The sequence below is a fragment of the Hymenobacter negativus genome, from assembly GCF_016056375.1.
Classification (GTDB): Bacteria; Bacteroidota; Bacteroidia; order Cytophagales; family Hymenobacteraceae; genus Hymenobacter; species Hymenobacter negativus_A.
The window spans coordinates 56,278-171,620 of the sequence record NZ_JAEDAE010000007.1; the positions used below are offsets into that span (position 1 = coordinate 56,278).

General features: G+C 62.3%; 82 protein-coding genes and 4 tRNA genes (1 of these 86 running past the window's edge). 50 read left to right on the plus strand and 36 right to left on the minus strand.

Annotated features, from left to right (window positions below; translation table 11 throughout):
* From I7X13_RS14995 to I7X13_RS21775, 3 genes are all read right to left on the minus strand, one after another.
* On the minus strand, window positions 1-8,310 hold the 5' portion of the coding sequence (locus tag I7X13_RS14995; RefSeq protein WP_198076120.1) for an RCC1 domain-containing protein. The gene continues 594 nt to the left of window position 1, outside the view; 8,310 of the gene's 8,904 nt are visible here — the first part of the coding sequence; the start codon lies at window positions 8,308-8,310; its stop codon lies beyond the left edge, outside the window.
* Window positions 8,311-8,743: 433 nt separating this feature from the next.
* The gene (locus I7X13_RS15000) at window positions 8,744-12,031 is read right to left on the minus strand and encodes an ATP-binding protein (protein WP_198076121.1); all 3,288 of its coding nucleotides are present in this window, start codon (window positions 12,029-12,031) and stop codon (window positions 8,744-8,746) included.
* Window positions 12,032-12,459: 428 nt separating this feature from the next.
* Window positions 12,460-12,594 carry a hypothetical protein gene (locus I7X13_RS21775; protein WP_262895111.1) on the minus strand — a complete coding sequence of 45 codons (135 nt, stop codon included), beginning with the start codon at window positions 12,592-12,594 and terminating at the stop codon, window positions 12,460-12,462.
* A gap of 375 nt (window positions 12,595-12,969) precedes the next feature.
* On the opposite strand from I7X13_RS21775, the gene I7X13_RS15005 reads away from it, so the two are divergent.
* Both I7X13_RS15005 and I7X13_RS15010 read left to right on the plus strand, forming a co-directional pair.
* The gene (locus I7X13_RS15005) at window positions 12,970-16,173 is read left to right on the plus strand and encodes a hybrid sensor histidine kinase/response regulator transcription factor (RefSeq protein WP_198076122.1); all 3,204 of its coding nucleotides are present in this window, start codon (window positions 12,970-12,972) and stop codon (window positions 16,171-16,173) included.
* A gap of 303 nt (window positions 16,174-16,476) precedes the next feature.
* Window positions 16,477-20,343 (plus strand): T9SS type A sorting domain-containing protein, encoded by a 3,867-nt coding sequence (locus I7X13_RS15010; RefSeq protein WP_198076123.1) that lies wholly within the window; start codon window positions 16,477-16,479, stop codon window positions 20,341-20,343.
* Window positions 20,344-20,816: 473 nt separating this feature from the next.
* Here I7X13_RS15010 and I7X13_RS15015 read toward each other — a convergent pair whose 3' ends face one another.
* From I7X13_RS15015 to I7X13_RS15025, 3 genes are all read right to left on the minus strand, one after another.
* Window positions 20,817-21,686 carry a DNA/RNA non-specific endonuclease gene (locus tag I7X13_RS15015; protein WP_198067381.1) on the minus strand — a complete coding sequence of 290 codons (870 nt, stop codon included), beginning with the start codon at window positions 21,684-21,686 and terminating at the stop codon, window positions 20,817-20,819.
* A 171-nt stretch (window positions 21,687-21,857) separates the two neighbouring features.
* On the minus strand, window positions 21,858-22,790 hold the full coding sequence (locus I7X13_RS15020) for an NAD-dependent epimerase/dehydratase family protein (protein ID WP_198076124.1): 933 nt from the start codon (window positions 22,788-22,790) through the stop codon (window positions 21,858-21,860).
* Between the two features lie 8 nt (window positions 22,791-22,798).
* The gene (locus tag I7X13_RS15025) at window positions 22,799-23,965 is read right to left on the minus strand and encodes a DegT/DnrJ/EryC1/StrS family aminotransferase (protein ID WP_198076125.1); all 1,167 of its coding nucleotides are present in this window, start codon (window positions 23,963-23,965) and stop codon (window positions 22,799-22,801) included.
* A gap of 581 nt (window positions 23,966-24,546) precedes the next feature.
* Between I7X13_RS15025 and I7X13_RS15030 the strand changes: the two genes are divergently transcribed.
* Window positions 24,547-25,044 (plus strand): hypothetical protein, encoded by a 498-nt coding sequence (locus tag I7X13_RS15030; RefSeq protein WP_198067384.1) that lies wholly within the window; start codon window positions 24,547-24,549, stop codon window positions 25,042-25,044.
* A gap of 84 nt (window positions 25,045-25,128) precedes the next feature.
* On the opposite strand, the gene I7X13_RS15035 is transcribed toward I7X13_RS15030, so the two are convergent.
* Window positions 25,129-25,587: a BLUF domain-containing protein gene (locus I7X13_RS15035; protein WP_198076126.1), complete on the minus strand. Its 459-nt coding sequence runs from the start codon at window positions 25,585-25,587 to the stop codon at window positions 25,129-25,131.
* Window positions 25,588-26,229: 642 nt separating this feature from the next.
* Between I7X13_RS15035 and I7X13_RS15040 the strand changes: the two genes are divergently transcribed.
* The 10 genes from I7X13_RS15040 to I7X13_RS15085 all read left to right on the plus strand — a co-directional run bounded on the left by I7X13_RS15040 (window position 26,230) and on the right by I7X13_RS15085 (window position 44,778).
* Window positions 26,230-27,627: an exopolysaccharide biosynthesis polyprenyl glycosylphosphotransferase gene (locus I7X13_RS15040; RefSeq protein WP_198067386.1), complete on the plus strand. Its 1,398-nt coding sequence runs from the start codon at window positions 26,230-26,232 to the stop codon at window positions 27,625-27,627.
* Between the two features lie 122 nt (window positions 27,628-27,749).
* A complete protein-coding gene (locus I7X13_RS15045; RefSeq protein WP_198076127.1) occupies window positions 27,750-28,520 on the plus strand; it encodes a WecB/TagA/CpsF family glycosyltransferase in 771 nt (256 codons plus the stop codon).
* Between the two features lie 42 nt (window positions 28,521-28,562).
* A complete protein-coding gene (rfbF, locus tag I7X13_RS15050; RefSeq protein ID WP_198067388.1) occupies window positions 28,563-29,456 on the plus strand; it encodes a glucose-1-phosphate cytidylyltransferase in 894 nt (297 codons plus the stop codon).
* Between the two features lie 164 nt (window positions 29,457-29,620).
* The gene (locus I7X13_RS15055) at window positions 29,621-30,730 is read left to right on the plus strand and encodes an NAD-dependent epimerase/dehydratase family protein (RefSeq protein ID WP_198076128.1); all 1,110 of its coding nucleotides are present in this window, start codon (window positions 29,621-29,623) and stop codon (window positions 30,728-30,730) included.
* A gap of 105 nt (window positions 30,731-30,835) precedes the next feature.
* Window positions 30,836-31,387 (plus strand): dTDP-4-dehydrorhamnose 3,5-epimerase, encoded by a 552-nt coding sequence (rfbC, locus tag I7X13_RS15060; RefSeq protein ID WP_198076129.1) that lies wholly within the window; start codon window positions 30,836-30,838, stop codon window positions 31,385-31,387.
* A gap of 44 nt (window positions 31,388-31,431) precedes the next feature.
* Window positions 31,432-32,790, plus strand: coding sequence for an NAD(P)H-dependent oxidoreductase (locus I7X13_RS15065; RefSeq protein ID WP_198067391.1), 1,359 nt, complete (start codon window positions 31,432-31,434; stop codon window positions 32,788-32,790).
* Between the two features lie 50 nt (window positions 32,791-32,840).
* Window positions 32,841-34,058, plus strand: a complete 1,218-nt coding sequence (locus I7X13_RS15070; protein WP_198067392.1) for an ATP-grasp domain-containing protein — start codon at window positions 32,841-32,843, stop codon at window positions 34,056-34,058.
* Window positions 34,059-34,160: 102 nt separating this feature from the next.
* Complete coding sequence (locus I7X13_RS15075; RefSeq protein ID WP_198076130.1) at window positions 34,161-38,489, plus strand: InlB B-repeat-containing protein; 4,329 nt, start codon at window positions 34,161-34,163, stop codon at window positions 38,487-38,489.
* Between the two features lie 71 nt (window positions 38,490-38,560).
* The gene (locus I7X13_RS15080) at window positions 38,561-43,234 is read left to right on the plus strand and encodes an InlB B-repeat-containing protein (RefSeq protein ID WP_198076131.1); all 4,674 of its coding nucleotides are present in this window, start codon (window positions 38,561-38,563) and stop codon (window positions 43,232-43,234) included.
* Between the two features lie 92 nt (window positions 43,235-43,326).
* Complete coding sequence (locus I7X13_RS15085; RefSeq protein WP_198076132.1) at window positions 43,327-44,778, plus strand: T9SS type A sorting domain-containing protein; 1,452 nt, start codon at window positions 43,327-43,329, stop codon at window positions 44,776-44,778.
* 120 nt (window positions 44,779-44,898) lie between these two features.
* Here the strand turns inward: I7X13_RS15085 and I7X13_RS15090 are convergent, their stop codons facing one another.
* The 18 genes from I7X13_RS15090 to I7X13_RS15175 form a co-directional block, all read right to left on the minus strand.
* Window positions 44,899-46,212, minus strand: a complete 1,314-nt coding sequence (locus I7X13_RS15090; protein ID WP_198067396.1) for a T9SS type A sorting domain-containing protein — start codon at window positions 46,210-46,212, stop codon at window positions 44,899-44,901.
* A gap of 233 nt (window positions 46,213-46,445) precedes the next feature.
* Window positions 46,446-47,438: a glycosyltransferase family 2 protein gene (locus I7X13_RS15095; RefSeq protein ID WP_198067397.1), complete on the minus strand. Its 993-nt coding sequence runs from the start codon at window positions 47,436-47,438 to the stop codon at window positions 46,446-46,448.
* Between the two features lie 41 nt (window positions 47,439-47,479).
* Window positions 47,480-48,709 carry a glycosyltransferase family 61 protein gene (locus I7X13_RS15100; RefSeq protein WP_198067398.1) on the minus strand — a complete coding sequence of 410 codons (1,230 nt, stop codon included), beginning with the start codon at window positions 48,707-48,709 and terminating at the stop codon, window positions 47,480-47,482.
* A 54-nt stretch (window positions 48,710-48,763) separates the two neighbouring features.
* Window positions 48,764-49,975, minus strand: coding sequence for a glycosyltransferase family 61 protein (locus tag I7X13_RS15105; RefSeq protein WP_198067399.1), 1,212 nt, complete (start codon window positions 49,973-49,975; stop codon window positions 48,764-48,766).
* Window positions 49,976-50,026: 51 nt separating this feature from the next.
* Window positions 50,027-50,977 carry a GDP-L-fucose synthase family protein gene (locus tag I7X13_RS15110; RefSeq protein ID WP_198076133.1) on the minus strand — a complete coding sequence of 317 codons (951 nt, stop codon included), beginning with the start codon at window positions 50,975-50,977 and terminating at the stop codon, window positions 50,027-50,029.
* Window positions 50,978-51,027: 50 nt separating this feature from the next.
* Complete coding sequence (gene gmd / locus I7X13_RS15115) at window positions 51,028-52,143, minus strand: GDP-mannose 4,6-dehydratase (protein ID WP_198076134.1); 1,116 nt, start codon at window positions 52,141-52,143, stop codon at window positions 51,028-51,030.
* Window positions 52,144-52,419: 276 nt separating this feature from the next.
* Window positions 52,420-55,113, minus strand: a complete 2,694-nt coding sequence (locus tag I7X13_RS15120) for an Ig-like domain-containing protein (protein WP_198076135.1) — start codon at window positions 55,111-55,113, stop codon at window positions 52,420-52,422.
* Between the two features lie 620 nt (window positions 55,114-55,733).
* The gene (locus I7X13_RS15125) at window positions 55,734-57,014 is read right to left on the minus strand and encodes a hypothetical protein (RefSeq protein WP_198076136.1); all 1,281 of its coding nucleotides are present in this window, start codon (window positions 57,012-57,014) and stop codon (window positions 55,734-55,736) included.
* Window positions 57,011-57,940, minus strand: coding sequence for an alpha-1,2-fucosyltransferase (locus I7X13_RS15130; protein ID WP_198076137.1), 930 nt, complete (start codon window positions 57,938-57,940; stop codon window positions 57,011-57,013). Before I7X13_RS15130 ends, I7X13_RS15125 begins: the two co-directional genes overlap by 4 nt.
* 134 nt (window positions 57,941-58,074) lie before the next feature.
* A complete protein-coding gene (locus I7X13_RS15135; protein WP_198076138.1) occupies window positions 58,075-58,914 on the minus strand; it encodes a glycosyltransferase family 2 protein in 840 nt (279 codons plus the stop codon).
* Window positions 58,915-58,950: 36 nt separating this feature from the next.
* On the minus strand, window positions 58,951-60,288 hold the full coding sequence (locus I7X13_RS15140; protein ID WP_198076139.1) for a glycosyltransferase family 4 protein: 1,338 nt from the start codon (window positions 60,286-60,288) through the stop codon (window positions 58,951-58,953).
* Complete coding sequence (locus I7X13_RS15145; protein ID WP_198076140.1) at window positions 60,285-61,325, minus strand: nucleotide-diphospho-sugar transferase; 1,041 nt, start codon at window positions 61,323-61,325, stop codon at window positions 60,285-60,287. The genes I7X13_RS15140 and I7X13_RS15145 overlap by 4 nt, the downstream gene beginning before the upstream one ends.
* Entirely contained in the window at window positions 61,294-62,622 is a 1,329-nt protein-coding gene (locus tag I7X13_RS15150) for an O-antigen ligase family protein (protein WP_198067408.1), read from the minus strand. Before I7X13_RS15150 ends, I7X13_RS15145 begins: the two co-directional genes overlap by 32 nt.
* A gap of 190 nt (window positions 62,623-62,812) precedes the next feature.
* Window positions 62,813-63,925: a glycosyltransferase family 4 protein gene (locus I7X13_RS15155; protein WP_198076141.1), complete on the minus strand. Its 1,113-nt coding sequence runs from the start codon at window positions 63,923-63,925 to the stop codon at window positions 62,813-62,815.
* A 15-nt stretch (window positions 63,926-63,940) separates the two neighbouring features.
* Entirely contained in the window at window positions 63,941-65,605 is a 1,665-nt protein-coding gene (locus I7X13_RS15160; protein ID WP_198076142.1) for a lipopolysaccharide biosynthesis protein, read from the minus strand.
* A gap of 60 nt (window positions 65,606-65,665) precedes the next feature.
* Entirely contained in the window at window positions 65,666-68,050 is a 2,385-nt protein-coding gene (locus I7X13_RS15165; protein WP_198076143.1) for a polysaccharide biosynthesis tyrosine autokinase, read from the minus strand.
* Between the two features lie 55 nt (window positions 68,051-68,105).
* Window positions 68,106-68,894 carry a polysaccharide biosynthesis/export family protein gene (locus I7X13_RS15170; RefSeq protein WP_211531879.1) on the minus strand — a complete coding sequence of 263 codons (789 nt, stop codon included), beginning with the start codon at window positions 68,892-68,894 and terminating at the stop codon, window positions 68,106-68,108.
* Between the two features lie 313 nt (window positions 68,895-69,207).
* On the minus strand, window positions 69,208-69,804 hold the full coding sequence (locus tag I7X13_RS15175) for an FMN-dependent NADH-azoreductase (RefSeq protein ID WP_198076144.1): 597 nt from the start codon (window positions 69,802-69,804) through the stop codon (window positions 69,208-69,210).
* A 223-nt stretch (window positions 69,805-70,027) separates the two neighbouring features.
* Between I7X13_RS15175 and I7X13_RS15180 the strand changes: the two genes are divergently transcribed.
* Both I7X13_RS15180 and I7X13_RS15185 read left to right on the plus strand, forming a co-directional pair.
* Complete coding sequence (locus I7X13_RS15180; protein WP_198076145.1) at window positions 70,028-70,390, plus strand: winged helix-turn-helix transcriptional regulator; 363 nt, start codon at window positions 70,028-70,030, stop codon at window positions 70,388-70,390.
* A gap of 157 nt (window positions 70,391-70,547) precedes the next feature.
* On the plus strand, window positions 70,548-70,973 hold the full coding sequence (locus I7X13_RS15185) for a hypothetical protein (RefSeq protein ID WP_198067414.1): 426 nt from the start codon (window positions 70,548-70,550) through the stop codon (window positions 70,971-70,973).
* A 6-nt stretch (window positions 70,974-70,979) separates the two neighbouring features.
* Here the strand turns inward: I7X13_RS15185 and I7X13_RS15190 are convergent, their stop codons facing one another.
* Complete coding sequence (locus tag I7X13_RS15190; protein ID WP_198076146.1) at window positions 70,980-71,471, minus strand: carboxypeptidase-like regulatory domain-containing protein; 492 nt, start codon at window positions 71,469-71,471, stop codon at window positions 70,980-70,982.
* A 311-nt stretch (window positions 71,472-71,782) separates the two neighbouring features.
* Here I7X13_RS15190 and I7X13_RS15195 point away from each other — a divergent pair, with 311 nt between their 5' ends.
* The 4 genes from I7X13_RS15195 to I7X13_RS15210 all read left to right on the plus strand — a co-directional run bounded on the left by I7X13_RS15195 (window position 71,783) and on the right by I7X13_RS15210 (window position 76,271).
* Window positions 71,783-73,198 carry a pectate lyase family protein gene (locus I7X13_RS15195; protein ID WP_198076147.1) on the plus strand — a complete coding sequence of 472 codons (1,416 nt, stop codon included), beginning with the start codon at window positions 71,783-71,785 and terminating at the stop codon, window positions 73,196-73,198.
* A gap of 195 nt (window positions 73,199-73,393) precedes the next feature.
* Window positions 73,394-74,338, plus strand: a complete 945-nt coding sequence (locus tag I7X13_RS15200; RefSeq protein WP_198076148.1) for an alpha/beta fold hydrolase — start codon at window positions 73,394-73,396, stop codon at window positions 74,336-74,338.
* Window positions 74,339-74,421: 83 nt separating this feature from the next.
* Window positions 74,422-75,528 (plus strand): sensor histidine kinase, encoded by a 1,107-nt coding sequence (locus tag I7X13_RS15205; protein ID WP_198067418.1) that lies wholly within the window; start codon window positions 74,422-74,424, stop codon window positions 75,526-75,528.
* A complete protein-coding gene (locus I7X13_RS15210; RefSeq protein WP_198076149.1) occupies window positions 75,525-76,271 on the plus strand; it encodes a LytR/AlgR family response regulator transcription factor in 747 nt (248 codons plus the stop codon). Before I7X13_RS15205 ends, I7X13_RS15210 begins: the two co-directional genes overlap by 4 nt.
* A 17-nt stretch (window positions 76,272-76,288) precedes the next feature.
* Here the strand turns inward: I7X13_RS15210 and I7X13_RS15215 are convergent, their stop codons facing one another.
* Complete coding sequence (locus tag I7X13_RS15215) at window positions 76,289-76,642, minus strand: glyoxalase superfamily protein (RefSeq protein WP_198067420.1); 354 nt, start codon at window positions 76,640-76,642, stop codon at window positions 76,289-76,291.
* A gap of 150 nt (window positions 76,643-76,792) precedes the next feature.
* Between I7X13_RS15215 and I7X13_RS15220 the strand changes: the two genes are divergently transcribed.
* A complete protein-coding gene (locus tag I7X13_RS15220; protein ID WP_198076150.1) occupies window positions 76,793-78,292 on the plus strand; it encodes an amidase in 1,500 nt (499 codons plus the stop codon).
* Between the two features lie 22 nt (window positions 78,293-78,314).
* Here the strand turns inward: I7X13_RS15220 and I7X13_RS15225 are convergent, their stop codons facing one another.
* From I7X13_RS15225 to I7X13_RS15240, 4 genes are all read right to left on the minus strand, one after another.
* Window positions 78,315-79,529, minus strand: coding sequence for a T9SS type A sorting domain-containing protein (locus I7X13_RS15225; protein WP_198067422.1), 1,215 nt, complete (start codon window positions 79,527-79,529; stop codon window positions 78,315-78,317).
* A 74-nt stretch (window positions 79,530-79,603) separates the two neighbouring features.
* A complete protein-coding gene (locus I7X13_RS15230) occupies window positions 79,604-80,107 on the minus strand; it encodes a DUF421 domain-containing protein (RefSeq protein ID WP_198067423.1) in 504 nt (167 codons plus the stop codon).
* Window positions 80,108-80,118: 11 nt separating this feature from the next.
* Window positions 80,119-80,646, minus strand: coding sequence for an inorganic diphosphatase (locus I7X13_RS15235; protein ID WP_198076151.1), 528 nt, complete (start codon window positions 80,644-80,646; stop codon window positions 80,119-80,121).
* 212 nt (window positions 80,647-80,858) lie between these two features.
* Window positions 80,859-81,668, minus strand: coding sequence for a S1/P1 nuclease (locus I7X13_RS15240; protein ID WP_198067425.1), 810 nt, complete (start codon window positions 81,666-81,668; stop codon window positions 80,859-80,861).
* A 229-nt stretch (window positions 81,669-81,897) separates the two neighbouring features.
* On the opposite strand from I7X13_RS15240, the gene I7X13_RS15245 reads away from it, so the two are divergent.
* The 4 genes from I7X13_RS15245 to I7X13_RS15260 all read left to right on the plus strand — a co-directional run bounded on the left by I7X13_RS15245 (window position 81,898) and on the right by I7X13_RS15260 (window position 86,363).
* On the plus strand, window positions 81,898-82,293 hold the full coding sequence (locus I7X13_RS15245) for a hypothetical protein (RefSeq protein WP_198067426.1): 396 nt from the start codon (window positions 81,898-81,900) through the stop codon (window positions 82,291-82,293).
* 48 nt (window positions 82,294-82,341) lie between these two features.
* Window positions 82,342-83,331, plus strand: a complete 990-nt coding sequence (locus I7X13_RS15250) for a glycoside hydrolase family 43 protein (protein ID WP_198067427.1) — start codon at window positions 82,342-82,344, stop codon at window positions 83,329-83,331.
* 106 nt (window positions 83,332-83,437) lie between these two features.
* Window positions 83,438-84,190: a hypothetical protein gene (locus tag I7X13_RS15255; RefSeq protein ID WP_198067428.1), complete on the plus strand. Its 753-nt coding sequence runs from the start codon at window positions 83,438-83,440 to the stop codon at window positions 84,188-84,190.
* 58 nt (window positions 84,191-84,248) lie between these two features.
* Window positions 84,249-86,363 (plus strand): T9SS type A sorting domain-containing protein, encoded by a 2,115-nt coding sequence (locus tag I7X13_RS15260; protein ID WP_198076152.1) that lies wholly within the window; start codon window positions 84,249-84,251, stop codon window positions 86,361-86,363.
* 116 nt (window positions 86,364-86,479) lie between these two features.
* Here I7X13_RS15260 and I7X13_RS15265 read toward each other — a convergent pair whose 3' ends face one another.
* Together I7X13_RS15265 and I7X13_RS15270 are read right to left on the minus strand one after the other, a co-directional pair.
* Complete coding sequence (locus I7X13_RS15265) at window positions 86,480-87,010, minus strand: GNAT family N-acetyltransferase (RefSeq protein ID WP_198076153.1); 531 nt, start codon at window positions 87,008-87,010, stop codon at window positions 86,480-86,482.
* Between the two features lie 168 nt (window positions 87,011-87,178).
* Window positions 87,179-87,409: a hypothetical protein gene (locus tag I7X13_RS15270; RefSeq protein ID WP_198067431.1), complete on the minus strand. Its 231-nt coding sequence runs from the start codon at window positions 87,407-87,409 to the stop codon at window positions 87,179-87,181.
* Between the two features lie 115 nt (window positions 87,410-87,524).
* Here I7X13_RS15270 and I7X13_RS15275 point away from each other — a divergent pair, with 115 nt between their 5' ends.
* From I7X13_RS15275 to nadD, 6 genes are all read left to right on the plus strand, one after another.
* Entirely contained in the window at window positions 87,525-88,292 is a 768-nt protein-coding gene (locus I7X13_RS15275) for a glycosyltransferase family 2 protein (RefSeq protein WP_198076154.1), read from the plus strand.
* Window positions 88,289-89,341: a glycosyltransferase family 9 protein gene (locus tag I7X13_RS15280; RefSeq protein ID WP_198076155.1), complete on the plus strand. Its 1,053-nt coding sequence runs from the start codon at window positions 88,289-88,291 to the stop codon at window positions 89,339-89,341. Before I7X13_RS15275 ends, I7X13_RS15280 begins: the two co-directional genes overlap by 4 nt.
* A gap of 287 nt (window positions 89,342-89,628) precedes the next feature.
* Window positions 89,629-90,273 carry a sigma-70 family RNA polymerase sigma factor gene (locus tag I7X13_RS15285; protein ID WP_198076156.1) on the plus strand — a complete coding sequence of 215 codons (645 nt, stop codon included), beginning with the start codon at window positions 89,629-89,631 and terminating at the stop codon, window positions 90,271-90,273.
* Between the two features lie 72 nt (window positions 90,274-90,345).
* The gene (locus tag I7X13_RS15290) at window positions 90,346-90,636 is read left to right on the plus strand and encodes a hypothetical protein (RefSeq protein WP_198067435.1); all 291 of its coding nucleotides are present in this window, start codon (window positions 90,346-90,348) and stop codon (window positions 90,634-90,636) included.
* Window positions 90,637-90,654: 18 nt separating this feature from the next.
* On the plus strand, window positions 90,655-91,239 hold the full coding sequence (gene gmk / locus I7X13_RS15295; RefSeq protein WP_198067436.1) for a guanylate kinase: 585 nt from the start codon (window positions 90,655-90,657) through the stop codon (window positions 91,237-91,239).
* Window positions 91,236-91,802, plus strand: a complete 567-nt coding sequence (gene nadD, locus I7X13_RS15300; RefSeq protein WP_198076157.1) for a nicotinate (nicotinamide) nucleotide adenylyltransferase — start codon at window positions 91,236-91,238, stop codon at window positions 91,800-91,802. Before gmk ends, nadD begins: the two co-directional genes overlap by 4 nt.
* A gap of 89 nt (window positions 91,803-91,891) precedes the next feature.
* On the opposite strand, the gene frr is transcribed toward nadD, so the two are convergent.
* The 3 genes from frr to I7X13_RS15315 all read right to left on the minus strand — a co-directional run bounded on the left by frr (window position 91,892) and on the right by I7X13_RS15315 (window position 93,904).
* A complete protein-coding gene (frr, locus tag I7X13_RS15305; RefSeq protein ID WP_198076158.1) occupies window positions 91,892-92,455 on the minus strand; it encodes a ribosome recycling factor in 564 nt (187 codons plus the stop codon).
* 98 nt (window positions 92,456-92,553) lie between these two features.
* The gene (gene pyrH, locus I7X13_RS15310) at window positions 92,554-93,357 is read right to left on the minus strand and encodes a UMP kinase (protein WP_198076159.1); all 804 of its coding nucleotides are present in this window, start codon (window positions 93,355-93,357) and stop codon (window positions 92,554-92,556) included.
* A 43-nt stretch (window positions 93,358-93,400) separates the two neighbouring features.
* On the minus strand, window positions 93,401-93,904 hold the full coding sequence (locus tag I7X13_RS15315) for a biotin/lipoyl-containing protein (RefSeq protein ID WP_198076160.1): 504 nt from the start codon (window positions 93,902-93,904) through the stop codon (window positions 93,401-93,403).
* A 96-nt stretch (window positions 93,905-94,000) separates the two neighbouring features.
* Between I7X13_RS15315 and I7X13_RS15320 the strand changes: the two genes are divergently transcribed.
* The 20 genes from I7X13_RS15320 to rpsJ all read left to right on the plus strand — a co-directional run bounded on the left by I7X13_RS15320 (window position 94,001) and on the right by rpsJ (window position 115,337).
* Complete coding sequence (locus I7X13_RS15320; RefSeq protein ID WP_198076161.1) at window positions 94,001-96,586, plus strand: M1 family metallopeptidase; 2,586 nt, start codon at window positions 94,001-94,003, stop codon at window positions 96,584-96,586.
* A 171-nt stretch (window positions 96,587-96,757) separates the two neighbouring features.
* A tRNA-Tyr gene (locus I7X13_RS15325) sits at window positions 96,758-96,837 on the plus strand.
* Between the two features lie 21 nt (window positions 96,838-96,858).
* Window positions 96,859-96,931, plus strand: a tRNA-Gly gene (locus tag I7X13_RS15330).
* 16 nt (window positions 96,932-96,947) lie between these two features.
* Window positions 96,948-97,019: transfer RNA gene (locus I7X13_RS15335), tRNA-Thr, on the plus strand.
* A 172-nt stretch (window positions 97,020-97,191) separates the two neighbouring features.
* Complete coding sequence (gene tuf / locus I7X13_RS15340; RefSeq protein WP_198067442.1) at window positions 97,192-98,382, plus strand: elongation factor Tu; 1,191 nt, start codon at window positions 97,192-97,194, stop codon at window positions 98,380-98,382.
* A 149-nt stretch (window positions 98,383-98,531) separates the two neighbouring features.
* Window positions 98,532-98,602 (plus strand) — tRNA-Trp (locus I7X13_RS15345).
* A gap of 62 nt (window positions 98,603-98,664) precedes the next feature.
* A complete protein-coding gene (gene secE, locus I7X13_RS15350; protein ID WP_198067443.1) occupies window positions 98,665-98,859 on the plus strand; it encodes a preprotein translocase subunit SecE in 195 nt (64 codons plus the stop codon).
* Between the two features lie 12 nt (window positions 98,860-98,871).
* Window positions 98,872-99,438: a transcription termination/antitermination protein NusG gene (nusG, locus tag I7X13_RS15355; RefSeq protein WP_046245266.1), complete on the plus strand. Its 567-nt coding sequence runs from the start codon at window positions 98,872-98,874 to the stop codon at window positions 99,436-99,438.
* 119 nt (window positions 99,439-99,557) lie between these two features.
* On the plus strand, window positions 99,558-100,001 hold the full coding sequence (gene rplK, locus I7X13_RS15360) for a 50S ribosomal protein L11 (protein ID WP_198067444.1): 444 nt from the start codon (window positions 99,558-99,560) through the stop codon (window positions 99,999-100,001).
* A 19-nt stretch (window positions 100,002-100,020) separates the two neighbouring features.
* Window positions 100,021-100,719, plus strand: coding sequence for a 50S ribosomal protein L1 (gene rplA / locus I7X13_RS15365; protein ID WP_196290996.1), 699 nt, complete (start codon window positions 100,021-100,023; stop codon window positions 100,717-100,719).
* Window positions 100,720-100,734: 15 nt separating this feature from the next.
* Window positions 100,735-101,283, plus strand: a complete 549-nt coding sequence (rplJ, locus tag I7X13_RS15370; RefSeq protein WP_198067445.1) for a 50S ribosomal protein L10 — start codon at window positions 100,735-100,737, stop codon at window positions 101,281-101,283.
* 62 nt (window positions 101,284-101,345) lie between these two features.
* Window positions 101,346-101,726 carry a 50S ribosomal protein L7/L12 gene (gene rplL / locus I7X13_RS15375; RefSeq protein WP_198067446.1) on the plus strand — a complete coding sequence of 127 codons (381 nt, stop codon included), beginning with the start codon at window positions 101,346-101,348 and terminating at the stop codon, window positions 101,724-101,726.
* Window positions 101,727-102,017: 291 nt separating this feature from the next.
* Window positions 102,018-105,863, plus strand: a complete 3,846-nt coding sequence (gene rpoB / locus I7X13_RS15380) for a DNA-directed RNA polymerase subunit beta (RefSeq protein WP_394368595.1) — start codon at window positions 102,018-102,020, stop codon at window positions 105,861-105,863.
* A 391-nt stretch (window positions 105,864-106,254) separates the two neighbouring features.
* Window positions 106,255-110,607, plus strand: coding sequence for a DNA-directed RNA polymerase subunit beta' (rpoC, locus tag I7X13_RS15385; protein ID WP_198076163.1), 4,353 nt, complete (start codon window positions 106,255-106,257; stop codon window positions 110,605-110,607).
* A 77-nt stretch (window positions 110,608-110,684) separates the two neighbouring features.
* Complete coding sequence (locus I7X13_RS15390) at window positions 110,685-111,161, plus strand: hypothetical protein (RefSeq protein ID WP_198076164.1); 477 nt, start codon at window positions 110,685-110,687, stop codon at window positions 111,159-111,161.
* Between the two features lie 35 nt (window positions 111,162-111,196).
* Window positions 111,197-111,520: a DUF3467 domain-containing protein gene (locus tag I7X13_RS15395; RefSeq protein ID WP_196286009.1), complete on the plus strand. Its 324-nt coding sequence runs from the start codon at window positions 111,197-111,199 to the stop codon at window positions 111,518-111,520.
* Window positions 111,521-111,703: 183 nt separating this feature from the next.
* The gene (rpsL, locus tag I7X13_RS15400; protein WP_190925666.1) at window positions 111,704-112,132 is read left to right on the plus strand and encodes a 30S ribosomal protein S12; all 429 of its coding nucleotides are present in this window, start codon (window positions 111,704-111,706) and stop codon (window positions 112,130-112,132) included.
* Between the two features lie 90 nt (window positions 112,133-112,222).
* Window positions 112,223-112,690 (plus strand): 30S ribosomal protein S7, encoded by a 468-nt coding sequence (gene rpsG, locus I7X13_RS15405; RefSeq protein ID WP_035567919.1) that lies wholly within the window; start codon window positions 112,223-112,225, stop codon window positions 112,688-112,690.
* A 104-nt stretch (window positions 112,691-112,794) separates the two neighbouring features.
* The gene (gene fusA, locus I7X13_RS15410) at window positions 112,795-114,936 is read left to right on the plus strand and encodes an elongation factor G (protein ID WP_198076165.1); all 2,142 of its coding nucleotides are present in this window, start codon (window positions 112,795-112,797) and stop codon (window positions 114,934-114,936) included.
* Between the two features lie 95 nt (window positions 114,937-115,031).
* Entirely contained in the window at window positions 115,032-115,337 is a 306-nt protein-coding gene (rpsJ, locus tag I7X13_RS15415) for a 30S ribosomal protein S10 (RefSeq protein WP_035567915.1), read from the plus strand.
* Window positions 115,338-115,343 lie beyond the last annotated feature (6 nt).

Consider the following 115,343-nt stretch of genomic DNA (forward strand, 5'->3'; position numbering starts at 1 on the left):
CCAAGCCGTGCCGGCCGGTGAGTTGGCCGGGGCGAGCAGCACCCGGCGCTCGCCGGAGGCTGCGTTGTTGGCCAGTTGGCAGTCCTCGTTGGGGCCGCTGTACTGGGTGGCTTTTAGGTTGGCCAGGGTGGCGGTGGGGTCTTCCACTTGCAAGCGCGCCTGCTCGCTGTTGAGGCCATAGAGGCGCAGCTGCACGGTGCGGCCGTCGAAGCGGCCGGCGCTGGCGGTGAGGTGCCAGTTACGGCCCAGGTAGTAGCGGTTGCCCGCATCCTGGCGCACGGGCTGGGACGGGTCGGCCAGCAGCACATCGATGGAGAGGTTGCCCAGCGAAGTACCGGTGTAGTTATAGGCCGCTACCACCTGGCCGCCGCTGCTCAGCAGGTAGTGCCAGGCGCCGTCGCCCACGCTGGCCGTGGCGGGCACGGCCGGGAGGCAGGCGCCCAGGGTGGCCCCACTGTACACGGCCAGTACGGTGAAGGGCGGTGCGCCGGCACTGTTGCCGAGACCGGGCGTGCTCACCACCACGGCGCTGATGCCCGGCACCGCGCCGGCCGGCACCACCGCCGTGAGCGAGGTAGCCGAAGCCACCGTTACGCTGCTGGCTGCCGCGCCACCAAACGAGACGGTGCTGCCCGCCGCGAAGCCCGTGCCCGTGATGGTAACGGGCATCCCCGGCAGCTCGGCTGCGGTGCTCAGCACTGTGACGGTGGGCATAGTAGTGCAGGGCGTGAGCGTGACGACGTTGGAAGCCGCCGACGTGGCCCCGTTGAGGCTGGCCACCACCGAGTAGGTGCCGGCCGTGTTGGTGACGAGCGGGTTGGTCGTTGTGCCGCCCGGCGAGAAGGTGAACGTGGCCCCACTCACGGGAGTAGGCATATTGGGGATACCGTCAGCGTTGAGGCGAATGAGCTTGGGGGCAGCAGCGCCGTTGTAGTTCAGGAATGAGCCGCCGGTTACCAGGATGTTGCCGTCGGACTGTACCAGCACCCGCCGCGCCCCGTTGTCGAGGCCCAAACCACCAGCGTTGAAGGTGCCATCCACACTGCCAGTGGTGGTGAGCCGCGCGATGCGGCTGCCAGGCCTAGTGAAGGTGCCGACTACCACTATCTTACCATCGGCCTGCAGCGCCAAGTGGTTCACCGTGCCGCTTAAGGCCCCGGCGTTGAAGGTGCCGTCGGTGCTGCCGTTAGCGGTGAGTCGGACAAGGTAGCGGAGGGATTGCGAAAAAGTACTCCCATGCACCAGCACTTTGCCGTCGGCCTGCAGGGCCAGCCCATACACCGTATTTTGAAAGCTGTTGCCGACGGCAAAGCTGGCGTCGGGGCTGCCATCGGCGTTGAGCCGGATGAGGTAGCTAGCCGTAGCGTCCTTGTACATGGTGAAGTCGCCGCCCAGCAGAATTTTGCCATCGGGCTGCACCACAATGCTGTTCACCACGCCATTGAGACCCACGGTAGCACCCGTGCCGGTGCCGAACAGAATGTCGGGGCTGCCGTCGGGGTTGAGCCGGATGAGGCGGTTGGCCGTCGCACCCTGATAGGTGGTGAAGTCGCCGCCCAGCAGAATTTTGCCATCGGGCTGCACTGCAATACTGTTCACGCCCACCGTGCCGCCGGTGAAGCCCGCACCGGCGCCGGTGTTGAAGGTGGCGTCGGGGCTGCCGTCGGGGTTGAGCCGAATCAGTTGGTTGGCCGGCGCGCCCTGATAGGTGGTGAAGATACCGCCCACCAGCAGCTTGCCATCGGCTTGCAGCGCGGCGCTATACACCGTGCCATTGAAGCCCGCGCCGGTGCCGGTGTTGAGGGTGGCGTCGGGGCTGCCGTCGGGGTTGAGCCGGATGAGGCGGTTGGCCGGCGCGCCCTTATAGGTGGTGAAGGCACCGCCCAGCAGCAGCTTGCCATTGGGCTGCTCCAGTGCCGCAAAGACGGCCAAATTAATGCCGTCCCCGGCAGCAAATGCCGGGCTAGCGGCCGTGGCCGTGAGGGTGCGCGGCTGGCACACATCCAGCGGCCCGGCCGGGCTCAACGTGGCCACCAAGTCCAGGGGGCGGGGCGTGTAGGTAAAGGACGTGGCCGTGGGCACGTTAACGCCCTGCGCAGAGGTGAGGGTAATGACGCCGCTGGCCGCCCGCACCGGCACCAGCACCGTGAGGCTGGTGGCCGTCTGTACTGCATTAGGGTCTAAGAGGGCTAGCTCATTGCTGCCGCCGAAGCGCACGCCGCGCACTTGGTTCAGGTTGGTGCCGGTGATGGTGACGAGCGTGCCCGCCGGTCCGCTCTGCGGCGAAAAGCCGGTGATGGTCGGCGGCAAGGCCGTATTGAAGCGAATATAAAGGTCGGCCATTGAGAAAATAGGGACCTGGCTATTAAAGTCATAGCCCGACTGGTAGCCGAGGTGCGGCGTGACCAAGTCGAGGGTGCCGTCGTTGTCCATGTCGCCTAGCGCCACGGAGGCCCGACTTCCCCCAGTGGCAAAGTCGGAGCCGCCGCTGAACGTGCCGTTGCCGTTATTTAACCGCACCGCCGCTTGCCCCGGAGAGTTGCTGCTACTCGAGTAGCCAGCCGCCGCCAGGTCGAGGTAGCCGTCGCCGTCCACGTCGCCCAGCGCCAGGGAGCCCGGCGTGAAGCTCACCGGATAGTCGGTGCCGCCCCCGAACGTGCCATTGCCGTTGTTGAGCCGCACGCTCAGCGAGGCCGCCGACCCACTGCTCGTCGCAAAGTCCAGGTAGCCGTCGCCGTTCACGTCGCCCACCGCCAGCTTATTGAGTGCGCCGCCCACGGGCACGTCAGTGCCGCCGCTAAAGCTGCCGCTGCCGTTGTTGAGCCGCACGCTCACCTGGTTGTTGTTGGCTATCAGGGCATCCAGGTCGCCGTCGCCGTCCACGTCGGCCAGCGCCACATCCGACGCTGCATTAGCTGTGGGGATGCTGGAGGCAGTAGAGGAGGCACTAGTGAAGTTGCCAGTGCCATCGTTGAAGCTGACGGACGCCTGGCTGGCGGCTATCAGCATGTCCAGGTCGCCGTCGCCGTCTACGTCGCCCAGTACTACGTGGCTAGGTCCAGTATATGAGTATAGATAAATATTTCGACCACCAGAGGGAAATTGACCTTGCGAGTTGTTCAGCCTAACGGTGATGCTGCCATTGTAAGTTTTTGGGGTTATGACAATGTCCAGGTCGCCGTCGCCGTCTACGTCGCCCAATGTAATGTTGCCGGGGTCAGAGAGCGGATTGCTGCCGGCCGCGTCAAACTGGCCGCCCCCCGCCCCTAGCCGCACCACTACCCCCGGGGATGGAAAGGCAGAATAAAAGCCCTTGCTGTAAGGGTCACTGGTTACCACGTCCAGCATGCCGTCGCCGTTCAGGTCGCCCACGGCTACCGCAGTCGCCGCTCCTCCCATGTTGAGCTGCGTCGGGGGGGTGAGGAAGGTGCCGGTGGCCGGGACCGTCCCGGCCGTAAATTCATGCACTTGGGCCAGCGCATTGTAGCCTGCCGTGCTCTGCACCGTGGCCGGCACCGTCACCATCACCCGTTCGCCGGGCGCAAACGGACGGGTCGGGTCCACGGTAATGAGGTTGCCGCTGGCGGTGGCATTGCCGCCGCGCACCAGTTGCCCACCGCTTTGCGAGCCAAACACGCGCACGTTGCCCGCCGTGCCCGTCGCAATGGGCTGCGAGAAGGTGAGCGCCACGTTGGCCCCCCGCGGGGCCGTGGGCAGGTTGCGCGCCGGCGACACGCCCGTGAGCATGGGGGCCTGGCTCACGGCTTGCAGCGGCACGCTGGCCGCGGTCAGGTAGAACTCGGAGAAATGGTTGGTCACGCTCACCTGGGCCGTAAACCAGTCGGCTCCGCTGAGCATGGTGGCGGGCGCGGGCAGCAGGCGCGACTCGCCGTTCGGGTCGTTGTCGACCAGGTCGCAGTTTTCGTTGGCGCCGCTGTATTGCGAGGCTTTCAGGCCGGCCAGCGTGGCGTTGGCATCCACCGCCGCCAGGCGGGTCAGCGCGCTGTTCAGCCCAAAGAAGCGCACGCGCACGGTCTGGCCGGTGAAGGTCTTGTTGGTGGCCGTGAGGGTGAAGTTGCGGTCGAAGTAGGCCTGAACGTTGGCGTCGGTGCGCACGGGCGCGGTCGTGGCCGTGCCCAGGTCGAGTATACCTGCCGACACGGTGCCCAGGTTGCGGGTGTCCTCGATGGCGGCCACCACGGCCCCGCCCGCGCCGGGCAGGCGCAGGTAGCGCCAAGTATTGGCCCCGCCGCTGCCCGTTATGCTCACGCTGGCCGTGGCCAGGCAGCCGCTGGCCGCCGTGCCCCGGTACACTTGCAGCACCTCGAAGGCCGGGCTGTTGGGGCTGCTGCCGGTGGCGGTGCTCACCACCACGGCGCTGCTGCCCGGCGTGGCGCTCACCGGCACCACGGCCGTGAGCGAAGTGGCCGAATTGTAGGTCACGCTGGCCGCGGCCACCCCGCCGAAACTCACCGTACTGGTGCTGGTGAAGTTGAGGCCCGTGAGCGTCACGGCCTGGCCCGGCAGTTCGGCCACGGGGCTCACCGTGTTGAGAATGGGCGTGGGCGCGCCCACCGTGAAGGCCGTGCTGCTGCCCGTGCCGCAGCCGGCCGCCACGGTCACGGTGCCCGCGCCGAGCGGGGCCGCAGCTGGTACTACGAAGGTGAAGCCCGTGGCCGTGCTGTTGGTCACGCTGGCCAAGGCGTTGGCCCCGTTCACCGTGAGGGCCGTGAGGCCGGCCAGGTTGGTGCCCGTCACCGTGACGGGGCTACCGCTCCCGGCCGTAGCAGGCGTGAAGGTGAGCAGGCTGAGGGGATTATAAATGAGTACTGGGCTGGTGCGCGTGGTGGTGCTGCCGTCGCCCACCTGGCCGGTGGTGTTCAGGCCCCAGGCCCAGGCGGCCCCGCAGCTTTGCTCGCCCGCCGAATAGCCGGTGCCCGCCGCGGCGCTCAGCCAGCTGGTGACGGCCGCCACGGCTTGCGGGGTGGTCTGGTTGGTGGTGTTGCCCAGGCCGAGCTGGCCGTTGGCATTGCTGCCCCAGGCCCAGAGCGTGCCGTCAGCCTGCACAGCCAGGCTGTGCGCGTCGCCGGCGGCGGCGCTCAGCCAGTTGGTGCCGCTGCCCACCGGCTGCGGCGTGTTTTGGTCGGCCGTGGTGCTGCCCAGGCCCAGCTGGCGGCTGGCGTTGGCGCCCCAGGCCCACAAAGAGCCGTCGGCCTGCACGGCCAGGCTGTGGGAGGTGCCGGCGGCCACGCTCGCCCAGCTGGTGCCGCTGCCCACCCGTTGGGGCGCCGACTTGGCCGTGGTGCTGCCGATGCCCAACTGGCCGTTGGCGTTGCTGCCCCAGGCCCACAACGAACCATCGGTTTTCACGGCCAGCGTGTGGCTGCCGCCGGCGCTGGCAGTGGCCCAGTTGGTATCGGTGCCCACGCGTTGCGGCGCGTTTTGGTTGGTCGTGTTGCCGAGGCCCAGCTGGCCGTTGTCGTTCAGGCCCCAGGCATACAGGGTATTATCCGACCGCACGGCTACCGTGTGGGAGGTGCCGGCGGCCACGCTGGCCCAGGTGGTGCCGGTGCCCACGCGCTGCGGCGTGTTCTGACTAGTATTATTGCTCAGGCCGAGCTGGCCGCTGGCGTTGCTGCCCCAGGCCCAGAGCGAGCCATCGGTTTTCAAGGCCACGGTGTGGCTGCCACCGGCGGCCACGCTGGCCCAGTTGGTATCGGTGCCCACGCGCTGCGGGGTATTCTGGCTGGCGGTATTGCCCAGGCCGAGCTGGCCGCTGGCATTGTTGCCCCAGGCCCAGAGCGAGCCATCGGCCCGCACGGCTACCGTATGGCTGCCGCCCGCAGCCAAGGTGCGGGCCCGCGCGAAGCTGGCTGTGGCTACCGGGGTGGTGCCGCCGCCCGTGGTGGCCGTCACGGGGCCGCTTTGGGCGCCGGCAGGCACTACCACCCCCGTTATCTGGGTGCCGGCGGCATTCACCACGAAGCCGCTGGTCACGGTTTTCACCCCAGCGCTGCCCGTGAAGGTGATGGCGCTGGTGCCGCTCAGGTTGGTGCCCGTGAGGGTGAGCACCGTGCCCGGCACGCCCAGGAACGGGCTCACCGCCGTGAGGGCGGGCTGCGGCACCGTGAAGCTGCTGGCGCTGGTGGCCGTGCCGTAAGAAGTAATCACCGAAATCGGCCCCGAAGTAGCCCCGGCCGGCACGTTCACCGTGATTTGATTATCAGAATTGACCACGAAGCCCGGCGCCAGCACGCCATTGAAGCGCACGGCCGTGGTGGTGTTGAACTCTGTGCCCGTAATGACCACTGGAGTGCCCGCCTGCCCGCTGGTGGGCGTGAAGCTGCTGATGGTGGGCACAACGCAGGAAATGGCGGCCGCGAAGCCGGACAGGTAATAATTCGTATTGCCGGAGGTGAAATTCAGCGTCAGCTGGCCGGTGGGGTTCGTGGCTGTCACGACACCGCCCGCGCTGCCGGCACCGAAGGAGCGAAGGAGGGGCGCGCTGGTGTTGGGGCCGTCATACACGCGCAGGACATCCGTACCACTTCTTGTGTTTATCTGGGAGAAGCTAATCCGCACCTTGGCCCCGGCCGTGCCGGGGCCGATGGTGGTCGTCAGGTTCTCGTCGTTGCCGTAGTTGCCGTTGGGCCCGCCCGAATCGTAGATGCTGCCCGAGCAGGTGGTGACGGCCGCTGTGCCGATAATAATGACGTCGGTGGCGAAGGGGCTGCTATTGCCCGTGCCGAAGCCGGTGGTGACACTGATGGGGCCGGTGGTGACCCCGGCCGGCACCTGCACCGTAATTTGGGTGCTGGAGTTGACCACGAAGTTTGGCGCCGCCAAGCCGTTGAATGCCACGGCCGTGGTGCCGATAAAATTCCTCCCCGTCAGGACCACGCTGGTGCCCCCCGTGCCGCTGGTGGGCGTGAAGCTGGTGATGACCGGGGGAAGCGGCATGAAGTCGGTGCTGCTGCTGCCCGCGCCGTTGGCGTTGCTCACGCTGATGCGCCCAACCGTGGCCCCGGCCGGCACCGGCACCGTAATTTGGGTGCTGGAGTTGATTACAAAACCCGGGGCCGGCACGCGGTTATTATAAACCGCCCCATTAAAGGCCACCCCCGTCGCGTTGGTAAAACCGGTGCCCGTGATGACAACCAAATCCCCCTGCCCCCCGCTGGAGGGCGTGAAGCTGCTCACCGTAGGCATGCCCGTGACGCAGGAAATGGCGGCGGTATAATTGGCGACGCCCGTTCTAAAAGTAAGTTGGCTGTACAAGCGAACCGTGAGCTGGCCGGTGGCATTGGTCGCCGTCACGGTGCCGGGGACGTCGTTCTGGTAGTATTGCCCGATGAGCGGAGCATTGGTGTCCGGCCCGTCGTAAATGGAGAGGACGACCGATTCATTCACGCTGAACTGCGAAAAGCTGAGGCGCACTTTGGCCCCGGACGTGGCCGGCGTCAGGGTAGAGGTGGCATTGCCGGCGGCGTAGCCGTTGTTAGGGCCGCGCGGGTTATACAGCGTGCCCGAGCAGGTGGTGATGGCTGCCGGGTTCGTCCAGTAGGTATCGGTGATAAAGTTGGTCGCACTGGTGCCCGTACCGGAGGCATTGGTGACACTAATGGTGCCGGTGGGGGCCCCGGCCGGTACCTGGGCCGTAATTTGGTTGTCAGAGTTGACTGTGAAGCTCGACGCGGCCAGGCCGTAGAAGGCCACGGCCGTGGTGCCGGTAAAATTCCTTCCCGTGACCACCACGCTGGTGCCCCCCGCGCCGCTGGTGGGCGTGAAGCTGTTGATGTACGGGAGCCTCACGCAGGAAATATTGGCGGAAAACCCCATCAGGTACATGCCGGGAGCATACGGATAGACTTTGAGAACGACGGTGAGCTGGCCCGTGGCGTTGCTAGCGGTCACGGTGGTAGGTGGGGGGTTATACTGGTGGAATTCCCCGATGAGTGGAGAATTGGTATCCGGCCCGTCGTAAATGGAGAGGCCGCCATCACCAGACCCCCCATACATACTCGTGAAGTTGAGGCGCATGAATGCTCCAGGCGTGGCCGACGTCAGGGTAGTGGTATAGAACGTAGTGTTCCGGGTGTAGTTCCCGGTGTTAGAGTTGGGGCCGTCGGGGTCATACAAGGTACCCGAGCAGGTGGTGATGGCCGGAGTCATCCAGTAGTCCTGTGCCCGGCCCAGCAGCGGCGCCACGAGCAGGAGCAGCACGACGGCCCAGCGCCAGCGCAGGAGGAGCGAAGGAGCCGCGCACCGCGAGGCACTTTCTGGCGAAAACAGTGAGGAGGCGTATTTCATAAAAATAAGCGGAGGAGCCAGGATAAATAATCAGAAGACTGGGGTGCGGTACCGAAGGCAGCTACCCTTCGTAGTGAAGTGTTCGCGTGGCCTAGTCGAGTGCGGTGGGTAGTGCCACTTGAGCCGGGGAGTGCTGCCGGTTTGTCGGGCTATTGGCTGCTTGCCAGTAAGCCCCGCGAGCACACGGGGAGTCCGCGCAGTCCCAGGCCAGCCGCTAGTAGGCAAAGCCTGCGGACACAAAAGCTGACCCGTAACTACCTCTTACAAAGTTGGAATCGAGGCTCCTTTAAAAAGGCACAATTCCCCGCCAATTTTGTCTTCTGCCGCATTTTGGCAGGGAATTACACCTTTCTGGCAGGCAAATGGCCTCCTTTCTTGGCCGCCAGCACACCTGCTCCGGCCATCCGGGCGGCGGCCTGCCTCCTCCGAAATGCTATTTTTTCGACTTTCGGTAGTCGCTGGGCCGGCGACCAAATCGCTCGGTATACAGGCTGCTGAAGTAGCTGGCCGAGGCAAAGCCCACCGCCTCGGCCACCGCCACCACCGTGCGGAAATCGCCGGCTTCGAGCAGCTGCCGGGCCTGGTTGAGGCGTAGCTCGCGCAGCCAGGCCGCCGGCGTGAGCCCGGCGCTTTCGCCCAACCGGCGGTACAGGGTGCGCTCGCTCACGGCAAGCAAACCCGCCAGCTCGGCCGGCCCAAAATTCTCGTCGGCCAGGTGGGCTGCCACCTGGGCCTGCCACTGAGCCAGTTGTTCGTTCGCCCCGGTTCCTTCGGTTGCCGCCGCTGATTCGGCAGCCGCCGTGCTCGGTACGGTGCCGGTGAACGGTGCCAGTCCGGCCGGGATGGCGGCTTCGGGCTGGGCGGCAAACTGGCGGCGCACGGCGTGGCGGGCCAGCAGCACTTGCACCCGGGCCAGCAGCTCGGCCGGTACGAAGGGCTTGGTCAGGTAATCGTCGACCCCCACCGTGAGGGCGGCCCGGCGGTGGGCCGCATCGGCCCGGGCCGTGAGCATGAGCACGGGCAGGCCGGCGCGGGCCGGGTCGGCCTTAAGCTGGGCCAGCAGCTCGGTGCCGCTCAGGCGCGGCATCATGGCGTCGGTGATTACCAAGTCCACGGGCGCTTCGCGGGTCAGCAGTTCCAGCGCGTCTTGGCCGTCAGTGGCCGTTAGCACCTCGTAGGTGGGCGCCAGCAGCCCGTTCAGGTATTCGCGCAGGTCGGGATGGTCTTCCACCACCAGCACGCGGGGCTTCGTAGAGTTAAGAGTTAGGAGTGAAGAGTTAAAAGTTGGGGATATCGACGCGTCGTCAGACACAGGCCCTATTTCCGCCCTCTTATTTCTTAAGTCCAGTTCGTTCACTCTTTCAACTCTTAACTCTTCACTCTCAACTCTTAACACCGTAGCTGGAAAGCGCAGGGTAAAGGCGGCGCCCTGGCCGGGCGGGCTGACCAGCGTGAGAGTACCCCCCAGCAGGGTAGCCAGTTCGCGGCTCAGGGCCAGGCCCAGGCCGGTGCCGCCCTGCGCCTGGCGTTGCTTGCCCTGGTAGAAGCGCTCGAACACCCGTTCCTGCTCGGCAGGCGCGATACCAGGGCCGGTGTCCTGCACGGTCAGGGTGTAATAGCCGTCGGGGGCAGGTAGGGCAGCCGTTAGCGTCACGGTGCCGCCGACAGGCGTGTGGTTCAAAGCGTTGCCGAGCAGGTTGGTCAGAATTTGCGCCACCTTGTCCGCATCCAGCAGCAGATGCAACGCCGCTGGCAGCCGTTCGGGGCCGTGCAGGGACAGGCCCCGAGCGGCCGCCAGCGGCTCGAAGGAGGCCAGCAGGTTGCGCAGCAGCAGGGCCACGGCCGTGGGCACGGGCTGCACCGCCAGTTGCCCGGCTTCGAGCTTGGTCAGGTCCAGGATGCGGTTCACCAATTCGTGCAGGCGCTGGGCTTGGCGGTGGGCCAGGGCCACGGCGGCGCGCGCGGCGGCGGGCAGCTTCTGGGCCGGGGCGTGCAGCAGGGTGTCGAGCGGGGCCAGCACCAGCGTGAGTGGGGTGCGTAGCTCGTGGCTGGCATTGGCAAAAAACTGGTTTTTGGCCGCATCCATCTCGCCCAGGCGCTCGGTCTGGGCCTGTAGGTGCTCAGTTTGCAGCTGGAGGTGTTCGGCCTGCTCCTGGAGGCGCTCGGCCTGGGCTTGCAACTGGACGGTCTGAACGGCCAACCGCCCATTGAGGCGGCGGGTGATGCGCAGGGCCAGTAGGATGGCCAGCGCTAACAGAGCCAGCAGCCCAGCCCCGGCCACGGCCAAGCGCACCGAGCGGGCCTGCTGGCGCTCGCGCTCGGTGAGGTGGGCAATTTGAGAGGCCTGTTCGCGGCTACGAAACCGGGCCTCGGAGGCGGCCAGGGCCGCAAACTGCTGAGCCTGGCGCAGGGTATCAGTAAGGGTCTGGGTACGGCGGGAATAGGCGTAGGCGCTGTCGTAGCGGCCGACCCGGGCATAGGCTTGGGTAAGCAATTCGGTGAGCTGGCTCAGCGGCAGCAGGCTGCCCGACTGCTGGTAGACGCGCAGCAGGGGCCGCAGCAGCACCACAGCGGCAGCCGGCTCGCCCATGGCCAAGGCAATTCGGGCCAGGGTTTGGCGGGGCTTGGGCTGGGGAGCGGTGCGGGGGTAGCGGGTGAGCAGGGCCACGGCCTCGGCTAGCAGGCTACGGGCCCGCTCGGGGTGGGTGGGCTGCTGCTGCCAGGCCATCAGGCCCAGGGTCAGGGATTTCACTTCGGCGTAGGGCTGGTTGCGGGCGGGCCAGCCGGCCACCGCGGTGTCAGACGAGGCCCCGCGGCGCAGCCAGGTGCGGGCGCGGCTCAGCCAGGGGGCCGCCTCGGCCGGCTGGCCGGCTTGCAGAGCCACCTGGACCGGTACCAGGTTCAGACGTGTGAGCAGCAAAGCGTTGTAGGGAGCGGCCCGCACCAGCGCGGTGGCCTCGGCGGCCAGGGCACTGGCGTAGGCGGGTGGCCGGCTGCTGTGGCCGTCCAGCAGCAGGGGCAGGTAGTAGTTCAGCAGCACGTCGGCCAGAGCACCCCCGCCCGGGTCTCGGTTGGCGGCTGGTTGTGCGTAGCGGCGATAGGTAACTAGGGCCTGCTCATACGCCTGCTCGGCCTGGGGGTAGTTGCCCTGAGCGGCGTAGGCTTCGCCTATCAGGCATTGCGTCCAGCCGATGCCACTCAGATTACCTTGCCGTTGGTAGAGGTTTCGGGCCCGCTCGTAGTAACGCAACGCCAGGGGCAGCCGGCCCAGGACGCGACAGGCCGAGCCGGCATTGGCCAGAATCCCGTCCAGCGAATGAGGAATCGGTCGGCGCGAGTTGGTGGGCCGGGTGGTGGCCGGGTCGGGCGCCAGGCTGCTGTCGGGTCCTACTCTCCGAAACTGCTGTGCTGCTTGTTGATAATAGTAGAGGGTGCTATCAAAGTTGCCTTTAACGTAGTGCTGCCCAGCCAGCTCGTTAGCCAACGCCACCACGGCGGCTGGCCGCTGCTGCCTTTGCCGCGCCCCGGCCAGCCGCCAGGCCCGCCCCAGGTAGTGGGCAGCGGAGTCGGGGCGGTGCTGGTCTTGAATAGCATGCGCCAGGCGCACATAGGCCAGCAGTCGCTCCAGCGAGTCGTTGGGCCACTGGGGGCGAGCAACTGGCCGGTGGGCTGGGTCGGTGACCCGGGGCGGCGGGGCCCAGCCACCGGATGGCGGGCGCATGTCGGTTTGGGCCTGGGCTAGATGGGTGGCAAGCAGCCCACCTAGCAGCAGATATACCCGCCCGCTCCGGCCCCAGGTCTGGCAAGCCCGGCGACAGCAAGCAAAAAACGGACGGCAGACCGGCAGCACAGTATTAAGCAATAAGTAGGACGAATGGCAGCAGCTTGGCAACTCGCCGGCACGGTGCACCAAACAATTCGGCCGCTTGGCCGGCCCAAAGTTGCGTAGGTACAGGCCACCATCCAACCTAACCTCTGCCAATCGGCGGCAGTTGGCTTTTTTTAGTCTAAAATTAGCAAAAAAACAGTAGTTACACCCAACATCTGCAGGGGTAGCTGGTGGAACTTTTTGAGTAGCATTATATCTCAAGGCCAAGCTGGGCCCGTTTGGTCAAGTCCTAGCTTTTTCCCTACCGCCTCCCGGAACTGTTACACAAAATCCCGGCGGTTGGGTCGTAGCTTGGTGCTGATAAACCGCATCCCGTTTTTCTCGTGGATAAGGCTAAACTTCTCAGGACTGGTGATTTCCAGTAAATAGTTGCCCTTGAGAAACATGGGAACCATGTCCATCACCTGCTGCAGGGGCTTTAGAAACTGCTTAAGCCGTCAAGCAGCGCGTTCGCATTTATACGCTGCAAGCCCGGTTGCCAAAACCGGCTAAGAAGGCGTATGGGGCGTGGCCATAAGTAGCGCTATTTTAGTCGTCTTGCCGGTGCGGCAGAGGCTAATTTGTAGCCTTTTATACTTTGGTTTTACAGCCGCTAGCGACCATAGTTTATATAACCAGCACCTGTGCTTACCGGCAGCACTTATTTTTGACAATTCATTCCCCTTGGGCACTGTGCTCGCGCCGAAGCTCTTATATCCTGTCTTTTCAAATTGCGCCCACGTTACCTGCCCAGACAACTCGGCATTTGTTGCCTGCTTGGAATGCTGTTAATGGGGCTGCTTTTGCCGGCACAGGCACGATTCAGCCCGCAGCAACTGGCGCAGTCCCAGCGCCGTTTGCAGGCAGGGCGCTTCGGGTATCGTTACTGGGATGCCCGCCACGATTCGCTACGGCGCGTGCTGGCCGGGCAGCGCGCCGATACCCTGCGCCTGCATACCCTCGACCACCTATTCAGATTAACCGATTTCTCGCAGGACCCGCTGCCTCTGATACGCCGCGAACACCAGCAGGCGCTGGCCATAGCCCGCCGGCTGCGCATTCCCGAGCAAGTGCCCTGGCGCCTGCTAGTGGCCTACGACCGGCTTTCCCAGGCACCCGTGCCCAACCTGGCGGCCATGCGCGACACCCTGCAGGCAGCCATCCGGGCCTACGACGCGCTGGGCGGCCACCCCATTCCCTTTCTGCTGGAAACCCTGGGCGGCACGCAGGCCCGACTCGGGCAACTGGACGCCGTCCGGAGCTTCTTCGAGCGGCAGCGGGCCACCTACCAGCAGCGTGGGGAGGCGATGAACGAGGCCAGCTGCTGCCGGGTGCTGAGCAGCTACTACCGCGTGCGGGGCGACTACAACCAAGCTATTAGTATGCGCATGCGGGCCACCGAGCTGTTCCGCGGCCGTTCGGTCATCCGGTACTACAACGAACTGGGAGTGGTCGGCTTGTTTTATACCGAGTGGAACAATGATGCCCAAGCACTGCCCTACCTGCGCCGCGCCGTAGCTTGGCCCGGCCTTGGCTCGGTATTTTGGGCCTTTCTCAACCGCACCATCGCCCGTGCCTACCTACGCTTAGGCAACTACTCATTGGCGCAGCGCTTCAGCTCCCAGGCGCTGCGCCCCCACTCGCCCGCCGAGCCGGTAGCGGCCTACGACCGCACCCTGGGCCTGGTGCAGCAAAGCGCCGTGTTGCTGGCCCTGGGCCGCCCCACCGCCGCCCACCCCCTGCTCATCGAAGCCCAGCACCTGGCCGACTCGTTGCACCTGCCCCTGCGCTCGAGCGGTGGCGACTGTGAACTAGCTGCCACCTGGGCCCGCTACTACGCCGCTCGGGGCGACGCGGACCAGACCGAGGCCGCTTGGCACCGGGCTTACCAGCAGGCCCGGCAGGCGCACGTAGCGCCCCTGCGCTTAGGCTACCTGCGGGCGCTGGCCGGCTTCTACCAGCACCGGGGGCAGGCAAACCGCGCCACGCCTTATGCTTTGGCCGCCCTGGCCCTGGCCGATACGCTCGACGCGGCCGAAGCCGCCACCCACGTGGCACGCTACGAGTTCGACCAAGCTGCGCAGGCCCAGCAGCAGCGCGTGGAGCGTCTGCGCCGCGCCCAACTGCTGAGCCAGGCCCAGGCCCGTCAGCAGCACACGGCCTTGAGCGGACTGCTGGCGGTGCTGGCAGTACTGGGCGGGCTGGCGGTGCTGCTGTGGCGCACGTCCCGCCGAAAAAGCCGCGACAACGCCCTACTGGCCGCCCAGCAGCAGCAACTCGAAGCGCAGGCCGAGCGCCTGGGCGAACTGGACGCGGCCAAGAACCAGTTTTTTGCCAACGCCAGTCACGAGTTGCGCACCCCGCTCACGCTGGTGCTGGGGCCGCTTGAAACCCTGCTCGATGACCCGGCTCAGAAGTTGCCTGCCGCCGCGCGCCGCGCCGTGGCTCGGGCTCACCGGCAGGCCCGCCGCCTCAACGAGTTGGTGAACCGCATCTTGGACCTGACCAAGCTACAGGCCGGCCGCCTGCCCGTGCAGGCCACGCCCACGGCCGTAGCCCCGTTGCTGCACCAAGTGGTGGAGCAGTTTGGGCCGTTGGCCGCATCCCGCGCGCTGGTCCTGCGCGGCCCCGAGTTGGTGCCCGAGGAGTTGCGCTTGCTGGTGGACGCCGACAAGGTAAACCAGATTCTGACCAACCTCCTCAGCAACGCGCTGAACCACACGCCCCCCGGGGGAACCGTGACCTTGGAAACAGCCTTGCCCGCTGCCGATGGTTTCTACACCCTGACCGTGCGCGATACCGGACCCGGCATTGCCCCGGCCGAGCAGGAACGCGTGTTCGAGCGCTTCTACCAAAGCCCACAAAACCAGACGCAGGGGGGCACCGGCCTGGGCCTGGCCCTGAGCCGCGAGCTGGCCGCGCTGCTGGGCGGCACCCTCACACTGGCCAGCGTGCCCGGGCAGGGCGCGGCCTTTACGTTGCGCTTTCCGGCGGTTGAGTTAGGAGTTAAGAGTGGGGAGTTAAGAGTTGAGGAGCCGGAATTGGGAGATGCAAAGGCAGAGGTAGACATTGAACGGAGCGAATCGAATCCAGTAGCGGATTCTATGCCTGCCCATTTCACGCCTTCTGTTACCCCACCAACTCTTAACTCCACGAAGCCTCGCGTGCTGGTAGTGGAAGACGAGCCCGACCTGCGCGAGTACCTGCACGAGCTGCTGGCCCCCACCTGCGAGGTGCTCACCGCCCCCGACGGCCAAGCCGCCCTGGAGCTGCTGGCCCGCGATGCGCCCGTCGACCTCATCACTACCGACGCCATGATGCCGCGCCTGAGCGGCACCGAGCTCATAGCGAAGCTTAAAGCTGACCCTCGCCTGACGGGCGTGCCGGTGCTCATGCTCACGGCCCGCGCCGATGCGGCCCACCGCCGGGCCGCCCTGACGGTGGGCGTCGACGACTACCTGACCAAGCCCTTTGCGCCGGCCGAGCTGCTGGCCCGGGTGCAGGTGCTGCTGGAGCGCCACGCCGTGCGCCGCCAGTTTGCCGCTCAGCCTCAGGAAGCTTCGGCCGAGCCGGACGCGCCCGCGGCTGCGCTCACCTCAGCTACGCCAGCCGCCTCGGAAACTGCCGCCGAAGCCACCGTCACCACCCCAGTTCAGGTGCCCGCCGAGGCGGGCGCGCAGCTGGCGCAGTGGGAGGCGCAGGTGGCCGGGCACCTGGCCAACGAGCAGTTCGGCCCGGCCGAGTTGGCGGCTTTGCTGGCCATGAGCGAGCGCACGCTCTACCGCCGGCTGGGCAAGCTGGCGGGCCTCACGCCGGCTGCCTGGCTGCGCGAACTGCGCCTGCACCAGGCCCGGCAACTGCTCGAAGCCGGCGACTTTGGCTCGGTGGCGGCGGTGGCCGACGCGGTGGGTTTCGCCACCGCCAAGTACTTCAGCGCCTGCTATGCGGAGCGGTTCGGCCGGCTGCCCAGCGAGTACGGCGCTGGCCGGGAATAAGTGCGCCACCCCAGAGGGACTGGTTTAGCACTGCGTGAGCCAGGCGGCCCGCAGCGCCTGCGGCGCCGACCGCATGGCCGAATTTCTGCCAAATGACCGAGGAATAAGGGGTAATGGGCAAGATTGGCAGGAATTCGGCAATGTGTCGAATGGGCAGTATTCAATTTTGCCGAATAATAATCCACGGTGTTGGTGGGACCGTCAGCTTTCTTTTTGAGGGAGTGCTGGTCCGGAGCTACGCCCGCGGCCGCGCGTACCGGGGCCGTTGCCTGCCGATTAGTCGTTTCCTCAATCCGCTATTTTATGACGTATCCTTTCTCGCTGCCCGGGCTGTTGATGAAGCGCCAGGCCCCGGCCGCCGGGCGGGCCACCCGCGCTGGCCGGGCCGTGCTGCTGGTCCTGCTGTTGGCTCTGCCACTACTGAGCCGGGCGCAATCCTCGACAAACATAGTCACACTAAATGCCAGTGCCATCACGACCATCAGTGCCACGCTAGGCTGCCACATCAATAATCCCGGCAGCCTGACGACGCAGGGGGTGGCTTACGCATTGGGGTCGGTAACGCCCTTGGTGACCGGCAACTCCGTATCAAGTAGCGTCACCCCAGGAGTGGATGCTTATTACTCCGTAAGTAACCTGCTGCCCGGCCGGCACTACAGCATGCGGGCGTTCAGCATCGATAGCCAAGGCAACGTTGAATACGGACCCTTTAATGGATTCGATACGCCACCGCTTGCTTACCAGCCTCAGGGCCCCGTCGTGACCGTGACGCCGGCCGCCTCGACCCTGAGCCCGGGCGGCACCCAAACGCTGACGGCCAGCACGACCCTGCCGGGCTTCAACCTGGCCGGCGCGAGCTTCAACGGCGAGGTGTTCGCAGTGCAGCTGCAACCCGACGGCAAGGTGCTGGTGGGCGGCAACTTCACGAGCCTGAACGACCGCGCCGCGCCCGCCTACCTGCTGCGCCTTAACGCCGACGGCACCCTCGATACGGGTTTCAGCCCTGGTCAGAACGGGCTCAATGGCAAGGTGTATAGCCTGGTGCTGCAACCCGACGGCAAGGTGCTGGTGGGCGGCGAATTCACGGCCCCGCGCAACCGGGTGCTGCGGGTGAACGCCGACGGCAGCCTCGACCCGAATTTTAACCCCGGCGGGGCCGGGGCAAACGACTTCGTGCGGATACTGGCGCTGCAACCCGACGGCAAGGTGCTGGTGGGCGGCAACTTCTCGACCTACAACGGGAGCGGCCCGGGCCGGCTGACGCGCCTGCTGGCCGACGGCACGTTGGACACGGGCTTCAACCCCGGCGGCGCGGGAGCTTCGGCCCTCGTCACGGTGCTGCTGGTGCAGCCCGACGGCCTGGTGCTGGTGGGCGGGCAGTTCACGAGCTACAACGGGGGCGGCCCGGCCCGGCTGACGCGCCTGCTGGCCAATGGCCTACCCGACCCGACGTTCAACCCCGGCGGGGCCGGCGCGACCTCGCCCGGCTCGACGGACGCTTCCCCCATGCAGGCGTTGGTGCTGCTGGCCGATGGCCGCATCCTGGCGGGCGGACGGCTCACGGCCTACAACGGCGACGCCAGCGTGCCGGACGGCCTGCTGCGCCTGCTGGCCAACGGCCTGCCCGACCCCACCTTCAACCCCGGCGGGACCGGGCTCAACGCCGGCGTGCGGGCGCTGGTGCAGCAGCCCGACGGCAAGGTGCTGGTGGGCGGCCTCACCTTCACCACGTACAACGGCAACGCCAACGCCCCCGACGGCCTGCTGCGCCTCAACGCCGACGGCACCCTCGACACTGGCTTCAACAACGGCTCCCCCAGGGGCGTCAACGCCTCTGTGTATGCGCTGGCGCTGCAACCCGACGGCAAGGTGCTGGTGGGCGGGTTGTTCACCACCTACAACGGCAGTGCCGTCGCCCCGCGCTACCTGATGCGCGTCAACCCCGACGGCAGCCTGGAAACTACGGTTACCGCCACCGCCGCCCTCGACGGGGTGACCTACACTTGGAACACCGGGGCCACCGGCCCCACGCTCACAGTGAGCCAGCCGGGCGACTACCTGGTGAAGGCCACCACCGCCCGCCAGGGCATGGGCTACAGCACCGTGGTGCGGGTGAGCGCGCCGCCGGCCACCGCGGTGCGGCTGACGCCCCCCGGCCCCTTGGCGCTGCCCGCCGGCGGCAGCGCCACGCTCACGGCTACCGCCACCCAGCCGGGGTTCAACGTGAGCGGCAGCGGCTTCAACAACGACGTGCGGGCCGTAGTGGTGCAGCCCGATGGCAAGGTGCTGGTGGGCGGGTTGTTCAGCACCTACAACGGCAACGCCAGCGCCCCGGACTTCCTGGTGCGCCTGCTGCCCGACGGCAGCTTGGACCCGACCTTCAACCCCGGCGGGACCGGGCCCAGCGGCGGCAGTCCGTATTTTTCGGGCGGTGTGTATGCCCTGGCCCTGCAACCCGATGGCAAAGTGCTGGTGGGCGGGCGCTTTAGTGCCTACAACGGCGACAACAATGCCCCCGACTACCTGCTGCGCGTCAACGCCGACGGCACGCTCGATACTGGTTTCAACTACGGCCCCAACACCGGTTTCGTCCACCCCCTAGTGGATGACAATGGCGTCGTGTATGCGCTGGCGCTACAGCCCGACGGCAAGGTGGTGGCGGGCGGGCGCTTTGAGGTCTTCAACGGGAGTAGTTGCCCGCACCACGTGGCGCGCGTGAACGCCGACGGCAGCCTCGATGTAAACTTCAACTTCAACGGGAGTGGCATCCGGGACGATTCTTTTTATAGCTCTGACGGGCTTGGCCGGGTGGAAGCCCTGCTGCTGCTGCCCAACGGCAAGATTATGGTGGGTGGCGTCTTCACCGATTACGACGACGACAACCGGGCCCCGAACGGACTGTTGCGCCTCAACCCCGAAGGGGACATTGACCGGCAGTTCAATTACAACCAGTATAATTTCACCACTCGTAATGATGGTTCCGGATTGGCGGGGCCATATGACCAAAATAAAGGGGCTGCATATACGCTGGCGCTGCAGCCCGACGGCAAAGTGCTGGTGGGCGGCAACTTTGACGCGTGGCTAATCTCCCCATTCCAAAGCCAGGCTTTCGGTAACGTGCACAATCTCATGCGCCTCAACACCGACAACACCGTCGATGGAACCTTCAACCCCCAGTCCCATGGGGTAGGGGCCGAAAACGCCGTGTATGCGCTGGCGGTGCAGCCCGACGGCAAAGCGCTGGTGGGCGGTGCCTTCACGAGCTACAACGGGACCCCGCGCAACTTCCTGATGCGGGTCGAAGCCAACGGCACCCTCAACAACGCGGATTCCTTCACCGGAATTAACAGCCCCGCGCTGGCGCTGGCGGTGCAGCCCGACGGCAAAGTGCTGGTGGGCGGCACCTTCGTCAACTTCAACGGCAGCAGCACCAGTTCCCGCCTGATACGCCTCCAGCCCGACGGCACCCTCAACAACGCGGACGCGCCGCTGGCCGGGGCCACTTTCGCCTTCAACCCCGGCAACGTCAGCGGCTCCACCTATACCGTGCGCACGCCCGGCACCTACACGGCCACGGCCACCGACCCGGCCACCGGTTTTGCTTATCCCTCCAACGCCGTGACCGTGACCTTCGCCCCCCTGCCGGTGGAGCTAACGGCCTTCACGGCCACGCTGGCCGGCCCCGCCGTGCGCCTGGCCTGGGCCACCGCCTCGGAGAAGAACAGCCAGGCCTTCATCGTCGAGCGCAGCCTCGACGGGCAGTCGTTTGCCGCCATTGGCACGGTAGCGGCCGCCGGCAGCAGCACCAGCGCCCGCGCCTACGAGCTGCTGGATGCCAAGCTGCCCAGCGGCGTGGCCACGCTTTACTACCGCTTGAAGCAGGTGGACGCCGACGGCACGTTCAGCTACTCGCCCGTGCGCACCGTGGCTCTGACAGCCGCGGCCACCGGCTTAGCCCTGTTCCCGAACCCGGCTCAGGGCGGGGCCGTCACCCTCATGGGCGCGCAAGCGGGCACGGCTGTCACGGTGTTTGACGCGCTGGGCCGCCCGGTGCTGGCTGCCGCCACCGATGCGGCCGGCACGGCCGCGCTGGCGCTGCCGGCCGGGCTGGCCACCGGCGTGTACGTGGTGCGCGTGGGCAGCAAGGCCCTGCGCCTCACGGTGCAGTAATGCTTGTGTCTAAGTACTGAAACAAACAGCCCCGGCCTCATCAAGAAGTTGATGACTGTTCCCAGGAGGGAGTGCTACGACAGAAAATGCCCGCCTTAACCGGTGGGCATTTTTGCGTTTATAAGGTGATAGAGCACGTATTCACTCCACCCTAAAAGCTGCAGCAGTCAGGATGCAGTACCAGTAAGGTATAAATCAGGGGATGCTATTAAGTGTTGTAGGATAAGACATCCCGAAGACCGGGCGATTATCACGCCCAAAGCTGCCCGCGCTGCCGACGACAACGAGCTGCACTTCTACGCCGGTGCCTCATGGCCCCGCCCGACTAGCGCCTGCTCGGCACCATCAAATTCCCGTGCCCACGAACCTGCTGGCCCAGGGCGAATGCCGCCTGTTTGGCCCGCAGCACTTACTTGCAGAAGCGGTGCGGCAATAGCTTTGAGGGCTTTTAGGGCTGGTCCGAGTGGACCCGGTTAATTGGTAGGGCCGGTGTCGACGCGGGCTTCTATCACCTGCTGCACCGCTGTGGGCACGGCCGAAAGTAAGTCGAGCCCAGTGGCGGTTTCGATGGCGTCGACGCTGGTGCGGTAGGTGGCCCACGTTGTGCTAAGAGAATTGTCGTTGGGCGTATCGATGGCAATAACGCGGGTGCTGGTGCTGACGCGCTCGGCGTCGTTGGTGCCGGTGGGCAACACCACGACGACTTTCCAGCAGCGGGCCGGTACCGTCACGCGGCCCTGGTCGAGGCTGGTGGCGTAGCCATTGGTGCCCGTGCCGCCCCGCCCGTAGCTCCCGCAGATGATGTAAACTTCGTTGCCGGAATCGAGTAAGCTGCGGGTATAATCCTCCAGGTTGGCCCAGGTTTGCTGGTTGTTGCGCGGGGCCTGGGGCATCATGTTGGTCATGAGGAACGTGGCCGAATTGTCGGCGACGGTGCTGGTGCGGTCGGCGCTGGGGCAGTTGTGGCCCCGGTCAAAGCCCGAGCCGCTGTAGCTGGTGGCCTGCACCTGGTACCAGCCGGTGGGCAGCGTGTTATCGGGCCGGAAATCGTCTTGGCGGGCGGCGCTGCCGCGCCAATCGGAAGTTAGGTGCCAGCTCGCCCAGTTCGGAATGCCCCGGTCGCGGTGGTAGCTCAGGGCGTACTGGGGCTTGAGCAGGAGGTAATTGGTGGGCTGTGTGGGGTCAGCGGTGGCCCCGCTGGGATTGCCGAGGGTGAGATGCTCGGGCAGGTTTTGGGCTGGGGCACCGGGGCCGGCGGGCGCTACGGTTTCGCGTTGGCAAGCGGCCAGTAGCAGGGGCAAGGCGAGGGCGAAAAAGCGAAAATCTCGAAGGAAATGGTGCATAGATTGGCAAGTAACAATGGCCCTTACGACGTGAATAAGGGGCAAAAAAGTCCTTGCATACGCTAATCTAAGCGGCTTTGTCGCTTTTACTCCGGTTTTGAGGTTGCTTCGTTGGTCCTATGGGCGCTAGTTGATGGACACAAGAACCAATTTTGACACCAACCAAACGGCTCAATACGGAAACACCGACTCGTAATACTTAATGGTTTCGGCGATGCCGTCCTGGAAATCGGTGAAGCGGAATAGCGGAAATACCTGGCGGAATTTGGCGTTGTCCATCACCTTTTTGGGGGCGCCGTCGGGCTTGCTGGCATCCCAGCGCAACTGGCCGTGGTAGCCGAACTTGGTCTGGATAATGTCCACCAGCTCGCGCACGCTCAAGCCGTCGTTCTGGGCCAGGTTGGTGGGCTGGTCGAGGCCGGGGCGGTCGGGGTTTTGCAGCACTTCCCACACCAGGCGGGCAAAATCGCAAGCGTAAAGCCACTCGCGGATGGGCAGGCCCGTGCCCCAAATCGAGAGCTCGGGCTGGCCCAGGTTTTCGGCCTTCACAAATTTCGAAATCAACGCATTGAGGGCGTGCGCTTTGTTGGGGTCGGTCGAGTCGTAGGGGCCATACATATTGGGGGTGAGCAGATGGACGCTGCGCACACCGTACTGCATCTCGAAGCACTCGGCGGTGGCCCACAGCAGGCGGCGGCTGGCCCCGTAGCTCAGCACGGAGCGGTGCAGGTGGCCGTTCCACCAGCCGCTTTCCTCAAATACATCGGCATCGGCCGGATAGGCGCAGTTGGCGATGGGGTTCACCACCAGCGCCTCCGGGCACTCCCGAGCCACGGCCTCGTACATGCCCAGAATCATGCGCGAATTATCGGCAATCACGGTGGCGGCCTTTTCGGTCACGTAGTTGAGGCTGCCCACGTGGGCCGCGCAGTTCACGATGTGCGTGGGGCGGTGGGCACGCAGAAACGCGGCCGTGGCGGCGGTATCGCGCAGGTCGAGGCCGGTGCTGAGCGACGCGCCCACGTAGGCCGCGCCGCGCTGGCAGAGCTCCCGAGCCATGTTGCGGCCGGCAAAGCCGGTGTGGCCAAACAGAACAACTTTCATGGCCGGGCTCACCATCCTTGCTTGATTACGTCCACGATGTAAGCGACCTGCTCGGCACTCAGCGCATCGTGCAGGGGCACGTGAATCTGGGTGTCGTCGAAGCGGCGCTGGCGGGTCAGGTCGGGGCGCTTGCCGCCAAACAACGCGTTGTGGTCGATGCCATCGTGCACAACCGACGAGGCCACGCCCCTGGCCCGCAGCGCCCGGATGAAGCCCAGCCGGTTTTCAACGTGGAAGCCGAACAGCCAGTGGGCGCTTTCGCGGTCGGGCTGGTGCACAAAGTGCGTGAGGCCGGGCACTTGGCGCAGGCCGTCGCGGTACTGCTGCACGCGGGCGCGCCGCGCCGTCATGCGCTCGGCAAAGCCGTCGAGGTTGGCCAGGCCGAGGGCAGCGGCATAGTCCGAGAGGTGGTATTTATATCCCACGTCGGTGAGGTCGTATTCGCGCTCGCCCAGCTCGTTCACCGGCGAGCAGGCCCGGTCGATGCCAAACCAGCGCCGCCGAAACACCTCGCGGGCCATTTCCGGCGAGCGGGCGCACAGCGCGCCGCCATCGCCGGTGGTGAGGTGCTTGATGGCCTGAAACGAGAAGCAGGTAAAATCCGAAATGGACCCGATGGCCTGGCCGCGGTAGCTGGCCCCGGGGCTGTGGGCCGCGTCCTCAATCACGATGAGGCAGTGCTTGTCGGCAATGGCCTGGATTTCGGCCAGGTCGCATGGGTAGCCGCCCCAGTGCACTGCCATAATGGCCTTGGTTCGCGGCGTGATGCGGTGCTCGATGTCGGCCGGGTCGATGTTGCCGGTTTCGTACTGGATATCGGCAAATACGGGCTTGGCTCCCACCTGCACCACCGTCAGGGCCGTGGCGATGAAGGTTTGCGGGGCCAGAATTACCTCGTCGCCCGCCCCGATGCCGGCACACTCCAGGGCCAGGTGCAGCGCACTGGTGCCCGAGTTTAGGGCCGCCGGGTGGCGCATGCCCAGCTCGGCGCTGAGCCGGGCCTCAAATTCCTGTACCAGCTTGCCCTCGCTCAGGTAGGTGCTGGACAACACCTTGCCCACGCGCCGGGCCGCGCCGGGGTGCACAAACGTGCTGAACATTGGTAGTAGCTGGCCCGTCGCCGGGGCCGGAACAGTGGCCCCAACAACCGGGGAGGGTAGGTAAGTATTGACCATCGCAGTGAGCTTGAAAATGTGGCTTAAATATAATAATATCTTCGGATATTCATTTGCTGTTTTCTGCAATAAGTTTTTTTGGAGAAAAAATAGTGGCTTGCGGTGAATGCAGGGCCTTTAGTTCAGCGCGTCATGCCCCTTGCCCGGCGTGCGCAACCGGCCGACGGCGCCGTCGCGCCGTCGGCCAGCGAGGGGATAGCCTGGCCGGCCAGCACCGACGGTGACGGAGCGGGCAGCCTTCGGTATCGTGTAATAGCGGAAATTGATTTAAAACAAAACCAATATCACCATATTGGCAGCAAGGACATGGTTACCCAATAATTGATATTAATAATCATAATATGCTGCAATTGACTCGTTTTGTACTAATTTATCCAATGTGATTTTATAAATAGAAAATTCTAATAATAGGCTTTTTCCGCGAACGGCTGAACCAAAATAAAATGGGAAAAGTTAGGCTCCCAAGTATCGGATATAGTATAGTTCCGATGCTGGGTTCGAGTGCTTGCCCATTAAATAACTATATGTTTCACTATGCTGCTCCCTTGCCGGGGCGGCGTAAACCCCTAAAAGTTGTTTGCATGAAAAAAATGCCCCTGTTCCTGGGTGTGGCCTTCGCCGCGCTGACCTTAGCCTCCTGCGAAAAAGAGCTCGAGCAAGTAAATAGCTCCCCTTCATCTGCCTCCGCTGCATCGACACTGGCCAAACCTGACTTGCTCACAACCGGCAACTGGCGCCAGACCGGCCTGACCGTGACCGCCGCCGGTGAAGGCACGGCCCCGGCCGCAACTTCCGACCTGTTTGCCCAAGCCAAACCGTCTATGCTGGTGCAGAGCGCCGTGTATAAGTCGGACGGCACCTACACGCTGCTGCGTGGCCCGCGCCCCGGCAAGCAAACCGCCGAGCCCGTGAGCGGTACCTGGCGTCTGACGGCTTCGGCCGACTCGCTCATCCTCACCCAGGCCGACCACACCCGTCGCTTCGCCGTGGCCGAGCTGACGGCCACCACGCTGCGCCTTACCCACTCCGAAGGCGCTGCCGGCAAAGGCTCGGTGTACACTTCGGTGTTCTCGCGCTAAGCGCACCATTTTTCCTGGGCATGCTGCACCGCCCGGCCACCATGGCCGGGCGGTGTTTTTTTGGCCCCTGGCCAAGCGCCGGGCTTAGCGCCGGCTGCCAATCATGCTCTCGGCCAGGGGGCTGTCGTCGTAGCCCGCCGTAAAATCCAGCAGCAGGTGCTTCAACTCGGGCGGAGCCTGGACCAGGTTGCTCACCCGGAAGTAGGCCGCGCTGGGGGCCAGGTAGCCCGGCGGCGCCAGCAAGCCGGTTCCGGAGCGAAAACTCATGCTCCAGTCCGGGAACAGCTGCGCGGTGCCGGGGCCTTCGCTCAGCACCACCAGGTGCTCATGGCGCGGGTCGGCGGCAATGCGGTCGTAGTACAGGTGCTGCACGGTGCCTTTTTCCCCTTCCAGCAGCTGGAGGAACTGGCCATTGGGCGCGTGGAGCAGGATGCCAGTAATGCCCCGGGCCGCATTGTAAGCGCGCGATTTCTGCAGCAGCTCCAGCAGCTCCGGCAAACTGAAGTTGGCAAGGGCCTGGCTTTGGTATAAGAGGTGATACAAGCCCATGACAGGGAAGCTGCTGATACCGCGGCGGCGGCTGTAACAAATGCGAACGAGAGGCTTACCTATGATACTGCTGTGGGCAACTGCTGGCCGTGGTGATGCGGAAAGCCGTCGGCAACCCGTGGTGCCAACGTGAGCCGGATTGGTGCATACTGCGGCCGGAGTGGAAGGTTCACAGATACTTAAGCTTGCAAAGAGCTCAAATGTACATATAATTTTAATGATTACATATTGCATATTAATTTGATTCAAAAAATAGGGATATACTATATAATAGCAGGGGAGGCAAAGGTTCGGCGTCGGCAACGCCTCGCTGAAACCATCGGTGACCCCTCGGGGCAGTGAAGCGGGAAGCCGGTGGCAGGCCCGCGGCAACAGCCTTCTCTATACGCACTTATGGTAGACGATATTGATGCAGAATTTAATATATTAAATAATGAATATTAAAAACTTCAATTGCTTGTGATTCAATCACAAGGCTTCGCAACGTATATGACTATTTATGTAAACAAAATAACGTGAAAAATATTTAGTCATATTAAATATTGATAATTAAATATTAAATCTATACCTTACTTCCATATTCATCCCGGAGCAAGTGTTTATCGGGGCAGTTAGCAACTTGTTACTTCCTGAGCTATGGAGCGTTACGTACGGTACTCGGATACTTCACGCTTTATTCTGCTGGCAGTGGACGGTGGCCTTATCTGGCTGGCCTTTCACATGGCCGAGTTTGTGGTGTGGCACTCGTGGTCGATGAAAGGCGAGACGCCCTTTTTCATCATCACGTTTGCATTGCTGTGGTGGCTGCTCTCGCGGCAGTACGCCAACGTGTACCGGCTCGACCGGCGCATTTCGTATGGCGAGAAGCTGCGGCACCTGCTCACGGCTTTCCTGCTGCACGGCGTGCTGGTGGTGGGCACGGTGGTGGCACTGCGCCTCAACTACCTCTCCACGCGCTACCTGTTGGCGGTTTATGGCTTTGCGGTGGCGGGCGTGGTGGTGGGCCGGTTTGCGGTCACGTTCTGCTACCGCGCTTGGCTGCGGTATTTCGCCCGCGTGCACAACCGTTTTGTGATAGTGGGGGCCAGCCAGAGCGGACAAGAGTTGTACCACGCCCTCACGGCCGATGATTCAGGCACGTACCAGTTCAAGGGCTTTTTTACGGATGAGGCACTGCCCACCAACCTGCGCGGCCTGCGGCGCGGCGCCGTGGCCGACCTGATGAACTACTGCCTGAGCACGCCGGTGGATGAAATCTACTTCGCGCTGCCGCTCGATAGGCACGACTTGATTGAGGAACTCTCGCGCTTCGCGGAAGACCATTTCCTGGCCTTTCGCATCGTGCCCGACTATAATGGCACGGTGGGTAAGGACGTGGGCGTGTATTTCCACGACCACCTGCCCATTCTCACGGTGCGGCAGGAGCCGTTGGGCTTCCGCACCAACCAGGTGCTGAAGCGGGTGTTTGACCTGGGGTTTTCGCTGCTGGTGATTCTGGGGCTGTTTCCCATCATTCTGCCGGTGCTGGCGCTGCTCATTAAGCTCGATTCACCGGGTCCGGTGTTTTTCAAGCAAATGCGGCCGGGCAAGCGCAACAAGCTATTCCCGTGCTACAAGCTGCGCACCATGCGCGCCGACCACCGCCAGACCGAGCTGCAGGCCACCAAGGCCGACCCCCGGGTGACGCGCGTGGGCAAGTACCTACGCAAGTATAATCTGGACGAGCTGCCGCAGTTTTTTAACGTGCTGCTGGGGCATATGTCAGTGGTGGGGCCGCGGCCCAACATGGTGTCGCAGCTGGAGGAATACTCCAAACGCAGCCGCACCTACCAGCTGCGCCACGCCGTGACGCCCGGCATCACGGGCTACGCACAGGTGAACGGCTTCCGGGGCGAAACCCGCGCCCCCAACGCCATGGAAAAGCGCGTGGAATACGACCTGAAATACGTGCAGAACTGGTCGTTTGGGCTGGATTTGCAAATCATCGGCAAGACCGTGCGGAACATGGTGCGCGGCGAGGAGAATGCTTATTGAGGTAGGATGGCGGAGTGGTGCATGAGTGGATTGTCCAGGCTTATAAACCCTCAATTCCCCACGCATCCACCAATCCACCAACCCGCTAATTCATCAACTCACCAAGCCAACCCAAGCCTGCTATGCTACCCAAACACGCTGTTCTGCACGCCAATATCTCGACGGGGCGCACCGCTGATTTCGTCGATACCATTCTAGGATTGGGCGCGGCGCGGGCGTCGGCCTACGTGTGCTTTGCCAACGTGCACATGCTAGTGGAAGCCGAGCGCAACGCCGAGTTCCGGCAGATTGTGAACAACGCGGCCGTGGCCGCACCTGACGGCAGCCCGGTGGCGGCGGCGGTGCGCTGGTTCCGGGGCCCGGCCCAGGAGCGGATGGCGGGCATGGACCTGCTGCCCGAGCTGCTGCGCCACGCCGCCGAGCGCGGCCAGTCGGTGTACTTCTACGGCACCACCGACGAGGTGCTGCAGGCCATGGTGTGGCGCGCACGCTGGGAACTGCCCGCGTTGCGAATAGTGGGGGCCTATGCGCCGCCGTTCCGCCCGCTGACGGACGAAGAGGACGCTGAAGAAGTAGCCGCCATTAATGCGGCCGACCCGGATTTGCTGTTTGTGGCGCTGGGCTGCCCGCGCCAGGAGCGTTGGATGGCGGCCCACCAGGGGCGCATCCGGGCGTGCATGCTGGGGGTGGGGCAGGCCTTCCGGGTGTATGCCGGCCTGGAGCCGCGCCTGCCGGCGTGGGCCCGCAAGCTGTGGCTGGAATGGGCCTTCCGGCTGTGGCAGGAGCCGCGCCGCCTGGCCCGCCGCTACTTCGTCACCAACACCCGCTTTGTGTACCTGATGGCCCGCGCCACGCTCGAAAACCTGGCCGGCTGGTTGCCTGCCGTGGCCTGAACGAGCCGCTTTTAGTCGATTTCATCCCCAACCTTTTTTCACATGAAAGCAGTGATACTAGCGGGCGGCTACGGCACCCGAATCAGCGAGGAAAGCGGCGTGCGGCCCAAGCCCATGGTCGAAATCGGTGGCAAGCCCATTCTGTGGCACATCATGAAGATTTACGCCCACCACGGCATCACCGATTTCGTGATTTGCTGCGGCTACAAGGGCCACATGATTAAGCAGTATTTCTCCGATTATTTCCTGCTGAACTCGGACGTGACCTTCCGGATGGACCGCAACGAGATGCAGATTCATCGCAACAACGCCGAGCCCTGGACCGTGACGCTGGTGGACACCGGCCTGGAAACCATGACCGGCGGCCGCCTGCGGCGCGTGCAGAAGTACCTTGATAACGAGACGTTTTGCCTGACCTACGGCGACGGCGTGAGCAACGTCGACATCGCGGCCAGCATTGATTACCACCGGGCACAGGGCGTGCTGGCCACGCTCACGGCGGTGCGGCAGCCGGGCCGTTTCGGGGTGTTCAACCTCGGCGACGGCGACAGCCACGTGAGCAACTTCATGGAGAAGCCCGAGGGCGGCGAAACGCCCTGGATTAACGGCGGCTTTTTCGTGCTGGAGCCGGGCATCTTCGACTACCTCGACCACGACCAGACCGTGTGGGAAAAGGCTCCACTGGAGCAGCTGGCCGCCGCCGGCCAGCTGGCCGCCTACCGCCACGCCGGCTTCTGGCAGCCCATGGACACGCTGCGCGACCGCAACATGCTGGAGGAGCTGTGGCAGTCTGGCAAGGCCGAGTGGAAGCTCTGGGACCAGGCCCCCGCTGCTACTGTGACTGCGCCCGTGCTCGAAACCATTCTGGCCGCGCCGCTGGCCGAACCGGCCGGGCGTGGCCGGGCGGCGACCACCAAAATGATGCCCAGCGACTAAACACACCGACCACGAACGCCGTGCTGAGCGCCGCTGGCGCATTGCCGCAGTTCCGCTGAGATAGAACGGAGCCCCTTCCCACGGCCGCGATGGGTTGGCGCACCCGGCACGGCATTCTGGCGGGTCGATGGCTGTAAGATGCTTCACTTCTAATGGATTACCTTATGAAACCCTCTCGCATTCTCATCACCGGCAACATGGGCTACGTGGGGCCCGGCGTGGTGCGCTACCTCCGACAGACCTACCCCAACGCCGAACTGATTGGCTACGACATGGGCTTTTTTGCCCACTGCCTCACCGGGGCCACCCGTTTGCCCGAGTCGCGGCTCGACCGCCAGGTATTTGGCGACGTGCGCACGCTGCCCTCGGGCCTGCTGGCTGGCGTGGACGCCGTGGTGCACCTGGCCGCCATTTCCAACGACCCCATGGGCACGGCCTACGAGGACGTGACGATGGACGTGAACTACCGCGCGGGCATTGCCCTGGCCAAACGCGCCAAAACCTACGGCGTGAAAAGCTTCGTGTTTGCCAGCTCGTGCAGCATGTACGGGCTGGGCGGCGAAGACGCCAAAACCGAAACTTCCAACCTGAACCCCCTCACGGCTTACGCCCGCTCAAAGGTGGCCAGCGAGCGCGACCTGGCCCCCCTGGCCGATGAAAACTTCCGGGTGACCTGCCTGCGCTTCGCCACGGCCTGCGGCTGGAGCGACCGCCTGCGCCTCGACCTGGTGCTGAACGACTTCGTGGCCGGGGCGGTAGCTACCGGCGAAATCAGCATCCTGAGCGACGGCACGCCCTGGCGGCCCCTCATCCATGTGCTGGACATGGCCCGCGCCATCGGCTGGGCTGTGACGCGCGAGGCCGGCAACGGCGGCGCTTTCGTGGCCGTGAATGCCGGGGCCAACAGCTGGAACTACCGGGTGCGTGAGCTGGCCGAAGCCGTGGCCGCCGCCATTCCCGGCACCCAGGTGCGCCTCAACCCCGACGCCGCCCCCGACCTGCGCTCGTACCGCGTCGATTTCAGCCTTTTTCGCCGCCTCGCGCCCGACCACCAGCCCATCCACACCCTGGCCGATACCATTGGCGAGCTGCAGCGCAAGCTGGTAGAAATGGGCTTCCGCGACCCCAATTTCCGCGCTTCCCGCCTGATGCGGCTGCGCGTGCTGGCCGCCCTGCGCGAGCAGGACGAGCTGACCGAAGACCTGACCTGGGCCGCTGGTCCGGCCAAGGCCGCCGTGCCGCCGCTGTACCGGCCGGAGCTGGTAGTAATGTAAACGAGCTAGGGGCGGGGTTTGCCCCCGCCCTACACCTACCGATTACTAGGCTGCTCCAATTGGTATGGCCACCAAAAAATAACTCTACACCTTCTCTGTAATGCGATGAAATTTACCGAAACTGCCCTTGCAGGGGCCTTCATTATCGACGTGGACCGGCTGAGCGATGAACGCGGCTTTTTTGCCCGTTCCTGGTGCGAAGACGAGTTTGCCGCCCACGGCATTGCCATGCCGCCGCAGCAGGCCAACCTGTCGTTTAACCCGCGCCGGGGCACGCTGCGCGGCATGCACTACCAGCTGGCCCCCTACGAGGAAACCAAGCTGGTGCGCTGCACGCGGGGTGCCATTCTGGACGTGATAGTGGACCTGCGCGAGGAGTCGCCCACGTTTGGGAAATGGATAGGAGTGGAGCTGACGGCCAATAACTACCGCATGCTGTTCGTGCCCGGCCGCTTCGCCCACGGCTTTCTCACCCTCGAAGACAACACCGACGTGTGCTACCAGGTGTCGGCCAAGTACACGCCCGGCGCCGAGCGCGGCCTGCGCTGGAACGACCCCGCCGTCGGCATCCGCTGGCCTTTTCAACCTTTGCTCATTTCGGCAAAAGACCAGGCGCACCCCGATTTCCAAGGGCTGGCCGTGCCAATGGCAATATAGCGTGGACGCTGCAACCCTGCTTTTCTCACCTTCCCTTCTGCATTATGATACTTGTTGACAATGCCCTGAAGAAACGCCAGCAGGCCGGCCAGCCCATTCGGGTGGGCATGGTGGGCGCCGGCTTTATGGGCCGGGGCGTGGCCCTGCAAATCTGCCGCTACGTGCCCGGCATGGAGCTGGTGGCCATCGCCAACCGCACCATTGAGCAGGCCCGGCGGGCCTACCACGAAGCCGGCGAACTGGTCACCAGCGAGGTTAGCTCGGTGCACGCGCTGGAAGCTTGCATCCAGCGGGGCGAGCGCGCCATCACCGACGATGCACTGCTGCTGAGCCGCGCCGAGGGCATCGATGCCATCATTGAGGTGACGGGGGCGGTGGAGCACGGCGCGCGCGTGGTGCTGGAGGCCATCCGGCACGGCAAGCACGTGGTGCTGCTGAACGCCGAGCTGGACGGCACGGCCGGGGCCATCCTGAAAGTGTATGCCGACCGCGCCGGTGTGGTGTACACCGTGAGCGACGGCGACCAGCCCGGCGTGACCCTTAACCTGGCCCGCTTCGTGCTGGGCCTGGGCGTGAAGCCGGTGCTGTGCGGCAACATCAAAGGCCTGCACGACCCCTACCGCAACCCCACCACGCAGGAGGGCTTTGCGAAGCAGTGGGGCCAGAACCCGAGCATGGTAACGAGCTTCGCCGACGGCAGCAAAATCAGCTTCGAGCAGGCCGTGATTGCCAATGCGCTGGGCATGGAAGTGGCCCGGCGCGGCATGTACGGCCCCACCGTGGCCCCGGGCACGCCCATCAGCAAGGCCGCAGAGTGGTACCCCACCGAGCGCCTGCTCGACGGCGGCCCCGGCATAGTGGACTACGTGGTGGGAGCCGAGCCCGGCCCCGGCGTGTTCATCCTGGGCACGCACGACGACCCCATTCAGCAGCACTACCTCAAGCTCTACAAGCTGGGGCCGGGGCCGCTGTACTGCTTCTACACACCTTACCACCTGTGCCACTTCGAAACGCCGAATTCGGTGGCGCGGGCGGTGCTCTTTGGCGATGCCTGCCTGGCGCCCGCCGGGGCCCCCAAGGTGGAGGTGATTACGGCCGCCAAAACCGACCTGCGGGCCGGCGACACGCTCGACGGCATCGGCCACTACATGACCTACGGGCTGGCCGAAAACTACGCCACTGCCCGCGCCGAAAACCTGTTGCCCATTGGCGTGGCCGAGGGCTGCCGGCTGCTGCGCGACATCCCCAAAGACCAGGTGCTGACCTACGACGACGTGGCGCTGCCCCCCGGCCGCCTCATCGACCAGCTGCGCCGCGAGCAGGAAGCTTATTTCAACCCGCCCGTGCTGGCGGCCACCACCGCGCCGCTCGTGCCCGCCGATTTTGCGCTGGCCAACCTTTAACTCAGCCCCGACTGCCTTTTTCTTCCTGATTACTCCGAAGCCTCGTCGCCATGAATCCCACCCTGGTTGAGTTTCTGAAGCACTCCGAACCGCTGTCCACGGGGCAAAATGCCCCCGCCACTGCTCCAGCTGCCACGCCGGCCCCGCCCGCCCCGCGCCCGGCTACGGCCCCGCTCACGGTGCTGGTGCTGGAGGGCGAGTACCGCCTCACCGGGGCGGTGCTGTTTTGCCTGAGCCGGCAGGCCCGGGTGCGGGTGCACTTGCTGTCGCGCGATGCGCGGAGCCCGTACCGGTTTTCGAGCTACGTGCACTCCTTCCATCTGCTTTCGCCCGATAGCCCGGAAAACGTGTTCGTGGCCTTCATCCAGAACGCGGCCCGGGCCACCGGGGCCGAGGTGCTACTGCCAGTGGACGTGGCCGGCATGCGCTTCGTGATTGCGCACCGCACGGCCCTGGCGGCGGCCACGCACCTGCTGCCGCTGCCGGCCGCCGCGTACTATGAAATAGCCACCGACAAGGGCCTGCTCGGCGCATTCATGCAGGAGCACAACATTCCCGCGCCCGACACCATCGTGGACATTCGGCACAACCTGGCGGCCAAGCTGGCGAAGTTTGCTTTTCCGGTATTGCTGAAACCCATTGAGGGCGCCGGGGGGCGGGGCATTGTGCGCTACGCTTCGCCCGAGGCGCTGCTGGCCGCCGTGGCCGCGCTGCCCGATAGCAGCCGCTACGTCATCCAGAACTGCATTGAGGGCTACGACATCGACTGCAACGTGCTGTACCAGAACGGCCAGCTCATTGCCCATTCCATTCAGAAAGGCCTGGTGGCTACCGGCGACGAATACGCCCCCACCGAGGCCATCGAATTTGTGCACCACGACGCCGTGCTGGCCGTGGTAGACCGCCTGATGAAGGCCCTGCGCTGGAACGGTGTGGCCCACCTCGACCTGCGCTACGACGCCCGCACCCAGCAAATCAAGGTCATCGAAATCAACACCCGCTTCTGGCTCACGGTGGTGGGCTCGGCGCTGGCGGCCGGGGTGAACTTTCCGGTGCTGGCCTGCCAGGTGGCGGCCGGGCGGGCAGTGGCCCCCGCGCCCTTCCGCGAGGGGCGCTACATCCCATTTGCCAACTACCTCAAGTACCGCTACGGCCGCCGCGAGCGCCGGCCCGATGACGTGCGGTTTTCGCTGCGCGATACCAGCGTGGGCGCTTTTCTGGGCGACCCGCTGACCAAGATTTACCGCTTCCTCACCGACGAGGACTAGGCCCGCTGCTAGGCTCCGGCCGGTGCTGCAGCAGCCATCGATACCTATTCATTTCTTCATCCACCTCACGCTTATATCCGATGCATCCGCACCAGTTTCGCCATGAAAAGTGTTTTAATTGTTGTTTTTTGCGCCTTGCTGCTGGTGGGCGGCCAGCCACTGCGCGCGCAGACACCGCCTGCGGGCTTCACATCCACCATTGTTTCCTCGGGCTGGAATGAAGCCGTCGGCTTCACCTTCAATAGCACGGGCAGCAAGATGTTTGTCTGGGAGCGGCCGGGCAAGGTGTGGGTGGTGGTGAACGGCCAGCGCCAGCAGCTCATCGACATCACCGAAGAAGTAGGGGCCTGGGGCGACCACGGCCTGCTGGGTTTTGCCCTCGACCCCAACTTCAACACCAACGGCTACATGTACCTGCTCTATGTGGTGGACCGGCACTACCTGCTGAACTTCGGCACGGCCAATTATAGCGCTACCACCAACGACTATTACAGCGCCACCATTGGGCGGCTCACACGCTACACGGCCACGCCCAGCGGCACGGGCTACACCGTGAACCCGGCCAGCCGCAAAATCCTGCTCGGGGCTACTAAGACCACGGGCATCCCCTCTGTTCACGACGGCCACTGCACCGGCTCGCTGGTGTTTGGCACCGACGGCACTTTGCTGGTATCAACCGGTGACGGGGCCCACTGGGCGCCGGATTTAGGCAGCTACAACGAAACGTACTACGCGGAGGCGCTCGCCGATGGCATCATCTCCGCCAAGGAAAACGTGGGCGCCCTGCGCGCCCAGCTGGTAGACTGCCTAAGTGGTAAAATCCTGCGTCTGGACCCTGCCACCGGCAACGGCGTACCCAGCAACCCCTTCTACGACGCGGCCAACCCCGCCGCTGCCCGCTCCCGGGTGTGGACGCTGGGCCTGCGCACGCCTTTCCGCATGAGCCTACGGCCCGGCACCGGCAACCCCGACCCCACGCAGGGCAACCCCGGCACGCTCTACGTGGGCATGGTGGGGGCCTCCACCTGGGAAGAAATTACGGTGGTGGACCGCCCCCGCGTGAACCTGGGCTGGCCGATTTTTGAAGGACTGACACCATATCCGGCGTTCACCAATTCGAACGTGTATAACCGCGACGCCCCCAACCCGCTCTACAACACAGGGGGCTGCACCAAACAGTTTTTCTACTTTACGGACCTCATCAAAGCGGCCACGCCGAGCGGCACGGCCACGTTCACCAACTCGTGCAATACGGCGCAATCGATTCCGGCCAGTATCCCCACCTTCGTGGACACCCGGCCGCTCATCGACTGGGCGCACAGCAGCACCGGGCCGGCACGCACGGGCACCTTCAGCGGCAGCACGCCTACTACCGCCAACATCGGGGCAGCGGGCTCGCCGGTGAGCGGGCCGCAGTTTGGGGGGAATTCGGTGACGGGCGGGGTTTTCTATCCTTACACCGACTTCCCGGCCCCCTACGCCAACTCCTATTTCTTTGGGGACTACGTGGGCGGCTGGATAAAGAGCATGACCGTGGATGCCAGCAACCAGCCCAGCGTGGTGCGCAATTTCGTGGACAACGGGGCCGTGCCGGTATTCTTCGGCACCAGCCCGGGCGAAACGGGCTTGTTCTACGTCAACTTTTACCCCTCGGAAATTCGCAAAATCAGCTACGTGACCACGGCCAGCCCGCCAGTGGCCGTGGCCACTTCCAATAAAACCTTTGGGATGGGGCCGCTTGCGGTGCAGTTCACCGGCAGCGCCTCCACCGACCCCAACGGCGGGGCGCTGACCTACCGCTGGGACTTCGGCGACGGCACGCCCACCAGCGCGGCCGCCAACCCCAGCCACACGTTTTCGCCGCCTACTTCGGCCCCCACCAACTACACCGTTACGCTCACCGTGACCAACCCGCAGGGGCTTAGTAACCAGGCAACGCTGACGATTTCGGCCAATAATACGCCGCCGCAGGTCACCATCACCAGCCCGGCCGCGGGCACGCTCTACCCGCTCACGGGCAACACCATCTACCAGCTGGCGGCCACCGTGACCGATGCCGAGCAGAGCGGACACCTGCTCAGCTACCAGTGGCAGACCATCCTGCACCATCTCACGCACCAGCACCCCGACCCGGTGGACACCACCCGGCAGACCAGCACCACCATTGGCCCCTACGGCTGCGGGGCCGAAACTTATTACTACACCGTTTCGCTGACCGTGACCGATGCCGGGGGCCTCTCGACCACCCAGGAAGTGCGCCTCGACCCCGATTGTACCACGCCCAGCTTCACGCTGGTGAATGCCGATGCCGCGACCGATGTCGACATTCAGCCCCTGACCAACGGCGCAATTCTGAACCTGGCCACGCTGCCCACCCGCAACCTGAACATTCGGGCCAATGCCGACCCCACCACCACCGGCAGCGTGGTCTTCGCCCTCACCGGCCCGCAGAACCAGTCCTTGACCGAATCAGCGGCGCCCTTTGCGCTATTCAGCGATGTGAACGGCGACTACAACCCCTGGACGCCGCCGGTGGGCAATTATCAGCTCACGGCTACTGGCTACAGCGGAGCCAATGGCACCGGCACCGCCCGCCCGCCCCTCACGATAAACTTCACGGTGACGGATTCGAACCCGCCCGGGCCGTTCACGCTCACCACGGCCACGGTGGGCACGGGCACGGTGGCGAAGAACCCGAACGCGACGAGCTACGCCAGCGGCACGAGCGTGACGCTCACGGCCGCACCGGGGGCGGGCTTCCAGTTCTCCGGTTGGAGCGGGGACGCGAGCGGGACGACGAATCCGCTGACGGTGACGATGAATTCCAACAAGACCATCACGGCCACGTTCATGGCGACTACGGGCGGCGGTTCGTACGCGTTCTACCGGGCCGTCAACCTGGGCGGGCCGGCCCTCACGCTGGATGGCAACGCCTGGGGCGGCAGCACAGCGGCCAACTACTCGACCAACGGCTCGGCCTTTGCCAACCAGGCCGTCACGCTGATTCCGGCCACCGATGCCACGCGGGCCAGCATGGTTCGGGATGCGGTGTTCGGCCCCAACCTGAGCGTGACGCTCTCGGCCGTGCCGGCCGGCGCGTACCAGGCCTACCTCTACGTGTGGGAGGACAACAGCCCCGAGGTGATTAACCTGTCCTTGAACGGGCAGAGCGTGCGTGCCAACTATAACACCGGCCCGGCCGGCACCTGGGCGCGGCTAGGGCCTTACAACGTGACGCTGGCCGCAACTGGCAGCGTGGCCTTCACCAGTACCGGCGGCTGGCCAAATTTCTCGGGCGTCGAGCTCTGGCAGCAAACCGGCGGCACCCCGACTACTTACACGCTCACCACCGCCACGGTGGGCAGCGGCAGCGTGGTGGCCTCGCCCGCGCAGGCCACCTACGCCAGCGGCAGCACCGTGAGCCTGACGGCTACGCCAGCGGCGGGCTACCAGTTCAGCGGCTGGAGCGGGGATGCGACGGGGACGGCCAATCCATTGACCGTGACGATGAACGGAAACAAGAACATCACGGCCACCTTCACCGCAACTACGACCACCAGCTACACGCTGACGGTGAACACCACGGGCACGGGTACGGTGAGCAAGAATCCAAACCAAGCCACGTATGCCAGCGGCACGAACGTGGTGCTCACGGCCACGCCGGGGGCGGGCTATGCTTTCACGGGCTGGAGCGGCAGCGCCACGGGCAGCACCAACCCGCTCACGGTAGCCATGACGGCCAACAAGACCATCACCGCCACCTTTACGGCTACCTCGGGCGGGCAGCAGCTCACCGGCTATGTGTTGGTGAATGCCACGAATGGCACCGACATCCAGGCCCTGACATCGGGCGCGACGCTGAACCTGGCCACGCTGCCCGGCAGCCTGAATGTGCGGGCCACCACCAATCCGACCACGGTGGGCAGCGTGGTCTTTGCCCTGAGCGGGACCCAAACCCAGAACCAGACCGAATCAGTGGCCCCGTATGCGCTGTTTGGCGACAACGGGGCGGGCACCTATAATCCCTGGACGCCGGCGGCGGGCAGCTACACGCTCACGGCCCGGCCCTACACCGGCGGCGGGGGCACGGGCACAGCCGGCACGCCCCTCACCATCACCTTCAGCGTGAGCAATGCGGCGGCGCGCGTGGCGGCGGCGGCTACTAGTTTCTCCGGTGTGGCCCTGGCTGTGGCTTACCCCAATCCCTCGCCCAACGGGCACTACCGCCTGCTGCTACCGGGCACCTTCCAAGGCGCGGTGCGCTACCGGCTGGTTTCGGTGCTGGGGGCCACGCTGGCCCAGGGCACGCTGCCGGCCGGCGCGCGCACGGCCGAGCTGGACTTTGCCCAGCCGCTGTCGGGCACCAGCCTGAGCTACCTGCTGCTCGACGACGGCCGTCTCACGGCCCGCCTCAAGCTGCTGCGGCAATAATCCCGGCTGTTGCCGGCCCAACTGGTCTTTTCAATCTGTCTTTTTTTCTGCAAATCCACTTTCTCACCACCATGAAATCTTCGCTCACCTGTTTTATGCTGGCATTTTTGCTGGCTTGCTGTTGCGGCCGGGCGCAGGCCCAGACTCCTCCCACGGGTTTTACCTCCACCACCGTTTCTTCGGGCTGGAATGAGGCAGTGGGGCTTACTTTCAATAGCACGGGCAGCAAGATGTTTGTCTGGGAGCGGCCGGGCAAGGTGTGGGTGGTGGTGAACGGCCAGCGCCAGCAACTCATCGACATCACCGAAGAAGTAGGGGCCTGGGAAGACCAGGGTCTGCTGGGCTTTGCCCTCGACCCCAACTTCAACACCAACGGCTACATGTACCTGCTCTATGTGGTGGACCGGCACTATTTGATGAACTTCGGCACGGCCAGCTATGACCCCACGGCCAACGACTACTACAGCGCCACCATCGGGCGGCTCACACGCTACACGGCCACGCCCAGCGGCACGGGCTACACCGTGAACCCGGCCAGCCGCAAAATCCTGCTCGGGGCTACCAAAACCAACGGCATCCCGTCCACTTTCAACGGCCACGTCACGGCGGCGCTGCAGTTCGGCTCCGATGGCACCCTGCTGGTGGCCACCGGCGACGGCGCTCACCCATACCCCGACTTCGGGGCCTGGACGGCCACCTACGCGCCCCAGGCCCTGGCCGATGGCATCATCAAAGCCAAGGAAGATGTGGGCTCGCTGCGCGCCCAGCTGGTGGACTGCTACAACGGCAAAATCCTGCGCCTCGACCCCAGCAACGGCAATGGCATCGCCAGCAATCCGTATTACGACGCCGCCAACCCCGACGCGCCCCGCTCCAAGGTGTGGGCCCTGGGCTTCCGCAACCCGTTTAGGATGACGCTGAAGCCCGGCACCGGCAGCACCGACCCCACCCAAGGCAACCCGGGCACCATTTACCTGGGCGACGTGGGCGCGGCCAACTGGGAGGAAGTGGATGTGGTGAGCGGCCCCCGGCAGAACTTCGGCTGGCCCTTGTTTGAGGGCCTGACGCCCTACGACGCCTTCACCACCTCGAACGTGTATAACCGCGACGCCCCCAACCCGCTCTACAATACGGGCGGCTGCACCAATCAGTTTTTCTACTTCCAGGACCTCATCAAGCAGGCCACGCCCACGGGCACGGCCACGTTCCCCAATTCCTGCAACACGGCCCAGACAGTGCCCAGCAGCATTCCCACCTTCGTGCACGTCCGGCCGCTCATCGACTGGGGACACCCGGCCACCGGGCCGTCGCGCACGGGCACCTTCAGCGGCAGCACGGCCACTACCGCCAACATCGGGGCGGCGGGCTCGCCGGTGACGGGCTCGCAGTTTGGGGGCAGCGCGTCTACGGGCGGGGTGTTCTATCCCTACACCGACTTCCCACTGCAGTACCGGAATACCTACTTTTTTGGCGATTATGTGGGCGGCTGGGTTAAAAACCTGACCGTGAACAGCAGCAACCAGCCCAGTGCGGTGGGCGACTTCGTGCCCAGCGGGGCCGTGCCGGTGGCCTTTGCCACCAGCCCGGGCGAAACTGGGCTGTTCTACGTCAACTTCTATCCGTCGGAAATCCGCAAAATCAGCTACGTGACCACGGCCAGCCCGCCGGTGGCCGTGGCCACTTCCAATAAAACCTACGGCCCCGGCCCGCTCGCGGTGCAGTTCACCGGCAGTGGCTCGAGTGACCCCAACGGCGGGGCGCTGACCTACCTGTGGAACTTCGGCGACGGCACGGCCACCAGCACCAGTGCCAACCCCAGCCACACGTTTTCGCCGCCCACTTCGGCCCCCACCAACTACACCGTCACGCTCACCGTGACCAACCCGCAGGGGCTTAGTAACCAGGCAACGCTGACGATTTCGGCCAATAATACGCCGCCGCAGGTCACCATCACCAGCCCGGCCGTAGGCACGCTGTACCCACTCACGGGCAACACCACCTACCAGCTGGCGGCCACCGTGACCGATGCCGAGCAGAGCGGACACCTGCTCAGCTACCAGTGGCAGACCATCCTGCACCACCAGAGCCACGAGCACCCCGACCCGGTGGACACCACCCGGCAGACCAGCACCACCATCGTGCCCTACGGCTGTGGCACCGAAACCTACTACTACCGCATTGTGCTCACGGTGACCGATGCCGGGGGCCTCTCGACCACCCAGGAAGTGCGCCTCGACCCCAATTGCAACGCCACCAGCTTCACGCTGGTGGATGCCGATGCCGCGACCGATGTCGACATTCAGCCCCTGACCAACGGCGCAATTCTGAACTTGGCCACGCTGCCCACCCGCAACCTGAACATTCGGGCCAATGCCAACCCGGCCACTACCGGCAGCGTGGTCTTCACTCTCACCGGCCCCCAAAACCAGAACCAGACCGAGTCGGTAGCGCCCTACGCGCTGTTCAGTGATGTGAATGGCGACTACAACGCCTGGACGCCGCCGGTAGGCAATTATCAGCTCACGGCCACGCCGTACTCGGGCAGCGGCGGCACCGGCACGCCGGGCACGGCGCTGACCGTCAGCTTCACCGTCACGGATACCGGCACGCCGGGGCCATTCACGCTCACCACGGCCGTGTTTGGCAGCGGCACCATCACCAAAAGCCCCAATCAGACCACCTACGCCAACGGCACCAACGTGACGCTGACGGCCACGCCGGCGGCAGGCTTTGCCTTCACGGGCTGGAGCGGCGGGGCCACCGGCACCACCAATCCGCTCACGGTGACGATGAACGCCAATAAATCCATTACGGCCACCTTCACGTCCACTTCCACGCAGCAGCTGACCAGCTTTACCCTGGTAAGTGCCGACAGCAACGCCGACATTCAGACCCTGACCGCTGGCGCGACGCTGAACCTGGCCACGCTGCCCACCCGCAACCTGAACATCCGGGCCAATACCAACCCCGGCACCGTGGGCAGCGTGGTCTTCGCGCTGAGCGGCGCCCAAACCCAGAACCAGACCGAGTCGGTGGCGCCTTACGCGCTGTTTTCGGACACTGGCGGCGCCTACGCCCCCTGGACGCCGCCCGTGGGCAGCTACTCGCTCACGGCCGCCCCCTTCACCAATGCCGGGGGTGGCGGCACGGCCGGCACGCCGCTCACGCTGGCCTTCAGCGTAATCGACCAGGCGGGCCCCACCTACACGCTCACCGTGAATACCGTGGGCAGCGGCACGGTATCGAAAAATCCGAACGCGGCCAGCTACGCCAGCGGTACCAATGTGATGCTGACGGCCACACCCGCCACCGGCTACACGTTCACGGGCTGGAGCGGCGGGGCCACGGGCAGCACCAATCCGCTCACCGTGGCCATGACCGCGAACAAGTCCATCACCGCCACCTTCACCGCCGTGCCTACTTATACCCTCACCGTGAACACCACCGGCAGCGGCACCGTGACCAAAACGCCCAACCAGACCAGCTATGCCAGCGGCAGCACGGTCAGCCTCCAGGCCACGCCGGCGGCGGGCTATACTTTCAGCGGCTGGAGCGGCGGGGCCACCGGTACTACCAATCCGCTCACGGTGACCATGACGGCCAATAAAACCATTACGGCCACCTTCACTGCAACAACGACCACCTACACGCTTACCACGGCCACCGTGGGCAGCGGCACCATCACCAAAAACCCGAACCAGACCACCTACCTGAGTGGCACCAATGTGGTGCTCACGGCCACACCCGCCACCGGCTACACGTTCACGGGCTGGAGCGGCGGGGCCACGGGCAGCATCAATCCGCTCACCGTGGCCATGACCGCGAACAAGTCTATCACGGCCACCTTCACCGCCACGCCAACAAACTACACCCTCACCGTGAATACCGTGGGCAGCGGCACGGTAACGAAAAACCCGAACGCAACCAACTACGCCAGCGGCACCAATGTGGTGCTCACGGCCACACCCGCCACTGGCTACACGTTCACGGGCTGGAGCGGCAGCGCCACGGGCACCACCAATCCGCTCACCGTGGCCATGACGGCCAACAAGACCATCACCGCTACTTTCACCGCCAGTGGCCAGCAGGTGACGAGCTTGATACTGGTGAATGCCGATTCCGACGTCGACATCCAACCCCTGACCACGGGCGCGGTGCTGAACCTGGCCACCCTGCCCACGCCCAATCTCACGGTGCGGGCCACCACCAGCCCAGCCACCGTGGGCAGCGTGCTCTTTGTGCTCAGCGGCGCGCAGTCGGTGAATCACAACGAAAATCTAGCCCCCTACGCCCTATTTGCTGATTCCAACGGCGACTACAATCCCTGGACGCCGGCCATTGCGGTGGGTAGCTACACCCTCACCGTCACGCCCTACTCCGCCGCTGACAATGGCGGCACGGCGGGCACCCCGCTCAGCGTGAGCTTCACGGTGACCAATCAAGCGGCCCGCGTCGCGGCGGCTACGGCTGCTTCGCCCACCAGGCCATCCCTTGGGCAGGCGGCTGCCTACCCCAACCCATCCGCCGATGGTCGCTACTTCCTGCGCCTGCCCGATGCCCTGCATGGCGCGGTGCGCTACCGCCTGCTCACAGCGCTGGGGGCCACCGTGGCCACCGGCACCCTCCCGGCCGATGCCCCGGTGCAGCGCCTCGATTTCTCCCATGAAATCAACGCCGCCGGGCTCTATTACCTGCTGCTCGAAAACGACCACGCCGCCGCCCAGCTCAAGCTGCTGCGGCAGTAGTCCCTGCGACCCCACTGCTTTCCCTCGTGGCCCGGACCGGGCCACGGGGGATTTTTTCATCCCCTCTATGTTTCACCGTTCAGGTCTGTGGTATGGTGCATCGGTTACACACGCTGTGGCTGCTAAGCGGCTGCTTCGCCGGACTATTGGCCGCGCCAGCCACCGCGCAAACGCGCATTCTGTTTGTCGGCAATAGCTTCACGCACGGCAATACTACCCCGGTGCTGAACTACAACGCCGCTGGTATTACCGACGAAAACTACGGCCTGCCACCCAGCAGCCCCCGCTACCAGGCCGACCCGGCCATGCCCGGCCCTTGGGGAGGCGTGCCAGGTATTTTCAAAAAAATGACCGACCAGGCCGGCCGGGCCTACGACGTGCACATGGAGGCCGTGAGCGCCGCCGCGCTCTCCTACCATTACACCAATGCACTGGGGGTGATGCAGCAAGGCCCTTGGGACCAAGTGGTGCTACAGGAGAATAGCTTCCAGCCCCTGCCCGTGGCCCGCACTGGCCGCCCCGCCGATTTTCTGAACTACGCCACCCGCCTCGAACAGGCCGTGCACGCCGGCAGCCCCGCCGCCAGGGTCTACTTGTTCCAGACCTGGGCCCGGGCCGATATGACCTACCCGGCCGGTCAGCCGTATTCGGGCCTGCCCATTGATACCATGGCGCGTGACCTGCGCCGGGCCTACGCCTACCTGGCCGGCCAAAATCCGCGCATCGCCGCCGTGGCCGCCGTGGGCGATGCCTGGCTGCGGGCCATACAGGCCGGCGTCGCCGTCCGTAACCCGTACAACAACTCCAACCCCGGCCTGCTCAGCCTGTGGGGGCCCGACAACCTGCACGCCAGCAAGTGGGGCTCGTACCTGGCCGCCTGCGTGCTGTTTGCTCAGCTCACCGGCCTCGACCCGCGCACGCTCGGCCCCGCCGAGCAGGCCGCCGTGGCCCTCGACATCACCGGTCCCACCGCCGTGGCCTTGCAGCAAGTCGCGTTTCAGCAGGTATTCATGTCCGCCGAGGCGCTGCCCGTGGTGCTCACCAGCTTCGCCGCCCAGCGCCAGGCTGCTGGCGTGCGGCTGCACTGGGCCACCGCCACCGAAGAGCAAAATGCCCGCTTCGATGTGCAGCGCAGCCCCGATGGCGTGGCTTTTGTCACCATTTCCAGCGTGCCGGGACATGGCACTACGCTACTGCCCACCCGCTACACCGTGCTCGATGCCTTGGCCCCGGTGTCCACGTCGTACTACCGCCTGCGGCAGGTAGATGTGAGCGGCGCGGCCACCTACTCGCCGGTGGTGGCGGTGGGGCCGGCGGCCGCGCTGGTGTCGCTCTACCCTAACCCCGCCCGGGAGCGGCTTTTCATAATGGGTCAGGCCGCCACCGCCTACCGCGTGCGCAATTCCCTGGGCCAGGTGTTGCGGCAGGGCTCCATGCCCACCGGGCAGGCCACCGTGGAGCTGGTCAGCCTGCCCGGCGGCCTCTACCAGCTAGAGCTGGAGACGGCTGCCGGGCAGGTACGGCGCACGTTTACCCGGGAGTAGCGCTGGGGCAAACCGCTTGGCTTGTGGCTTGGGTACGGGATAGGCATTACGAAACAAGCCGGGCCATCAGACTGAGCGTAGTCAGCCTGATGGCCCGGCTTGTTTGCCGCGTTGGCTCAGCTACGGCAGCACAAAGCGGCCCGCGTAGCTGCCGCCCGCATTGGTGAGGTGCAGCACGTAGGTGCCAGCCGCCAGCCCAGTCACCGGCAGTGTGCCACTGCCCGAAGCCGCCAGCCGGTACCGCCCCAGCCGCTGCCCCATGATGGAATACAGCACCAGTTCCTCGGTGCCGGTAGCAGGCCCAAGGAAAGTGTAGTGCAGCAGGCCATCGGCCGGCGTAGGCACGTAGGCCTGGAGCGGAGCCGGAGCCGCACCAGGCACCACGGTCACCACCCGCACCGGCGAGTAGGTGCTCGTGCCGTCCACATCCACCTGCTGCAGTCGGTAATACAGCTTGCTCAGGTTAGAAGGCAGTTGCTTGTCGATGTATTGGTAGGTCTGCGGCAGAATGGTGTTGCCGTGGCCGGGCAGGTGGGCCACCGAGATGAATTCACGCCCATCGACGCTGCGCTGCACCACGAATTCCTTGTTCTGCTCCTCGGTGGCTGTGTTCCAGCGCAACTGCACCGCGCCTGCTTGCAGCGGCTCGGCCAGAAACGCCGTGAGGCGCACCGGCAGCGCGGGAGCCACCACCACGAAGCTAATGGTGAGGCCCGACCCCTGGGTGCCACCGCCCTGCGCCGCGTCAAAAGTCATGGCCGTGAGCGTATAAGTGCCGCTTACTGGCGTCCAGGCGGCATAATCCCCGTTCAAATCGCTGTACAGCGCATATGGAGCCTGGTTTTCGATGCCCGAATGAGTTTGGGGGCCGGTGAGGTCAAAAGTCACGCTGCCTACCGTGGCCGGGTTGGTGTTGGCCCGGATGTTCAGGTTGGAAGTGGGCAGTGAGGCCAGCGTGAGCGTCATGCCGGACGTCATGGTCTGAATGTCGGTATCGGTATCGGCATTCACCAGCGTAAAGCTCGTGATGCCGCCCACCGAATTTACCACCGTGAAGCTGAGCGTGAGCGGCGCGCCGCTGTTTCCCGTCCCGCCCGGGTCGTCGAAGGGCGTGGCCAGCAGCGAGTAGCTGCCCACGGGCGGCGACCACGGAAAATAGTCGCCCTGATAATCGCTGAACAGCGCGTAGGGCGCAAAATCCTGCGTCTCGTTGCGGGTTTGGGCCCCGGTCAGGTTCATCACCACGCTGCCCGGCAGGGGCAGGTCGGTATCGGCCCGGATATTGACGTTGCGGGTGGGGAGCGTAGCTAGGTCTATTACCATGCCCGGCGTCATGGCAAAAAGGTCGGTGTCGGTGTCGGCATTCACCAGGGTGAAGCCCGTGATGGAGGCCGCCGCCGCCGCTGTGCCTGTGCCAATTATTTGAGTGGGCAATAAGGGGCTAATCCAAGTGAAAAGACTGATTAACAGCGGTAAGTAGACCTTGATTTTCATATCTGGAAAGCGTTAAAGTGGGTACTTCGTCGGCTCGCCCGGATGTTGGCATCGCCTGCCTATATCCCTAGATGAGTTATAACAAATATAATATATATAATTAAACAAAAAATATTAATTTTCTCATAAAGTTTCCCGCCAAGTGAGCGAATGCATGCCGGTTGCGGACCGGGCTACACCGGTTCGGCCACCCGGCGTTCGGGGTGCGCGCGCCGCGCTGGTCCCGGCTGAGCTGCCCGCTGCTGAATGCGCCGCCGCGTGGCCCAGATGCCGCGCCAGTGTTGCCACACGTAGCGGTAGGCGCGCAGCGAATGCCGCTCCAGCAGCAGGCAGTAGAGCAGAATGCCCAGCTGCCGGGGCAGCGCCCGCAGCCACAGGCCCGGCAGCTGCCGGGTGGGCGGGTTTTTGAGCAGCAGCAGCCACTGGTTTTTCACAGCATCGGCCTTGATGGTGCCGTTCAGGCGCAGGCGGCGGCGCAGGTCGGCGGGCCGGAACTCGCGCGGGTGCAGGGCCCGGCAGGCGGGCTCAAACAGCGTGGTCCAGCCATAGAGACGGCCGCGCCAGGCAATGTCCCAATCCTCTTTGTGAGCGAAAAAACGCTCGTCAAAAAACTGCCCGTCCACCCGCAAATCATCGATGAAGGCGCGGCGATAAAGCGGCAGCGCGCCATCGGCCCCATCTACCGGGCCGGCCGTGAGGGGCGTTTCGGAGAGCAGCTGGCCGTGGTGGCGCAGCCGGAAGCGGCCATCGGGCAAGGCCTCTAGCCCGGTACTGTCGATGCGCGGGGCGGCACCCGGGTTTTGCAGTAGCAGCCCGCACACGGTGCCCGCGCCGGGGTGGGCGCGCAGCGTGGCCATGGCCCGGCCCAGGTAGTTCACGGCCATCTCAATATCGGGGTTCACCAGCAGCACGGCCTCCGAAGTGGTGCGGTCGAGGGCGTAGTTGTGGCCGCCGCAGAAGCCGGTGTTGCGCGGCAGCGGGTGCAGGCGCACACGGGCATCGGTGGCGGCCAGGGCGGCCACACGGGCGCAGGTGTCGTCGGCCGAGGCATTGTCCACCACCCACACCTCAAAGTCGGCATACGTTTGGGCCAGTATCGAGCGCAGGCAGGCTTCAATGACGTCGGCGCTGTTCCAGCTGACGACGGAAATCAGAACGGAAGGCATGGCGAAATTTTGGAAGGTTGGAACAGTGCTACCGCGCTGCCTCACGCACTCACTGGCTGGCGCAGGGCCATTTCCACGGCTTGGCGAAGCGCATTCAGGTCCACGGTGAGGTCGTCCTGGCGGTCGGCGGTAGCGCGCTGGGCCGAAGCCGATTCCAGGGCGCAGATGATGGGGTAGTGCGGCATGCCCAGGCGGGCCGTGAGGTCGAGGTAGTCGGGCACCACCAGGTTGCGGGGCAGCAGCTCGATGAGCGGCGTGCCCTCGGCGCAGAACATGATGTTGACCAGGCCCGCACCCACCGGCCCCACCACCGCCCGCGCCCCGGAAAACAGGGCTGCTTTCTCGCGGAAGCTCAGCTCGGTGAGGGCGTAGCTCTCGAAGCCGTACTCGGCCAGCAGGGCTTCCACCTCAGCCTCGTTGCGCACGCGGCGAAAGGCGGCATCGCGCCGGCTCACGTACACCAGCGGGCTGAAGCGCGTGGCGCGGGCTGCCCCGGCCGCTAGGGGCCGGAAGGCATCCTTCATAAACTCAGCGGCCCAGCGCGGGGCGTGGCGGCCAGTGCCTCGCACCGGCGAGGTGAGCAGCAGCCGCTGGGCGCGCAGGTGCGTGGTGGTTTGCAGGTCGATAATCTGCTCGCTGCGAATGCCCAGGGCCAGCAGCGTTTCCATCACAAAGGCCTGCTCGCGGCTGTAAATCAGGAAGTAGTCGATTTCATCCCACAGCCCGGCTTCTTCCACCAGATGCAGGCGGGGCAGCGAGTCGAGCAGCCAGTGGTAGTAGTTGCCCATGGCCGCGCCGCCGCCCGAAAGCAAGCTGCACACCGTGCCCGATACCTGGCCCGGCGTGCGGAAATAGCGCTGCCGGAAAATGGGGTTTTCCGCTGGGGGGGCTACCGCGAAATTGCCCGCCGAAAACTGCAGCGACACATCGCCCACCAAGTGGTTATCGGCCGCCACCACGGCAATGGTACCGAAATTGTCGGCGTTGATGCGGGCATTGGGCAGCATCAGCACGAAGGCGGGGGCCACTTCTTCCTGCTCGGCAATGCGGTCGTAGTAAGCCGGGGCCAGCGATACAAACTCGTCGGGTACGGTAAGGTGCGAGGTATAGCCGGGGTACACTTCCACGTAATGCGCGCCGCTGCCGGGCTGGGCGGCCAGGGCTTTGGCGGTAGGGTGCACGCCGGTGGGGCGCAGGTGCTCGTTGTGCGGCACCAAGTCCCGCAGCAGCCGGCCGGTGCGCCGCTGGGCTCGGGTAAGGAGGTCTTGCATAGTCAGATAAGTTTGCTGGTGGGAGGAGTGTAGCCCGAATGGGGGTGCCGGGCCTCACAACACCTGGTGCAGGCAGCTGCTCAAGGCGTTGAGGTCCACGGTGAGGTTTTCGCGCCAGCCGGCGCGGCGGGAGGTAATGGGGCCGTCGGCGGCATCGGCCACGAGGTAGCGGTGGCGGTGGCCCAGGCGGTAGCACAGCTCGGGGTACTCCACCACCGTGAAGTGCTTGGGGAACAGCTCGACCACCGGCGTGCCAGCCGGAGCAAACACCAGATTGGCCAGGCCCGCACCGGTGGGGGCTACCACGGCCCGCGCTCCGGCAAACAGTGCCAGCTGCTGCTCAAAGCTGTAGTCGCTCAGCACGTGCGTCTCGAAGCCGTAGGGCCGCAGCAGGGCTTCCACGTCGGGCTCGTTGAGGACGTGGCGGGCGGGGGCGTCGCGCCGGCTCAGGTACACGTAGGGGCTGAAAGTTTGGGGCACGGCGGCGGCGGCGCGCAGCTCGTCGCGCAGGAAGGCGCAGGCCCACTGCGGGGTGTGGGTGCCCGCGCCGCGCACGGCCGAGGTCACCAGCAGGCGGTCGGCCACGAGGTGGCGGTGGGTGCGCAGGTCGAGCACCTGCTCGGGCCGGATGCCCAGGGCGCGGAGCGAGTCGGCCACGAAGCGCCGCTGCCCATCGTACACCAGAAAATAGTCGATTTCATCCCACAAGCCCGCTTTTTTGAGCAAGTGCAGGCGGGGCAGCGAGTCAATCAGCCAGTGGTAGTAGTTGCCCACGGCGGCCCCGCCGCCCGAGAGCAGGCTGGCCACCGTGCCCCGCACCCGGCGCGGCTCCGAGAACCAGCGCTGGGCAAACACGTTGTTGTCCTCTGGCCGGGCCAGGTCCGAGCGTTGCGCATCGTATTGAAACGAGGCATCGCCCACTAACCGGTTGTCGGGGCTGATGATGGCCACGCTCAGGGCGTTGTCGGCTAGCAGGCGGCCCTCCACCAGGCTCAGCACGAAGGCGGCCGGGGTGTGCTCCACGCGGTTGGGCTTGGCGTGCAGGCCGCCGTAGTCGGTGGTGTGGGCATACAGGTCGGGCGTCACGTTCAGGTACGACACCTGCGCGGGGTACACTTCGGTGTAGCTGGTCCCGCTGCCGGGGCAGGCGGCCAGGGCGCGGCTGCCGGGGTGCACGCCCACGGGCCGCAGGTGCTGGCGGCGGGGCAATAGCTCGCGCAGCAGGCGGCCCACCCGCTGCCGCCCCCGGTTCAGAATATCAGGCATTTTCACAGCAGAAAAAAGCTAAAGGCGGGAAGAGAAGGGGTGGCGGCCGGGCTATTCCACGGGCTGGCCCTGGCCGGCGGCCTGCCACTCGGCCGAAGCCAATACCTGGCGCAGGCCGGCTTTTAGCGAGAGGCGGTGGCGCCAGCCCAGGGCGTGGATTCGGCTCACGTCAAGCACTTTGCGCATGGTGCCATCGGGCCGCGAGAAGTCGAAGTGGATTTCACCCGCGAAGCCCGTGAGTTCGGCAATCAGCTCGGCCAGCTCGCGGATGGACAGGTCCTGGCCGGTGCCGATGTTCACGGGGGCGGCTTCGTCGTAGTGGTCCATCAGGTAGAGGCAGGCCTCGGCCAGGTCGTCCACGTGCAGGAACTCGCGGCGCGGCGTGCCGGTGCCCCACACGTCCACGCGGGGCCGGTTGTGCTGCACGGCTTCCTCAAACTTGCGCAGCAGGGCGGCCATCACGTGCGAGCTTTCCAGGTCGTAGTTGTCGTTGGGGCCGTAGAGGTTGGTGGGCATCACGGTGATGAAATTGCAGCCGTACTGCTCGCGGTAGGCCTCGCACATCTTCAGGCCCGCGATTTTGGAAATGGCGTAGGGCTCGTTGGTGTGCTCCAGCGGACCGGTGAGGATGTATTCCTCCCGAATGGGCTGCGGGGCCAGCTTAGGGTAGATGCACGACGAGCCCAAGTACAGCAGCTTGCGCACGCCGCAGCGGTGGCTTTCGTGCAGCACGTTGGCCGTAATCATCAGGTTTTCATAGATGAAATCAGCCCGCATGGTGTTGTTGGCGTGGATGCCGCCCACCTTGGCGGCGGCCAATAGCACGTATTCGGGCCGGGTTTCGGCAAAAAATCGGCCCACGGCGGCTTGGTTGGTCAGGTCGAGCTGGGCCGAGGTGCGGGTGATGAGGTTGGTGTAGCCCCGGCGCGTGAGTTCGCGCAGCAAGGCCGAGCCCACCATGCCGCGGTGCCCCGCGACGTAGATGCTGGAATTCTTTTCCATGAGTGATAAAGCGAAATCGAAACGATGCAACGGCGCGGTCGCGGGGCCAGCTACTCGTCGTGGTAGCTGAGCACGGCGTGGCCGGCTTCGAGCAGCACGGTGTCGCGCCGGAACAGGGTCAGGTCGCTCTGCACCATGTCGCTCACCAGGCCGGCCAGGTCGTAGTTCGGCACCCAGCCCAGCTCGGCACGAGCCCGGCTGGGGTCGCCGATGAGCAATTCCACCTCGGTGGGGCGGAAGTAGGCCGCGTCCACGGCCACCACTTCCTGGCCGGGGCGCAGCTGGTAGTCGGGGTTGTGGCAGGCTACCACGTAGCCCACTTCGGCCACGCCCTCGCCCGCGAAGTCTACTTCAATGCCCAGCTCGGCAAAGGCCAGCCGCACAAACTCGCGCACCTTGGTGGTCACGCCGGTGGCAATGACGTAGTCGCGCGGCTGGTCCTGCTGCAGCATGCGCCACATGGCTTCCACGTAGTCTTTGGCGTGGCCCCAGTCGCGCTTGGCGTCTAGGTTGCCCAGGTAAAGCTTGTCCTGCAAGCCCAGGGCAATGCGCACCACCGCCCGCGTAATCTTGCGCGTGACGAAGGTTTCGCCCCGGCGTGGGCTCTCGTGGTTGAATAGGATGCCGTTGCAGGCATACAGGCCGTAGGCTTCGCGGTAGTTCACCGTAATCCAGTAAGCGTAGAGCTTGGCCACCGCGTAGGGCGAGCGCGGGTAAAACGGCGTGCTTTCGCGCTGCGGCACTTCCTGCACCAGCCCGTACAGCTCCGAGGTGCTGGCCTGGTAGAGCCGGGTTTTCTTGCCCAGGCCCAGAATGCGAATAGCTTCCAGCAGGCGCAGCGTGCCCAGCCCGTCCACGTCGGCCGCGTACTCGGGCGTGTCGAACGAAACCTTGACGTGCGACATAGCCCCGAGGTTGTAAATCTCATCGGGCTGCACTTCCTGCACGATTCTAATCAGGTTCGTGGCATCCGACAGGTCACCGTAGTGCAGCTTGAAGCGCACGTCCTTCTCGTGCAAATCCTGGTACAAGTGGTCGATGCGGTCGGTGTTGAACATCGACGAGCGGCGCTTGATGCCGTGTACTTCGTACCCTTTAGCCAGCAGCAACTCGGCAAGGTAGGCCCCGTCCTGGCCCGTGATTCCAGTAATTAATGCGCATTTCATAAGCAGCGGTTAAAATGAGGTAGGAGATGACTTTCGGGTACCCCGGGATAGAGAAGGTGATAGCAAGATAGTAATTTATATCAACATTCATATATTGTTCATTGATTAATTTATTTTTTCGACAAATAAAACCCGATATTATACCGATATACCGAGGAGCGGTTGTGGTGCCGGCTACAAAGGCCGCGCTACAGTGCATTGCCCCGAAACCAAAAAAGCCTGGCCGCAGGGGCCAGGCTTTTGAGCAGGTGCGCGATGCGCAATTGAGAGAACTGACTAGGGCAGCGGGGTAGCCTGTTTCCAGAGCTCGATGCCCGAGAGGTTGGCCATGCCGCCGGTGGTGGCAATGTTCACCGTGCCATCGGTCACGTTGGCCGTGAAGGGGCCGAGGCGGTCCCAGTGGCCGGCCGAGCCGCTGTTGTAGCCGCTCAGTACGGTTTTGCCTTCGAGCGAGATGTTGAAGGTCTCAGCACCGTTGTCCTCCCATACGTAGAGGTACACGCTGTAGGTGCCGCTCGATACGCCGCTCAGGGCGATGCCGGTGCTGCTGCCGTACATCGACGAGCGAATCATGCTGGCACGGGTGGCGTCGGTGGCGGGCGTCAGGGTCACGTTCTGGTTCGAGAAGGTGGAAACTCCGGTGGCGCGGAAGTTGGAGGCGCTGGCGCTGGCCGCCCAGCTCTTGCCGTCGAGGGTGATGGCGCCACCGCCCAGGTTCACGGCCCGAACGAAGGTGGGCGGGGTGGTGGTCGGCGTGGTGGTCGTGGGAGCGGTAACGGTTACGCTAACGGCGGCCGAAGTGGTAGCAACAGCGGCGTTGTTGGTAGCGCGGGCCGTGAGGCTGAGCGTACCGGCCGTGGTGGGCGTGTAGCTGAAGGTATAAGGAGCCGTCAGGTCTTCGCCGAGCTTGGTTACGCCGTTGAAGAACTCCACTTTCGTGATGGTGCCGTTGGTGGAGGCGGCCGAGGCCGTCAGGGCGAGGGCCGTGCCTACGGTGCCGGTGCTGGGGGCGCTTAGGCTAACGGTGGGGGCGCTGGGCGTGGTGGGCGTAGTCGTGGTCGTGTTCTGCTTCCAGATTTCGATACCCGACAGGTTGTTGTTGTTGGAGCTCACCGTCCCGATGTTGATGGTGCCGTCGGTCACGTTGGCCGTGAAAGGGCCGAGGCGGTCCCAGTGGCCGGCCGAGCCGCTGCTGTAGTTCGACTGCACGGTCTGGCCTTCGAGGGTGATGTTTAGAGTCACGGGGTTGTTATCTTCCCACATGTAGAGGTACACGCTGTAGGTGCCACTGGCCACGCCGCTCACGGCAGCGCTGATGTTGGGGTCATACACCGAGGAACGAATCATGTCGGCACGGGCGGCGTCGGTGGCCGGGTTCAGCGTCACGCTCTGGTTCGAGAAGGGTGAGCCGTTGATTTGGAAGTTGCTGGCGCTGTTGCCGTCCTCATAGCTCAGGCCATCGATGGTGGTGGCCGTGCCGCCTACGTTAATGGCCCGCACGAAGGTGGCGTTGGTGGGCGTAGTGCCCGTGGTAGGCGTGGTCGGTGTGGTTGTGGTCGGAGCCGTTACGGTTACCGAAGAAACGGCGGTCGAAGTAGCGGCACCGGCGTTGTTGGTAGCGCGGGCCGTGAGGCTCAGGGTGCCAGCTGCCGTGGGCGTGTAGCTGAAGGAATAAGGAGCCGTCAGGTCTTCGCCGATTTTGGTAGCGCCGTTGAAGAACTCCACGGTGGTGATGGTGCCGTTGGTCGAAGCCGCGGTGGCCGTCATGTTCAGGGCAGTGCCTACGGTGCCGGTGCTGGCCACGCTCAGGCTAACGGTGGGGGCGCTGGGGGCAGTAGGCGTAGTGGTGCCGCCGCCGCTGGTGCCGCCCGCGCCGAGGGTGATGCCGTTCTGCGAGAGTTTCTGCGTCCAGAAGGTCCATTCAGCCTGCTCATCGGCCAGCGTCAGCGGACGGTCGGCAATGTGCGTGGTGCTGGTGCAGGTGGGGCAAGCGCCGGGGCTGGTGTCCTGGCGGTTCACGTAGGGCGTGTTGCCGCCCTGGTAGAAGAAACCAATGAAGTTATTGGTCATGTCGTTGTTGAAGAACACCGAACCCGACTGCTGGTAGGCGTTCCAGAGGCCGGCGGCAGCGTAACCGGCGGGCATCTTCGAGCCGTCGGGCAGCAGGCCGCAGGTCACCATGCGGTTATTATAGTAGTGGTTGTCGTGGCCCGAAGCAATGTTCATGGCCGCGCAGGTGCTCACCAGCTGGTTGTTGTAGCCATTGATAAAGGCCGTGGCCCCGCTGGCCGTCTGGGCGTCGCCGTCAATCGTGATGCCCGAGCCCGTGTAGCTCGACCCCGTGGCAGGGTAGGGGTAGGCGCCCTGCACGTAGTTGTCGTGCAGTTTCAGCGGGCTGCCCGAGGTGCCCGACGAGTTGTAGAAGTTAATGTTGTCCTCTACCAGCGACTGGTTGGGCTCGTTGATAATCTCGTTCCAGGCCACTTCGGCGCCGGGCACGTTCAGCGCACCGTTCACGCCCAGGAAGTTGCAATAGGTGCCGCCGCCGTTGCGGTAGCGGCCGTCCAGGTTTTTCGACTGGTTGTAGCGGATGGTGTAGGTCTGCGACGTAGTGCCGCTGCCGCCCCACTGGTAAATGTCGATGCCCGTGGTGTGCTCGAAGTAGTTGTGCTCAATTACCAGCGACTTGGCCGAGTTCACTTCCACGAAGCGGCCGTGGCGGCGGTTGTCCACGGTTGGGGTCTGGCCGTAGGCCTTGTTGTTGCGGATGATGAGGTTGTCCCCACCATTCTTACCGTCGATGATATCGCCGGGACCTACCAATACGCAGTTCTCGATAACAACGGGTTGCGTAGTCTGAATCGTAATAACCGGCACATCAGAACTGGTGCTACGGTAATTGCCACTATAGGTACCGCCCTGCGTAATCGTAAGAGGGCCGGAATAAGTAACGTTAGGAGCTTGCGCCATTACTGGGTTCACGCTAGGTGCTACCGCGAGGAAACAACCAATAGCTGCAGAAAGAATACCAGTAAGGGGGCGTGATACAGGGGAAAGAGCGAAGGTGTGCTTGAGATTTTTTTGCATTCTTGAAAAACTTGAAACGAAAAAAATGATTGGCATTGGCCCCTTCAACCCAGCCAAAAATCTATTTGTTCCAAGCCTTCTGATGGAATTTGTTATATATCATAAAATGCAATTTAAAATTGCGCTCCAGCGCTGGTGCACCCGTGGGACAGTTTTCTCAGCTTGGGAATGCCGCCTTTATAACCGCCGATTTGCCCGATAAAATTCATCAAAGCAGCCTCTGTAAAGCCCATTTAAACTTAATAGGGGCTTGTTGATTGCTTTGCAATGGCTCGTGGTTCCGCTGACGAAGTTCCCCTTTTCCAGAGCTATAAATGCTGCCTAACGGCGTATTCAACTAATATATATGATTGTTTAAACTAATTATTTGAGCTTAATAAAATTTTATAAACTTGACAAAGTGCAATAGTAATCAGGTTGTAGTGTTTAATATATGCAATATTATATTTTAAGCTGAAGTCGGCCAATACTTAATATTAATTGAATTAATTCAAGTCTGGCTATTACTGTAGTTTTGGTCTGAATGACGTCAGGATGCTCCGTAGGGACCCGCTATCGGCTCTGAGGGGCTGTTGAGGGGGCATTCTGGGCAGGGCCGAGGTGGCTGCCGGCCCCACGTGCACGTGCTGTGCCCGCAGCTTGCGCTGCCACAAGGCCCATTCGGCCTGCTCGGTTTGTAGGGTAACGGGGTTGGGCAGGTGGGTGGTGGCGGTGCAGGTGGGGCAGGCGCCGGTGCTCAGGTCCTGGCGGTTGGGCAGGGGCGTGCTGCCGCCCCAGTGCACAAACCCCACCACGTTGTCGCTGACGTGGTTGTGGAAAAATACGGTGGGCGGCTGCTTGTAGGCGTTCCAGACGCCAATGCCGGCGTAGTTGGCCGCCAGGCGGGTGCCATCGGGCAGCAGGCCGCTGGTGATAATGCGGTTGTGGTGGAAGTGGTTGTCGTGGCCCGAGGCGATGTTTAGGGCCGCGCAGGTGCTCACCAGCTGGTTGTCGTAGCCCTCCACCCAGGCCGTGGTGGTGATGGGCGCCCGGCCGGTGCCATCCAGGGTGATGCCCGAGCCGGCGTAGGTGTCGCTGGTGGCCGGGATGGGGTAAGCACCCTGAATGTAGTTGTCGTGCAAGCGGGCCGGACTGGTGCGGGTGCCGCCCGAGTTGAAGAAGTTGATGTTGTCCTCGACCAGCGACTGGTTGGGCTCATTGATGACCTGGTTCCAGGCCACTTCTATGCCGGCCAGGTTAGGCAGGCCGTTCAGCCCCAGAAAGTTGACCGGCGTGCTGCCGCCGTTGCGGTAGCGGCCGTCGATGTTGCGGGCCGAATTATAGCGCACGGTGAGGGTTTGGGCGGGGGTGCCGTCGCCGCTCCACTGATAGATGCTGATGCCACTGGTGTGCTCAAAATAGTTGTGTTCGACACGCACGGATTTGGCCGAGTTGGCTTCCAGAAAGTGCCCGTGGCGGATGTTGTCCAGGCTTTGGGCCAGGCCGTAGCCCTGACAGTTCACTATGGTGAGCTGCGCCCCGCTCCGGGTGGCCTCAATCAGGTTGCCGGCCCCGGCCAGCACGCAGCCGCTGAGCGTGACGGGCTCGGTGGTTTGAATGCTCACGCAGGGCAGGCTGGAATCAGTGCTGCCGAACGTGCCCGTGTAGGTGCCGCCCTTACGGACAATGAGCTGGGCCGGCCCGCTGGGGTGCCGCCCACAGGCCGACGCCAGGCCCGCACCGGTCAGGGCCAGCAGCACAAGGGCGCGGGCCGCCGGGCGCGGCCAGAAAGTGGGCAGGCTCATACTAATGCTACTTTTTCCGATTCCCAGCGCACAGTTTCCTGGTCTTCGAATACCACGAACTGCTCCAGCGACTCAACGGGGTGGTCGGGGCCGTGCAGGTGGCAGAGCGGCACCCGGCCGTAGAAGGAGGCCCACATCGAATACGTGCTCAGCGGGCCGATGATGTAGTCGCAGCCGGCCAGGGCGTACAGGTCTTCTAAGGGGTGGTCAGTCGAGCGGCCGGTTTCGAACTCGGCAAAGTCTTCGGCCGGAATGGGCTCGTTGGAAAACAGCAGGAAGCGCACCCGTGCATCGGCCGGGAACAGGGCGCGCATTTCGCGCATGGCCCGCACGTAGGTAGCGTTGGTGTAGAGGTAGGCCCCGCCGTACCAGCCGGCGTAGTCGCCCCGCCGGATGTGCACGCCCACCAGCACGTCGGCGTGGGCGCGGTTGGTGGCAATTACCTGGGCCACGGCGTCGCGGTGCGGCTTGATGGGGCGGAAGAAGCGCCGCAGCAGGTCGGCGTGGCGGGCGAAGTTGGGCTTGTCGCGGTACTGCCAGCCGTGCACCACCAGATGCTGTGGGCCCTGGGCCTGTGCCAGGTATTCGGGACTATTGAGGTCGACATCGCCGGTGGGCAGGTCGCCTACGAGGCGCACGCCCAGCAGGCGCGGCAGCCAGGGCAGGCGCAGGAGCACAGGCGGCCCCACGCGCCATTGCAACACACGGTGGAGTAAGTCGGGCACGGGCTGGTCGGGGTTGAGACGCACCGGCAGGCGGCCAAAGAAGCTGGTGCGCTGGCCCACCGTGCCTTCAAAATAAGGCGCGTAGCTTGCGAAGGCCGGAATAGCCAGCTCGTAGTCGTGCTCTACGGCATTGACCAAAAAGTGCGAGGTGAGCAGCAGGCAGTTGCCGAAACCGTGGAGGTCCTGGGTAAGAATAACCATAGCGTAGGGAAGGGGTTGGAAGTGAAAGGAAGCGGGCGCTTCTCATTCCGACGCAGAAGGAATCTGAGAGCTTTTGTTAGCTATATTTTACTCAGATTTCTCCTGCGTCGGAATGACTGTTTTGGCAATGACCATCAGTGCAGGAAATACCCGGCCAGTCGGCGGGCGTACCCGTTCAGCAGGAAATAAGGCAGGTAGGGGCGGGGGCAGTTTTTGAGGGAGAAATGCGTGAAGTTGCGCAGGTTGCCGCCGCCCCGAATACCGAACAGATGCTGCAAATACCCGCGCAGCGTGCGCTGGCGGCGGGTTTGCTCCTGGCCGCTTTCGTCGGGGTAGGTGCTAAGGCGGGCATCGTAGTTGCAAAACACTGGGAAGCCGTGGCGGCGGGCCACGCTGGTGTAGTCGAAATCGGCCAGGTAGTGCGGCAGGCGCTTCTCATCGAACAGGCCAATGGCCTCGATGACGGCTAGCGGGATGAGCAGGCCCCGGCCCGGCAGGTACGTGACGGGGTGCAGGCCGTGGCGCTCGGCGGGCGTGAGCTCGCGCAGCAGGTCGTGGCGGGTGTTGGTGCTCCAGTCCAGCCGCTCGCCGCCGTACACGGGCTCACCGGTGGCGGCGTCGAGCTCCAGCGCGCCCAGCACGGCGGTGGGGTGCTGGTCGGCGTAGGCCAGCATCCGCTCGATGAAATCGGGCAGGGCCAGTACGTCGTTGTTCATGGTGAGCACGCGGGTGGCACCCAGGGCCAGGGCGCGGCGGATGCCCGCATTCACGCCGGCCGTCCAGTAGAGGTTGCCGTCGCCAGTCACCACTTCCACCTCCGGAAACTCATTGGCCAGCACTTCGGCCGTGCCATCGGTAGAGCCGTCATCAACCACCACAACGCGGAAGTCGGTGCGGGTTTGCAGCCGAAGCGAGTTCAGACAGGCGCGGGTGTAGGGCAAGCGGTTGAAAACCGGAATGACAACGTACAGCATAAAAAGGCTTGCAGAAAAAGGGTGGGAAGGTGGAAATCAGGATGACAATTGGGATTGCACGGCTTCGGGGCGGTGCTTGCGGCGGCGCAGGCGCGAAAGTGGCAGCCCGCGCCGCCGGCCCAGCGTGAGCGGCTGGCCGGCCGGGGCCAGGTTCAGGTTGTGCAGCATGGTCAGGAGGCGGTCGAGGCGCTGGGGCCAGGTTTGGCGCAGGGCAAACTCGTAGCCGGCGCGGCCCATGGCGCGGCGCGCCTCGGGGTGGTCGTACACATATTCCACGGCCCGGGCCATGGCGGCAGTGGCCACGGCCGGCGACTCCACCGATACCTTAATAGCGGCCGCATCTGGCAGAAAGGTGCGGGCCCCCTGGTGGTTGAGTGTGATGATGGGCAGGCCCGTGGCCAGCGCTTCCATAAACTGCGAGGCGAACGAATCGCGCAGCGAACCGAACAGAAACACGTCGCTGGCAAGCATGGCGGCGTGCACTTCGGCCCAGGGCACGCTGCCGCGCCAGGTCACGCGGCCCATCAGGCCGTATTGGGCAATCCAGCCGGGCACGAGGTCGCGCATCGGCCCATCGCCCAGCACGGTGAGATGGAATCGCACCCGCTTATCGACCTGCGACAGCGCATCGAGCACCAGCGGCAGGGCCTTGTTGGGGTACAGCCGTCCCACCCACAGCAGCTGCAGCTCGGGCTGCGCCGGCCGCTCCGGAAACTCGGCCGCCCGGAAGGCTTCCGACAGGCCCGTATCGAGAAAAAGCTCCACCCGCCGGGCTCCCAAGCGCCGGGCCAGGTTGGCCGACTCATCGTTAGAAGCTAGCACCAGGGCGGCGTGGCGCAGGTTTTGGCGCAGGTTGTAGTCGAACGTGGTGAGCACCCAGGTGAAGGCCGAGCGCAGGGTTTCAGTCTGGAACCAGTCGGGCAGGTACTGGCGGAAGGCGATGGGAGCTTTCTGGGCGCCGCCCACCGGGCCGTACACCAGCGGCTTGCCCAGCCGCCACAGCCAGGAGCCCATTTTCAGGCTGCTGTAGGTGGCGTGATGCACCAGGTCAAAGTCGTTTTCCTGGTCCAGCCGCCGCGCCATCCGCCAGGCCGTGTATTGCCAGATGAAGTAGTGCAGGTACACGCCAAACTGCCAGCGGTACAGAAACTGCACCCAGCCGGGCACCTTGGGGTAGAGGAACTGAATGCGGCCGGCCGCGCCCTCGTGGGTATTGTTGGCGAGGAAGGTGGCAATGCCCAGCCGGCCATACGGGGTAGTGAGGCACCACACGCGGTGGCCGCGCTGCGCCATGCCCCAGGCCCAGTGGAAGCCGTTGCCGCACTCGCCGCCTTGGGCGGGGTTGCAGGCGTAGGAGGAGACGAGAACATTCATGACGACAATGCAGAAACAGGGTGAGGATGAGCAACCGGAGCCGCCACGGGCCGGGGCGGCGAGACGGGGGCAGTACTAGTTGCCGGGAGCAGCCGGGCCAGTAGCCGCCGCGCCGTGGCCCAGGCGCGGCCGGCCAGGTGCTCGCGGAAATGGCGGGCGTCGCGGCGGGCATCGCGCAGCACCACGGGCGGGTGGCGCAGCGGAAACGCCAGCTCGTGCGCGGCGGGGTGGGCGTCCTGGTCGTGGGGGTCGAAGGTGTGAGTGGCGTCGTCGCCGAAGCCAATGTTGGTGACCAGATTCACCGCCGGAATAATGGTGAGGCCGCCGTTGCAGGCCACCGCGAAGTGCCACTGGTAGTCCCAGATGTGGGGCGGCTGCGGGCCCAGGCGCACGGCCTCAAACTTGCGCAGCCAGTACTGCCGCTCCAGCCAGGCGGGGTAGATGTTATCCAGCTCGCCGCGCCGGCGCAGCTCGGTGAGCAGCGTGAGGTGCAGGTCGAAGTGCCGCCAGGCGCGCCGCCAGGTGGCCCAGCCCCAGCTGTGCACCCGCCCCGAGAAATGGTAGGAGTCGGCCTCGGGCGCGGCGGGCTGCCGGGCCTCGCAGGAGAGGTTGTTGCCACTGATGTGCATCACGCGGCTGTCGTAGCGGTAGCGGCGCAGCAGCTGCTTGCAAAAACTGAAAAAGCTGGCCGTGGGCAGGCAGTCATCTTCCAGGATAATGCCTTCCGGCTCTTGCTGAAAGAACCAGTCGATGGCCGTGGCCGGCCCCAGGCCGCAGCCCAGGTTATCGTCCCGGAACAGCGTCCGGACCGTGCAGGGCCAGTCGACTTCGGCTGCTATCAGGGCGCGGGTTTCACGGCAGAGGGCGGCATCGGCCGGGCGGCTGGGGCGGGGGCCATCGGCCGCTACGTAGAGGCGGGCGGGCTGGGCCTGGCGCAGGGCTTCCAGCACGCGCCGTGCCGCCTCGGGGCGGTTGAACACGATGAGCAGCACGGGCGTATCCCGCTCAGGGGCGGGCGAGGTCGGGAGCGTGGGCATGGCGGACGGTGGCAAATGAATCGAAACGGGGCAGGCGGGCCGGTTGTGGGACGGTCGGCGCGGGCACGGGCATCCGGCCGGGCTCGGCGGCCGCAGCCAGCGAGAGGCCCAGCAGCCCGAAGAAGTACAGGGGCCAGTCGTAGGAAATGCTGTAAACCAATGAGCTGATGCTGTACACGATGAGCACCGCCGAAGTGGGCGGCAGCGGGGCGCGGCTCAGCAGGCGGCGGCCCAACAGTAGCAGCGGCACCGCCACCGTGAGCAGCAGCCCGAGAATGCCGAAATAGAACAGCCGGTCGACGTAGAAGCTGTGGAAATGGTGGCCCGTGCCGTCGGCCCACACCTGCACCTGGCCGCCGCCATCCTCGGCCAGCGTGTAGAACTGCACCGGCAGCTCAAAGCCTTTCAGGCGCATGCCGGCAATGGGGTATTCTTCCAGAAAGGGCTTATAAGCCTCGAACTGCTTCAGGCGCCAACTGCCGGTGCCCTGCTTGTCGGGGTGCATGATGTCGCCGATGCTGGTTTCCAGCTTCTTCACCACTTTGGGGTCGCTGAGGGCCACCAGGCCGCCCGAAACCAGCACAAACAGCGGCAGCAGCACCATGGGCAGCAGCCGGGCCGAGCTCAGGCGGGCACCTTCCACGCGGCCCAGCAGCAGCAGCCCCGTGTTCAGGGCCAGCGCCGCGCCCATGGCCACCCACACCGAGCGGTGCTGCAGAAAGATGACCAGCGCCGCCCCCATAAAAAACAGTATCAGGCGCATCATCCCGCCTCGCGTCAGGTACTGATTGAGGTAGTAGAGCGTGGGCAGCAGCAACATCATGGCCGACGTGGAAGCAAACCCCCGCTCGTTGTCGAGAAAGGCCGACAAACTCAGCGCATCGGGGTGGTACACGGCCAGGTCGGCCAGCAGGCCCAGCATCACGGTACCCATCAGCAGGCCAAACGGTGGCGGCCCAAACCGCCGATAAAACGCATACAGGCCAAACACATGGCTTAATATCAGTAGCTTGGCGAAGACGTGCGGGTACACCATCCACGTGCCCCAGCCAGCGTATGACTCCAGCGCCAGCCCGCCCAATGCCGCCACCACCACCAGAAACCAGCGCCGCATCAGCGGCTGCATATACCGGAAATACAGCACCGAAAAGCCGCAGGAAGTAGCCAGCAGCAGCAGCCCAAATTTGGCCAGCACCGGCGAGCCTTCATCGGCCAGCGCAAACTCCGTGAAGGCCCGGTCCGTGATGAGCCCCCCCAGCACCGGCAGCACGTACAGAAAGCGTAGACTTAGCTTCATCTTGGAGTTTGGGTTTTTTTGAATGTTCATGCCGTGGTGTGCCGTTCGCTGGAGCCTCACCTTTGGCCCCTCTGCAGAAAAGAAAGGATACCGGCCTGGCTGTAGCGTAGACTCTGCGAGTCCGCGCATCGCACGGAGTAGTTCGGTCAGGCAGGCGCGGACTCGCAGAGTCCACGCTACAGACTTGCGATTAGCAAGCCACCATCGGCGAGTCCTCTCGGGCTTCCTCGTACACGCGGTGCGTATCGGCCACAGTGCGGTTCCAGGTGAAATCACGCACCCGGTCCTGGCCGCGGCGCACCAGAATCTGCCGCAGGGCGCGGTCGTAGAGCACGCGGTCTAGCTGTTCGTGCAGTTCGTCGGCATCGTGCGGGGCGAAGTAGAGGGCCGCGTCCTGCGCGATTTCCGGGAAGCACGAGGCGTTGCTGAGCACCACCGGGCAATGCTGCCCGAAAGCTTCGAGAATGGGAAATCCGAACCCCTCGTACAGCGACGGAAACACGAAAGCCCGCGCTCGATGGTAGAGGTGGTGCAGCTGGCCATCGGAGAGGTAGCCGAGTTGGTGGGCGTGCCCGGCTATGCCGGCCTCGCGCAGCTGGGCCATTTCTTCTTCGGTGAAGGGGCCGCCGCCGGCGCAGAGCAGGTGCAGGCCGGGGTACTCGACGTGCAGCATCCCGAAGGCCTTCACCAGGCAGCCGAAATTCTTGTAGGCCCGGCGGCTGCCGATGAAGAGCAGGTAGTCGTCGGGCGCGGCCACGGCCTCCTCGTAGGGGTAGTGGCGCACGGCGTGGCCGTGGTGCACCACGGTCACGTGGTCGGGCGGCACGGGCAGCAGGCGCAGCACGTCGGCCCGGGTGTTTTCCGATACCGTGATGATGCGGGCGGCGCGGCTGGCCAGCGTGCCCAGCTCCGGGCCGGGGCGCTGGTAATACTCGCTGAACAAGGCCGGAATCATGTCGTGAATGGTGATGACGAACGGCTTCTTGCCCAGCAAATCCAGAAACCAGGTTTGGTCGTTCACGGTGGGGTGAAACACGTCGAACTTCTGCCGCTGAATGGCCTTGCACGAGGCCCGGCGGTTGGCGTACTGCATCATGCGCCACAGGCCGGGCACCTGCACGCCGGGCAGCAGCCCGAGGTGGCGGGTGTGCTTGCGGTCCTTCAGGTAAATGTTGTTGCTGAGCACCACGGGCAGCTCGCAGGATACCTCCGGCCCGGCGTGGTCGATGAGTTCGTAGAAGTAGCGGGAAACGCCGCCCACATCCTGGATGGAAAACGTTTCGGGTTCGTACAGGATTTTCATAGCTGGGGCAGGGAGCTAGGCAAGCTCGGTTTCAGCGGTGGAGAAATGGGTGGGTTGGGTCTCGGCCGGCATTTCGGCTTCCAGTTCGATGGCAAGGGCGGTAGCGGGGGCGGGCACCATGGCCGGCGCATCGCCGGCCTGCCGGGCCAGGCGCGCGGACATGGCGTGCAGCAGGCGCGGTATCAGCTTGTCGGAGGCCGTGGCGTGGGGGCCGGTGAGGCGGGCCAGCAGAGCGCGCATCACGGTGCGCAGCTGTACCGGCGGGCGCACCAGCACCAGGGCGGCCAGTACCACGGCTCCGGTCAGTACCTCGGCCACCAGCACGGCCAGAGCGGGCGCGTGCAGGGCCAGCAGCCCCAGCCGCACCGCCCCAATGGCCCCGGCCGCCACGGCCCCGGCCAGCACCCCCGGCCCGTAGGCCCCAATCACCGCGAAGGGTGCCGCACCCAATTCGCGTCGCATGATATTGGAATAGAGGGCAGTGCGCAGCAGTTCGCAGCCCACCATGGCCCAGGCCACGCCCACCAGCCCAAACTCGCTGCCCACGAACAGCAGCACGGCCAGCGCCGCCAGGCACACCAGCGTGAGCAGCAGCTTGTGGCTAAGGGCGGCCGTGGCATCGCACACCACCCCGGCAAACATGGTGATGGCGCTCAGCACATACGTCACGCTGATGACCTGCAGAATGGGCACCGCCGCCAGCCATTTCTCGCCCAGCATCACGTGCACGATTTCCGGGGCGGCCACTACCGCGCCGGCGCACACCGGCGTAATTATCATGGCCACCAGCGTGATGCTGCTCAGATATACCTCGCGCAGCCGCGCCCGGTTGGCCTGCACCTGGCTGAAGGACGGGAACACCACCTTCGCCACGTTGCTGGAAAGCAGGTACACCGGCAGGCCAATCAGCAGCCCGCCGCGCGTGTAGATGCCCAGCGCCGCCGGCCCCAGCAGTCGCCCAATCAGCAGCGTGTCCAGCGACTGCGTCACGAACTCCACGAAGCTGATGGCCGACATCCGGCTGCCGTAGGCCAGTAGCGGCTTGTAAGCCTCCCAGCTAAACAGCGGCCGCAGCGTGTGCCGCACCGCGCCGTAGGCCAGGATGCTCATTATCAACCCCTGGCCCAGCGTGGCGCTCACCAGCGCCCACACCCCGAACCCCTGCCAGGCCAGCACCATGCCCAGCCCCAGGTAGCTTATCAGGAACGAAGCCATCTCGAAAATGGCCAGCGCCCGGAAGCGCATGGCCCGGTGCAGCAAACTCATGGCCGTGCCATTCAAGCCACTAAACAGGATGCCCAGCGCCAGCGCCCGCACCACAGGCACCACTTCGGGCTGGTGCACGATGGTGGCCGCCAGCGGCGCGCCCGCCACCAGCAGCCCCGCAAAAAACACCCCCAGCACCACCGACGACGTGAACGCCGCCCGCACGTCGCGCTCCGTCAAATCGGGCTTCTGAATGATGGCCCGCTCCATACCCATCTTGGCGAAATACACCCCGAAGCGCAGAATGACGCCCGCCAGCGCCACCAGCCCGAAAGCGGCCGGGCTCAGCAGTCGCGCCATCACGGCGGTGTAGCCCACCTGCAGCACCGAGTTCACGATGGTGGCCGTCATCGTCCACTTCACACCATTGACGGTGGCCACGGTCAGGTTTTCAGGTTCGTCGGTGGAAGCCATTTTGGGTGGTGAATTTTTGGCGCTCAGCATGACCGTACAAGGGGATATTTGTCAACTGCCTCAGTACCCATAGGCATAAGCCTTCTGCTTATACCGGTACTCGTAGTTGCGGCTGAAGTGCATGTCGTTGATAATCATGTAGAGCTGCTTGATGCGCTGCGACTGGTGCAGCTCGTTTATCTGGTTCACCAGGGTGCGCTCGGTGTAGTTGTGGCGCACCACGTAAATGTTGGCGTCGAGGAAGCGTACCAGCACGAAGTATTCGGCCACGAAGCCCACCGGCGGCGTGTCGAGCACCACGTAATCGTACTCGGCGCGGAGCTGGGTGATGAGCTCGGCCATGCGCGGGCGCTCCAGCAGCTCGGTGGGGTTGGTGGGTATCTGGCCGCAGGTTATCACGTCGAGGTGGGGGATGCCGCTGGGGCGGCAGGCTTCTTCCAGCGTGCTTTCCTCGCGCAGGTAGCTGGCCAGGCCGTGGGCCGGCACTGGGTCGAGGTCGAAGTAGCCGGCCACGGTAGGGCGGCGCAGGTCGGTTTCCACCAGCATCACGCGGCGGCCGGCCATTGCTAATTCGGTGGCAATGTTCACGGCGCAGAAGGTTTTGCCCTCGCCCGGAATCGACGATGTCACGCCCAGCACCTTCTTATCCAGCCCCGCCGCCAGGTACTGCAGATTCACCCGAATGGAGCGGAACGACTCCGCAATCGGCCCTTTGGGGTCCTGCAGCATCGTCACCTTGTCCTGCTTCGAGCCGTGCGCTACCACGCCCAGCAGCGGAATGCTGGTGACCTCGGCCAGGTCCTCGCGGCCCTGAATGCGGCGGTTGGCCTTGTCCAGCAGCAGCACCAGGCCAGTGGGCAGCAGCACGCCCGCCAGGGCGGCCATCAGCCAGGCCAGCATCGGCTTGGGCGACTCCGGCCCGGCGCTGGTTTGCTGCGCGGGGTCGATGATTTTCTTGTCCGTTGCATTCGTGGCCAGCGCGATGGCGGCCTCGTTGCGCTTGTCCACCAGGAAGTTGTAGTTCTTCTCATTGAAGTCGCTGGTGCTTTTCAGCGAGGTCAGCTGCCGTTCGCTTTCGGGCATCTGGCTCATTTGGCCGCGTATCTGGCCCAGTTGGCTGTCGAGGTCGCGCAGGGCAATGTCGTTGGCCTGGCTCATGTTGGCCAGGGTTTGAATGAGGGACTCCTTAGTGTTGCGGATGCGGCCGTCGAGCACGGTCAGCAGCGGGTTTTCGCCGCTGGCGGTGGCGCTCAGCTCGGCCCGTTTCTCGTTCAGGTTACTGAGCTGCATTATCAGGCTGTTGAGCACGGGGTCCTCGATGCCCGCGCTGCTGGGCGAAGCCACCTGGCTGGCGTTGCGGTTGGCGCGCAGGTAGCCCAGCATGTTCTGGTAGTACTTGCGGCGGGTAGCTACCTGGGCGCGGTCGGCTTCGAGCCCGCTCATGCGTTGGATGCCCGTGCTCGACTGCGCGGCCACGTCCAGCACCCCACGCGTGGCCCGGAAGGTGGCCAGCGCCTCGGCCGACTGCCGCCGCTGCCCCGAGAGCTTGTCGATTTCCTGGTTCAGAAAGGCCAGCGTTTTGCGGCCGGTCTGGTCCTTTTCGCGCAGGTCTTCGGCGATGTACTGCGCCATCAGCGTGTCCAGAAACTGCGTGCCCTTGGCCGAAACCGTGTTTTTGGTCGTCAGCTCGATGATGCGCGACTCGTGGTCGATGGGCCGCACGGCCAGGCTGCCCTGGTACTGGCCGGCCGCGCCGTTCAGGTCGTTCAGCACGAAGTAGTAGGCCGCCGGCTCCTGCCCAAACACCATGCTCGGGTCCTTCTGAATAACGGCCGTGAGCAGCCGCGTGCGCACGGTGTCGCCCCAGGCGGCCGTTTGGTCCACATTCACATCGGAGATATCGGAAATCCGCTCGCTGGTGGGCAGGCTGAACAGGGCACCTTTTTTGGCCGTGGCGCGCAGTCGGAAGCGGCCTGGCCCGGCCGGCTCCACGTAAATGGGCACCCCCGTGAGCTGCGGTGCCTGCAAATCGACCCACACCCGAAACGGCACCGCGCCCACCGCCCGCTCGCGCACCTGCAGCGGCCGCAGCTTGTTCAGCCAGGTGGTGGGCTGGGCGAAATAGCTCACCGCGTAGGGCAGTCGGGCCACGGCCTGCCGCACAAACTCGGCCGAAGTGAGCACGCCCACTTCGTCCTCCATTTTTGGACCTTTCTCGTGCACCTGCAGCAGCTGGAGCAGCTCCTGGGCCTGTTTCGAGCCGGTGCCCTGGTCGCCGAGCAGCATGGTGGAGCGGAAGGCATACACCGGCGCCTTCACCTGCAGATATAGGTAGGCGCAGCTGCCCGCCAGTACTAGCGCCAGCACAAACAGCGGCCAGCGGGTGCGCAGCTTAAAAAACAGCGCATGCAAATCAATCTCATCAGGAGCGGGCCGGGTTTCCATAGTCAGAAGCAGAAATAGGGTGGGGCGAGCAAGCGGGCGCAGGCACAAGGCCGGCTTAGTTCGCCTTGATGAAGCTCAGAAGCAGGATGATGGTCGATAAGCCGCCAAACACCAGTCCGAGGTTGTTGGCGTTGCCGCGGCTGGTGCGGGCCTTAAGCGGCTCCACATACAGGGCATCGTTGGGCAGCAGGTAGTAGTATTTCGAGCGCAGCAGGTTGGGGTCGGTCAGGTCCAGCAGCACCACCTCCGAGCCCTTGGGCGTCTGCCGAATCAGCTTCACGTTGGTGCGGTTGCCGAACTCACCCACGTCGCCGGCCAGGCCCAGGGCCTCCAGCACGGTGGCCTGCGAGTTGTACACGAAGTAGCGCCCGGGCGCGCGCACCTCGCCTAAGATGGTGAGCTTGAAGCTGGTGAGTTTTACCAACACGTTGGCCTCGCGCATGAAGCGGGCCACTTCCTTTTGAATGAGCTGCTGGGTTTCCTCCACCGTGAGGCCGGCCACCTTCAGCCGGCCCGCCGTGGGCAGGTTGATGCTGCCGGTGTCATCGACGGAGTAGCCGGAGGCGAAAATGTTGCCCGGGTCGCCGCTCTGAATGTTCTGCCCGCTGGTCACGCTGAACAGGTCGTTTAGGGCCGGCTGCACGCTCTGCACCCGGATGGCGAGCACGTCGCCGGGCTGCAGCCGGTACACCTGCCGCTCATTATCTACCTGCACCGCCGCCCGGGTCGAATAGTCCTTGCTCTGCAAATAAGGTAACTGCTGCTGCGACACGCACGACCCCAGCAACGCCCCCGCCATCAGCAACCCCAAAACCCATGTGCGGAAGTAAACCATTGAGCTCATAAACTGACCGTAGCGAAGCGCGAGGCCGGTGCCGAACCAACGCCTTTGCGCATCAGGTTCAAGCCTCGTTTCCCGCCTCGGGTAATGGAGATTAAGGGCTAATTTAATGAATTATTCGATATATAGTATAAATTATTTATTTTTCTGTATTAATCAGATTTTAATGGCGGTTTAATCTTGCTATAAACCAATGATTTTGCCGGCGAGTACTTCCACTTTACGCCGGTTCGAACGCAATAATCCCAGCAGCGGCTCCGGCCATTGGGGAGCTGCTGCTGGGATTGATTCGTGGCTGAACGCGGCCGGCCTACATCTACACGGCTACGCTGTCGATACCTCTTTGTAATGCAGTGGCTTGTAGGTCAGGTATTTTGATTCCTTCGGCCCGAGCTACGGTTACGTCGCTCATGCCCAGCGCCCCGAGCGTCCAGCGCAGGTAGGGCGTAGCAAAATCCGCCGTCTGCATCGGGCCTTCGGAATAAACGCCACCGCTGGCAACGGCCAAGTATACCTTCTTGCCCTTAACCAGCCCCTCGGGGCCGGTGGCGGTGTATCGGAACGTGATGCCCGCCCGCGTCAGGTGGTCAATCCAAGACTTGAGCGACGAGGGGATGGTGAAGTTGTAGAATGGCACCCCAATAACGAGGACGTCGGCGGCCATCACCTGCGCAATGGCCTCATCGGAGTGGCGCACGGCCTCTTGCTGTTCCGCCGAGCGGCCTTCAGCTGGTGTGAAATACGCTTGCAGGTGTGCTTCCTCAAGATGTGGGAAGGGGTGGGTAGCCACATTGCGCACTACCACGGTGCTACCGGGATGCGCCGCCAGCAGCTTGTCGATAATACCCTGGCTGAGGCGGGTGCTGAACGATTGAGCACCCTGGGCGCTGGAAATGATTTGCAGAATCTGCATAAAAAAAGGGGAAAATGAGGTGATAAGCTGCGGGCTGGTCTCCGTAGCCCATCGGCCACCGGCAACAGCCCGCCTACCGAATAGCCAAACTGTTATTTGGTATTCTGATTACCTCAAGTAATCAGCCGGGCGTTTGTTAGTAACTTGCCTCAACTACAGATTACGTGGCGGTAGCTTGATTACCGGCAGGTAATCAGACCTGTTCGCCCCATGCTTTATTGCCATGACCGTACCCAACGACCATTCCCAATGCGCCCCCACGATGCAGGCCCTGCGCCACGCCCTGCTGGTCGTCAACAGTAAGTGGAAGCTCCAGATTATTGTGGCGTTGCTGTCCGGTGCCCGGCATTTTCGGGGGCTGGAGCGCAGCGTGCCGGGCATCTCCACCAAGGTGCTGGCCAAGGAGCTGAAGGATTTGGAAGCCCACCAGTTCATTGCCCGCACGGTGCATCCCGGCCCGCCCGTGGTGGTAGACTACCAGCTTTTGCCCTATGCCCACTCGCTCGACCCTGTGATTGAGGTACTAAGAGCGTGGGGCATGCAGCATCAGCAACGGTTGGAGGCGGCGGCTGCGGTACCGGTTTAGTGGCGGTTATGTCCTTTCCAGCCCGTAGGTTTACAGAAGCTGGGGAAGTACCGGCGCGGGCTGCTGGTATCAGCTATTTATCGGCAATGCTCAAGATGCCTGCCTGGGCATAGCAGGCGCAAGCCGTCCCATTCCTTAAGAATAGAAACCCGCTGCCATGTCCCCGACCCTCGACTACCTGCAATACCAGTTTCGGTCCGACCTTCAGATACTGGTGGGCCGCTGGCTGCGCCAGCCCACCGACGAAGAATTGCACGCAGGCTACTACCACCTGCTCGACGCGGCCGAGGCCTGCGGGGCCCGCCTCTGGCTGGTAGATGGCCGCCGCCGTGCCCACGCCAACCAGCAAGGCACCCCCTGGATGATGGAAGAATTCCTACCCCAACTGCCCCAGCGCCTGGGCGGGGCCGTCTTCATGGCCTATTTGTTTATGCCCACGCATTTGTACGAGCTGGAGCACGATGCCACAGTGCCGCCGCTCACGTATTTCGACGGCCGCCAGTACCATGTGCAGCGCTTCACCGAAGAGCAGAATGCCATGCAGTGGCTGCGGGCCTGCGCCGCTGCCCAGGGCCAGCAGTGAAGCGGCTTATTTTAGATTAGTGTTCCGGTTGTTGAGGCGCACAACCTGGCCGGCGCGCTTGCCGCTGCGCTTGATGCGCGCGCCCTCGGCCTGCTCCAGTACCAAGCGGGGCAGCGTGCAGTCGGTAAGAGCAATTTCCTGGGGCGTGTAGCCGGCCGCGCCTACCACCAGCGTCTGGCCCTGGTACACGGGGTCGGTGAGGCGGAATTTGCCTTCCGAATCGGTCACGTACACATCGTGGGTGCCTTTTATGAGAAGCGTGGCGCCAATCAGCGGGCGCCCGTTGGGCTCATAGATAACGCCGCTGAGGGGGGCGCACGCCAGCCGCATGGCCGACCGGGCCGAGCTGCTGGCCGCGGGCCGCGACGACATCGCAATCCGGTCCTGGGCATTGCCGGACGGCGGCAGGGTGCTCGTACTGGCGCTTTGGGCAGCAACGGTCTGGCTGCTTCCTACGGCAAAAATTGTGACTGCGATGGCGAGGAAATATGAGCGCATGGGTAAGCAGAATTAAGAACTTGAGCAGGAAGTAATGTGAAGATATTGATTAATAATTAACTTATAACAATAATGATAATAATTTTTATCGGAATGGTGCTTTTCCTAATCCTCAGCGCGGAACTTATCTGAGCACCATACCAGTCAACTGGCGCGGTTTTTACTTGGTTTCAAAAAGCGAGGTTTCATGTCCTATTCACGCATTGGGGGGTAAGTTGTTGCCTCAATCAGCCAGTATGCCCAAATTTTTCGAACATTGTTTTTCTCGTCTGTGCTCAGCGCGGACGCTCCATTTACTGGCCCTGAGCCTATTGTTGCTGCCAGCGACGAGTTGGGCGCAGGGGCTGGTGGCTTTCCCGGGGGCCGAGGGCGCGGGACGCTTCACCACCGGCGGACGGGGCACGGCAGCGCAGCCCACCACGGTGCTCGAAGTCACAAACCTGCTTGATGATAATAAGCCCGGCAGCCTGCGCTACGCCCTGATGCTGAACGCGGCCAAAGCGCCGGCCCGCACCATCGTGTTTCGGGTGTCGGGCACCATTCACCTGCTTTCGCCACTTTACATTAACAAAGCAAATACCACCATTGCGGGCCAGACGGCCCCCGGCGACGGCATTTGCCTAGCCGATTACCCGGTTTCGGTGAAGGCCAATAATGTGATTGTGCGTTTCATCCGCTTCCGGATGGGCGACAAGAACCAGAACGGCGGCTTTGTGGACGGCGCGGGCGGCGACGATGCCTTCGGGGGCACGCGCAACAACCACCTCATCGTGGACCACTGCTCGATGAGCTGGAGCACCGACGAGGCCCTGAGCGTGTACGAAGGCGACAGCACCACCCTGCAGTGGAACCTCATTGCGGAGCCGCTGAACTACTCCTACCACTACGAAAAGGGCGATACCGACTTCGAGCGGCACGGCTTCGGGGGCATTTGGGGCGGGCAGCATTCGTCGTTTCACCACAACCTGTTTGCGCACTGCAAAAACCGCACGCCGCGCTTCAACGGCAGCCGCTACACGCACCCGGCCGGCTTCGAGAATGCCGATTTCAGCAACAACGTGATTTACGACTGGGGCGAAAACAACGTGTATGCCGGCGAGGGCGGCAACTACAACGTCATAAACAACTACTACAAGCCCGGTCCCAGCACCAACCCGCGGGTGCAGGCCCAGGTGTTGAACCCCTACAAAATCGACAAAGAGAAAGGCCGCCTGCCCTACGGCAAATTCTACCTGACCGGCAACTACGTGGACGGTGCGCCCGCCGTGACGGCCCGCAACTGGCGCGGCGTGGTGATGAACGGCGGCACCGCCGCCGACACCGTGCAGTCGAAAGTAACAACGCCATTCAACCTCGGCCCCGTTGCCCTGCAAACGGCCCCCGCCGCCTACGAGGCCGTGTTGAACGGTGCCGGCGCCATCTGCCCGCAGCGCGACACGCTCGACCAGCGCATAGTGCGCGAGGTGCGCACCCGCACCGGCACCATCATCGACGTGCAGGGCCACTACCCGCACGGCACGCCCTACAGCGTTTCGCAAAAAGCCTGGCCGGTGCTGAAATCCACCGCCGCACCCGCCGATACCGACCACGACGGCATGCCCGATGCCTGGGAAAAGGCCAACGGCCTAAACCCCAAAGACGCTGCCGACCGGGGCCTACGCGCTACGGACGGCTACACCAATCTGGAGAGTTATTTGAACAGCCTAGTGGGAATGGGCGGGAAGTAGGGCCTGAATAAAGCTAGCCCGTCATGCTTCGCTGCACTCTGCATGACCGCTCTCATCGCAATCAGTTGCTTCCATTCAGCCGGTATTCCGCCCGTTCAGCAGGCCGGAATACCGTTCGCTTAAATTCCGTTACGGCCGCTGAAACGGGCCGGTAAGTTTGGGTCATTCAATCACCATTCACCCCGAACTTACCCGATGAAAACTTCTGCTTTCGCCCGCCACCTGTCCTTGTCGATGCTGTTGCTGAGCGCGGCGGGTTCCGCTTTTGCTACGAGCCCGGCTGCCGCGCCCGCCACCAAAATTGCGGCCGACAACCCCGCCGCGCACCCCACGTTCACGGTGCGGGTGGTGGGCAAGGGCCAGCCCATGCTGCTGATTCCCGGCCTGAACTGCACAGGCGCGGTGTGGGATGAAACCGTGGCTCACTACCAGACGCAGTACCAGTGCCACGTGATTTCGCTGGCGGGTTTCGGTGGCACCGCCCCAGTGGCCGTGACTGACCCGTTGCTGCCCGCCGTGCGCGACCAGCTTCTGGCTTACATCAAAACCCATAAGCTGAACAAGCCTACCGTTGTAGGCCACAGCTTGGGCGGCTTCATGGCGCTGGCCCTGAGCGCGGCCCAGCCCGACGCCATTGGCCCGCTCGTGATTGTGGACTCGCTGCCCTTCTTAGCGGGCGTACAAAACCCGGCGGCCACCGTGGAAACCGTGAAGCCCCAGGCCACCATCCTGCGCGCCCAGGTACGCCAAGGCCACATGGCTCCCGCTGCCCAGCGCCAGATGGTGGCTGGAATGGTGACCGACACCGCCCGGCAAACCCAGATTGCGCGTTGGAGCACGGCTTCAGACCTCGCCACCACGGCCCAGGCCATGTACGACATGTACACCATCGACCTGCGCCCGGACATCGCCCGCATTCAGCAGCCAGTGCTGGTGCTTGGGTCCTGGGCCGCCTACGCCCAATACGGCTCGACCAAGGAAAGCACCCGCGCTATCTTCGCGCAGCAATACGCCAAGCTGCCGCAAACGCGCATCGAAATGTCGGAAGCCGGCCGTCATTTCCTGATGTACGACGACACCGCGTGGTTGCTGACGCAGGCAGACGCTTTCTTGAAACAGCCGGCCGTGGTGAAAAAGTAGTGCCAGCGGCCCGGGCGGCTTCGTCCGGGCCGCCGACAGGCGGCCCATTCGCTTAATTTATCGCCATTTCATTCGTCTTGCTTATGCCCCGCTCCTCATCCCGCCCGCGCTTGTATTGGATGCTCCAGATGGGCGGCTGGGGCGCGTATGGGTTGCTGGGCGGCGTTCTATCGGCCGTTTTTGGCAGGTTCAAGCCGATAATTATCCCTATCGAAATCATCGTGGCGGGCGCAATGCTGCTGGGCAGCCACTTGCTGCGGCTATACCTGCGCCGCCGGGGCTGGACGCAGCTGCCGCTGGTGGCACTGTTGCCCCGGCTGTTACTGGGCAACTTGCTGGTGGCGGTGGGCAGCATGGCCCTCACTGGGGTGCTGGTGACGCTGCTATACTGGGTAGTGGAGCCGCATAAGAACAGTACGGTCTTTCCGTGGCTGCCATACGTGGGCTACACGGCCAACTCGTTTTTCTTCATGCTGCTGTGGTCGGCGGCTTATTTCAGCCTGCACTATTTCGACAACCTGCGGCAGGCTGAAATCGAAAAGTGGAAGCTGGAGGCCGCCGTGCGCGAGGCCGAAATGCGGACCCTCAAGGCCCAGATAAACCCGCATTTCCTTTTCAACGGCCTCAACAACATCCGCGCCCTGGTGCTGGAAAACCCGGTGCGGGCCCGCGAGATGATGACGCACCTCTCGGACCTGCTGCGCTACTCCCTGCAGCTAAACACCCGCGAGCAGGTGCCGCTGGCCCGTGAGCTCGAAATCGTGGCCCACTACCTCACCCTCGAAAACTTGCAGCTCGAAGAGCGCCTGCGCTTCACCCTCGACGTAGCCCCCGCCACCTTGGAGGTGCTGCTACCGCCCATGACGCTGCAGCTGCTGGTCGAAAATGCCATTAAGCACGGCATTGCGCCCCGGCCGGGCGGCGGCGATATCCGCATTTCGGCCCAGCTGGAACGGCCTGGGCAGGTGCTCATCACGGTGCGCAACCCCGGCCGCTACCAGCCCAACCCGGCCGCCCTCGACCATACCGGCATCGGCCTGCCCAATGCCCACGAGCGGCTGCAATTGCTGTTCGGCCCCACAGCCAGCCTCGTCATCGGCGATGATGCCCGGCAGGCCAACACCGTCACGGCCGAGCTGCGGCTGCCTTTGCTGACCACTACTCCGGCCCTCACTCTCGCTTCTGCATGAACGTTCTAATTGTTGACGACTCGCGCCTGGCGCGCACCGAGCTGCGCCACCTGCTCCAGGCTTTCCCCGATGTGGCAGTGGTGGGCGAGGCCCGCCACGCTGACGAGGCCCGCGCCCAAATCGAGGCCCTGCGGCCCGACTTACTGCTGCTCGATGTGCAGATGCCGGGCCAGACCGGCTTCGAGCTGCTGGCCTCGCTGGAGGCGGCCCCGCACGTCATCTTCACCACGGCCTACGACGAATACGCCCTGCAAGCCTTCGCCGTGAATGCCCTCGACTACCTGCTGAAACCCGTGCAGGAAACCCGCCTGGCCGCCGCGCTGGCCAAGGCCCGCGCCCGCATCACGGCTCCGGTGCCAGCCCAGGTGGCCACGGCCGGACCCGCCGAGGAAGCCCCGCAGGCCCCGCTCACGGCGCAGGACCAGGTGTTTGTGAAGGACGGCGAACGGTGCTGGTTTGTGAAGCTGGCCGACATCAAGCTCTTCGAAATCAACGGCAGCTACACCCGCATTCACTTCGAAAACCACCAGCCGCTCATCCCACGCACTTTGCAGCAGCTGGAGGCGCGCCTCGACCCGAAAGTGTTTTTTCGCGTCAACCGCCAGCAGATTATCAACCTCAAGTGGATTGCCGGCATCGAGCCCTGGTTCAGCAACACGCTAAAGCTGACGCTGCGCGGTGGGGGCGAGGTGGAAGTGTCGCGGCAGCAGTCGGTGCGGTTTCGGGAGCTGCTGAGCCTGTAGCGTATGGCAGCTGACTATTAGCAGATTTCGGCAAACACCAGGCTGTTGCCGAACGGGTCGGTCACTTCTATCTGCATCACTTTGTCGCTCCAGGTGGTTTTTTGCAGCGCCGGGCTCGGGAAGACCGAGTCTTTGGTCGTCAGCCGGTAGTGGTAGGCAATCAGGCCGTTGATTTCGGCAATGGCTTTGGCGCCGGCGCAGCTTTCCTCGGGGTAATTGGTGAGGTGCAGCACGATGCCACCGCGCGATACCTGCATGTAGAGCGGTTCCCGCTCCGACCGTTCTTCCCAATCAATTCGGAACCCCAGCCAGTCGATGTAAAAATCGAGAGCCTGCTGGTAATCAGAAATCCGAAAGATGGGTGTGACCATTGGACAAGGTAACAGAACCGTGTGTTGGTTTTGTGCTGATATTTCGTGGAAATATAACGAAAAATCAGCAATATTCCCTACGCTGTGGTCTGACATACGCCCACCGTGCCTGTTCCAGATTGCCCGGCTGGTGCCGCCTACATTTAGCCCATGATTTCTCCCGCCGAATACGACCGGCTCGACGGCCTGGCCCAGGCCGCTCTCGTGCGCGCCGGCCAGCTCACACCCGCCGAACTGTGCGCCGCTGCCATTGCCCGCGCCGAAGCCGCGAACCCCCAAATCAACGCCGTGGTGCACCCGCTGTATGAGCCCGCCCGGGCGCGGGCTGCTGCCGGGCTGCCGGCCGGGCCTTTTGAGGGCGTGCCGTTTCTGCTCAAGGATTTTGGGGCGCAGTACGCCGGCGCGCCGCATACCTCGGGCAGCCGCGCGCTGCGCGGATTTATTCCTAAAGAAGATGCCGAGCTGGTGCGCCGCTGGCAGGCCGCCGGCCTCAACATCCTGGGCAAAACCAATACCCCCGAGTTTGCCCTGATGGGCGTGACCGAGCCCCTGCTGCACGGCCCCGCCCGCAACCCCTGGCACCTGGGCCACACGCCCGGCGGCAGCAGCGGCGGGGCGGCAGCGGCCGTGGCGGCGGGCATCACTCCGGTGGCCGGCGCGGGCGACGGCGGCGGGTCCATCCGGATTCCGGCGGCTTGCTGCGGGCTGTTTGGGCTGAAAATCAGCCGGGGCCGCGTGCCCACCGGCCCCGAGCAGGGCGAAAAGTGGCAGGGCGCGGCCGTAGAGCATGTGCTCAGCCGTTCAGTGCGCGACAGCGCAGCCATGCTCGATGCCACCCAAGGGCCGGATGCGGGTGCGCCCTATTTCCTACCCAATCCCACGCGGCCTTACCTGGAGGAAGTGAGCCGGGCGCCCGGCCGGCTGCGCATTGCCTTCAGCCTAGGCCATCCGCTGGGTAGCGCCCTGCACCCGGAGTGCGCCACCGCCGTGCTGGACGCGGCTAAGCTGCTCGAAAGCCTGGGCCACGACGTGGAGGAAGTGCCACTGCCGTTCGATGGCCGGGCCGTGGCATCGGCCTTTCTGATGCTGTATTTCGGCGAAACCGGGGCCAGCATTGCTGCGCTGGCCCGGCACCTGGGCCGCCCCGCCCGGCCCCACGACGTGGAACCCACCACCTGGCTGCTTGGTCTGCTGGGCCGCACTTACACTGCCGCCGATTTTGCCGCCGCCCGCCAGAGCTGGAACGACCACGCCCGCCGCATGGGCCGCTTCCACCAGACCTATGACCTGTTGCTCACGCCCACGCTAGCCACGCCGCCCGTGCGCATCGGCGAGCTGCAGCCCAAGCCGCTGGAGCAAAAAATGCTGAAGCTGGTGAATACCTTCGGACTGGGCGGCCTCATCCGGCGCTCCGGCATCGTGGAGAAGCTGGCCGAGCAGAACCTCGAAAAAACGCCCTATACCCAGGTGGCCAACCTCACGGGCCAGCCCGCCATGTCAGTACCACTGCACTGGACAGCCGACGGGCTCCCCTGCGGCGTGCAATTCATCGCCCGGCTGGGGGCCGAAGACGTGCTGTTTCGGCTGGCCGGCCAGCTGGAACAGGCCCGGCCGTGGTTTGATAAGCGGCCAGTGCTCGGAGGAGGGTAGCAGCTACTGCGGCATTATATCGTTATTCCACCACCAGTTTTTGCGTGGCTTGGCCGGCCCGTAACGAGTAGAGGCCAGCAGGCAGGGAGCCGATGTTCACCAAGCCATCGGCTGCCAGGGGCGTAGTCAGGCACACCCGGCCCGTCAGGTCATGAACGGTTACCAGCGTGCCGGCCTTAGTGTAGGGCAGCTGCAGCGAAGCGTGCGCTGGGTTGGGATAGCAGGCCAGTGCCGGCGGGGCAGCCGCTCGGGTAGCGGTGGCCGTAGCGCGGAAAGAAAATACGTTCAGATTCGCGGCATCCACGATGAAGGCTAAATTGTTGCCGTTCGCGCTCAACGCTCCGACGGATTCGTAAGGATATAATCCTCCTTCAGTAGCCCGAAGCACGGGAGCCCCAGGGGTGCTCGCGTCGAAGGCTTGCAACGTGTAGCGGTTGCCAACAGGGCTGCTCCGAATACCTCCCGAATTGGTGAAAACCGTGGTGCCGCTCACCGCCACTTGGTTGCCACCATTGTTGGCCACGCTACCGAGCAGCAGCGGTGCCAGCGGAGAACTCACGTCGTAAATCCTCAGCGTGGCATTTTGCACGCCGTAGCCTTTTGTGCCCTGCACGCTGGTAATGGTAATAGGCAAACTGCCGCGGTTTACGGGTAGGGCGGGGTTGCTCAGGTCTAAGATGGTGGTAAAGCTGTTGTTACGTAAGTAGAGAACATTGCCATTGAGCGACATATCCCCGGATGCGCCCGAATAGGTGCCCAAGACATTCATGTTGCTGTCGTATATATGAATCACGCCGTTGGGCATTCCGGCCACGCAAACAAAAGAGGCGCTGGCTACCATCGTCGGGGGTTGCGTTTGGGCAGTGGGGGTGCTTAATAACGCGCCATTGATTCCAACTGGAGCCGCCGGGTTGCTGATGTCGAACGCATAGACTGAAGCCATGGTGATATTCCCGCTGGCGTAGCCTATGCTATAGACTTTGTTGCCCACTGCTGCCACGTTGTGGATGCGCAGGGAATGCTGCGTGCTGCTGCGCAGTACTGGGGCAGTGGGCACGCTCACGTCGTATATATCCAAGGTGTTGTTGCCAAAGTTGGCCAGGCAGGCCCGGTTGCCACTTACGGCTATGTCGAGCACCGTGCTGGCCGGCACACTGGCTACTCGGGTTATACTTTGGGCCCGGGCGGCCGGAGTGCAAAGAGCCAGTAGAGTAGCTATGAGTAGGAATTGGCGCATGGTAAACGATTGGTTATGTGGAAGTATTGGCAATGCTGCGTAAAAGTAAGCCAACGGTGAAGTAAGCCGACAATCTATTCCTGTTTTTTTACCACGCTGATGCTGCCATCGCGTTCCAGGCGCACGGTCTGAGCTTGCTCGGGTGCGCCCAGGTTGCCGTTTTCGCGCACGCCTTCGCGCAGGTCTTCTTCCGTCAGGTTGTGCCGCCGCAGGTTTTCCTGGTTGAGCTGACCGTTTTCTACCAGCACTGTGCCTTCGCCTTTTACAAGCCGGCCAATGGTTTCGCTGCGAAACGCGGCCCAGGCCAATAGCCGGTGCAGCCCTACCAGCACGAAGCCCGCCAGCAGCGTGCCCCAGAAGGGCGAGGCCGCCACCACGGCCCGGCTCAGCACCGCGCCCAGCATAATCTTTACCACCATGTCAAAAGCGGCGTTGGTGCCGAAAGTGCGCTTGCCCGACACGCGTAGCAGCGCCAGCGCCACAAAAAACACCAGCACGGCGCGCACCGTCATTTGCAGGGCCGTGATGGTGTGCGAGTCGGCATTCGGCCCGAACAAAGTATCCCAAAGCTCTTTCATAGTACCAATGCTTAGTGCTGGGCTTGCCGCAGCAGGGCGTGGGCCTGCTCCGGGCCCACGCGGCGCAGCACCCGCAGCGTTTGGCCCTTCGCCTCATTGTAGGAGATGAAAAAATGCTCGATTTCGTGCAGCATTTCGTTCGATAAATCCGCGAGGGAGTGAATGCCTTTGTGCTCGCGCGAGTCGGCGGCCACGGCCAGCAGCCGGTCGTTGCGCACGGTTTCGCCGGTTTTTTCCTCCTGTTCAATCTCCAGCGCCCCAATGAGGCGGGCCTCCACCACGCAGCCCGGAAATGCGGGCGCCGCCAGCAGCAGCAGCACGTCGAGCGGGTCGCCGTCCTCGGCCAGCGTGGAAGGCACAAAGCCGAAATCGTAGGGAAAGCTGTGGCCCTCGGGCAGCACGCCCTTCAGCTTAAATACCTGCAAATCGGGGTCGAAGGCAAACTTATTGCGCCCACCTTTGGGCGTTTCTACCACCACGTGCACACGGGTGTGTGCGTGCGGAACGTGGGCCGGCAACTGATGCAGCGAAGGAGCCATAGCAGGGCAAGTTGAAATGGATGAATTGCTCAACAGCCCTGTTATGACGGCCAACATTACCCGGATGTTACTAGCGCGCAGCTTACCACACACCGTTGGAACGGGCATAGCGCGGAGCAACAAACGCTTGCGTATGCGCCCAATTTGCTACCACCAAAAAGCCCCGACTGCTTGCGCAACCGAGGCTTCCTGGTGAAATACCGAATGGTTTGCTACTTATCAAATGTCTCGTTCAGCACGCCGGCCAGGCGAATGCCGGCTTTCAGCACCTGCTGCTCCACGGTGGGGCCGAAGGTGGGATAGAAGTGCCAGTCGAACTTGGTAGGCGGGGTGGCCGCGCTGGCGTAGATGGGCGTGCAGAGCTGGTACGACTCGAACAGCCAGGTGGTCATGTCGTCCTTTTGCCACTGCTTGATTTGGGCGGGCGTGGCGTGGTCGTAGGCCGTGGCCATTTCGCTGTAGGTGAAGCCGGGATATTCAATCAGGGCCGTGTCCCACACGCTGTGCAGGTTGGTGTCTTCCTTGGCGCGCCAGTTTACCACAATGCTGTTGCCGCCCCGGTCTTCGGCGTGGCCCACATGCAGGGGCTGGTGCACGTCGCCCACCAGGTGAACCACAAACTTGAGGGCTACGAGCTTTTCCTCAGCGGTTTTCTTGGGGTCTTTCAGGTCGCGGCGAGCTTGCAGCAGGGCGGTGTAGGCGTTGGTGGGGGCGGCCGGGGCCAAGGTGGCCGGGTCGTTCAGCTGCTTCACGAAGGCGGCAAAATCGAGCCCGGTGGCCACGTTGAGGTAGTGCCAGGGAGCCGTGTCCTTGAACTGCGGGTCGTTGCGCAGCTCGTCGGCCCAGGTGCTCACCAGCGGCATGGTTTGGGTGCCCAGAATGCGGGCTACTTCGCGCTTGGCGGTGGCGGAGAGGTGGTTTTCGGCAATTTTAGCCACAGCCCGGTGGCCTACTACGCCCCAGGCCAGCAGGCTGAACGGCGCACACAACAAAGCCAGCAGGGCAACACTTTTTTTGAACATCAGAGAAGAGGGTGGGAGTGAGGGCGAGAGCAAGCGGTTTCCCAGTCTTTGGGACAACTTCCGGCGCAAGCAGAACCACAAAGCTAACGCCCGGCTGCAGCAGATACACGCCCGGCCCGCAAAGTATTTCTGCCCCGGTACAAGGCCGCAAAATTCGAAGCCGGAGAAGGTTTCCTGTCGTTATTTGGGTGCGCCAAACGCCCTCATCCGTTCCGCTTACCGGCTGCCCTTGCAAACTGTCGTCGATTCTCCCGCCCTGTTCATCGGCCGCGACGAGCCGAACCGCTGGCTCTACGTGGACTTGCGCGGCCCCTACGACGGCCCCCTGGCTCATGCCGCCTGCGAGCAGATGCTGGCCTGCCTGCGCCAGTGGCCCTGCCAAAAAATCCTGAGCGACGGCACCAACATCCTCGCCGTGCACCTGCCGCGCACCCAGTGGGGCCGCCTGTGGCTGGAAGAAATGCAGGCCGCCGGCCTGCGCTATTTCGCCTGGGTGCTGCCGCGCTGCCTGCAGGCCCGGCACGCCACCGAAGAGCGGGTGTACCCCATCAGCAACCCTCTGGTCGGCACTTTCGATGACCTCGCCTCGGCCTGTCTGTGGCTGCAGCAGCAGCGCGAGCACTAGCCGCTTGCTGGGTTGCCGCGTACACTGCCCGTCATCCACCTGTTGCCCATGTTCACCAATCCCGTCATCGACGACAATTTCCCGGACCCCACCATCATCCGAGCTGCCGATGGCTGGTACTATGCCTACGGCACCCAAACCAAGCGCGCCGGTGCCATCATCAACCTGCAAGTAGCCCGCTCCCGCGATTTGGTGGCCTGGGAATACCTCGGCGAAGGCTTGCCCGCCAAGCCCGACTGGGCGCTGCTAAGCCAGAAAATATGGGCGCCGCACGTGAGCGAGCACGGCGGGCGCTACTACCTCTACTATTCCACCCGGCCCGATGGCGCCGACTACTTCAGCCTAGCCGTGGCCGTGGCCGATGCGCCCGCCGGCCCGTTCGTAGACTGCGGCCGGCCCATGCTGCCCGGCCCCGGCTTCACCTGCATCGACCCCATGGCCTTTGACGACCCCGCCACCGGCCGGCGGCTGCTGTATTGGGGCTCAGGGTTCGGGCCCATATGGGTGCGCGAGCTGGCCGACGACCGCCTGAGCTTCGCCCCCGGCAGCGAGGCCGTGGCCGTGCTGCACCCCAGCGTTTCGCATGACGACCCCGCCGACTACCACCGCCTCATCGAAGGAGCCTGGGTGCACCGCCGCGCCGGCTGGTACTACCTGTTTTTTTCGGGTGATAACTGCTGTGGGCCACACGCCCACTACGCCGTGCTGGTGGCCCGGGCCCGCCACGCCACCGGCCCCTTCGAAACCTACGCTGCTGCTACGGCCAACCTCCATGCTGCCCTGCTCGCCGCCAATGCCCACTGGCACGCCCCTGGCCACAACTGCGTGGTGACCGACACCGCCGGCCAGGACTGGCTGGCCTGCCACGCCATCGACCCTCGCCAGCCCACCTTCGATGCCATTGACGATTCCGAAGGCTACTCGCGCCGCGTGCTCATCCTGGCCCGGCTGGAATACGATGCCGACGGCTGGCCCCAGGTGGCCGGTGGCTCGCCCGATTGGCTGCCCCAACCCGCGCCTATGAGCACCACTAGCTGATTTAAACTACCCGCGCCGGACCTTGTCTTTGTGGGGCCGGCTATCACCGGGAATTCATGCCAGTACCCTAGCTTAAGGCCGATTGCACCAAATCTACTGTTTTGCTATGATGCGTTACCTCGGGGCGGGCTTCCTGGCTACCCTGCTGCTGGGTGCCCGGGCCGGGGCCGCCCAAACGCGGCCCGCCGCCGACTCGGCCGGGGAGGTGGCGGGGCCGCCGTGCCCAGCGGCCGTGGTTCCGCGCCGTCGGGTGGGCTTCGTGATTTCGCTTGATAACCGCGAGTCCTTCGTACAGTCATCGGCCGTCACCATCATTGGGCTGAATGCGGGCGTGGTGCTGCCCGGCCGGCGCTGGCGGCTGGGCCTGGGCGGCTACACCCTCCGCCGCGACTACGCCGCCCTCTACATCTACCAGTACAAAAACGGCAAGCGCACCAAAAAAGCCCCCGATACCCTCACGCCCCAACTCGACCTCACCTACCTCACGCCCAACGTGAGCTACGTGTTCCTGCAGCGGCGGTGGCTCGAAATGAGTTTGCCGCTGGAAGTGGGTCTGGGCCGCAGCCACTATACCGTTACTGACCAAGCCGGCCGCACCACCACCGACAGCCGGGGACTGTTCGTACCCGTCGAGGCCGGACTTTCCGTCTTGGTCAAGCCGTTTCGCTGGGTGGGGGTGAGCGGCAGCGTGGGCTACCGCAAATCTGTGTTTGAAGTTGATTACAAGGACGATTTCGACGGCATGTACTTCAGCTACCGGCTCAACGTGTTTGTGGGCGCCATCTGGCGCGACCTGCGTCAGTACCGCCAAAACCGTCGGCTGGCCCACGAGCTGGCTCAGGTCCAACGCGGGCATTAAGGCCCTCTTCGTTCCGGTTTTCCGTATCTTGGGTGGCCCTCGCTCTTCCGTCTTGCTTATGTCGTTTTCGCTATTGATTAACCGTGTTAGAAGCCGCAAGTGGGCGGGCGTATTGGGAGTGCTGGGGTTGGCAGCTGTCCCGGCCGCTGCTCAGGCCCCGGCCGAAATGCGCTGCCTGATGCTGCCCCTGGAGCCAGCCAGCCGCGCCCGGCAGTCGGCCCTGGTTGTCGAAGCGCAGGTGCTTGATGCGCGTAGCTTCTGGGATGCCGGTCATCGGCACCTCTTCACGCGGCACCGTCTGCGGGTGTTTTCGCTGCTGAAAGGTCAGGTGGCCGACACCACCGGCCTCACCGTCCTCACTGAAGGCGGCCGCCTCGGCCTCGACCAGCAAATGCTGACCAATACCCTGCGGCTCACTCCGGGCCAGCAGGGCGTTTTCTTTCTGAAAGCCGCACCGTGGTCGGGGCTGCCGGCTGGCCCAACGGCCTACACACCAGTGGGCAGCGAGCAGGGTTTCATTCAGTTCAATCCCGCCGAGGGCACGGCTACTGAGCCGTTCCGCGTTTACAAGGCATTGGATACGGGCTTTTATCAGGAGCTGGCCAGTCTCACAGGGCAGGCGCGGCAGGTGTTGCAAGCCAACCCGGCACTTGTTAAAGCCACTGCGCCCGTGCACCGCGGTACGGCGGCCCCCACCATCGCCGCGTTTTCGCCCCTGAGCCTGACGGCCGGCACCGGGGCCGTGCTCACCATCACCGGCGACGGCTTTGGTAGCACCCGGGGCAGCGGCTTTGTCGAGTTTCGGAACGCCGACGATGGCGGCTCCACCCGCGTGAAGGCCCGCGACGACGACTATCTGAGCTGGACCAATAACCAAATCCAGGTGCGGGTGCCGTCCACGGCCAGCGGCGGCAGCCCGGTGAGCAGCGGCCACCCGGCCGGCTCCGGCCCCGTGCGCGTCACCACTTCCGACCAACTCAATGTGGAAAGTAGCTCGTCCCTTACCATCATCTACGCCCTCACCAATGTGGAGAGCACCGACGGCAAGCTGCTCCAGCGCCCTAACCACATTGCCCTGAATAATGCCGGCGGTATCACCTTTCACTTCGGCCCCAATTTCACGGCCTCGCCGGCCGCTGCCTGGCAGCGGGCCCTGGCCACTTGGCGTTGCCAAACGGGTATGAACTGGGACGCGGGCACCCCCAACGCCACCAATACCATTGCCGACGATGGCCAGAACGTCGTAGCCTTCGACCAGGGGGCCGAGCTTCCTGCCCGCGTATTGGGCCGCACCACCAGCTACTACAAAGGTTGCTATGCGTCCAATGGCGAGGTAGTATTCTGGGTGAAGGAAATCGACATGCAGTTCGATGACGCCTCGCCTTTTCAGTTTGGGCCGCTCCCGGCTGGCATCAACCAGGTCGATTTCGAGTCGGTGGCCGTGCACGAGCTGGGCCACGCTCAGCAGCTCAATCACCTCAACCTGCCCCGCGCCGTGATGCACTACGCCCTGAGTGTTGGCCAGACTACCCGGGTGCTGAACCCGCTTAGCGAAGTAGCCGGTGGCCGACAGGTACTGCGAGTGCGCAGTTTCCGCAACCTGGGCTGCAGCGGCCCGGCCCTGCTGCCGGCCCCGCTCACCGGCCTGAGCGCCCAGTACGCCGCCGGCACCGGAGCCACCGTTGCCTGGACCACCCGCGACGAGTGCTTTCTGAGCCGTTTTGTGGTGGAGCGCAGCCTGAGCGGTGATACCACCGCGTGGGAGCAGATTGCCATCGTGGCCCCGCGCCCACCCGCCAGTCAGTACCAGTACGTAGATGCCCAGCCGCCCGGCGGCCTGCACTACTATCGCCTCCGCCTCCAGCGGCCCGATGGCTCGCTCGACAACGCCGCGCCCGTAGTCCTCAGCTCAGAAAGCGCGAGTGTCAGCATTTTCCCCAACCCGGTAACCGAGTCCCGGCTGCGCCTCCAATACCCTGCCGCTGCCGATGGCACAGTGATTTTTTGGGTGTTCGACGCGCTGGGCCGCCGCATTCTGGCCTCAGCCCAAAATGTGCCCACCGGCCTGAACGTGCTCACCCTGAACCTGCCCGCTACCCGGCCCGGCCTCTATGTGTTGCGCTGGCAGGATGCACAAGGCCGCACGGGCAGCCAGAGATTTATCCGCCAATGAGGGCACGTAGTTCCGGTAATTCGGCGTAATAGCACCGAAATCGAGTTCAATAAAACGACCAAACCCCACCGGGCTTAAATCCGACGGGGTTTAATCTTCTCTTGCCACCTCAGGCGCTACAAGCTGCGCCCCGTGACCGGCGCGGCTGCGGCCGTTGCCCGCGGGGCCACCGCGTAGCGGCCGAGCTGGGCCTCGTCCAGGTTGCCGTTCAGCCATTCGTCTTCAATGGTCGCGCCCAGCTTTTTGTAGAAGCCGATGGCGGGCTCGTTCCAGTTCAGCACCTGCCATTTCAGGCGCACGGCCCCGGTGGCGCGGGCTTCGGCTACCACGGCATCAAACAGCAGCCGGCCCAGGCCGCCGCGCCGCGCCGCCTCCGTCACCACCAAGTCTTCGAGGTACAGCATCCGGCCCTTCCAGGTGGAGTAAGCCGTGTAAAAAAGTGCCAGCCCGATAATTTCCGCCGCCTCATTTTCCAGCACGAAAAAGCCGAAAATCGGAGCCGGCCCAAACCCATCGCGCTGCATGGCGGCCAGCGTGTTGGTCACAGCCTCCGGCGCTTTCTCATACTCGGCCAGCTCCTGAATCAGGCCCAGCACCTGCGGCAAATCAGCTTCCACGCCCCGGCGCAACACAATGTTATTTTCCATGATAGTCGAATCAAAAGCAAAAGAAATTGGGCCGCCACCGCCTCAGCAGTAACGGCCCAATGAATCGAAAGCAGAAAACCAGCAAATGACCCGAATCAGCGCGTCCACAACCGGAGGTCAGCGCAGCTAAAATCCGTGTAATCCGCGAAAATTCGAGCCAGTCCGTGATTACATCTGCGGCTGCATTTTCTTAATGTCCTCCGTGGCGTTCACCGAGTTCAGCTCGCGGAACTGCTCGGGCTGCTTGGCACCCTTAGTGGTGTCGGGAGCAGCGGGCAGCGGGGGCAGGGCGGTGGTGGCGATGTCATCGTCGCCCTCGGTGGCAGACGGGCCGCACGAAGGCAGCGTGAGCGACAGCAAAGCAGCGGCCAGCAGGCCGGGAAGGAGCGTTTTTTTCATGTGTTGAGAAACGAATTCGGGCGCAAGTTACGCACGCCCGGCGGGTTGCGATACGAAAATATTGCGCAAGCGGCCGAAGCCCCGGTCAGCAAAAACGCCAGATATTTGCCCGCCCATGCCCGTCTCTCTCTCCGTCGTCATCATCACCTTCAACGAAGCGGCCAACATTGCCCGCTGCCTCCAGGCCCTGGGCGACGTGGCCGACGACGTGCTCGTAGTCGATTCCTTCTCCACCGATGCTACTGTGGAAATCTGCCGCCAGCACGGCGCGCGCGTCCTCCAGCACGCCTTTGCCGGCTACGTCGAGCAGAAAAACTACGCCACCAGCCAGGCGAAATTCGACCATGTTCTGCAGCTCGACGCCGACGAAGTCCTGACCGAGGAGTTGCGCCAGTCCATCCGTCAGACCAAGCAAAACTGGCAGCACGCCGCCTACTCGCTGGCCCGCCTCACCAACTACTGCGGCCACTGGGTGCGCCACGGCGGCTGGTATCCCGACCGCAAGCTGCGCCTCTACGACCGCCGCCTGGGCCGCTGGACTGGCCTGCTCCTGCACGAAAAATTCGAAGTGGACCCCGGCCAGACCACCGCTTCGCTCCTGGGCGATGCCCTGCACTACAGCTACCACAGCATTGCGCAGCACGTCAGCCAGCTCAACAAGTTCACCAGCATCACGGCTCAGGAGCTGGCCCTGCGCGGCCGGACCAACGTCAACCTGTTCCACCTGCTGCTCAAGCCGCTCTGGAAATTCGTGCACGGCTACTTCTTCCGCTTGGGCTTTCTCGATGGTTTCGCGGGCCTGTGCATCGCCGGCATCTCGGCCTGGGGCGTGTTCCTAAAATTTGCTAAGCTGAAAACCCGCACCGAACAAGCCGAAGCATGAGCCCGGAAAACCTCTTCACCTTTCTAGTCTCCCGCACCGATGCCATCGGCGACGTGGTGCTGACTCTACCGGTATGCGGGCGGCTCAAGCAGCTGTTTCCCGGCTGTCGGGTGGTGCTCATCGGCCGCACCTATACCGCGCCCGTGGCCGCCGCCTGCCCGTGGGTCGATGATTTTCTGAATTTGGATGAGTTGGTGAAGCTATCCGAAACAGCTCAGGTGGAAACCCTTCGCGCCTACTCCGCTGCTGCTATCATTCACGTCTTCCCCAACAAAACCCTCGCCCGTCTCGCCCAAAAGGCCAAAATCCCCCTGCGCATTGGCACCCGCAACCGCTGGCAGCATTGGCTCACCTGCAACCGGCTGGTGGCCCTCAGCCGCCGCCACTCGCCCCTGCACGAAGCCCAGCTGAATCCCAAGCTGCTCCAGCCGCTGGGCGATGCTTCCGAGCCTTCATTAGCCGAAATAACGCATCTGGTACGCCTGCATGCTACCGAACCGCTGGCAGACATCTGGCGAGAAAGGCTGAACCAACGTCGTCCGGGCCAACTAAACATCATTCTTCACCCGCGCAGTCGAGGAAGCGCCCGCGAGTGGGGCTTAGAAAACTATGCTCGGCTCGCTCAAATATTACACATGGCTGGTCACCGTGTTTTTATCACTGGTACAGCAGCTGAAGGTGAGGAGTTAGGCCCATGGATGAAAGCCTACGCCATGTTTATTACCGATAACCTTACTGGCTTGTTGAGCCTGCCGCAGTTCATCGCCTTTATCGCCGCCGCCGATGGCCTCGTGGCCGGCAGCACCGGTCCGCTGCACCTGGCCGCCGCGCTGGGCCGCCACGCGCTGGGTCTGTACCCGCCCATCCGGCCCATGCACCCCGGCCGCTGGGCCCCGTTGGGCAAGCACGCCGAATTCATGGTCTTCGACAAGCCCAATTGCGACGACTGCCGCCAGCAGCCCGCCGCCTGCACCTGCATCCGGGCCATCGAAGCGGCCGCGGTGGCGGCGCGGGTAGCCGCCTGGCAGCCGTTACCAGTCGAACAATAAATGCTATTTGGCGGCGAACAATAGCCGATTCGTCTAGTTAGTTTGCGGCTTATGTGCCGTAGCGCAACCTAGCAGACGCTGCAATCCGTACATCGGGCAATGCGCCGCACGTTGCGCCTCGCTACTTTTGGCTCTTACCGGGCCGCCGGTAGCGTCGCGCAACGGGCGGCTTTGGCATGAAGCAACTCGGCCACCCTCCTTTCCGAGTAGCCTTATGTGCTAATACTGTTGTCATAATCCCCCATTCCTTCGTAGGTTTCGGCCTGCAATTTCCCCCGCCCACCTGTATGAGCGATTCCCCCGAACGGGTAAAACTAAGCAAAGAGGAAAAAGACCGGCGCTTCCAGGCCGAGCTCATGCCCGTGCTCGACCCGCTCTACAATTTTGCCTACCGCCTCACCCTCGACGAGGATGATGCCAACGATTTGGTGCAGGAAACCTACCTCAAAGCGTACCGCTTCTTCGAGTACTTTGAGCCCGGTACCAACGCCAAGGCTTGGCTGTTTCGTATTCTCAAGAATTCGTTTATCAACGACTTCCGCAAGAAAAGCAAGCAGCCCGCCAAAGTCGACTACAGCGAAATAGAGGGCTACTACAACCCCGACGATGTGGAGGCCGAAGGCGAAATCGGCGCTTCCTCGTCCGATATGCGTCAGCAGTCGGCCCGCGACCTGATTGGCGACGAAGTAGCCAGTGCGCTAAATTCTTTGCCGGTCGATTTCCGTACCGTCATCATCCTCTGCGACCTCGAAGGGTTTACCTACGAGGAAATGGCCAAAGTGCTTGATATTCCGATTGGTACGGTGCGGTCGCGCCTGCACCGGGCCCGCAATTTTCTCAAGGATAAGCTGGAGAAATACGCTCAGTCGATGGGCTATGGCAATGATGCAATCGACGACGACACGGAACTAACCGGGGCCGAGAATAATTAACGTCTTCATCAGGGACGCATTATTCTCGACTACCTACTTCATTGCTTCTCACCCCTTTCCTGCGTTTCAATTATGAACCAATCTGCTACTAAAGAAACCAATACGTCGGCCCCCATTTTGGCTAATGGCCCCGACTGCGAACGAGTGAATACTGTACTAGACCAACTCATCGAAGGCCAGCATCTGACCGCTGAGGACGAAGATTACCTCTACGACCACGCCACGGACTGCTCGCCCTGCTTCGACGACATCGAAAAGCAGCGCGTATTCATCGGTTTTTTGAACCAGCGCGTTACCCGGCAGCCCATTCCGGCTACCCTCCACGATGCCATTTTGGCCCGTGTAGGTGCGCAAATGGCCTAATACCGGTAGCTTTGCGTGATGCAAGGCAAAATCATTGTGTTTTCGGCCCCTTCGGGCGCTGGCAAAACCACCATCGTGCACCGCCTCATGGACCGGTTGCCCGAGCTTAGCTTTTCCATTTCCGCCTGCACCCGCGACCGCCGCGGCCGGGCCGAAGTGAACGGCAAGGACTACCATTTCATCTCCGTTCAGGACTTTCAGGACAAAATCCGCAACGACGAGTTTGTGGAGTGGGAGGAAGTGTACGAGGGCGCCTTCTACGGCACCCTGAAGTCCGAAATCGAACGCATCTGGGACAATGGCAAGCACGCCATTCTCGATGTAGACGTGAAAGGTGGCCTCAGCATCAAGGAGTTTTACAAGGACCGGGCGCTGGCAATTTTCGTCCGTCCGCCGTCCATCGAAGTTCTGGAGCAGCGCCTGCAGGCCCGCGCCACCGACTCGCAGTCCAGCATTTCTTCGCGGATATACAAGGCCAATTTCGAATTGGGCTTCGAAAGCCGCTTCGATGTGACTGTCGTCAACGACAACCTCGACGAAGCCACCGACCACGCCGAAAAGCTGGTGCGCCAGTTCATCAGCGGCGAGCCGGCCATCGTATGAGCGGCCGCCGGATAGGCCTGCTATTCGGCTCGTTCAATCCCGTGCACGTCGGCCACCTCATTCTGGCCGAGCACTTTGCCACGCGCACCGATTTGGCCGAAGTCTGGCTTGTTGTCACGCCCCACAATCCCTTCAAAGCCGCCGCCGACCTGCTGCCCGATACCCGGCGCCTGCACCTCGTGCAGCTCGCCATTGCCGGCAATCCGCGCCTGCGCGCCGAGGACATCGAATTCGGCCTGCCGCGCCCCAGCTACACCATCGCCACACTCGATGCCCTGCGCTTGCGCCACCCCACGCATGATTTTGTGCTCCTGATGGGCAGCGACAATCTCCCTGGCCTGCCGCGTTGGCACGAATCTGCCCGCCTGTTGGCCGAGGTCGATATCTACGTTTATCCCCGGCCCGGCTCGCCCAGCCCCGATTTAGCGCCCTTTCCCCGCGTTCAGGTGATGGCTGCGCCGTTGCTGGATATCTCCGCCACTTACATCCGCGAAAGCCTGCGCGCCGGCCGTAGCATTCGCTACCTCGTGCCCGCCGCCGTCGAAGCCAAGTTAGTAAAGTAGAACGGTTCCGCGCAGCACTGCTGGAAATACAAGCCACAAAAAAGCCCGACGATAATTCGCCGGGCTTTTTCGTTTTTAATCAGACTAAATCAGATGGTCATAATCTCCGATTCTTTCTTGCTGAGGACTTTTTCAACCTCGGCAATGTAAGAATCCGTCGTTTTCTGCACTTTCTCTTCGGCGCTCTTCACGGCATCTTCCGAAGCACCTTCCTTCAGCAGCTTGCGCAGCGACTCGTTCACGTCCTTGCGGATGCCGCGTACCCGCACCTTGCCGGCTTCCGATTCGTTTTTGGCTTGCTTCACCAGGTCGCGGCGGCGCTCTTCCGTCATCGCCGGGATGTTGAGCCGTACCCCTTCCGCATCAGAAACCGGGCTTAGGCCCAGGTCACTGTTCCGGATGGCCTTGGTTACTTCGCTAATCATGTTTTTCTCCCAAGGCTTGATGAACAGCGAGCGAGCATCCGGCGTCGAGATATTGGCAATCTGCGCAATGGGGGTAGGCGTGCCGTAGTAATCCACCCGAACGCCGTCGAGCATTGTCGGCGAGGCTTTGCCCGCCCGGATGCGGCTCATTTCCACGTTTACGTGCGCCAGCGCTTTGCTCATCGACTCGGCGAGCTCATCAAGATAAAACTGAATTTCTTCGTCCATTTTTGGAAGTGTTGAATTTTGAGGGTTGAATGTTGAATGATGTTGAGTTGGGGGTTGAAAGAGGTATGCAACCCTCAAAACTTAACAGTCAAAACTTCTTACGCTTGTTCCGGCAGCTTGCCCACCAGCGGCTGGAGCAGGCTTTGCGTGGGGTCGAGGAGGGGCTTGCGGCCATCGCGGCCGGGGCCGGTTCCGCCGTCGTGCACCAGTGTGCCCATGGCTTCGCCGTTCAGCAGGCGCTGCAAGTTGCCCTGCGTATTCATGTCGAACACAATGATGGGCAGGTTATTTTCCTTGCAAAGCGTGAAGGCCGTCATATCCATCACGTTCAGGTTCTTGCTCAGCACTTCATCAAATGTAATTTCGGGGTAGCGCGTGGCCGTGGTGTCCTTCTCCGGGTCGGCCGTGTAGATGCCGTCCACGCGGGTTCCTTTCAGCACCACGTCGGCCTCAATCTCAATGGCCCGCAGCGAAGCCGCCGAATCCGTGGTGAAATAAGGCGAGCCAATGCCAGCCCCAAAAATGACCACGCGGCCCTTTTCCAGGTGCCGCACGGCGCGCCGCCGGATATACGGCTCGCACACCCGCTGAATGGTGAGGCCCGACAGCAGGCGCGTGCTCACTTCCAGCTTCTCTAGGGCGCTTTGCAGGGCCATGGAGTTGATAACCGTAGCCAGCATACCCATGTAGTCGCCCTGCACGCGGTCGAGGCCAAAGGCTTCGGCTTCCACGCCACGGTAGATGTTGCCGCCGCCAATTACGACGGCCACCTGTACACCCGTGGCAGCTACAGTTTTAATTTCGGAGGCGTACTGCATCAGCCGCTCGGCATCGATACCGTACTGTTGCTGGCCCATCAGCGCTTCGCCGCTGAGCTTGAGGAGGATGCGATTGTATTTCAAGTCGAGAGGATTGAGTAAGTCAAGCTAATATTGGTTGCGGGCACTAGGCAAATTGCACCAGCACCTGGCCTTTCTGCACGTTGTCGCGCAGGGTCACTTTCACGCTGCCCACCGTGCCATCGGCGGGCGCTTTCAGAATATTCTCCATTTTCATGGCTTCCAGCACCAGCAGCGGGTCGCCCTTCTGCACTGTCTGGCCGGGCGTCACCCGAATATCTACGATGAGGCCGGGCATGGGGGCTTTCAGCTCGTTTACTTTGGTGGCGGCGGCGTTGCTCATGCCCAGGCGCTCCAACAGCAGGTCGAATCGGTCTTTGGCCGCCAGGGCCACGCGCTGGCCGTTCAGCTTCAGCACAATGTTTTTGGTGGCGTGGTCAATTTCTACAACTTCCGCATTGTAGGAGCGACCTTCGTAAAGCACATGAAACCGACCTTCACCCAAATCCACTACGTCCCAGGCCAATGGCTGGCCATTGAGCGTGATAGCGTCGGTGGCGCGATAGTCTACTTCCCAAACTTGGTCGGGGGCGGTGCTGATTTGGAACATCGAAAGCGGATGGGGTGGGAGGAAAGCGGGGTTAAAGGTAGCCCAAATCTCAAATTAATTCAGAAATTGAGGCGTTTTTCGCCTGTAGCTGTTGGCATGAAGTATCTGGTTCCGGGCCTTACCAGCCTGTTGTTATTCGTACAGTTTCTGGCGGTTGCGCAAAGAGGCACGTCCGGCTCGGGCAAACTGCCCAGCAAAGCCCCCGTTCATAAAAAAGTCGCACCCGCGCCGTCCGTTGCGCCGGCACCGGCCGGCATTGTGGTACCGTCGTGGCTGCCGTCGGAAGCGCCAATTCAGCCCGCCGCTACCATTCTCACCGAGGTCACCGATACAAAGCTCGATGTCCGGTTCGACTACAAGAAGCAGCACCTGCTGGGTACGGCCCTGCTCACGTTGCGCTCGCATTTCTACCCGCAATCGGAATTGGTACTCGATGCCAAGGGCTTCGATGTGCAGAAAGTGGAGTTGGTTAGCGACAAAAAAACGAAGAGCCTTACCTACAATTACAATCGCCGCAAGCTCGTCATTGCCCTCGACCACCCGTACCCGCGCAGCACACCTTACCAGGTGCGTATCGTGTACGTGGCTAAGCCCAACGAGCTGCCGCAAGGCGGTTCCGCTGCCATCACCAACGACAAGGGCCTGTACTTCATCAACCCGCTAGGCACCGAGAAGAACAAGCCCCGCCAAATCTGGACCCAGGGCGAGACCGAATCCAGTTCCTGCTGGTTTCCCACCATCGACAAGCCCAATCAGCGGATGACGCAGGAAATCAGCATGACCGTCGAAAAGCAGTTCAAAACGCTTTCCAATGGCTTGCTCACGTCCTCGCACACCAACCCCGACGGTACCCGCACCGATACCTGGAAGCTCAGCGAACCCCATGCGCCCTACTTGGCTACCATGGTAGTCGGCGACTTTGCCGTGGTAAGCGACTCCTGGCACGGCAAGCCCGTCGACTATTACGTGGAGCCTAAATATGCCGGCACTGCCCGCGCCGTCTTCGGCCACACGCCCCAGATGCTGGATTTTTTCTCCAAAAAGCTGGGCGTGGAATACCCTTGGGAAAAGTACGCCCAGGTAGCCGTGCGAGACTACGTGAGCGGGGCCATGGAGAACACCACCGCGTCCACCTTCGGCAGCTTTGTGCAGGCCTCTAAGCGCGAACTGCTCGACGCTAATTTCCAAACCTCCGAGTTTGTAGTGGCTCACGAGCTATTTCACCACTGGTTTGGCGATTATGTGACCTGCGAAAGCTGGGCCAACTTGCCCCTGAACGAGTCCTTCGCTGACTATTCCGAATACCTCTGGGCCGAGTATAAGTATGGGGCCGACGAAGCCGGCCTCGTACAGGAAATCAAAATCAACAACTACCTCGAAGAAGCCCAGAGCAAGCGTGAGCCCCTCATTCGCTACCGCTATCAGAACCGGGAGGACATGCTCGACCGTCATTCTTACGACAAGGGCGGCCGCGTGCTCCACATGCTGCGTAAATACGTGGGCGACGAAGCCTTTTTTGCCTCTCTCAATCGCTACCTCACCCAGAACAAGCTCTCCGCCGTCGAAATCTCCAAGCTGCGCGTGGCTTTCGAAGAAACCACCGGCGAAGACCTGATGTGGTTCTTCAACCAGTGGTTCCTCAAGCGCGGCCACCCCGAGCTGCGCATCACCCACAGCTACACCAACGGCCAAGTGAGCCTGCGCGTGCAGCAAACCCAGGATACGCTCTTCCAGCCCGTCTACCGCCTGCCCGTCACCGTAGCCGTCTGGACCGGTAGCAACCAGCCCACCGAGCACCACATCACCGTCACCAAAGCCGACCAAATTTTTCAGCTGCCCGCCAACCAAAAACCCAACCTCGTCAAATTCGATAGCGAGAGCCAGCTTCTGGCCCAGTTCGACGAAGAGCGCACCACCGATGAGCTGGTTTTCCAGTTTTACCACGCCCAGAGCTACCAGCAGAAATCCGAAGTGCTGGACCTGCTCCAGAATAAAACCGACCAGATGAGTGTGAGCAGTCTCCTGCGCAATGCCCTCAACGACAAATTCTGGAACGTACGCCGCCTTGCCCTCGACCACCTCCGCCGCTACCGTGGCCCCGAGCCCGAAGGCATGCGCAAGGACATTCAGCGCCTCGCTTCCGACCCCGTCTCCCGCGTCCGCGCCCAGGCCATCACCACCCTCGCCACTTTCCCCGACGGCAACTACGGTTCCATTTACGGCAAAGCCATCGGCGACAGTTCCGCGCTGGTAGCCGCCGCCGCCCTCGAAGTCCTCGCCAAAAAGCCCGAGCCCACCACCCGCCAGCAGGTGGCTGCCATCGAAAACACCACGAGCAGCCCGCTCCTCGTCGCCATCGCCAGCTACTATGCCCTCAACGGCAACCTCGACCAATACCCTTGGTTCTTGCGCCGCCTGCCCGACGTGACCGAAGGCGACCTCTACGCCTACTTCCAATCCTTCGGCACGCTCATGACCCACATTCCTCCCGTCGAACGCGACAAAGGCGTCAAAATCCTCGAAGATTACGCCCGTAATGCCCCGCGTTACGAAATCCGCTTGGGGGCCTACAAAAGCCTCGCGCTATTGCTTCCATCCATGCCCAGCCTCAAAGCCACGCTCCAGAATATTCGCGAGAAAGAAACCGATGACCGGCTCAGAGCATTTTATAACCTTATGTAGGAGCAACTTCCGTGAATGGGGCAAAAAAAGAACAACCTTTTTTTGCCCCATCCCTTGCCTGGTGTCAGAAAACCACTAATTTTGCAGCTCCTTACGAAACACTACTGCTTCGGTAGTAACCAAACGCAAGGGATTAGGCTCCTCGGCAATCGGCCGGGAAGCACCAAAACTGGGGGTATCGCATAGCGGCAATTGCGGGTGACTGTAACTCACCTCCTTCGGGTTCATAGGTTCGAGTCCTGTTACCCCCACTTTTTTACATGATGCCATCTGCGGGAGTAGCTCAGTTGGTAGAGCGGCAGCCTTCCAAGCTGCAGGTCGCGGGTTCGAACCTCGTCTCCCGCTCACGATTTCAGAATAAGCCGTTTTAGCTCAGTGGTAGAGCACTTCCTTGGTAAGGAAGAGGTCATGGGTTCAAATCCCATAAATGGCTCAGATTACAAATAAAGTCCAGCGGTCGGAGCAATCCGGCCGCCGGCACGGTTCTCTCAGGCAAGCGACGCACAGTTTTCTATTACAGTAGGGGCTGAGTCTCGCTTTCTTCGTGTAGGGTCCGATTTTTATCCTTCAAATTCACTTCACCACCTCTTTTTTTACTCTTTACAATGGCTAAAGAAAATTTCGACCGGTCCAAGCCGCACGTTAACATCGGCACCATCGGCCACGTTGACCACGGCAAAACGACCCTGACTGCTGCTATCACCATGGTGCTGGCAAACCAGGGCCTGGCCGAAAAGCGTGACTTCTCTTCGATTGACAATGCTCCCGAAGAAAAAGAGCGTGGTATCACCATCAACACTGCTCACGTAGAGTACTCGACCGCTAACCGTCACTACGCTCACGTTGACTGCCCCGGTCACGCTGACTACGTGAAGAACATGGTAACGGGTGCTGCCCAGATGGACGGCGCTATCCTCGTGGTAGCTGCTACCGACGGCCCGATGCCCCAGACCCGTGAGCACATCCTGCTCGCTCGTCAGGTAGGTGTTCCCCAGCTGGTAGTGTTCATGAACAAAGTGGACATGGTGGACGACCCCGAGCTCCTCGAGCTGGTGGAAATGGAAATCCGCGAACTCCTCTCGTTCTACGACTTCGACGGCGACAACATCCCGGTTATCCAGGGTTCGGCCCTCGGCGGCCTGAACGGCGATGCCAACTGGGTTCCCAAAATCAACGAGCTGATGGACGCGGTTGACTCGTTCATTCCGATTCCCGCTCGTCTGACCGACCTGCCCTTCCTGATGCCGGTTGAAGACGTGTTCTCGATTACCGGCCGCGGCACCGTGGCTACCGGTCGTATCGAGCGCGGCGTTATCAACTCGGGCGACCAGGTTGACATCCTCGGCATGGGCGCTGCTGCCGGCCTGAAGTCGACGGTTACGGGTGTGGAAATGTTCCGCAAAATCCTCGACCGTGGCGAAGCTGGTGACAACGTAGGTCTGCTGCTCCGCGGTATTGAAAAAGAAGCCATCCGTCGTGGCATGGTTATCTGCAAGCCCGGCTCGGTAACGCCCCACCAGAAGTTCAAGGCTGAGGTGTACGTTCTCTCGAAAGAGGAAGGTGGCCGTCACACGCCGTTCTTCAACAACTACCGTCCGCAGTTCTACCTGCGTACCACCGACGTTACCGGCATCATCACCCTCCCCGAGGGCGTTGAAATGGTAATGCCCGGCGACAACATCACCATCACTGTTGAGCTCATCAACAAAGTGGCAATGGAGAAAGGCCTCCGTTTCGCTATCCGTGAGGGTGGCCGTACGGTAGGTGCCGGTCAGGTAACCGAAGTTCTCGACTAAGCTTCGGCTTAATCAGTAAAAAAGCCGCCCCCAAACTTTTGGGGGCGGCTTTTTTTACGCTGAAACAGAAGAGGGTATTTGTTTTCTTCGCTGTTTCTCTTACCTTTGCACTCCCTTTAGCGAAATGCGCTTTTCGGGAATGTTTAAAAACGAGTGTAGTTCAAGGGTAGAATAGAGGTCTCCAAAACCTTTGATGGGAGTTCGAATCTCTCCACTCGTGCAATTTGGGCCGGTTGGTCCGCTCCATGTCAGTTCAGCGGCCACGCTGTTTTTTTCATCACAATGGACAAACTGAGCAATTACTTCCGCACCACCATCGAGGAGATGCGCTACAACGTAACGTGGCCCTCGACGACGGAACTCCAGAAGAGCGCCGGCTTGGTGCTGGTGGGCTCGCTCGTGTTTGCCATCGTAGTGGGCGTGATGGATGTCAGCTTTGAGTCGGTACTCAAAGCGTTTTACAACTCGTTTCGCTAATCAATAGTCAAGATGGGCGAATTGAAATGGTACGTGGTGCGCTCGGTGAGCGGCCAAGAGAAAAAAGCCAAAAATTACCTCGAAACGGAGCTCGGTCGGCATAACCTGACCGAGCTTGTTCCGCAGGTACTGATTCCGGTAGAGAAGGTATTCGAGATGCGCAATGGCAAGAAGCGTGTCCGCGAGCGGAACCTTTACCCCGGCTATATCATCATCCACGCCGACCTCGGCCACGGTGAGGTAGACCACATCATCACCAGCACGCCCGGTGTGATTGGTTTCCTCGGCGACAAAGACAAGAAGGACGCAACGAACAACAAACCCGTTCCGCTGCATATCTCCGAAGTCAACCGCATCCTTGGTATTGTGGATGAAGCCGAGCAGCAAGCCGACGCTACCCTCGATAAGCCGTACGTAGTGGGCGAACTCGTGAAAGTAGTAGACGGCCCTTTCAACGGCTTCTCCGGCAATGTGGACGAAGTATTTGAAGAGCGGAAGAAGCTGAACGTAGTGGTGAAAATCTTCGGTCGTTCGCAGCCGGTAGAACTCAGCTACACCCAAGTAGAAAAAGAGGCGTAGCCTTATCAACTATACCACGCCGGCTAATTGCTCCGGGTCGGCGGGGCTTCCAAACAGGAGTTTTCAATACTGAGGCAAGCGCGAGTTACGACGCAGGAGCCCCAGCCTAATCCATCCAAATGGCCAAAGAAATCAGAGGTTATCTGCGTCTGCAGATAAAGGGAGGCGCCGCGAACCCTTCGCCGCCGGTAGGACCTGCACTTGGTAGCAAAGGCTTGAACATCATGGAGTTTTGCAAGCAGTTCAATGCTCGCACCCAAGATAAAGCCGGCCAAGTTTGTCCTGTACTCATCACCATGTACACCGACAAGTCGTTCGACTTCGTGGTGAAGACGGCACCGGCTCCGGTGCTGCTCATGGAAGCTGCCAAGTTGCAGAGCGGTTCGAAAGAGCCGAACCGTAACAAAGTGGGCTCCGTGACGTGGGACCAGGTGCGTACCATTGCCGAAACCAAAATGCCTGACTTGAACGCTTTCCAAGTGGAAGCCGCCATGAAGCAGGTTGCCGGCACGGCTCGCAGCATGGGCATTACCATCAAGGGCGATTCTCCTTTTGCTGAATAATTAAACGGAGAAAAGACAGATGGCACAAGTAAGCAAAAAGCGCAAGGAAGCCCTTGCCAAACACGACCTGACGCAAGTGCGCAGCCTCGTGGAAGCCGCCAAAGTGGTGAAGGACATTACCTACACCAAGTTTGACGCCTCGGTAGATATCGACGTACGCCTCGGCGTGGACCCCCGCAAAGCGGACCAGATGGTTCGTGGCGTGGCCACCCTGCCCCACGGCACCGGCAAAACCGTTCGTGTACTGGCCCTCGTGACCCCCGACAAGGAGGCCGAAGCCACTGCCGCCGGCGCCGACTTCGTGGGCCTGGACGACTATATCTCGAAAATCGAGAAAGGCTGGACCGACATCGACGTAATCATCACCATGCCCGCCGTAATGGCTAAGGTAGGTCGCCTGGGCCGCGTGCTCGGCCCCCGTGGTCTGATGCCAAACCCGAAGTCGGGCACCGTAACGACCGACGTTGCTAAGGCTGTGCAGGAAGTGAAAGCCGGTAAAATCGACTTCAAAGTTGACAAAACTGGTATCATCCACTGCTCGGTTGGTAAAGTATCGTTCGATGAGAAGATGCTGGCCGAAAACGCGCTGGAAGTTATTCAGACGCTGGGTCGCCTGAAGCCTTCGTCGTCGAAAGGCACCTACATCAAGAGCATCACGCTCTCGAGCACGATGTCGCCCGCCGTTCCGGTTGACAGCCAAGTAAATTCCGCTAACTAATTAAATCAACCAAACATGACCCGGGAAGAAAAACAAGCCCTCGTGGATGAGTTGAGCGGAAAGATGCAATCGCACAACTCGTTCTACATCGTCGATGCTTCGGTGATGTCGGTAGCGAAAATCAACGAATTCCGTCGCCTAGCGTTCAACCGCGGCCTAGAGTACAAGGTGTACAAAAACACCTTCATCCGTAAGGCTCTCGACACGCTCGGCCACGACACGTCGGAGATGGATGCCGCATTGAAAGGCCAGTCAGGTGTTCTGTTCTCTACGGAGAGCGGCTCGGCTCCGGCCAAAATGCTGCGCGACTTTTACAAGTCGCAGGCATACCCCCGCGGTGTTGAGCCCAAGCCCGTGCTGAAAGGCGCTTATGTAGATGCCAGCATCTACATCGGCTCGAACCAGCTCGAAGGCCTAACCAGCATCAAAGGCAAGCAGGAACTGCTCGGTGAGCTCATCGGTCTGCTCCAGTCGCCCGCCAAAAATGTTATCTCTGCTCTGTCGAGCGGCGGCAACAAACTGGCTGGCATCCTCAAAACCCTCAGCGAAAAAGAGGCCGCCTAATCCGCAGCTTTTTCGCCCCTCTTTAAATTTTCAACAACACATTTTTTTAACAATCTACAGAAATGGCAGATTTGAAAGCATTCGCTGAGCAGCTTGTAAACCTGACGGTGAAAGAAGTAAACGAATTGGCAGGCATCCTGAAGGACGAGTACGGCATCGAGCCCGCTGCTGCTGCTCCCGTAATGATGGCTGGTGGCGGTGGCGCTGCTGCTGAAGAGGCTCCCGAGGAGAAGACGTCGTTCGACGTTATCCTGAAGGCTGCCGGCGGCCAGAAACTGGCTGTTGTGAAGCTGGTGAAAGACCTGACCGGTCTGGGCCTGAAAGAAGCCAAAGAACTGGTTGACGGTGCTCCCAAGCCCCTGAAAGAAGGCGTTGCCAAAGACGAGGCTGAGTCGCTGAAGAAGCAACTCGAAGAAGCCGGTGCTGAAGTAGAAGTTAAGTAGTTTCTGCTCCTGAAGCATCTCCGGACCCGCTTCGAATAAGGATTAGACCTGGCAACTTAGCCAGGTCTTTTCCTGTTTGTAGCGTGTCAACCGCGCGAGCTACCCGGTTCGCGCTTTTGCTATGTCAGCTAACCATCTTGTTGCACAGGCGGTTAGGGAGTGCAATGCACCGCTGATAAGCCGCCACCCCGGCTTCCCACTTTACGCTTCTGTGTCCATCTTATAATCCCCATCGCATTGGCTACACCGAAAGCACAGACGGCCGCCCTCAAGAAGACGGCCCCCGAGCGAATCAATTTCGCCAAGATTAAGAAGGTTATCGAGTACCCGGACTTCCTGGACGTGCAAGTGCGCTCGTTCCAGGAATTCTTTCAGTTGGAAACCGCTGCTGAGCGTCGTTCTAACGAAGGATTGTTCAAAGTGTTCGCCGAAAACTTTCCGATTTCGGATTCGCGCGAAAACTTCGTGCTCAACTTTATCGATTACCACGTCGACCCGCCGAAATATTCGGTTGACGAGTGCATCGACCGTGGCTTGACTTATTCGGTTCCGCTGAAAGCCAAGCTGCGTTTGATTTGCAATGATAAGGACAACGAGGACTTCGAGACGATTGAGCAGGAGGTGTTCCTCGGGAACATCCCTTACATGACCGTGAAGGGCTCGTTCGTTATCAACGGCGCTGAGCGTGTTATCGTATCGCAGCTGCACCGCTCGCCGGGCGTGTTCTTTGCCCAGAGCAAGCACACCAACGGTACGAAGCTGTATTCGGCTCGTATTATTCCGTTCAAAGGTTCGTGGATTGAATTTGCCACGGACGTGAACAACGTGATGTATGCGTACATCGACCGGAAGAAGAAATTCCCCGTGACGACGCTGCTTCGCGCCATCGGCTACGGCACTGATAAAGACATTCTCGACCTGTTCGGCTTGTCGGAAGAGGTGAAGTCCGACAAGAAAAACCTCAAGAAAGCCGTTGGTCGCAAGTTGGCTGCCCGGGTGCTCCGCACCTGGACGGAAGACTTCGTGGACGAAGACACCGGTGAAGTGGTATCGATTGACCGCAACGAAGTGTTGCTGGAGCGCGATGCCACCATTGAGGAAGCTGATATAGACGTGATTTTGGAGGCCGGTGCTAAGTCGGTAATTCTGCACCGCGAGAATGTGAACATTGCGGATTTCGCAATCATTTACAATACGCTGCAGAAGGACAACTCCAACTCAGAGAAAGAGGCTGTGGAGCAGATTTACCGCCAGCTCCGTAACACGGAAGCTCCGGACGAAGAAACTGCCCGTGATATCATCCAAAAGCTGTTCTTCTCTGACAAGCGCTACGACCTCGGTGAGGTAGGCCGCTACCGGATTAACAAGAAGCTTCAGATTGGCATGGACCAGGAGTCGCGCGTATTGACCAATGAGGATATCGTTCTCATTGTGAAGTACCTGATTGGTCTGAGCAACTCGAAGGCCATTGTCGATGACATTGACCACTTGAGCAACCGTCGCGTGCGCACCGTGGGTGAGCAGCTTTACGCCCAGTTTGGCGTGGGCCTGGCCCGTATGGCGCGTACCATCAAGGAGCGCATGAACGTGCGCGACAACGAGGACTTCAAACCGGTTGACCTGATTAACGCCCGCACCCTGTCGAGCGTTATCAACTCGTTCTTCGGTACGAACCAGCTGTCGCAGTTCATGGACCAGACCAACCCGCTGGCTGAGGTGACGCACAAGCGTCGCGTATCGGCACTCGGGCCGGGAGGTCTGTCGCGTGAGCGCGCTGGTTTCGAAGTACGTGACGTGCACTACACGCACTATGGCCGTCTTTGCACCATCGAAACGCCGGAAGGACCGAACATCGGTCTGATTTCGTCGCTGTGCGTGCACGCTCGCGTGAACTCGATGGGCTTCATCGAGACGCCTTACCGCGACGTGAAGTCAGGCAAGGTGGACATGAGCGAGAATGTAAAGTTCCTGACTGCTGAGGAAGAGGACACGCACCACATCGCCCAGGCTAACTCGCTGTTGGACGACAATGGCAAGCTGACGCAGGAGCTAGTGAAAGGCCGTTTCGAAGGCGACTTCCCCGTAGTGAGCCCCGAGGAGTACTCCTACATGGACGTGGCCCCGAACCAGATTGTATCGGTAGCTGCTTCGCTGATTCCGTTCCTGGAGCACGATGACGCCAACCGTGCGCTTATGGGCTCGAACATGCAACGTCAGGCGGTGCCGCTGCTCCGTCCTGAGGCTCCGATTGTGGGCACGGGTCTGGAAGGCCGCATTGCTACTGACTCGCGTGTGCTCGTAGTGTCGGAAGGCGAAGGCGTGATTGACTTTGTAGACGCCAACAAGATTATCGTGAAGTACGACCTCTCCGAGGACGACATCATGGTGAGCTTCGACGCCGAGCGGGTTACTTACGACCTCATCAAATTCCGTCGTACCAACCAAGATACCTGCCTCAACCTGACGCCGCTCGTGAAGCGCGGCGAGCGCGTGACCAAAGGCCAGCCCTTGTGCGAAGGCTACGGTACCAACCAGGGCGAACTCGCTCTGGGCCGTAACATGCAGGTGGCGTTTATGCCGTGGCAGGGCTACAACTTCGAGGATGCCATCGTCATCTCGGAGCGCGTAGTACGCGACGACATCTTCACCTCGATTCACATCGAGGAGTTTGAGCTGGAAGTGCGCGAGACCAAGCGTGGTGAAGAAGAACTGACTTCGGAAATCCCGAACGTGAGCGAAGAAGCCGTACGCAACCTCGACGACAACGGCATCATCCGCCTCGGCGCGGAGGTGAAGGAAGGCGACATCCTGATTGGTAAAATCACGCCGAAGGGCGAGACGGACCCCACTCCGGAAGAGAAGCTGCTCCGCGCCATCTTCGGCGATAAGGCCGGTGACGTGAAGGATGCTTCGCTGAAGGCGCCGCCCTCCCTGAACGGTGTGGTGATTGGCACCAAGCTATTCTCGCGTCCGAAGAAAGACAAAAACCTCCGGGCTAAGTCGAAGAAGGAAGTGGAAGACCTGAAGTCCACTTACTCGCAGGAACTGCGTGGCGTGAAAGCCATCATGATTGACAAGCTGGTGCAATTGCTGGAAGGCAAAACGTCGCAGGGCATCAAGCACCGCTTCGGCGAGGAGATGATTGCCAAGGGCGTGAAGTTCAACCGCAAGAACATCACCGAGGGCATGTTCCCCGAGAAGAACCCTTACAAGGACGAGAGCAACTATGCTGTTCCGGAAGAAGTGAACCTGTTTAAGGACCTGATTCTGGAAGGCTGGACGGCTGATGCCCGCGTAAATGGCCTGGTGCTGGAGCTGGTGCGTAACTACGCCAAGCGCCGCAACACCATCACCGCGAAATTCAAGCGTCAGCGCTTCACTTTGGAAGTGGGCGACGAACTGCCCGCCGGCATCGTGCAGTTGGCCAAAGTTTACATCGCCAAGAAGCGCAAGCTGAAGGTGGGTGATAAAATGGCCGGCCGCCACGGTAACAAGGGTGTGGTAGCCCGCATCGTGCGCGATGAGGACATGCCCTTCCTGCCCGACGGCACGCCGATGGACATCGTGTTGAACCCGCTGGGTGTACCGAGCCGCATGAACATCGGTCAGATTTACGAGACGGTACTGGGCTGGGCTGGTCTGAAAATGGGTCGTACCTATTCGACTCCGATTTTCGACGGCGCTACCGAGGACGAAGTAGCTCGCGAACTGACCGAGGCTGGCTTGCCCGACTGGGGCCGTGCTTACCTGCACGATGGTCTGACGGGCGACCGTTTCGACCAGCCGGTAACCGTGGGCGTGATTTACATGCTCAAGCTGGGTCACTTGGTTGACGACAAGATGCACGCCCGTTCCATCGGGCCGTACTCGCTCATCACGCAGCAGCCGCTGGGTGGTAAGGCGCAGTTCGGTGGCCAGCGCTTCGGCGAGATGGAAGTGTGGGCATTGGAGGCCTTCGGTGCTTCCAACGTCCTCCAGGAAATCCTGACCGTGAAGTCGGATGACGTGGTGGGCCGTGCGAAGGCGTACGAAGCCATTGTAAAAGGCGACGTTCTGCCCAAGCCGAATATCCCCGAGTCGTTCAACGTGTTGCTCCACGAACTGCGTGGTCTGGCACTCGAAATCACGATGGAATAGTGAGAAACGCTGGTTGCGACTGGGGCGAAAGTCTCGGCCGCAACCAGCACGCTTGCTTTCCGGCAGACAAGACGAGCGGCTGATTGAGCCGCTCTGGTAAAAGAAGATGAGAAAACGCTTCGGTGAAAGAGAAGCGGGGGCTGTTCCGAGATATGGTCAGTGCAGCATCAAAACCCCAGCAAATCCTAATTGAAGGCCTTTTCATCGGGCTGTTCTGCCGGTTAGATTTTAAATTTTCGACCTTTTAAAAGTGCCTTTGCTCAACATACCTATCTGTTTCGCAAAGGCACTTTTTGAAGTGTCAAACTGTTTGAAATCCTTGCGCCCTTCTGGCGAACGGCGAAGACTCAAGCAGCTCAAAGCCAACAGCTACTAGCTTAACCCCAATCAAATGGCTTTCGCAAAAAACAAGAAAGTAGTTCAGGACTTCTCCAAAGTCACCATCTCGCTGGCCTCGCCCGAAGCAATTCTGGAGCGCAGCACCGGCGAAGTAGTGAAGCCTGAAACAATCAACTACCGCACCTACAAGCCCGAAATGGGTGGCTTGTTCTGCGAGCGGATTTTCGGTCCGGTGAAGGACTGGGAATGCCACTGCGGTAAGTATAAGCGCATCCGCTACAAGGGCATCATCTGCGACCGTTGCGGCGTGGAAGTGACCGAGAAGAAGGTGCGTCGTGAGCGCATGGGTCACATCGAACTGGTGGTGCCGGTTGCTCACATCTGGTACTTCAAGTCGCTCCCCAACAAAATCGGTTACCTGCTGGGTCTGCCTACCAAGAAGCTCGACCAAATCATCTATTACGAGCGGTACGTAGTCGTTCAGCCTGGTTCGCTGGCTGAAGAAGGCGTACAAGTGCTCGACTTCCTCACTGAGGACGAATACCTGGACATCATCGACAAGCTCCCCCGGGAGAACCAGATGCTGCCCAACGAGGACCCCAACAAGTTCATCGCCCGCATGGGTGCCGATGCCCTGCACATGTTGCTTGAGCGCATCAATCTGGACGAGTTGAGCTACTCGCTGCGTGACTCCGCTGCCCACGAAACCTCGCAGCAACGTAAAGCTGAGGCCTTGAAGCGCCTGCGCGTGGTGGAAGCTTTCCGCGACGCCGCTACCCGTATTGAGAACAAGCCCGAGTGGATGGTAATCCGCATGGTGCCGGTGATTCCGCCGGAACTGCGCCCCCTCGTGCCGTTGGACGGTGGTCGTTTTGCCACTTCCGACTTGAACGACCTGTACCGTCGCGTTATCATTCGCAACAACCGCCTCAAGCGCCTGATTGAAATCAAGGCTCCTGAAGTGATTCTGCGGAACGAGAAGCGCATGCTGCAGGAAGCCGTTGACTCCCTGTTCGACAACTCGCGTAAGGTGAACGCCGTGCGCGCCGAAGGCAACCGTGCCCTGAAGTCGCTGTCCGATATGCTGAAAGGCAAGCAGGGCCGCTTCCGTCAGAACCTGCTCGGTAAGCGTGTCGACTATTCGGGTCGTTCGGTAATCGTCGTAGGTCCGGAGCTGAAGCTGCACGAGTGCGGTCTGCCCAAGAACATGGCGGCCGAGCTGTTCAAGCCGTTCATCATCCGCAAGCTCATCGAGCGCGGCATCGTGAAGACGGTGAAGTCGGCTAAGAAAATCGTGGACCGCAAGGACGCCGTGGTATGGGACATCCTGGAAAATGTGCTGAAAGGCCACCCGGTGCTTCTCAACCGTGCTCCTACGCTGCACCGCTTGGGTATCCAGGCATTCCAGCCGCGCCTCATCGAGGGCAAGGCTATCCAGTTGCACCCGCTCGTTTGTACGGCCTTCAACGCTGACTTTGACGGTGACCAGATGGCTGTGCACGTTCCGCTCGGACCGGCCGCTATCCTGGAAGCTTCGATGCTCATGCTGGCGTCGCACAACATCCTGAACCCCGCCAACGGCGCGCCCATCGCGGTACCGTCACAGGACATGGTTCTGGGTCTGTACTATGTAACCAAAGGCAAGCGCTCGACCGAGAACGAAATCATAAAAGGTGAAGACCGGATGTTCTACTCGGACGAAGAAGTTGTTATTGCCATCAACGAAGGTCAGCTCTCGAAGCACGCCTTCATCAAGGTGCGTACGAAAGTGCGCGACGAGAACGACGACTTGGTAATCAAAGTCGTTGAGACGGTGGCCGGCCGCGTGCTGTTCAACCAGCTCGTGCCTGAGGAAGTAGGCTTCGTGGATGAGCTGCTGACCAAGAAAAAGCTCCAGCAAATCATTTCGCTGGTGTTCAAGCGCACGGGCATGGCCCGCACGGCGCAGTTCCTCGATGACATCAAGACCCTCGGTTTCCAGTCGGCCTACAAAGGCGGTCTGAGCATGGGTCTGGGCGACATCAACATCCCGAAAGAGAAGGACGAGCTGGTGAAGCAGGCGCAAGCCGACGTAGCGGCCGTAACCCAGAACTACCAGATGGGTCTGATTACGGACAACGAGCGTTACAACCAGGTTATCGACATCTGGACGCGCATCAACAACCAGATTACGGAAACGTTGATGGGCCGTCTGGAGAAGGAAAACCAGGGCTTCAACTCCATCTACATGATGATGCACTCGGGAGCCCGTGGCTCGCGCGAGCAGATTCGTCAGCTGGGCGGGATGCGTGGCCTAATGGCCAAGCCCCAGAAGTCGCTGCAAGGCTCGATTGGCGAGATTATCGAAAACCCGATTCTGTCGAACTTCAAAGAAGGCCTCGACGTAATCGAGTACTTCATCTCGACGCACGGTGCCCGTAAAGGTCTGGCCGATACGGCTCTGAAGACGGCTGACGCCGGCTACCTGACCCGTCGTTTGGTAGACGTGTCGCAGGACGTAATCGTGAACGAGCAGGACTGCGGTACCCTCCGCGGCATCGAAACCTTCGCGCTGAAAGACAACGAGGACATCGTGGAGCCGCTGGCTGAGCGTATCCTGGGCCGCGTGACGGTGCACGACATCGTGGACCCGCAAAGCGGTGAGGTTATCCTGGCTTCGGGTTCCGAAATCAAGGAAGATATGACCCGCCGCATTGATGCCGCCGGCATCGAATCGGTGGAAATCCGCTCGGTGCTGACTTGCGAAAGCAAGCGCGGCATCTGCGCCAAGTGCTACGGCCGCAACCTAGCTTCGGGCCGCATGGTACAGCGGGGCGAGGCCGTGGGTGTTATCGCCGCGCAGTCCATCGGTGAGCCGGGCACGCAGTTGACCCTGCGTACCTTCCACGTAGGTGGTACGGCTTCGAACATCGCCGTTGAATCGAGCATTAAAGCCAAATTCGCCGGTGTAGTGGAATTCGAGGACGTTCGCACGGTGGCGACCACCGACGGCGAAGGCCGCAAAACCGACGTGGTGATGGGCCGCTCGGGTGAAATCCGCATCGTGGAGAAAGGCACCGGCCGCGTCTTCACCACCAACCACGTGCCCTACGGCTCGTTCATGCTGGTGAAGGAAGGCCAGGAGGTGGAGAAAGGTACCGAACTGAACACCTGGGACCCCTACAACGCCGTAATTCTGGCCGAGTTTGATGGTACGGTACAGTTCGACGCCATCACCGAAGGCATCACCTATCGCGAGGAATCGGACGAACAGACCGGTCACCGCGAGAAGGTAATTATCGAATCGAAGGCTAAGGACCAAAACCCGTCCATCATTGTGCGCCCCGGCAAAAAAGGCGATGTGGAAGGCCAGAAGGCTTACAGCATCCCGGTGGGCTCGCACTTAAACGTGGAGAACAACGACAAAATCACGGCAGGTCACATCCTGGCCAAGATTCCGCGCTCGGTGGGCAAAACCCGCGACATTACCGGCGGTCTGCCGCGTGTGACGGAGTTGTTCGAAGCCCGCAACCCGTCGAACCCCGCTGTGGTATCGGAAATTGACGGCGTAATCACCTACGGCACCGTGAAGCGGGGCAACCGCGAAATCTTTGTGGAGTCGAAAGACGGCGTAAAGAAAAAGTACATGGTGCCGCTGTCGAAGCACATTCTGGTGCAGGACAACGACTTCATCCGCGCCGGCATGCCGCTGTCGGATGGTGCCATCACGCCTTCGGACATCCTGAGCATTCAGGGCCCCGGCGCCGTGCAGGAGTACCTCGTGAACGAGATTCAGGAAGTGTACCGCTTGCAGGGTGTGAAAATCAATGACAAGCACATCGAAGTGGTGGTGCGTCAGATGATGCAGAAAGTCGTGATTCTGGATGCCGGCGACACGTCGTTCCTCGAAAACCAGGTGATTGATAAAATCATCTTCATGGCCGAGAACGACATGATTATCGACATGAAAGTGGTGACCGAAGCCGGTGACTCGACCAACCTGAAGCCTGGTCAGATTGTGACGGCTCGTCGCCTGCGCGACGAGAACAGCAGCCTGAAACGCCGCGACCTTGCCCTCGTGCAAGTGCGCGACGCGCAGCCTTCGGTATCGCGTCCTACGCTGCAGGGCATCACGCAGGCCTCGCTGGGTACGGCCTCGTTCATCTCGGCCGCTTCCTTCCAGGAAACGACCAAGGTGCTGAGCGAAGCCGCCATCCGCGGCAAGGCCGACCAGCTGCTGGGCCTGAAGGAGAACGTAATCGTTGGTCACCTCATCCCGGCCGGTACTGGCTTGCGCGAGTACACGCGTCAGGTAGTAGGCTCGAAAGAGGAAATGGAGGCTGCCCAAGCCGCCCAGGCCGCCGAAGCTGCGACTCCCGCCAAGCGCCCCAGCCGGGCTGGCAAGCGCGAAGTGTCAGCTGAGTAATCAGTCGTAGGTTTGTAAAGGAAAAGCCGACTGGGGTGACCCGGCCGGCTTTTTCTTTGTCCATACATTCCGCACCAATGAAACTCCCGGTACTTTTCGGCTTATTGATTTTCCTAACGGGCTGTTCTATGGATTCCAAGCATCCACCATTGCGAGAAGCAGCAAAATCAAAGTATGCGGTGGGGCAGGTATGGGCTTACAACACTCGCCCATCAGAGCCTGATGCCAAGTTGACGATTGTTAAAATCGAAGGCCAAGACAGCATTGGCCACATCATTCATGTTTATCTGGATAATGTAAAGGTTAAAACGTCATCGAATCCTGAGAAGTACAGCGAGACGATTTCGCACATGCCCTTTTCTGAAGCAGCTATCGATTCAAGTGTGACTAAGCAATTTGAAACAGTAAAAGAGCTTCCGGATTTTAAAGAAGGCTATGATGAATGGCGACAGAGCTTTGATGCTGGCCATGCTGGAGTATTCTCTATCACCGTTGGAAAAGCAGTAGAATACATGGAGACAACCATGCTGCAAGGGCACGATGCCAAGCAGTAGCCACACGTAATTACAACCTCGTAAAGAACACTACTATGCAACCAACCGACCAAAACCCGGACCCCAACGCCATCAACATCGAGCTTTCCGAAGCCATGGCCGAGGGCGAATACGCCAACCTCGCCATGATTGCGCACAGCAACAGCGAGTTCGTGATTGACTTCATCCGCATGATGCCCGGTCTGCCCAAGGCGAAGGTGAAGGCGCGCATCGTCGTCACGCCCGAGCACGCCAAGCGCCTGCTGCAAGCCCTCACCGAGAACATCGAGCGGTTTGAAGCCGCTTTCGGCACCATCAAGATGCAGGCTGAAGCCCCTAGCTACCCGATGAACTTCGGCGGCGCGGTAGGGGAGGCGTAAGCTAAACCAGATGCTTTAGCTGCGAAAGCGCCTCCATTTTCCAATGGAGGCGCTTTTGTTTTTGGACAAAACCGAAGAAGCGAAAAATTAACATCCTCAGTCTGTTTGCTATTGCCACGGAATACTCTTACCTTTGCAAGCCAAATTTTAGGGGCAAACGGCTCCAAACCAACCATTCTCTAAATGCCAACCATTAACCAACTCGTACGGAAAGGCCGTGAGGCTTTGACTACCAAGTCGAAGTCGCCCGCCCTTGATTCGTGCCCGCAGCGTCGGGGCGTGTGCACCCGTGTGTACACCACCACGCCTAAGAAGCCGAACTCGGCTATGCGCAAAGTGGCCCGTGTGCGCCTTACCAACGGTAAGGAAGTAAACGCATACATCCCCGGTGAAGGCCACAACCTCCAGGAACACAGCATCGTGCTGATTCGTGGTGGCCGGGTAAAAGACCTGCCAGGCGTGCGTTACCACATCATCCGTGGCGCCCTGGACACCGCCGGTGTAAACGGCCGCACGCAGCGCCGTTCGAAGTACGGCGCCAAGCGTCCGAAGCCGGGCCAGCCCGCCGCAACGGGCAAAGGTGGCAAACCAGCACCCGGTAAAAAGAAATAAATAGAATTAGTAGCAGGTAATAAGTATTGAGTAGCAGGCCAGTCCTGATGCTCGCTACTCAATACTTACTACTACATACTTACTACTACTATGCGTAAGAGCAAACCGAAGAAGCGTATCCTGCTTCCCGACCCCAAATACAAGGAGACGCTGGTAACGCGTTTCGTGAACTACATGATGTACGACGGCAAGAAAAACCTGGCGTACACCATTTTCTACGATGCCTGCGACCTCGTGGAGCAGCGCACCAAGGAGAGCGGCCTCGAAATGTGGCGTAAAGCGTTGAACAACGTGATGCCCACCGTGGAAGTGAAAAGCCGCCGCGTGGGTGGTGCCACTTTCCAGGTGCCGATTGAAGTGCGCGCCGACCGCCGCATTTCGGTGGGTGCCAAGTGGATGATTCAGTACGCCCGTCGTCGTGGTGAGAAAACCATGAAGGACAAGCTGGCCGGTGAAATCATCGCTGCTGCCAAAGGCGAAGGTGCTGCCGTTAAGAAAAAAGACGACACCCACCGCATGGCCGAGGCCAACAAGGCCTTCTCGCACTTCCGTTTCTAAACCAAGTGCGAATGAACGAATGAGTGAATGAGTGATTTAACCCTTAACGGAACCTAATCACTGATTCACTCATTCGCTTATTCACAAACTCACTCATTGTAATAATGGCCGTTAACAAAGACCTTTATTTCCTCCGCAACATCGGGATTATGGCGCACATTGACGCCGGTAAGACCACGACGTCGGAGCGCATCCTGTACTACACGGGTAAAACCCACAAAATCGGGGAAGTGCACGACGGTGCCGCTACGATGGACTGGATGGAGCAGGAGCAGGAGCGCGGCATCACGATTACCTCGGCTGCCACCACCACCTTCTGGAACTACCCAACCGATATCAAGGGCGACCCAACTGCGGAAACCAAGCAGTACAAAATCAACCTGATTGACACCCCCGGCCACGTTGACTTCACGGTAGAAGTAGAACGTTCGCTGCGTGTGCTCGACGGTGCCGTGGCCCTGTTCTGCGCCGTTTCGGGCGTAGAGCCGCAGTCGGAAACCGTATGGCGTCAGGCTGACAAATACAAAGTGCCCCGCATCTGCTTCGTCAACAAGATGGACCGTGCCGGCGCTGACTTCTTCAAAGCCGTAAACGAAATCAAGGAGAAACTGGGCGCAAACCCTATTCCCCTGCAAATTCCGATTGGTGCCGAAGAAACCTTCAAAGGCGTAGTTGACCTGCTGACCGGCAAAGCCATTGTGTGGGACGACAAAACCGAAGGCAAATCGTACGACGAAATCCCCGTTCCCGAGGACCTCGTTGACACGGTAGCCGAGTGGCGCGAAAAGCTCGTGGAAAGCGTGGCTGAGTACGATGACACGTTGATGGAGAAATTCTTCGACGACCCGGACTCCATCACCCGCGAAGAGATGATGGTGGTAATCCGCAAAGCGGTTATCGACATGAAGTTCTCGCCCGTGCTCTGCGGTTCGGCCTTCAAAAACAAGGGTGTGCAGACCATGCTGGATGCCGTAATGGCCTACCTGCCGTCGCCCCTCGACATGCCCGCCATCATCGGTACCAACCCCGAGAGCGGCGAGGAGATGGAGCGTCACCCCGACAACTCGGAGCCCTTCACCGCCCTGGCGTTCAAAATTGCTACCGACCCGTTCGTAGGCCGTCTGTGCTTCTTCCGCTGCTACAGCGGCGTGCTGGATTCGGGCTCGTACGTGCTCAACAACCGCACCGGTAAGAAGGAGCGTATCTCGCGCCTCATGCAGATGCACTCCAACAAGCAGAACCCCATCGACAAGATTCAGGCCGGTGACATTGCTGCAGGTGTTGGTTTCAAAGACATCAAAACCGGCGACACGCTGACCGATGAGAAGAACCCGATGGTTCTCGAGTCGATGAGCTTCCCCGAGCCGGTAATTGGTTACGCCATCGAGCCGAAAACGCAGGCTGACGTCGACAAAATGGGTATGGCCATCGCCAAGCTCATTGAAGAAGACCCCACGCTGCGCGTGAACACGGACGAGGAAACCGGCCAGACCATCCTCCGCGGCATGGGCGAGTTGCACCTTGAAATCATCATCGACCGCATGCGTCGTGAATTCAAAGTGGAAATCAACCAGGGTGCCCCGCAGGTTGCCTACAAGGAGATTCTCACCAAGGTGGTTGACCACCGCGAAACTTACAAGAAGCAGACCGGTGGCCGCGGTAAATTCGGCGACATCGTGTTTGAGCTGGGTCCGAAAGAAACCGAGCCGGAGAAACCCGGCCTGGAGTTCGACAACGCCATCGTGGGCGGCGTGATTCCCCGCGAATTCATCCAGCCCATCCAGAAAGGTTTCGAAGAAGCCATGAAGCGTGGCCCGCTGGCCGGCTTCCCGCTCGAAGCCATGAAGGTGCGTCTGTACCACGGTTCGTTCCACGACGTTGACTCGGACGCCCTGTCGTTCGAACTCGCCGCCCGTGACGGTTTCCGTGAAGCTGCCAAGAAGGCCGGCCCGAAATTGCTGGAGCCCATCATGGCTGTTGAAGTGGTTTGCCCCGACGAGTACACGGGTCCCGTAACCGGTGACTTGAACCGTCGTCGTGGCCTGATGAAAGGCATGGACACCAAAGCCGGTGCCCAGGTTATCAAGGCCGATGTTCCGCTGTCGGAACTGTTCGGCTACGTAACCGCGCTCCGCACGATTTCGTCGGGTCGCGCTTCAGCTTCGCTCACGTTCTCGCACTACGAGCAAGTGCCGAGCAACCTAGCCGATGGCATCATCGCCAAAACCAAAGGAGGTAATAAATGATTGACGGTTAGTGGTCAATTTTTATTAGCCACTAACCGCTAGTCATTCAATCAAAGCTTTTCAACAAGGGGGCAATCGGCCCCCAACCCAACCCAATGAACCAGAAAATTCGCATTAAGCTGAAAAGCTACGACCACAACCTCGTAGATAAATCGGCCGAGAAAATCGTGAAAGCTGTGAAGGCCACCGGTGCCATCGTAAGCGGCCCGATTCCTTTGCCAACCCAAAAGGAGAAGTTCACTGTGCTGCGCTCGCCCCACGTGAACAAGAAGAGCCGGGAACAATTCCAGCTTTGCACTTACAAGCGCCTCGTGGACATCTTCTCGACCTCGTCGAAGACCGTTGATGCCCTCATGAAGCTGGAATTACCCAGCGGCGTTGATGTAGAAATCAAAGTCTGAGGCATC

What these genes read in the sequence shown, in the direction of transcription:
- I7X13_RS15040 (WP_198067386.1), top strand. Translation starts at nt 26,230, where the DNA reads ATGGAGCGTTACGTACGGTACTCGGATACTTCACGCTTTATTCTGCTG.
- I7X13_RS15190 (WP_198076146.1), bottom strand. Translation starts at nt 71,471, where the DNA reads ATGCGCTCATATTTCCTCGCCATCGCAGTCACAATTTTTGCCGTAGGA.
- I7X13_RS15260 (WP_198076152.1), top strand. Translation starts at nt 84,249, where the DNA reads ATGTCGTTTTCGCTATTGATTAACCGTGTTAGAAGCCGCAAGTGGGCG.
- I7X13_RS15160 (WP_198076142.1), bottom strand. Translation starts at nt 65,605, where the DNA reads ATGGCTTCCACCGACGAACCTGAAAACCTGACCGTGGCCACCGTCAAT.
- I7X13_RS15100 (WP_198067398.1), bottom strand. Translation starts at nt 48,709, where the DNA reads ATGCAAGACCTCCTTACCCGAGCCCAGCGGCGCACCGGCCGGCTGCTG.
- I7X13_RS15080 (WP_198076131.1), top strand. Translation starts at nt 38,561, where the DNA reads ATGAAATCTTCGCTCACCTGTTTTATGCTGGCATTTTTGCTGGCTTGC.
- rplL (WP_198067446.1), top strand. Translation starts at nt 101,346, where the DNA reads ATGGCAGATTTGAAAGCATTCGCTGAGCAGCTTGTAAACCTGACGGTG.
- I7X13_RS15280 (WP_198076155.1), top strand. Translation starts at nt 88,289, where the DNA reads ATGAGCCCGGAAAACCTCTTCACCTTTCTAGTCTCCCGCACCGATGCC.
- I7X13_RS15055 (WP_198076128.1), top strand. Translation starts at nt 29,621, where the DNA reads ATGAAACCCTCTCGCATTCTCATCACCGGCAACATGGGCTACGTGGGG.
- I7X13_RS15395 (WP_196286009.1), top strand. Translation starts at nt 111,197, where the DNA reads ATGCAACCAACCGACCAAAACCCGGACCCCAACGCCATCAACATCGAG.
- rfbC (WP_198076129.1), top strand. Translation starts at nt 30,836, where the DNA reads ATGAAATTTACCGAAACTGCCCTTGCAGGGGCCTTCATTATCGACGTG.
- I7X13_RS15285 (WP_198076156.1), top strand. Translation starts at nt 89,629, where the DNA reads ATGAGCGATTCCCCCGAACGGGTAAAACTAAGCAAAGAGGAAAAAGAC.
- rfbF (WP_198067388.1), top strand. Translation starts at nt 28,563, where the DNA reads ATGAAAGCAGTGATACTAGCGGGCGGCTACGGCACCCGAATCAGCGAG.
- rpsL (WP_190925666.1), top strand. Translation starts at nt 111,704, where the DNA reads ATGCCAACCATTAACCAACTCGTACGGAAAGGCCGTGAGGCTTTGACT.
- I7X13_RS15320 (WP_198076161.1), top strand. Translation starts at nt 94,001, where the DNA reads ATGAAGTATCTGGTTCCGGGCCTTACCAGCCTGTTGTTATTCGTACAG.
- I7X13_RS15145 (WP_198076140.1), bottom strand. Translation starts at nt 61,325, where the DNA reads ATGCCCACGCTCCCGACCTCGCCCGCCCCTGAGCGGGATACGCCCGTG.
- I7X13_RS15105 (WP_198067399.1), bottom strand. Translation starts at nt 49,975, where the DNA reads ATGCCTGATATTCTGAACCGGGGGCGGCAGCGGGTGGGCCGCCTGCTG.
- I7X13_RS15175 (WP_198076144.1), bottom strand. Translation starts at nt 69,804, where the DNA reads ATGCAGATTCTGCAAATCATTTCCAGCGCCCAGGGTGCTCAATCGTTC.
- rpsJ (WP_035567915.1), top strand. Translation starts at nt 115,032, where the DNA reads ATGAACCAGAAAATTCGCATTAAGCTGAAAAGCTACGACCACAACCTC.
- frr (WP_198076158.1), bottom strand. Translation starts at nt 92,455, where the DNA reads ATGGACGAAGAAATTCAGTTTTATCTTGATGAGCTCGCCGAGTCGATG.
- I7X13_RS15005 (WP_198076122.1), top strand. Translation starts at nt 12,970, where the DNA reads ATGGGGCTGCTTTTGCCGGCACAGGCACGATTCAGCCCGCAGCAACTG.
- I7X13_RS15045 (WP_198076127.1), top strand. Translation starts at nt 27,750, where the DNA reads ATGCTACCCAAACACGCTGTTCTGCACGCCAATATCTCGACGGGGCGC.
- gmk (WP_198067436.1), top strand. Translation starts at nt 90,655, where the DNA reads ATGCAAGGCAAAATCATTGTGTTTTCGGCCCCTTCGGGCGCTGGCAAA.
- I7X13_RS15030 (WP_198067384.1), top strand. Translation starts at nt 24,547, where the DNA reads ATGAAAAAAATGCCCCTGTTCCTGGGTGTGGCCTTCGCCGCGCTGACC.
- I7X13_RS15390 (WP_198076164.1), top strand. Translation starts at nt 110,685, where the DNA reads ATGAAACTCCCGGTACTTTTCGGCTTATTGATTTTCCTAACGGGCTGT.
- I7X13_RS15070 (WP_198067392.1), top strand. Translation starts at nt 32,841, where the DNA reads ATGAATCCCACCCTGGTTGAGTTTCTGAAGCACTCCGAACCGCTGTCC.
- I7X13_RS15065 (WP_198067391.1), top strand. Translation starts at nt 31,432, where the DNA reads ATGATACTTGTTGACAATGCCCTGAAGAAACGCCAGCAGGCCGGCCAG.
- I7X13_RS15125 (WP_198076136.1), bottom strand. Translation starts at nt 57,014, where the DNA reads ATGAGCCTGCCCACTTTCTGGCCGCGCCCGGCGGCCCGCGCCCTTGTG.
- I7X13_RS15110 (WP_198076133.1), bottom strand. Translation starts at nt 50,977, where the DNA reads ATGGAAAAGAATTCCAGCATCTACGTCGCGGGGCACCGCGGCATGGTG.
- I7X13_RS15220 (WP_198076150.1), top strand. Translation starts at nt 76,793, where the DNA reads ATGATTTCTCCCGCCGAATACGACCGGCTCGACGGCCTGGCCCAGGCC.
- I7X13_RS15235 (WP_198076151.1), bottom strand. Translation starts at nt 80,646, where the DNA reads ATGGCTCCTTCGCTGCATCAGTTGCCGGCCCACGTTCCGCACGCACAC.
- tuf (WP_198067442.1), top strand. Translation starts at nt 97,192, where the DNA reads ATGGCTAAAGAAAATTTCGACCGGTCCAAGCCGCACGTTAACATCGGC.
- I7X13_RS15290 (WP_198067435.1), top strand. Translation starts at nt 90,346, where the DNA reads ATGAACCAATCTGCTACTAAAGAAACCAATACGTCGGCCCCCATTTTG.
- rpsG (WP_035567919.1), top strand. Translation starts at nt 112,223, where the DNA reads ATGCGTAAGAGCAAACCGAAGAAGCGTATCCTGCTTCCCGACCCCAAA.
- rpoC (WP_198076163.1), top strand. Translation starts at nt 106,255, where the DNA reads ATGGCTTTCGCAAAAAACAAGAAAGTAGTTCAGGACTTCTCCAAAGTC.
- I7X13_RS15140 (WP_198076139.1), bottom strand. Translation starts at nt 60,288, where the DNA reads ATGAATGTTCTCGTCTCCTCCTACGCCTGCAACCCCGCCCAAGGCGGC.
- I7X13_RS15230 (WP_198067423.1), bottom strand. Translation starts at nt 80,107, where the DNA reads ATGAAAGAGCTTTGGGATACTTTGTTCGGGCCGAATGCCGACTCGCAC.
- I7X13_RS15210 (WP_198076149.1), top strand. Translation starts at nt 75,525, where the DNA reads ATGAACGTTCTAATTGTTGACGACTCGCGCCTGGCGCGCACCGAGCTG.
- I7X13_RS15010 (WP_198076123.1), top strand. Translation starts at nt 16,477, where the DNA reads ATGACGTATCCTTTCTCGCTGCCCGGGCTGTTGATGAAGCGCCAGGCC.
- I7X13_RS21775 (WP_262895111.1), bottom strand. Translation starts at nt 12,594, where the DNA reads ATGGTTCCCATGTTTCTCAAGGGCAACTATTTACTGGAAATCACCAGT.
- I7X13_RS15205 (WP_198067418.1), top strand. Translation starts at nt 74,422, where the DNA reads ATGCCCCGCTCCTCATCCCGCCCGCGCTTGTATTGGATGCTCCAGATG.
- I7X13_RS15085 (WP_198076132.1), top strand. Translation starts at nt 43,327, where the DNA reads ATGGTGCATCGGTTACACACGCTGTGGCTGCTAAGCGGCTGCTTCGCC.
- I7X13_RS15215 (WP_198067420.1), bottom strand. Translation starts at nt 76,642, where the DNA reads ATGGTCACACCCATCTTTCGGATTTCTGATTACCAGCAGGCTCTCGAT.
- I7X13_RS15020 (WP_198076124.1), bottom strand. Translation starts at nt 22,790, where the DNA reads ATGAAAGTTGTTCTGTTTGGCCACACCGGCTTTGCCGGCCGCAACATG.
- I7X13_RS15275 (WP_198076154.1), top strand. Translation starts at nt 87,525, where the DNA reads ATGCCCGTCTCTCTCTCCGTCGTCATCATCACCTTCAACGAAGCGGCC.
- I7X13_RS15130 (WP_198076137.1), bottom strand. Translation starts at nt 57,940, where the DNA reads ATGGTTATTCTTACCCAGGACCTCCACGGTTTCGGCAACTGCCTGCTG.
- I7X13_RS15185 (WP_198067414.1), top strand. Translation starts at nt 70,548, where the DNA reads ATGTCCCCGACCCTCGACTACCTGCAATACCAGTTTCGGTCCGACCTT.
- I7X13_RS15025 (WP_198076125.1), bottom strand. Translation starts at nt 23,965, where the DNA reads ATGGTCAATACTTACCTACCCTCCCCGGTTGTTGGGGCCACTGTTCCG.
- I7X13_RS15255 (WP_198067428.1), top strand. Translation starts at nt 83,438, where the DNA reads ATGATGCGTTACCTCGGGGCGGGCTTCCTGGCTACCCTGCTGCTGGGT.
- nusG (WP_046245266.1), top strand. Translation starts at nt 98,872, where the DNA reads ATGGGCGAATTGAAATGGTACGTGGTGCGCTCGGTGAGCGGCCAAGAG.
- secE (WP_198067443.1), top strand. Translation starts at nt 98,665, where the DNA reads ATGGACAAACTGAGCAATTACTTCCGCACCACCATCGAGGAGATGCGC.
- rplK (WP_198067444.1), top strand. Translation starts at nt 99,558, where the DNA reads ATGGCCAAAGAAATCAGAGGTTATCTGCGTCTGCAGATAAAGGGAGGC.
- I7X13_RS15165 (WP_198076143.1), bottom strand. Translation starts at nt 68,050, where the DNA reads ATGGAAACCCGGCCCGCTCCTGATGAGATTGATTTGCATGCGCTGTTT.
- gmd (WP_198076134.1), bottom strand. Translation starts at nt 52,143, where the DNA reads ATGAAATGCGCATTAATTACTGGAATCACGGGCCAGGACGGGGCCTAC.
- I7X13_RS15015 (WP_198067381.1), bottom strand. Translation starts at nt 21,686, where the DNA reads ATGCACCATTTCCTTCGAGATTTTCGCTTTTTCGCCCTCGCCTTGCCC.
- I7X13_RS15075 (WP_198076130.1), top strand. Translation starts at nt 34,161, where the DNA reads ATGAAAAGTGTTTTAATTGTTGTTTTTTGCGCCTTGCTGCTGGTGGGC.
- I7X13_RS15200 (WP_198076148.1), top strand. Translation starts at nt 73,394, where the DNA reads ATGAAAACTTCTGCTTTCGCCCGCCACCTGTCCTTGTCGATGCTGTTG.
- I7X13_RS15000 (WP_198076121.1), bottom strand. Translation starts at nt 12,031, where the DNA reads ATGCGCCCGCCATCCGGTGGCTGGGCCCCGCCGCCCCGGGTCACCGAC.
- I7X13_RS15265 (WP_198076153.1), bottom strand. Translation starts at nt 87,010, where the DNA reads ATGGAAAATAACATTGTGTTGCGCCGGGGCGTGGAAGCTGATTTGCCG.
- I7X13_RS15095 (WP_198067397.1), bottom strand. Translation starts at nt 47,438, where the DNA reads ATGCCTTCCGTTCTGATTTCCGTCGTCAGCTGGAACAGCGCCGACGTC.
- fusA (WP_198076165.1), top strand. Translation starts at nt 112,795, where the DNA reads ATGGCCGTTAACAAAGACCTTTATTTCCTCCGCAACATCGGGATTATG.
- I7X13_RS15155 (WP_198076141.1), bottom strand. Translation starts at nt 63,925, where the DNA reads ATGAAAATCCTGTACGAACCCGAAACGTTTTCCATCCAGGATGTGGGC.
- I7X13_RS15270 (WP_198067431.1), bottom strand. Translation starts at nt 87,409, where the DNA reads ATGAAAAAAACGCTCCTTCCCGGCCTGCTGGCCGCTGCTTTGCTGTCG.
- rplA (WP_196290996.1), top strand. Translation starts at nt 100,021, where the DNA reads ATGGCACAAGTAAGCAAAAAGCGCAAGGAAGCCCTTGCCAAACACGAC.
- nadD (WP_198076157.1), top strand. Translation starts at nt 91,236, where the DNA reads ATGAGCGGCCGCCGGATAGGCCTGCTATTCGGCTCGTTCAATCCCGTG.
- I7X13_RS15240 (WP_198067425.1), bottom strand. Translation starts at nt 81,668, where the DNA reads ATGTTCAAAAAAAGTGTTGCCCTGCTGGCTTTGTTGTGTGCGCCGTTC.
- I7X13_RS15135 (WP_198076138.1), bottom strand. Translation starts at nt 58,914, where the DNA reads ATGCTGTACGTTGTCATTCCGGTTTTCAACCGCTTGCCCTACACCCGC.
- I7X13_RS15170 (WP_211531879.1), bottom strand. Translation starts at nt 68,894, where the DNA reads ATGAGCTCAATGGTTTACTTCCGCACATGGGTTTTGGGGTTGCTGATG.
- I7X13_RS15180 (WP_198076145.1), top strand. Translation starts at nt 70,028, where the DNA reads ATGACCGTACCCAACGACCATTCCCAATGCGCCCCCACGATGCAGGCC.
- I7X13_RS15225 (WP_198067422.1), bottom strand. Translation starts at nt 79,529, where the DNA reads ATGCGCCAATTCCTACTCATAGCTACTCTACTGGCTCTTTGCACTCCG.
- I7X13_RS15150 (WP_198067408.1), bottom strand. Translation starts at nt 62,622, where the DNA reads ATGAAGCTAAGTCTACGCTTTCTGTACGTGCTGCCGGTGCTGGGGGGG.
- I7X13_RS15315 (WP_198076160.1), bottom strand. Translation starts at nt 93,904, where the DNA reads ATGTTCCAAATCAGCACCGCCCCCGACCAAGTTTGGGAAGTAGACTAT.
- rplJ (WP_198067445.1), top strand. Translation starts at nt 100,735, where the DNA reads ATGACCCGGGAAGAAAAACAAGCCCTCGTGGATGAGTTGAGCGGAAAG.
- I7X13_RS15120 (WP_198076135.1), bottom strand. Translation starts at nt 55,113, where the DNA reads ATGGCGCAAGCTCCTAACGTTACTTATTCCGGCCCTCTTACGATTACG.
- I7X13_RS15250 (WP_198067427.1), top strand. Translation starts at nt 82,342, where the DNA reads ATGTTCACCAATCCCGTCATCGACGACAATTTCCCGGACCCCACCATC.